The sequence below is a fragment of the Streptomyces sp. NPDC005494 genome (genome assembly GCF_042872025.1).
Lineage (GTDB): Bacteria > Actinomycetota > Actinomycetes > Streptomycetales > Streptomycetaceae > Streptomyces.
In genome coordinates, this window is sequence record NZ_JBIAJR010000002.1 from 625,946 (window position 1) to 736,018 (window position 110,073).

The window sequence follows — 110,073 nt, forward strand, 5'->3', positions numbered from 1 at the left end:
GCGAGCTGCCGGTCAGGCGGGCCAGCGAGGCGACCGTCCGGGCGGCGTCGTGCCGGATACGGTCGGCGATCCCCAGGACCCCCACCGGCACGCCGTCCCGCAGGACGACCACCGCGGTGCAGCCGCCTTCCTCCAGTTCGCCCGCCACGAGGACGGCAGCGGCGCCGGCGGACGCCGGGATGTCGCGCAGCAGGCGGGCGGGGGAGCCGACCGTGATCCGATGGCCGTCGACGCTGGCCACGATTCCGGTGCCGGGCGCCGACGAGAAGTCCTCGGCCTGGGAGAGCGTCAGGCCGCGTGCCTGTGCCGCGTCCACCACGGCGCGGGCCAAGGGGTGTTCGCTGGGGTGCTCGGCTGCCGCTGCCGACGCCAGCAGCGAGTCCTCGCTCATCCCGGCGCCGGCCAGGGGGCGTACGGCGGTGACCCGCGGGGTGCCCTCCGTGAGGGTGCCGGTCTTGTCCAGCGCCACCGCGTCGGCCTGCCCGAGCCGCTCCATCACGACGGCGGACTTGACGAGGACTCCGTGGCGCCCGGCGTTCGCCATGGCGGACAGCAGCGGCGGCATGGTCGCCAGGACCACCGCGCAGGGGGAGGCCACGATCATGAACGTCATCGCGCGCAGCAGGCTGCCGGTCACGTCGTCGCCGAAGCCCAGGGGGACGAGGAAGACGGCCAGAGTGGCGGCCACCATCCCCAGCGAGTAGCGCTGTTCGACCTTTTCGATGAACAACTGGGTGGGCGCCTTGGTCCGGGACGCCTCCTCCGTCATCGCCACGATGCGGGCGATCACGGAGTCGGAGGCATCTCGCTCGACGGCGACCCGCAAGGTGCCCGTGCCGTTCAGGGTTCCGGCGAACACCTCGTCCCCGGGCTCCTTCGCCACGGGCAGCGGTTCGCCGGTGATGGTGGCCTGATCGACCTCGCTCGCCCCGCCGACGACCCTGCCGTCGGCGCCGACCCGCTCCCCGGGCCGGACGTGGATGACGTCGCCGACCGTCAGGTCCTCGGTGGCGACGCTCTCCTCGCCGCCCTCGACGACGCGGGTGGCGGTGGCCGGGGCCAGATCCAGGAGGCCGCGCACCGCGTCCTGGGTGCGGGCCGTGGCCAGTGCCTCCAGTGCGCCCGAGGTCGCGAAGATGACGATCAGCAGTGCGCCGTCCATGACCTGCCCGATCGAGGCGGCGCCCAGCGCCGCCACGATCATCAGCAGATCGACGTCCAGGACCTTCTCGCGCAGCTCCCGCAGCCCCGACAGGGCCGGCTCCCATCCGCCGGCGGCGTAGACGAGGGCGTACAGAGGCCCCCATGCCCAGCCAGGGGTCCCGGCGAGCTGCAGCGGAAGGGCGAGCAGGAACAGCGCCAGGGCGGCTCCGGCCCAGCGGGCCTCCGACAGGGCGAGGACGCGTGTGCGACGCCGGGGTACGGCGCCCGCACCGGCGTTCGCGGTGCGCGAGGGGCGGGTGATGACAGCAGCGGGCATGACGGAGAGACCCCTCACGGGCGATGGGAACGGCTACCCGTCACCGTACAGGAATATATGAACAGTCTTTCATGTGTCATCCGTAGAATGGACGCCATGGGCCACGGACGCGACGAGCAGAGCAACGCCACCACCCGCGAGCGTCTGGACGCCGTCGGAGCGGCAGGCGTCGCCGAGACCCTTCAGGCCCTGGCCACCCCCTCCCGGTTGCGCATTCTGGCGCGACTCCAGGAGGGGCCCTGCGCGGTCGGTGACCTCGCGGAAGCGGTGGAGATGGAACCGTCCGCCTGCTCCCACCAGTTGCGCCTGCTGCGGAATCTCGGACTGGTCGCCGGTGAGCGGCAGGGACGCTCGATCGTGTACGCCCTCTACGACCATCACGTCGCCGAACTGCTGGACCAGGCCCTCTACCACGTCGAACATCTGCGGCTCGGACTCCGTGACGCTCCGGGCGAAGCCGCCGGGACGGCGGTCCGGGCGTGACCTCGCGCCGCGCCAGGGGAATCCCGGCGTGCCCGCGGTGTTGAAAGAGGCGTGAGCCCACGCATCGGATCGACCCGCTTCTCCTTCCTCGACCGCTCCCGCACCCGCGAGGGGCACGACGGTCCGCAGGCTCTGCGGGACACCGTCGCGCTCGCCGGCACGGCGGAGGCTCTCGGGTACCACCGCTTCTGGGTGTCCGAGCACCACAGCGTGCCCGGCGTGGCCGGGTCGGCGCCGACGGTGCTGGCCGCCGCCGTCGCGAGCGCGACCTCGTCCATCAGGGTGGGCACCGGCGGGGTCATGCTCCCGAACCACCAGCCCTTCGTGGTCGCCGAGCAGTTCGGGGTTCTCGCCTCGCTCTTCCCCGGCCGGATCGACATGGGGCTGGGGCGCTCGGTCGGCTTCACCGACGGGATCCGCAAGGCGCTCGGCCGGGGCAAGGGCGACGCCGACGACTTCGCCGGGCAGCTCGCCGAACTCCTCGGCTGGCTGGACGGCTCTCAGCAGGAGTACCCCCAGGTCCACGCCCGCCCCGTCGAAGGGCTGACCGTCCCTCCCTTCGTCCTGGCGACCGGTGGCGGAGCCTCGATCGCCGCGGCGGCAGGCCTGCCGCTCGTCGTGGGGGACCTCCGGAGCCGCGACCGGCTGATACGCGCGGTCGAGGAGTACCGCGCCGCCTTCCGCCCCTCGTCATGGGCCCGTGAGCCGTACGTGATCGTCTCGGGTACCGTCGCCGTCGCCGGTTCGGCGCAGGACGCGCGGCGGCTGCTGGTCCCGGAGGCCTGGTCCATGGCGTACGCGCGTACCCATGGCTCCTTCCCGCCGCTCGCCCCGGCCGAGCGGATCGAGGCTCTGGACATGACGGACAAGGAGCGCGGGCTGTTCGAGGACGGACTGTGCGGCCATGTCGCGGGCACCGAGGACACCGTCGCGGCGGAACTCGAGCTGGTGCTCGAGGACACGGGCGCCGACGAGGTGCTGGTCACCACGAGTACGTACGACCGCGAGGCGCTCGTGGACTCCATGCGGAGACTCGCCACGATCGCCGGGCTGCGCTGACCCCCGGACTGCACCGGCCCCTGCCGGTTCTGGACCTCAGGTGCTGCCGGGATGGCCGAAGAGGAGGTCGTAGCCCGGGGGCAGCTGGAGGAGCAGGCGTTCCAGCAGTTCCTCGCCCGCGGCGTCGGCGACCACGCTGAGCACGGCGCTCGTGTCCCAGGCGGCGGTCTGCTCGGTCGCGCCCTCGATCCAGGCGGCTGCCGCGCGCACGAACCTCTCGGGACTGAGCGGTTCGGCGGCCTGCAGCGGATTGAGGAGGATCAGCGCGAAGGTCTCCGGGAGTCCGGCCGCCAGCTCGGCCCGCTCCTCGCCCACCAGGTGCGCGCCCAGCAGCGCCAGCACCACGCGCGAGGCGCGCTCCGCCTCCAGAGCCGACGGATAGGCGCCCCTGTCCTGGACGGCCTCCAGGAACGCCTGCCACCTCATGTACGTCACGGGTTCCCCCTCGCGGAACGCGGGCGGAGAGCGGAGCGGGGGAGGGGAGCCCGTGCCCCGCCCTCCGCGTATTCATCGCATGTCGCCTCATGTCCGGTATTAACACGTGCCCCTCCGTGCGGCAAGTGCGGGGCCACCGTTTCGCCGCCGGTGGACCAGCGCGCCGCCCTGGGCCGGGCCGAGGGCGCCGGCCGCCCTACTCCATCGGGTAGATGTCCCCGCTCGCCATGCCGCTGGCCTGCTCGCTCTGGGCTTCGAGCCGGTGCGCCTTCTCGTGCAGACGCTTGCGTTCGGCGGGGTCGCTTGCCTTCTCGGCGGCCTCTTCGAGGTCCTTCGCCTTGTCGCGCATCTGCTGTGCGCGGCCCCTCAGGTCTTCCTGCTCGCTCATGATCACTCCCTGGCGCTGTACGGAGCGGACACCTCCACCGAACCAGGCGCCAGGGGGTGCGCGCATCTCCGCGGGCCGGCCGGAAGCGCGGTGTGACCGCCCAGGGGGTGGCCGCTCCGGCGTGCCCAGTGCTACTCGAAGCGCGTCACGTCGCCCGCACCACGGCGTACGACCTCGACCTCCGCGCCGGAGAAGTCGATGACGGTCGTCGGCTCGGTGCCGCAGTCGCCGGAGTCGAGTACGACATCCACCACATGGTCCAGGCGCTCCTTGATCTCCCAGCCCTGCGTCAGCGGCTCCTCCTCGTCAGGCAGGAGCAGCGTGCTGGACAGCAGCGGCTCGCCGAGTTCGGCCAGCAGCGCCTGTGTCACGGTGTGGTCCGGGATCCGGACACCGACGGTCTTCTTCTTGGGGTGGAGCAGCTGCCGCGGGACCTCCTTGGTGGCGGGGAGGATGAAGGTGTAACTCCCGGGTGTCGCCGCCTTGATCGCGCGGAAGACGTCGTTGTCGACCTGGACGAACTGGCCGAGCTGCGCGAAGTTCTCGCACACCAGGGTGAAGTGGTGGCGGTCGTCGAGATTCCGGATCGACCGGATGCGGTCGATCCCGTCCCGGCTGCCCAGCTGGCATCCCAACGCGTAGCAGGAATCGGTCGGATAGGCGACGAGGGCGCCGGACCGGATGCTCTCGGCCACGCCGGTGATGGTGCGGCGCTGGGGGTTCTCGGGGTGCACGTCGAAGTACTTGGCCATTCGGCGAGTCTACGGCCTCGGGATCACGGCGTTCCGCTTGCGCGGCGCGTGCCGCCGTGGCTAGCCGGGGGTCATGGCCCCGAGCGTGCCCCGCCTGCTCCGGCGCGCCGCGACGTCGTCGCCCCCCTCGTCGCGGCCTCCCACTCCTCCCGCCCCCGGTCCTTCGAACTCCGGCGCGAAATCGGGGTGTTCCTCGCGCCAGTGCGCGAGACGGGCGCGCACTCCGTCGGTGCCGTACGCCTGGTCGTCCGTCAGGAGGAGGTGTCGCACGTGCGATCGCGCCCGCAGGACCACGGGGTCGTCGAGCGCGCAGGCGGCCCTGGCGGCCTGCCTCCGCCGTGGACACCGTCACCGACACCGCGAAGGTGCCGTTGTCCGAAGGAAAGATCCCGCCGACGGCGAAAGGCGAGAACGAGGCGTTCCTGACCCGTCCGGGGCCGGTCGGCCCACCGGCCGGCAGCCTGTACCACCGGCAGAAGTACGCGAGGTGCTGCGGACACAGCGTAGCGACCCCCCGGGTGCGCGCGCCGGACGTTCCGGCACCTCCACGGCAGAGCGCCGCACAGCGCCGCGCCCCCGCAGCCTCTCCTTGCGGAGGGCTCCGGGGGCGCGGAACTCAGGGCCGGGGTCAGGCCCCGGACGCGTCCAGCATGGCCGTGCGCTCGACGACCTTGATCCGCTCACGGCCCTCGGCGGCGCCGAGCGCCTGCTCGTGGGCGTCCAGACGGTGCCAGCCCTCCTTGGTGGTGTAGCGGATGCCGCGCTGCTCCAGGTAGTCGACGACCGCGTCGGGCTCGGGCTGCGCGGGGGCCGGGAGCCGTCCGGCGCCGTGGTCCTCCAGCAGGCAGGCCACCGTCTCGTTGGCGTCGCCCTTGGTGTGCCCGATCAGGCCGATCGGACCCCGCTTGATCCACCCGGTGACGTACACGGAGGTCATCGGCTCGTCGCCGCTCAGCACGCGGCCCGCAGCGTGCGGGACCGTGCCGGAGGTGACGTCGAAGGGCAGCTTCGGGAGCTCCTCCGAGTAGTAGCCCACCGCCCGGTAGACGCTCTGCACGTCCCAGTCCGTGAAGCGGCCCGTGCCCTTGACGTTGCCCGTGCCGTCCAGCTCCGTGCGCTCGGTACGCAGGGCGACGACGCGGCCGTTGTCGCCGACGACCTCCACCGGGGACTCGAAGAAGTGGAGGAAGAGCTTGTGGGGGCGGTCGCCGACGTCGCGGATCGCCCAGTTCTCCAGAGTGGAGGCGACCATGTTGGCCTGCTTGTTCTCCCGCCGCGTGGCGATCGAGCCCTCGTCGTAGTCGATGTCCTCGGGGTTGACGATGACCTCGATGTTCGGCGAGTGGTCGAGCTCGCGCAGCTCCATCGGGCTGAACTTGGCCTGGGCCGGCCCACGCCGTCCGAAGACGTGCACCTCCAGGGCCTTGTTCGCCTTGAGCCCGTCGTAGACGTTCGCGGGGATCTCGGTCGGGAGCAGTTCGTCCGCCGTCTTGGCGAGGATGCGCGCGACGTCCAGTGCCACGTTGCCCACGCCGAGCACGGCGACCTTCTCGGCCTCCAGCGGCCATGTGCGCGGAACCTCGGGGTGGCCGTCGTACCAGGCCACGAAGTCGGCGGCGCCGTAGGAACCGTCGAGATCGATCCCGGGTATGTCCAGCGCGCGGTCGGCGTCGGCTCCGGTGGAGAAGATCACCGCGTCGTAGAAGGACCGCAGGTCGTCCAGGCCGATGTCGTTCGGGTAGTCGACGTTGCCGAACAGCCGCAGCTGGGGCTTGTCCAGGACCTGGTGGAGCGCCTTGACGATGCCCTTGATCCGCGGGTGGTCCGGAGCGACGCCGTACCGGATCAGGCCGAAGGGGGCGGGCATGCGCTCGAACAGGTCGATCGATACGCCCGGCTCCTGGGCGGCCTCGGACTTGAGAAGCGCGTCCGCTGCGTAGATTCCGGCGGGACCGGCTCCGACGATGGCGACGCGGACGGGGCGTGTCATGGAGTGTTGTTCCTTAGGGCGGACGACCACGGGCAGAGTGCAGCGGGGTAAGGCTTGGCTTACTCCGCTGCCCCCACGGTACGGCCTGCGGGCGGGGAGCCCTGGAGCGGGGCAAGGGGATATATCGGAAATAAATGGACGTAACCGACTAAAGAGGCCCGGTTTCTGTGAGCGGATTCCCGCCCAGCCGTCTCACGTCTGTCCAGGAAGTGAGATGCCGCGTAATCGAGGGTCGTCCGGCGGTGTTCCTGCGGGTTCCCCGCATTTGTCGGAGCCATGATGAAGAGGACCGCAGCATTCCGACGAGAGGACATGTGTCATGCCGATCGAGGGCGAGTACGAGCCCAGCCCGACGACGTGGGTCCGTGAGCAGGTCGAGCTCATCGAGAGTTCGGGCGGAACGCAGGGGACGACTCTGCGGGGCATGCCCGTCATCCTTCTCACGACACGCGGCGCCAAGAGCGGCAAGATCCGCAAGACCCCGCTCATGAGGGTCGAGCACGACGGGGAGTACGCGGTGGTCGCCTCACTCGGCGGCGCTCCCAAGCATCCGGTCTGGTACTACAACGTCCTGGCCGACCCCCGGGTGGACCTGCGGGACGGCACCCTGCGCCAGGACATGGTCGCCCGCGAGGTCACGGGGGAGGAGAAGGCCCTGTGGTGGGGCCGTGCCGTCGAGGCGTTCCCCGACTACGCCGACTACCAGACCAAGACGGACCGGGAGATCCCGGTCTTCGTGCTCTCCCCGGCCGCGAAGGGCTGAACGGGAAGCGCCGGCACGGCCCACCCGGGCGCGCGGCTTCCCGCGCGTCCGGATGCCAGGCCAGGGCGGATGGGCCGAGCGGTCCCTGGATGCCGGGCGAGAACGGGTGCCGCCGAGCGGTGCCTGGATGCCGACCGGCGGCGCAAGGGCCGAGCGGCGCCCGGTTGCCGGTCGATGGCCAGGGAGCCGAGCGGTGTCCGGCGGGCCGGCCGGACCGGGAAGCCTAGGTGTCCCACCGCCTCTGGCGGCCCGGCCCGCCTTCCCCCGGCCGCTACCAGCGGAGCCCGTCGACCGCCGAGGCGATGCGGTCGCGGTCCCAGGCTCCGTCCGCGACCAGGACGCGGTAACGCCGGGTCAGGGTCGCACCCGGATCCAGCACCAGCTCCTCGTGGAAGGCGAGCGACGGGGCGACGGCCGCGAACGGGGTGTTGCGCACGAACCAGTGCGCCGGGTGCTCCCCGCCCGTCCCGGTGTGGTCGTTCTCGGGGGAGTGCGCGAAGACGAGTGTCGCGTGGCCGTCGAAGTCGTCGTGTTCCCCGCTGTACGCGAGCCAGGGGGCCTGCCGCCCCATCATCTCCGGACCCTCGGCGTCCGGCGCGATGACACGGCCGTCCCTGAAGGCGCGCGGCCCCCGCCAGAACAGGCCGGTGTAGCCCGCGTCCGGGCGGCCGTGTGTCGTGGGGCTGCCGAAGCGCAGAGGCTCGTCGCGCCGGTTGGTGATCGCCGAGGACCAGGTCAGTGCCCAGCTCCCGGTCAGCGGGTCGACGTCATGGACCTCGATGCGGCGCGCCTCCTCCGCCCAGAGTTCGCCGTCGTGCGGATGCCAGGTCAGCCGCTCGGTGAAGCGCACGGCGTCATCGGTCACCGACACCTCGTCGAAGCCGGCGTGCGCCATGGAACCCACACGCTCCGGCAGGGCGAGATAGCCCTCGCCGTGCACGTAGCTGTTGCCACCCCACAGATTCGCGCCGGACAGATGCGAGGCGGTCATCTGCAGGCCCTTGTGCCAGCGGTGATCGTTCGGGCGGTAACCCGTCACGATCCGCCCGGACAGGGTGCGCAGGGGGTGGATGTAAGGCTTCGGCGCTTCCCACGCGTCCTCGGCGCCGTAGACGTAGCGGAGCAGCTCCACCCCGCTGTCCGCCGCGGTCACCACGAGGTGGTCGCCGTGCCGGTGGTCGATGTCCAGGACCTTCGTCATGCCGTCACCTCCGCCCGCTGCTGCTCCTGACTCTCCGGCGCCCACCCGGGGGCCTCGCCGTGCAGCGCGCTGTAGTACGGATCGCCGGGGCCGGTCTCGCCGGCCCGTACGGTGGCCCCGGTGAAAGCCGCCTTGTAGAGAGCGGTGACCAGTTCGAGGCTCTTGCGGCCGTCGGCACCGCTGCTGCGTGGCCTGCGGCCCGTGCGCATGTCCTCCAGCAGGCCTGCCAGCTGTGCCTCGTGCGAGCTGGGTACGTCGGCTCCGAAGCCCCGCCAGGCATCGGCCTGTTCGGTCGGCACCCCGGGGGCCGGAGTGATCCGCCAGTCGGCGTTCCGGTGCCCGTACAGGTGGGTGAGTTCCACGGTCGCGTGCTCGCAGTCGATGCGGATCCGGCTCACTTGGTCCGGGCTGAGCACGCTGTTCACGACCGTGGCCATCGCGCCGTTCTCGAAGCGGATGAGCGCGGTGGAGACGTCCTCGGTCTCCACGTCGTGCACCAGCCGCCCGGCCATCGCCCGGATCTCCGACCACGGGCCCAGCAGATCGAGCAGCAGGTCCATCTGGTGGATGCCGTGTCCCATGGAGGGACCGCCGCCCTCACTGCTCCACGTGCCCCGCCAGGGAGCGGAGTAGTACGCCTCGTCCCGGTACCAGGTGGTCTGGCAATGAGCCACCAGCGGCCGGCCCATGGCCTGCCGGGCGAGAAGTTCCCTGACGTGCCCGGCGCCCGAGCCGAAGCGGTGCTGGAACACGATCGCCGCGTACGGGCCCTCGCCCTCGGGGCCCTCCTCCGCCTCGATCGCGTCGAAGTCCTCCAGCGACGGGCAGGGCGGCTTCTCGCACCACACCCACGCCCCGGCGCGCAGGGCGGCCACGGTCTGGTCGCGGTGGAACCGGGGCGGGGTGGCGAGAGTGACCAGGTTCGGGCGCTGCTCGGCGAGCATGCCGTCGAGGTCGGTGTACGGGTGCGCGATGCCCGACTCGGCGCAGAACGTCCCGACCGAGTCCGGGTCGACGTCGACCGCGGCGACGATCTCCAGCGGCTGCTCGGCGGCGAGCGCGGTCAACGCGGGCAGATGACTCACCCGCGCGATCGCGCCCGTGCCGACGATCGCGACCCGCAGCGGGTCCCGGTGCGAAGGATGGCTGGCCGTGACAAACACCCCTTGATGCGAAAATATGCACACTCGCCGGACAGCAAGCGCTTTCTCTCCCGGAAACCTAGGTCCCGTCCGCGAGGCAGGTCAAGGGGTTCCCGCCGCTGTGGGTCCGTCAGGCCTTCAGTAGTCGCGGCAGCCTGGCCAGCTGAGCCGCCTGCTGGAAGGGGCCGCCTCCCTCGTGGTCGTTGAAGTCGTACACCTCGATCTCCTTGTCGGCGTGCGCGTAGGCGTTGAACGCGGCGAACACCGTCGAGGGCGGGCAGGTGAGGTCCTCCAGGGCCACGGAGAACAGCGCGGGCGCCCGGCAGCGTGCGGCGAAGTGGACCCCGTCGAAGTAGGAGAGGGTCCTCTCGACCTGCTCGGCCCGGCCCCGGTGCGTCTTCAGGTAGTCCCCGACCTCCCGGTACGGCTTCCGGTCGGTCATGCGGGTCGCCCGGGGGAAGTCGCAGAGGAACGGCACGTCGGGCGCCACGGCCACCAGGTCGGGCACCAGCCCGCCCGCCGCGAGGGCGAGGCCGCCGCCCTGGCTCGCGCCGATCACCGCGGTGCGGGAGGCGTCGGCGAGGGGGTGCGAACGGGCCGCCTCCACCGCGCGTACCGCGTCCGTGATGACCCGGCGGTAGTAGTACGTCTCCGGGTCCCCGATGCCCTGGGTCATGAAGCCGGCGAGCGACGGCGCCGATCCGACGGGGTCGGCGGTGTCGCCCGGTGCCCAGCCGCTGCCCTGGCCGCGGGTGTCCATCACGAAGTGGGCCATGCCCGCCGAGGCCCAGAGCAGATGCGCGTGCGGCAGGCTCCGCCCACCCCCGTATCCGATGAACTCCACGACGACGGGCAGGGGTTCGGTCGTTCCCGCCGGTATGACGAACCAGCCCTTGACGGGATGACCGCCGAAGCCCGCGAACGTCACGTCGTACACCTCCACCGTGGCGAGACCGGTGTCGGCGCACCTCTCGAAACGGGCGTCCAGATCGTGCGTACCGGCCTCCGCCAGCGTGTCCGACCAGAAGGCGTCGAAGTCCTCGGGCTCCACCGACCGGCTGCGGTAGGTGCGCAGTTCTTCGAGTGGGAGATCGAACAGGGCCATGAGGGACCGCCTTCAGCCGGAAGAGTGATGAATGGTCACACCGTACGACGGTCGGCCCGAAGGTCAAGATGCTGTCCGCGGGGGAAAACGCTTTGCCTGCCGCTCCTCGGCCTGCGACGCTTCCGGCATGTCCGATACCGACACCCGCCAGGCGCGCCAGGTGGCCGCCCTGTTCTCGCACGGGCGCCTGACGGCGATCCCCCGGAAGCCCGCCCGGCGTGAGCAGTTGCTCGAGCACCTCGCGCACACGCTCTTCGAGCGCGACCGGGTCTACACCGAGCGTGAGGTCAACGACGCGCTGCTCACGGTCCACGAGGACTGCTCGGCCCTGCGGCGCCATCTCGTGGTCGCCGGTCTGCTGGAACGGCCTCGGGACGGCAGCAGTTACCGGCGGGCGAGCGGCGGCCGGGAAGCTCCGGCCGCACCCCTGCGGGATCCTTCCCCGAGGGCGTGAGAAGGCCGCCGGTCGGCACAGGTGTGCCTGCCGACGGCTGGGAGAGCCGCCGATCGGCACGGGTGTGCCGGCCGGCGGCGGTCATGCTGCCGTGGCGGCTGGCTCAGTTCAGGGTGTCGGGGTCGGGGCCGGTGCGCATGCCCCGGTCCAGGCCGGCGATCGCGTCCATGTCGGCCTGCGAGAGTTCGAAGTCGAAGAGGTCGATGTTCTGCCGGATGCGTGCGGGCGTGACCGACTTGGGGATGACGATGTTGCCGAGCTGGAGGTGCCAGCGCAGGACGACCTGGGCCGGCGTCTTCCCGTGCCGCTCGGCGAGTGCGGTCAGCACCTCCTCGTCCAGCAGTGCCCCCTGCGCGAGAGGGCTCCACGCCTCGGTGGCGATGCCGCTCTCGGCGTGCACGGCGCGCAGCTCGCTCTGCTGGAGCCCGGGGTGCAGCTCGATCTGGTTGACGGCCGGTACGAGGGAGCTCTCCTCCCGCAGCCGGCGCAGGTGGGCGGGCTGGAAGTTGGACACACCCGCGGCCCGGATCCGGCCGTCCGCCAGCAGCTTATCCAGGGCGCGCCAGGTGTCGGTGTAGAGGTCACGCTCGGGCGTGGGCCAGTGGATGAGGTAGAGGTCCACGTGGTCGAGGCCGAGCCTGGCCAGACTGGCGTCGAATGCCGCGAGGGTGGAGTCGTAGCCCTGGTCGGCGTTCCAGAGCTTCGTCGTGACGAACAGCTCCTCGCGAGGGAGGCCGGATTCGGCCAGCGCGCGGCCCACGCCGGTCTCGTTTCCGTACACGGCGGCCGTGTCGATGGAGCGGTAGCCCGCCTCCAGGGCGCTGGAGACCGCGGCGGCCGTCTCGTCGTCGGGGACCTGGAAGACGCCGAAGCCGAGCTGGGGGATCGTGACGCCGTTGTTGAGCGTGACGGTGGGGACCGTGGACATGGTGGAACCTCTCGTGAGTGCGGTGCCGAACCGATCTGCGTGCGACGGTTACTGGCGTGAACAATAGTTGCACGCGCGGGTTAGTTGCAAACGCTGGTAAAGGCTGTGGCCGTCACGGCGGACGGTCCTGTCCGGGCCGGGCCCGGGCCGGTCGCGGTGATGTGCTGAACTGTCCGGGAATCACCGATACAGGAGCCCTTCTTGAACAGCTATCGCCAGCCCGGACTCGTCCTCACCGACCGTCGCTTCACGGTCCCGCTCGACCACGGGGAGCCCAACGGTGAGACGATCGAGATCTTCGGGCGTGAGGTCGTGGCGACCGCGAAGGCGGGCGAGGATCTGCCCTGGCTGGTCTACCTGGAGGGCGGCCCCGGCTTCGGTGCCCGCCGCTTCAACGGCACGGAGGCCTGGCTGGGCCGCGCGGTGCGGGAATTCCGTGTGCTGCTTCTGGACCAGCGTGGCACAGGCCTGTCCACCCCGGCCAACCGGCAGACCCTGCCGCTGCGCGGAGGCCCGCGTGAGCAGGCCGGCTATCTCGCCCGTTTCCGCGCCGACAGCATCGTGCGCGACTGCGAACTCATCCGGCCCCAGCTCACCGGGGGCGCGCCGTGGACCGTGCTCGGGCAGTCCTTCGGCGGGTTCTGCGCCGTCCACTACCTCTCCGCGGCTCCCGAGGGGCTCGCGAGCGTCCTGATCACCGGCGGTCTGCCCTCGCTGGACGCGCATGCCGACGACGTGTACCGGGCGGCGTACCCGCGCGTCGAGCGCAAGGTCGCGGCTCACTACGCGCGCTATCCGCAGGACGTGGAGCGTGCCAGGGCCGTCGCCGCGTATCTCGCCGAGCACCGTCCCGAGAGCGGCGGCCACCTGCTGACGCCCGAGGGCTTCCAGTCGCTCGGCATCATGCTGGGCACCGGCAACGGCAGCCACCAGCTGCACTACCTCCTCGAGAACGCCTTCGTCGAGGGCGTGGGCGGGGCGGAACTCTCCGACGCCTTCCAGGAGGCCGTCCGTGGCGCGAACTCGTTCGCCGCGCACCCGCTGTACGCCCTGATGCACGAGGCGATCTACGGTCAGGGCGCGCTTCCCACCGGCTGGGCCGCCGAGCGCGTCCGGGCCGAGTTCCCGCAGTTCGAGGCAGCCCGTGCGCTGGAGGGCGACAGCCCTCTGCTCTTCACGGGCGAGAGCATCCATCCGTGGCACTTCGACGTCGATCCCGCGCTGCGCCCGCTCCGCGAGACGGCCGAACTGCTCGCCGCCCGCACCGACTGGCCGGTCTTGTACGACACCGAGAGGCTCGCGGCTAACGAGGTCCCGGTGGCCGCCGCCGTTTACCACGACGACATGTACGTGGACACCGGCCACGCGCTGCGTACGGCCTCCTCGATCAAGGGCCTGCGCACGTGGGTGACCAGCGAGTACGAGCACGACGGCGTACGGGCGGGCGGCCCCCACGTGCTGGACCGGCTGCTCGCTCTCGTACGCGGCGAGAGCGAGCGGTAGTTCCAGGAGCCGGGCCCGGCGAGCGGCGTCGGGGGCGGCGACGGGCGGTGTCCGGGGACGGTCCCGCCGGTCGCTCCGGCCTAGGGTGGGGGACCGGGACCCGCCGGGCGCTCGGCCCTCGGCCGGGGGTTCGCCGTGTGCCCGGTCCCGGACCGAGGGCGTGCCTGCTCAGCCCTGGAGGGCGTCCAGGGTGGCGTCCAGCCCTGCCCCGGACTGCGGGGCGCGGTTGTGGGGGAGCTTCGACAGGACGGCCGCCATGCCGCACGTGTTGCTCACCGCGGAGTAGACGAGGCCGGCGCCGATCCCGGCTGACAGCCAGCGCGCGGCCGGGAAACGCCGGCCCGCCAGCAGGCCCGCGACCACCAGGGAACCGGCGGCGAGTCGCACCTGGCGTTCCATCGGCCAGGTGGCGCGTGCGCCGTCGGGGCGGTCCAGGCCGCGCCCGTCGCCCTCCCACGCCGAGGTGCCACCGGTCAGGGTCGTGGCCTCGATGTCGGCGTCGGCGAGGATCTCGCACGCCCGCGTCGAGCGGACGCCCGAGGCGCACACCACCAGCAGTGAACCGCGGGCGGAAGCCGACTTCAGGGCGGGCAGGGCCTCGCCGAGCCGGTCGAGGGGGATGTTCAGGGCGCCGGGCACGTGCCCGGACGCGTACTCGCCGGGAGCCCGCACGTCGATGACGGTGAACTCCTCCAGACGGGCTGCCGCCTGGGCGGGGGAGAGGGAGGAGGGGCTGATCACGAGCGGGTTTCCTTTCGGTCGCCTGGGCGGGGGCGGCCCGGGGACGTGCGTACCGGGGCACCCCGGACGGACATGATACCCCTAGGGGTATTGCGCTCCGGTGTGACACGGCTCGCCGGACGCGGACTCCGACCGGAGCAACTCCTTCCTCCCTGCCCCGAACCGCTTCCGGAATGCACGGATCCGGCACCCTCCCGCGCATAACCTGCGGTGTATGACACAGCAGCTGGAACCCATGCCCACCGACTGGCAGCGGGCGCTGGCGGTGGTCGCCCACCCCGACGACTTGGAATACGGCTGCGCCGCCGCCGTCGCCGGCTGGACCGACGCCGGCCGTGAGGTCACCTATCTCCTCGCGAGCCGGGGCGAGGCGGGGATCGACACCGTCGCTCCGGAGGAGTGCGCCCCGCTGCGGGAGCGCGAGCAGCGGGCGAGCGCCGCCGAGGTGGGCGTCTCGGCCGTCGAGTTCCTCGGCCACAGGGACGGCGTGATCGAGTACGGCACGGCGCTGCGCCGGGACATCACCGCTGCGCTCCGCCGGTACCGGCCCGAGCTGGTGATCACCCTCAACCACCGCGACACGTGGGGAGGCGTGGCGTGGAACACCCCCGACCACCGTGCCGTCGGGCGCGCCGTCCTGGACGCCGCGGGCGACGCGGGGAACCGCTGGATCTTCCCGGAGCTGGGGGAGCAGGGCCTCGAACCGTGGGACGGGGTGCGCTGGGTCGCCGTGGCGGGCACCGACCGGCCCACCCACGCGGTCGACGCGACGCCGGGGTTCGAGCGTGCGGTCCGGTCGCTGCTGGCCCATCGCACCTACATCGAGGTGCTGACCGACGAGGACCCGGAGGCCTACTGCCGCGCGTTTCTGACCGGCACCACCGGGACGGCGGCCGAACGCTTCGGCGGCCGCCCCGCCGTCACCTTCGAGGTGTTCGCCCGCTGACAGGACCGGCCGCAGGCGGAGCCGGGGGGCCCGGCTCCGCCGCGCCGTGCGTTCCGGGGTGCGGCGATCGGTCCCCGATTGACAAAGCGGTTTGCCGATTCTGCAATAGGGCCCATGAAGGAACAGAACCAGGACGACCCCGACCTCGACGCCGTGCTGACCGGTGTCGGGCCACGGCTTCGGCGCCTGCGCAAGGACCGGGGCGTGACCCTCGCAGGGCTCTCCGACGTCACGGGCATCTCCGTCTCCACCCTCTCCCGTCTCGAATCCGGCGGCCGTCGTCCGAGCCTGGAGCTCCTGCTTCCCATCGCCAGGGCTCATGAGGTGCCCCTGGACGATCTAGTCGGGGCTCCGCCGGTGGGCGATCCGAGAGTCAGGGCGAAGCCGATCGTGCAGGGGGCGAAGACCTCGCTGCCGCTCTCGGCGCGGCCCGGCGGTCTCCAGGCGTACAAGGTCGTACAGCAGGCGCCCTGCACCGAGGAGCCCGAGCAGCGCACCCACGAGGGCTACGAGTGGCTGTACGTCCTCAGCGGCAAGCTCCGGCTCAAGCTCGCCGAGCACGACCTGGTCCTGGTGCCGGGTGAGGCCGCCGAGTTCGACACCCGGCTGCCGCACTGGTTCGGGCCCGCCGGTGACGAGCCGGTCGAGTTCCTGAGCCTGTTCGGCCCCCAGGGGGAGCGGATGCATGTCAGGGCCAAGCCGAAACGCTCCTGAACGGAAAGGGCCGGCTGCGCGAGGTGTTCCCAGAAAGGCAAGCGACCGCTTAGTATGCGCCGGAGCAGTGGTAATGCCGAGAGTGTTGTGGAGGCCCCTCATGCAGGCATGGCGAGTGCACCGGAACGGCGAACCGAGCGAGGTGATGGAGCTCGAAGAGGCGGACCGGCCCACCCCCGGCGACGGGCAGGTGCTGCTGAAGGTACGCGCGGCGAACATCAACTTCCCCGACGCGCTGCTCTGCCGTGGCCAGTACCAGGTACGGCCCCCGCTGCCCTTCACCCCCGGCGTGGAGATCTGCGGCGAGACGGAGGACGGGCGCCGTGTACTCGCCACCCCCGCCCTCCCGGACGGCGGCTTCGCCGAGTACGTCGTCGCGGACGAGGCGGCCCTGCTGCCGGCTCCCGACGCCCTGGACGACGCCGAGGCCGCGGCACTCCACATCGGCTACCAGACCGGCTGGTTCGGGCTGCACAGGCGGGCCCGGCTCCAGGCCGGGGAGACGCTGCTGGTGCACGCGGCGGCGGGCGGCGTGGGCAGCGCGGCCGTCCAGCTGGGCAAGGCCGCCGGCGCCACCGTCATCGGAGTCGTCGGCGGGCCGGAGAAGGCGGCGATCGCCCGCGAACTGGGCTGCGACCTCGTCATCGACCGCCGGAGCGAGGACATCGTCGCGGTGGTGAAGGAGGCCACCGGCGGGCGCGGCGCGGACGTTGTCTACGACCCGGTCGGCGGAGACGCCTACGCCAAGTCCGTCAAGTGCATCGCCTTCGAGGGACGCGTCATCGTCGTCGGCTTCGCGAGCGGCACCATCCCCACCCCCGGTCTCAACCACGCGCTGGTCAAGAACTACTCCATCGTGGGACTGCACTGGGGTCTCTACAACACCAAGGACCCCGCCGCCGTGCGCGCCTGCCATGACGAGCTCACCAAGCTCGCGGCGCAGGGCGTCATCAAGCCGCTGATCAGCGAACGCGTCCCGATGGCCGACGCCGCACGCGCGGTGCAGCGGGTCGCGGACGGCACCAGCACCGGCCGTATCGTCGTCCTGCCGTCAGGAGGAACCCGATGAGCACCGCCATCGACGCGGCACAGATCCGCGGCCTCACCCAGGAACTGCTGGCCGCCCACCCGCCGGCCTCCACCGGGCGCACCGACTTCCTCAAGGCGCGCTTCGACGCCGGACTGGCATGGGTGCACTACCCGGTCGGACTGGGCGGACTCGACGCACCCCGCTCACTGCAGCCCGTGGTGGATGCCGAACTCGCCGCGGCCGGCGCGCCCGACAACGACCCGCGCCGCATCGGCATCGGCCTCGGCATGGCCGCACCGACCATTCTCGGCTACGGGACCGACGAGCAGAAGCAGCGCTTCCTCCGCCCGCTGTGGGTGGGGGAGGAGGTGTGGTGCCAGCTCTTCAGCGAGCCCGGGGCCGGCTCCGACCTCGCCGCCCTGGGCACCCGTGCCGTCCGGGACGGCGAGGACTGGGTGGTCGACGGGCAGAAGGTCTGGACGTCCAGCGCCCATGTGGCCCGCTGGGCGATCCTGATCGCCCGCACCGACCCGGACCTCCCCAAGCACCGGGGCATCAGTTACTTCATCTGCGACATGAGCGACCCGGGCGTCGAGGTCCGGCCGCTCCGCCAGATCACCGGCGAGGCGGAGTTCAACGAGGTCTTCCTCACGGGCGTACGCATCCCGGACAGCAGGCGCCTCGGCCCGGTCGGCGAAGGCTGGAAGGTCGCCCAGACCACCCTGATGAACGAGCGCGTCTCGATCGGCGGAGCCCGCATCCCCCGCGAGGGCGGCATGATCGGCACCGTCGCGAAGACCTGGCGCGAACAGCCCGGCCTGCGCACCCACGACCTCCACCAGCGGCTGCTGACGCTGTGGGTCGAGGCCGAGGTCGCCAGGCTCACCGGCGAACGTCTGCGCCAGCAACTCGTCGCCGGGCAGCCCGGCCCCGAAGGCTCCGGCATGAAGCTCGCGTTCGCCCGCCTCAACCAGGAGATCAGCGGCCTCGAGGTCGAACTCCTCGGTGACCAAGGGCTGTTGTACAGCGACTGGACCATGCGCCGACCCGAGCTCGTCGACTTCACGGGGCGCGACGCCGGCTATCGCTATCTGCGCTCCAAGGGCAACTCCATCGAGGGCGGTACGAGCGAGGTCCTGCTCAACATCGTCGCCGAGCGCGTCCTCGGTCTGCCCGTCGAGCCGCGTAACGACAAGGACGTCGCCTGGAAGGATCTTGCCCGATGACCGCACAGACCGAACCCGTCCAGGCGCCCGACCTGCTGTACTCGGAGGCCGAGGACGACCTCCGGTCCGCCGTGCGCTCGCTGCTCGGCGACCGGGCCGACGCGCCGACGGTGATCGCCGCGATCGAGTCCGACACGTCGTACGACCTGCGCCTGTGGGAGTCGCTCGCCGCCGGCATCGGCGCGGCCGGGCTGCTCGTGCCGGAGAAGCTGGGCGGTCAGGGAGCCACCCACCGCGAGGCCGCCGTGGTCCTGGAGGAGCTGGGCCGCAGCGTCGCCCCGGCGCCGTACCTGACCAGTTCCGTGGTCGCCACCGAGATCCTGCTCGCCCTCGGCGCCGGGAACGGCCCCGCCGCCGAACTCCTCGGTGAGCTCGCGGCCGGCCGTAGGATCGCCGTCCTCGCTCTGCCCTTCGCCACGCCCGCCGCCGATGGTGAAGGAACCTTCACCGGCGCCCTCGACCGGACCGTGCCCGGGGTCGCCGACGCGGCGGCGGCCGACGTGCTCCTCGTCCCCACCGCGGAGGGCCTGTACGCGGTGGAGACCGGCGGCACGGGTGTCGGCGTCGAGCCGCTCGTCCCGCTCGACCTGACCCGGCCGCTCGCCACGGTCACCCTCGCCGGGGCCACCGGGACCCGGCTGGCGGACGCCGGGCCTGCGGCCCAGGCCGTGACGCGGGGCCTCCTGGCCGGGGCGGGGCTCCTCGCGTCCGAACAGCTCGGGCTCGCCGAGTGGTGCCTGACCGAGACGGTCCGGTACACCCGTGAGCGCCACCAGTTCAACCGGCCGGTGGGGTCGTTCCAGTCGCTCAAGCACCGGATGGCAGAGCTCTGGCTGGAGGTCGTCTCCGCGCGCGCCGCCGCCCGTAACGCGGCCGACGCGTTGGCCACCGGCAGCCCGGACGCGCCGCTCGCCGTGGCCGTGGCGCAGGCGTACTGCTCCAGGGTCGCGGTCCACGCGGCGGAGGAGTGCGTCCAGCTGCACGGCGGGATCGGGATGACCTGGGAACACCCCGCCCACCTGTACCTGAAGAGGGCCAAGGCCGACTCGATCGCATACGGCACGGCGGGACGGCATCGCGAGACGGTCGCCGAGCTCATGGAGCTCCCTGCTCCCTGATCTCCGCTCCTGAGCGCCGGCCGGGGGCCGACCCTGAGTGCCGGCCGAGGGCGGGGGCACGTGAGACACGTGCTCCCGCCCTACCGTCGCGTCTGGTGCCGGGCAGCGACGGGGTGGGGGGGGAACGGAAGGCGCAGCGCAGCCGACGGGCGGACGACGAGGGCCCCAACTCTTGGCAGGTACCTGCCTTTCAGGCCATCCCCGCCTCCATACTCGTCGCGTCCGCCCGCTCTGCCCGCCTCCCTGCTTCAGGAGACCCCCCATGGCACACCTGACCCGTCGCAGAGTCGTCGCCACCGCCCTCGCCGCCACGGCCGCAGGCGTGTTCATCCCCTCCCAGGTCGCCAACGCTGCACCAGCCACTGCGGCGACCGGGCGGCCCGTGGGACGCCGCCCGCTCGCCCAGGCGCACGCCCACAACGACTACCTGCACCCGCACCCGCTCCACGACGCCCTCGCGCACGGTTTCACGAGCGTGGAGGCGGACATCTTCCTCGTCGACGGCGAACTGCTCGTCGCCCATGAGGCGGAGACCCTCGACCCCTCACGCACCCTCACACGGCTCTACCTCGACCCGCTGCTGGCCCTGGTGCGTGCCCATCACGGATCCGTCCACGCGGGGCACCGTGCTCCGCTGCAACTGCTGATCGACATCAAGACCGACGGCGCCGCCGCCTACCTCGCCCTGGACGATGTCCTCCGGCGCTACCGGCACATGCTCACCCGGTCCGTCCAGGGCCGGGTCCGCACCGGCGCGGTCACTCCCGTCATCTCGGGCGACCGCGCGGCCCGTGCCCCCATGGAGGCGCAGACCACCCGGTACGCGTTCTACGACGGCCGGCCCGACGACCTCGGCAGCGCGGCGCCCGCCTCCTTCATCCCGCTGATCAGCGGCAACTGGACCCAGAGCTTCGGCTGGCTGGGCACCGGCCCCTTCCCCGCCGCCGAGCGGGACCGGCTGCACGCCCTGGTCTCCACCGCCCACCGTGCCGGACAGCGAGTCCGCTTCTGGGGCACGCCCGACGTGGCTGGCCCGCAGCGCGACGCCGTGTGGACCGAGCTCCTCGCCGCGGGCGTCGACCACCTCAACACGGACGACCTCGCCGGGCTCGAGGCCTTCCTCCGCCTCCGCGGGAGCCGTGACGGAAAGGCCCGCTGACCGAGCCTGCGGTCACCGTGCGTCAACACCCGTTCAGCCGACACGCCAGTGCGCCGAACGGCCGCCCCACTGCGCCACACTGGCGGCCGAATGCCGCAAATCCGGCGCGGCGGAGGAGGTTGGCCATGGCCGTTTCGATCTCAGTGGTGCTGCTCCTGCTGATCCTCGCAGTGATCTTCCTGCGCAACGGCGGGCTCAAGGTCTCGCACGCGATCGTCTGCGCCCTGCTCGGGTTCCTTCTCGCGGGCACGAGCATGGCCCCCACCATCCACGAAGGGATCACCGCCACCGCGAACGTCGTGAGTGACCTGCGGCCCTGACGGCCTCCCCTCTCCAGGTGGGAGAATGTCGTCCCGATCGTGGCAGAGTGCCGCACGGGTCCCGTACAGGGCGATACCGTCGTACGCGGGCCCCTGTGCGCGCTTCGTCGACATGGCTCGGACCTGACCGATCCCGGCCACGCACCTGGAGAACGCAGCAATGTCATTTCCACCCCCCGGACGGCAGTCGGGCGCCGCGCACCACGAGTACTGCAACAACGCGCTGTGCTGTCGGTGCCAGCAGCGGCAGTGGACGACGAAACTCGGCGACGAACGGCTCTGCGGCCCCTGCGCGGCCTGCTGCCGTGACTGCGGGCGGGCTCCCGCCCCGCACGTGGACGGGCTCGACGACGGACTCTGCGCGGAATGCCGTGGCCAGTGCGGCCGGTGCCAGCGGCGGCTGCCTCCAGAGGGCCCCTGCCCCTGCAGGAAGTGGCAGTCGCGCGCGGGCGGCGACCCGGTCGCCTACATCCTCCAGGCGCTTCCGCAACCGCTGGTCCAGGCGCTCGGCCACCGGCACCCCCGAACGGTGCACGACCTGATCCACCGGGAACTCGCCCGGCGCACCCCGAACCAGCTTCTGGAACGGGTCGAGCGCCGGTGGAACGTCCGCTGGTCCCACGCCCTGCACGAGAAGGACGAGGACGGCAGGCGCCGGTGGGCGCCGCAGGAGGTCGCCGAGGCCCTCGTCAGCCCCAGCCGCTGCGCGAACCCGCACTGTGAGGACGGCTACCTGCTCACCACCGACACCCCGTGCGGCCAGTGTCTGCGGCCCACTCACCGCTTCGTCACCTCCGTGGCCGACCGCACGGCGACCTCGGACCACGCCCGTGCGGCCGCCGCGCACATCCGGCGGGCGCTCGTCGAAGGCCGCTCCGTCAAGCCCGGCAGGCGGGGGCCCGCAGGCTGACCCACGTGCGGCGGGACGCGAGGAGAACTAAAATGGCCACAGCGCGGCAATGAGCACGACGGCGTAGTCCCATCATGAATGAGAACATCGAGGACTACGCCCTGATAGGCGACCTGGAAACCGCGGCCATGATCGGCCGCGACGGGTCGATCGACTGGTTGTGCCTGCCGCGTTTCGACTCTCCCGCCTGTTTCGCCGCCCTTCTGGGCACGGGCGAGAACGGCTTCTGGCGTGTCTCACCCGCCGGAGCGGCCCTGTGCACCCATCGCGCCTACCGGGCCGGCACCCTGGTCCTGGACACGGTCTGGGACACCCCGTCGGGCAGGGTGCGCGTCACGGACTTCATGCCCCCGCGGGTGGTGCGCCCCTGCATCGTGCGGATGGTCGAAGGGCTGTCCGGTTCCGTCTCCATGCGCAGCGAACTCAAGCTGCGTTTCCACCAGGGGCGCATCGTCCCGTGGGTGCGTGCCACCGGACGCTTCACCGTGGCGACGGCGGGCCCCGACTCCACATGGTTGGGCACGCAAGGCCCGGTACGGATGTCGGACGGACCGGACTCCACGGTCGGTGACTTCACGCTTTCGGCGGGGGACCAGGTGACGCTGCAACTGGTCTGGGCGCCGTCCCACCTGCCTGATGTGCCCCCGGCGCTCCGCATCCCAGCGGCGACGATGCTCAGGGAGACCCAGAGCTTCTGGCGGTGCTGGGTCTCCCGGTGTCGGTACCAGGGACCCAGGCGAGAGGCGGTGGTGCGGTCGCTGATCACGCTCAAGGCACTGATCTACGCGCCGACCGGCAGCGTTGTCGCCGCACCCACCACCTCGCTCCCCGAGCAGCTCGGCGGCGAGCGCAACTGGGACTACCGCCACTGCTGGCTGCGCGACTCCACTCTCGCCCTCTCCTGCCTGCTGCGCAGCGGCTACCAGGAGGAGGCGACCGCGTGGCTCGACTGGCTGCTGCGCACGACCGCGGGCGGCCTCTCCGGCCTTCAGAGCGTGTACGGCCTGGGCGGCGAACGGCTGCTGCCGGAGACCGAAGCGCCCTGGCTCTCCGGCTACGAGGGATCGCGTCCGGTGCGGTTCGGCAATGCCGCCGTGGAGCAGTACCAGCTGGATGTCTACGGCGAAGTGCTGGACACCCTCTACTGGGCCCTCCGGGCAGGGGTCACGATGAAGCCGCAGATGTGGAGTCTGGTGAAGGTGCTGATGGGCTACCTGCTGGTTCACTGGCGGGATCCCGATCAAGGGCTCTGGGAGGTCCGGGGGCCACGACGGCACTTCGTCCACTCCAAGGTCATGTCGTGGGTGGCGGCCGACCGGGCCCTGAGGATAGGTGAGATGCTCGGCAGGAACGGCACGTCGAAGGAGTGGCGGGCGATGAAGGACACGGTGCACCGGGAGGTGTGCCGGGAAGGCTGGGACGGCAGCCGTGGGTCGTTCGTGCAGACCTACGGCGGGACCGCTCTGGACGCCTCGGCCCTGCTGATTCCGGGGCTCGGCTTCCTCCCCGCCGACGACGTCAGAGTGCGGGGGACGGTCCGCGCGATGCGGGCGCTCGACCAGGACGGCTTCCTGTACCGGTACAGGCACACGGGAGCCGGGGTCGACCGCGTGGACGGCATGCCGGGATCAGAATGTCCCTTCGTGGCGTGTTCGCTCTGGTACGCCGACGCGCTGGCGGCCACGGGAGATCTGGACGAGGCCCAGACGGTGTTCGAGCGCGTGCTGGGTGTCCGCAACGACGTGGGGCTGCTCTCCGAACAGTGGGACCCGGCGGGGCGACGGCAACTCGGCAACACACCGCAGGCGTTCAGCCACATCTCCTTGGTGGAGACCGCGTTCGCCATGCAGCGGGCTTCGCACGGTCACACGGGCCGGGACGCAGACGAGCGCTCCTCCCTCCGCACCGCGGTGAGCAGCAGCATGCCGGAGTCCCCGTAGTCCGGGAGGCTGGGGTCGGCGTCGATGCGGGTGACGGCCAGGCGTTCGGCGTGAGGTGCGAACGCCTCCGAGACCAGGTCCCGGTCCACCGGAAAGCCCGGCCACTGGGATGCCGGACCGATGCGGTAGGTGGGCATGTTCTCCATGAACGCGGCGACCAGGTGCCCGCCCGGTGTCACGGAGTTGATGAAGAGCCGGCAGAAGTCGAGGAACTCGGTGTGGTCCTCGGTCACGCCCTCGGCCACGAAGTGCATGGACGCGAGGCCGTACGCACCGGGCTCGACGGTCCGGATGTCGCCGTGGACGACGTGGACCGCGCGCAGTGCCTCCGCCGGCGTGACGGGCAGGGACGGATCGAGCCGTCTGCACAGGTCGTGGAACACCGACCATGACGGGTCGGGCGGTCCGGCTACCTGCTGCTCCAGATAGCTGACACATTTCGCACTCGTCTCCACGGCATCGATGTGCCGGCTCACGGCGGAGGCGAGCATGAGGGGATACAGGTTGGGGCCGGCGCCGAACTCCAGGGAGCGGGCCACGCTCCCGGGCGCGAGGTGGCGGTAGAAGGCGGAGTGGTGGGAGATGACCGCCGCGTCCGAGGGGTGCAGCTCACGGTAGTTCTCCGCGAGGTAGTTCTCGACGGGCCAGCTGTCCCAGTCGACGTGGTCGTTGAGTACCGGAGGTGTTCCGGCCGGATGCGCGGACACGATGCGGCTCATCTCCCGTCGGTCAGGGCGAAACGGTGGGACAGCCCGGTCAGCGCGTCGTTGAGCTGCTCGATGTCCTCATCGGTATTCAGTGCTGTGATCTGTACGCGGAAGCCCACCTGGTCGCGGGGGACCAAAGGATAGGCGGCCAGGGTCACGTAGATGCCCTGTTCCCAGAGGTACTCGGCGACCGCGTGGATGTCTGCTCCGCTGCCCAGCGGAACCTCCACGATCGGCAGCCGGTCCGTGTTGAGCGTCGGCAGACCGAGATCGCCGAGATGATCCAGTACCCGGACGGTCTTGCGGTACAGGCCGGCACGGACGGTGTCCCCCCGCCGATCGTTGACCTCCAGACCGGCGAGTGCCGTGGCGAGCGACGCGGTCGGCGAGGGGCCGGAGTACAGGTAGGGTCCGGCGTCGACCTTCAGACGGTTCTTCAGCCGGGTGGGCAGGGCCAGGAAGGCGAGCAGCGAGGAGTACGCCTTGGAGAACCCCCCGACGAGCACGATGCCGTCGTAGGTCTCTCCGGTGTGCCGGACAACGCTGTTGCCACGGGCTCCGTACGGGCAGGACTCGGAGTCGGCGCGCTCCCCGACCACGCCGAACCCGTGGGCGTCGTCCACGTAGAGCGTCGCGTTCCCGCGTCTGCAGACCGCGGCCAGAGCCGGCAGGTCGGGGATGTTGCCGCTCATGCTGTTCACCCCGTCCAGGCAGACCAGGCCCGGTGGCTGCGGTGGGTTCCGGGCGAGCAGCGCCTCCAGTTCCTCGGGGCGATCGGCCCGGAATCGGTGCAGTGCCGCTCCCTTCGCCTTGGCGGCGAGACATCCGTCGTACACGGTCCGGTGCGCGGCTGCCTCGACGTAGACGTGTCCCTGACCGGCGAGAACGGGGATGACCGAGGCGTGGATGAGAGTCGCCGTCGGCAGCAGCAGGGTGTCCGGGGCACCGAGCAGAGCGGCCAACCGCTCCTCAATGTCCACGTACAGCCGCGGGCTGCCGAGCAGCCTCGACCAGCTGGGGTGCGTGCCCCAGCGGCGCACGGCAGGTTCGATCGCGGCGATGATCTCCGGGTCACGGTCGAAGCCCAGGTAGTTGCACGACGCGAAGTCGACGAGCCAGTGGTCGCCACAGCGGATGTGCCGGCCGTCGACCTCGTCCAGGACGGCGTCGCACATCGGACTGGTCCGCCGGAGTCTGTCCAGGTCCTCCCAGCGCGCGTGGTGCGGCGAATCCGCGGGCACAGCTGCGGTGTCACGCATGAAGGTCCTTTCCCGGCCGGGTCATCGGGGAGTGGTGCCGTTCCGGCTCAGCAGATGTCCGCCCTGCTCCACGGTCATGGGCCGAGCGAAGAGAAACCCCTGTCCGCACCGGCATCCCATGGCCGTCAGCAGATCGCGTTGGGCCGCGTTCTCGATACCCTCCGCGATCACCTGCATCCCGAGAGTGTCGGCGATGCGCAGGATGCCCTCGACCAGTCCGAGCTCCTTGCTGTCCGCGGCGATGTCGTCGATGAACGACTTGTCGATCTTGAGCACGTCGACGGGGAACTCCCGCAGATAGCGCAGCGAGGCGTAGCCCGTCCCGAAGTCGTCGATCGCGATGCGCACGCCCATGCCCCTCAGTTGGCTCATGACCGAGCGGGTACGCGCCGGCTCGGTCACGAGAGCGGTTTCCGTCAGCTCCAGCTGCAGCGAGCCCGGCGCGAGACCGGAGGTCTCCATGACGTCGCCCACCTTGCGCACGAAGCCCTGATCCCGGAACTGCAACGCGGAGACGTTCACGCTGGCGTAGGGAGCGGGAGAGGAACCCGACACCTGTTGCAGACGGGCGACATCGGTCGCGGCATGCCTCAGCACCCAGGCCCCGAGCATGTTGATCTGCCCGCTCTCCTCCGCGATGCTAATGAACTGCTGGGGCGGCAGCAGCCCGTGGCGCACGTGCGACCAACGCACCAGCGCCTCGAAGCCGACGACGGCCTCACCTGCGGCGATGTCCACGACGGGCTGATAGCGCAGAGTGAACTGGTTCTCGGCTATGGCGGAGTCCATCGCCGACTGCAGTTCGTGCCGTTCCATCATGCGCACGTGAAGCCGCGGCTGGTAGCGGTGCCACCGGTGTTTTCCCGCGGCCTTGGCCGCGTACAGGGCCAGATCCGCACGGCCGAGCAGTTCCTCGGTGTCCACGCTGTCCATGCCCGTCGCCACACCCACGCTCACGGTCACGCTCACCGTTCCGTGCGGCAGTCTGAAGGGACGCGAGAGCGCCTGCACGACCTGTGCCGCCAGCAGTTCGGCGTCCAGCGGACGCTTCGCGTCCTCCATCAGCACCGCGAACTCGTCACCTCCCAGCCGGGCCGCGGTGTCGCTGCGGCGCAGCGCCGACGACAGCCGGTTGGCCACCGCCATGAGCAGCTGGTCGCCGACCGAGTGGCCCATCGAGTCGTTGACCAGCTTGAAGTCGTCGAGGTCGATGAAGAGCACGCAGGTGAGGGTCGATTCGCGCCGGCCGCGCAGCAACGCCCGCCCGATGCGCTCCAGCAACAGGGCCCGGTTGGGCAATCCGGTGAGCGAGTCGTGGAAGGCGCGCTGGGTGAGCTCGTGTTCCAGCGCACGCTGCTCCGTGACGTTCCGGAGGGTGACGACCAGTCCGTGGACCGTCGGGTCGTTGCGAAGGTTGCTGCACCGTACCTCCACCTCGACCGGGTCGCCCTCGTGAGGGATGCGCCAGTGGTCCTCGGTGCTCCGGCCGCTGCTCTCCCGCGTTCTCGCCAGGGTCCGGGCCGCCCGGTCGGCTTCGTTCGCCTCGACCAGAGAGGGAAGTGTTACGCCGTTCAACGGCACGCACCCGAAGACGGCGCTCGCCGAAGGACTCGCGTACCGCACCGCGTCGTCGTCGTCGATGATCAGGATCACGTCCGAACCGTTGCGCACGAGGGTCCGGAAGTAGGCTTCGCTCTTTCGCCGGATGATCTCCTCGCGCAGGGTGACCCGTTCCATCGCGAGCCCCGCTTGCGAGGCGAGGATCTCCACGGAGCTGCGGATCTCCGCGAGCTGTTTCTCGGGTCCCGCCGCGAGCAGGACGCCGGTCTGCGGCCCGGGGGAGGGGTGGTCGGGGTGGACCAGCGGACACACCAGAGTGGTGGGCAGCCTGCCCAGGGTGGCCACGATGCGGGGGTCGAGGCCGGTGGTGGGAACCTGCCGAGTGCCGCTGGGAGCGGGCGGTTCCGAGTTCGTCACCTCGTCCGCGACCGTGGTGGGGAGCGGATCCTCCGGCTCGTCGACCGGATCGGAGAGGATCAGCTGCGCGTACAGATCGGCGGAGTGCTGTGGTGACAGCAACAGGCTTCCGTGCGGGACCGAGGGGCCGAACAGGGCGTCCACCGCGGATTCGCAGGACAGTGCTATCTGCCGGGGCCGGTCAGCCGCCACCAGCGACGAGGACGCGTTGCGCATGGTGTGTTCGCGCACCAGGGCCTTCCGGTGGGCCACGACCATGCCCGCCAGCCGGAAGATGACCAGGAGGTAGAGGCCACCGGTGAAGGCCGCGATCACGGTCGCGTCGTAGGCAGTGCCCCAGACGGCTTCGACGAGCAGGATCGCCGGCGCGACCAGGGTCGCCACGGCCAGCAGCACCAGCCGCCTCGGCCGGGGCAGCACATGCTGGCGCTGCCGCGACCGGGCTGTCAGCGCGACCATCGAGGGATGCAGCGCGGCAAGTCCCCAGGCCGCGTAGAAGAGGACCCAGCCGATGTCGAGCAGCGTCCCCACGTGCCATGTGCTGTACAGCTGGAGGACGCTGTACAGGATGTCGAATCCGAGCAGGGCGGTCGTGCCGAGGACGAGGAGTCGCACCGACCTGTTGCCCCCCGCGGGCTGGCTGGGCGTGACCAGCCTGAAGAGCAGCGCCAGCACGAGGACGTCGCCGAGCGGGTAGGCCATGCTGATCGCGCGCTCCTGCCACGTCATCCCCTCGACGTGGGTGAGCGGCTGCATCAGGCTGACCCAGACCAGGAGGGCCAGCGCGCCGGTGAAGATCAGCGCGTCCAGGAGGCTGGGCAGATCCCGGTTCAGCCAGCGGTATCTCAACAGCCCCAGGAGCCCTGTGGCCAGCAGCGGATAGGTCAGGAGGTACGCGACGTCCGCCACCGAGGGGAACGGCGCGGCGATGTCCAGGTACTCCTCCATCACGTTGTAGACGGTGTCGCCCACCGCGAAGGAGAGAAGCCCGCACGCGAGGAACCACCACGGCCAGCGATGTGCGGGACGGTGCAGATGCACACCCGTCAGGACCGCCGCGAATCCACTCAGTCCGATCACGGCCCACAGAGGGGTGCGCAGATCGGCGAAAGCGAGGTACAGAGCGGTCACACACAGGACGAAAGCGGTGTACACGACCATGGGCCGATGTGCCCGAAGCACTGGCGAACGCCTCCCTGCGTTGCCGGACACCGAGCCGGGAGAACCCCCGTGGCTCGAGCGCGGAACCCTCATCGATCGTAGGCACGGCCCGCGCGGGACTGCACCTTCTCGCTCACGTACCTGAATCGGGGGCCCGGGGCACAGCGGCTCCGACCGGTGGGGGAACGGGCACCTCGTCGCCGAAGTAGTCGACATCCCCCGGATCCGTCCCGAACAGGGCCCGCAGGTCGAGTCCGTCCCGACCCGTGCACTCCGGGACGACAGCGGGCGCGTCACGGGCCGATCGGACGGTCGGCAGTTCTCCCCCGGCGAAGCACGGGTCGACGGTGAGCCCGGTCGCGTGCTGCCCCGTCCGCTCCTGGCCGGTGGCCGCGCGCCACGCGCTCAGATCCGGATACGTGCGGCTTCCCCAGTCGACCGACCATGCCCCGTCCGTCGTGAGGTAGTTGTTGCCTTGCAACGTGACGTCGGCAGGCCCGAGTCCGGTCTCCGCCGTGACCACCGGTCCGCGTTGGTTGACCAGGACGTTGTTGCGCAGGACGACGCCCTGCTCGCCCCGGCGCAGACGCAGGGCCGGTGCGTCTCCACGGCCGGCGTCGGGCATCACCACGGTGTTCTGATAGATCTGCAAGTCGCGGATGTCCTTGCCGTGCACCGCGATCCCGCCGTTGTGGGACAGCTTCCGTCCGTCGGAGGCACTGATGTTGTAGCGGATCGTGTTGTCGCGATGTGCCCCGTTGACCGTCCTCGAGAAGGCGTAGTAGCCGGGGCCGTCGTTACCGAACGCCAGGTTGTACTGCACCGTGGAGGACGAGACGTTGGAGTCCAGTCCGAAACCGGCCCCGTCGACATCGGAGCCGGTGTGGTTCCGGTAGGACACGTTCCGCTCGATCCGCACGGCCGTGGCGTCGTAGGCCCAGATCCCCACCGGTCCGGACCGCGCCTCGGCCGACGAGCGCGCGCCGTTGTCGTGGGCGCTGGACTCGCGCACCGTGGCGTCACGGACCGAGCCCAGAATGATCCCGTCGCCCGTGTGGCGGTGGGCGGCTGACGGATCACCCGGGTTGCGGAAGGCTTCGACGTGCTCGACGTCGATGTTCCGGTGCGTATAGGCGGGGTGGCGGGGGTCGAAGTCGGGGCCGTAGACGAGCAGTCCCGCATCCTTGTTGTCGTGCAGCCGGGCCTGGCGCACCGACACGTCCCTGAATCCGGCCTTCTCGTCCTTGCCGCCGATCGCCACACCTACCGCGAAGCCCGAGACCTCGATCCCGGACAGCTCGACGGGCCCCAGCCTCCCACCGCTCGGACGGTCGTTGTAGAGATTGATGCCGCCCTCGTCGGCTCGGGTGCCGCTCGTGCCGATCACGGTCAGGTCACTGATCTCCACGCCCGCCGTGTTGTGCACGGACACCCCCGGGCCGCCGGAGGCCTCGACGGTCGCACGCCCCTCCCCGTACGAGCCGATCAGGACGGGCGACCGCGTGTCGCCCGCCTCGTTCTCCTTGACCGTGACGGTCCCCTGGAAGCGGGCACCACCCTGCAGCAGCAACCGGTCGCCGGGTTCGAGCGCGACGCGCTCCGCCCTGGCGAGCGTCCGCCAGGCCTGACCCTCCGAGGTCCCGTCGTGCCGGTCGTCGCCCTCGGGACTCACGTAGTAGGTGCGCGTCGGTGAGTAGTGGGGTGTGTCGACGCAACTGGCCGCGCCCAGGGAAAGCGCCAGGGCGAGCAGGACGCCGGGAGTACGGCGTCCCAGGGCGGGAGTGGGGGGTAGCCGGCGCATTGGGGTCATGCCTCCACGGGCTCATGCACGGGATGGTGCAGCGGCCCTTCCGTGGGAACGGGCCGGGAGACGAACCAGCCGACCGTATGCCGCAGCCCCTCGTCGAGGGGGACGCGGGGGGCCCAGCCCAGCTGGGCCCGGGCCCGGGCGATGACGGGGCGTCGCCGGGTCGGATCGTCGACGGGCAGCGGCCGGTGCTCGATCGCCGAGGAGGAACCGGTGGCGCGGAGCACACGCTCGGCGAGCTCGCTCACCGTGCTCTCGCACGGATTGCCCAGATTGACCGGACCGCTGACTGAGCTGTCGATCATGGCGACGAGCCCGCGTACGAGGTCGTCGACATAGCAGAAGCTACGGGTCTGGCTGCCGTCCCCGTAGACGGTGAGGGGGCGGCCCTCCAGCGCCTCGCGGACGAACGTCGACACCACACGGCCGTCGTACGGCCGCATTCTGGGGCCGTAGGTGTTGAAGATCCGTACGATGCCGACGTCGGCGCCGAGGCTGCGCCTGTATGCCATGGCCAGTGCCTCGGCATAGCGCTTCGCCTCGTCGTACATGCTGCGGGGCCCGATCGGGTTCACCCGTCCCCAGTAGTCCTCGGGCTGCGGGTGTATCTCGGGATCGCCGTAGACCTCGCTCGTGGACGCGAGGACGAACCGGGCCCCGTGTCGCAGCGCCAGGCTCAGACAGTTCTCCGTACCCCGGCTGCCCACCGCGAGGGTCTCGACCGGGAGGCGGCCGTAGTCCGCCGGTGACGCGGGGCTCGCAAGGTGGGCCACGGCCTGTACGGGTCCGGGGACGTCGAAGGGCGAGGTCACGTCGGCCCGCAGAGCATGGAAGCCGGGCGCGTCACGGAGCCCGCTCACATTGTCGGGTTCCCCGGTGGAGAAATTGTCCAGGCACCAGACCGTGTCGCCCCTGCGGAGAAGCGCCTCGCACAGGTGGGAGCCCACGAAACCACCACCACCGGTCACCACGATCCTCATGACGCACCTCCTGCCACCAGCACCGGACGGCCGCTGGACTGTTCGGCGCCGGCTCCGGGCCCGTCGGGCCGCGGGCGCCCGAGACTGTGCATCGCCCACCCCGCCTGCTGCCAGATCCGCGCATCGAGACTGTTGCGCGCATCCAGCAGCGATGGTTCACGTACCACGAGGGCGAGGGCGGCCGGGTCGATCTGGCGGTACTCGGGCCACGCCGTCAGGTGCAGCACCAGATCGGCGTCGGCGCAGGCTTCGGGGACCGTCGAGACGTAGGCCGGCCCGGGACAGGCGGCACGTGCGTTCTCCAGCGCCTGCGGATCGTGTACGCGTACCTCGGCGCCCTCCTGTTGCAGGGTCGAGGCGACAGCGAGTGCGGGCGAGTCCCGGACGTCGTCGCTGCCCGGCTTGAAGGCCGCGCCGAAGACCGCGATGCGGCGGTCGGTCAGGGAACCGCCCATCAGGTCCCGCGCGAAGGCGACCGTCCGACGGCGCTGGCGCGTGTTGATGCGGTCGACCTCGTGCAGGAACGCGACCGCCTCACCCGCCCCGAGCTCCTCGGCACGGGCCGCGAACGCCCGGATGTCCTTGGGGAAGCAGCTGCCGCCGAAGCCCAGCCCCGGCTCCAGGAAGCGCTCACCGATGCGGGAGTCCGCGCCCACGGCCCGGGCGAGGACCGTCGCGTCGGCGTTCGCGACGGCGCAGACCTCGGACATGGCGTTGATGAAGGAGATCTTCGTCGCGAGGAAGGAGTTCGCCGCGACCTTGACGAGTTCGGCTGTGGCCGGGTCGGTGACGAAGAACGGCACCCCCGCCTGGATCATGGGCGCGTAGATCGTGCGCAGAGTCGTCTCCGCCTCCGCCGAGCCCACACCCACGACGAGCCTGTCCGGCCGCATCGTGTCGGCTACGGCGGAGCCCTCCCGCAGGAACTCGGGGTTCCACGCCACTTCGCTGCCCGGCGAGGTCGTGGCCAGTCCGCGCCCGATCCGGGCCGCCGTTCCGACCGGCACGGTGGACTTGCCCACGACGAGACTCCCCGGCCGCAGCCGTGGTGCCAGTGAGTCCAAGACGGCGTCGACGTACCGCAGATCCGCGGCCGCGCCGTCGTGGCACTGAGGTGTCCCCACGCACAGGAAGTGGGTGCGGGCGAAGGCCGCGCCCTCGTCCATGGAGGTGGTGAAGTGCAGGCGACCGGAGGCGATGGCACGGGCGAGCAGGTCATCCAGGCCGGCTTCGCACATCGGTGCGCGGCCTGCCGCCAAGGTGGCGACACGGGCGGCGTCGATGTCGATGCCGAGGACCTCGTGGCCGATGTCGGCCATGCAGGCGGCGTGCACCGTTCCCACGTATCCGGTGCCGATCACGGTCATGCGCATGATGTCACTCCTCACTGCTCGTCGGTCCGCCCGCGGGGGCGTAACCGAAGGGGTTGTGCTGCTGGAATCGCCAGGCGTCCCGGCACATGTCCGCCAGGTCCCGGCGGGGACGCCATCCCCAGGCACGCGCCACCGCGCTCGCGTCGGCGACGAGTTCGGGGACGTCGCCGTCGCGACGGGGCACGACCCGGAACGGGATGGGACTGCCGCACGCCACACGGAAGGCGGCGACGACCTCGAACACGGAGTGCCCCTTGCCGACGCCGAGATTGAACACGCGCATCCCCGAGCTGTCGTTCAGCCGGTCCAGCGCGATGCGATGGGCCTCGGCCGTGTCCATGACGTGGAGATAGTCGCGGATCGCCGTGCCGTCCGGAGTGGCGTAGTCGTCGCCGAATATCCGGAGCCAGGGGAGCCGCCCGACGGCCACCTGGGCCACCGACGGCATCAGATTGTCCGGGGTCCCGTGCGGGTCCTCGCCGAGCAGTCCGCTCGGATGGGCGCCGACCGGGTTGAAATAGCGCAGGCAGAGCACCTTGAACTCCGGCCGGCGTGCGCAGACATCGCTCAGGATCTGTTCGCAGATGGCCTTGGACGATGCGTACGGGTTCGTCGGCCGGGCCGGCGTGGACTCGTCCAGCGGGCGGCGCCCGGCGTCTCCGTACACCGAGCAGGACGACGAGAACACCAGCTGGTGCACCTCGTGTTCCTGCATGGTCCGCAACAGCGACGTCGTCCCGGCCACATTCGTGTCGTAGTACTCGATGGGCATCCGTGTCGACTCCCCCACAGCCTTGTGCGCGGCAAAGTGCACGACGGCGTCGATGGGGTGGCGGTCGAATACGGCCGACAGGGCGCGCGGATCACGGATGTCCAGCTCGTACACGGCACCGACGAATCGGTCGGTGATCCTCTCTATGCGTTCGAAAACCTTGGCCGAGCTGTTTGCGTAGTTGTCGATGACGATCAGTTTGTAGCCGTGCTCGAGCAGTTCGACGCAGGTATGACTGCCTATGAAGCCTGCCCCGCCGGTGACGAGAACGGTCGTCGGTGCACTCATGAGCACAGTTCCTTCCGGGGCGCGGGGAATGACGAAGGGGATGCCGGTCGGCTCCACCGCGCTCACCGGCCCAGGACGGCGGCGGCGTAGGCCGGATAGAGGACGAGGGCGGTGGCGACGGGCAGGGCCGACAGCACACCGAGCGTCAGGGACAGCCAGGCGGTGGGCAGGGCGGACCGGAAGGTGACGCCGGCTGCCCGGGCGCTCTCGTGCACGTGGAGCAGCGGGACGGCGAGCGCCACGGCGGCGTAGGCGGTCGCCGCGATGAGGCACAGGAAGACGTAACCGACCGAGGGACCGGCGAGCTCGCCGAACAGGGCCACCGAGGAGAGGGCCACGGCGAGAACGGCGAACGGCAGAGTCAGCCGGGCCAGCAGCGGCTGCGGTCCCGCCTCACTCTTGGGGGTGACCTTGAACGTCAGTGGCCGCGGGCGCATCCGCTGGACGACCGCGCCCACCACGCCCAGGATGACGAACGGCCACCGTGCCAGCGCGAACAGCCAGGTCTCCCAGCTCAACAGCGGCGCTCCGCGTGGTCGCAGCAGACCCCGACGGCGCATCAGCCAGAGGGCCAGCATCAGCCACACGGGCAGGGACCAGAAGTGCAGGAGGAAGTCGAAGTAGTCGACGTTCATCCAGGGCAGGCCGGTGAGCACCGCCACAGGCGGGAGCACCAGGCCCGCGACGATCATCGAGCCCATGAGCGGGTAGTACGCCAGGGCGTAGCCGAAGCGCAGGCGCAGCAGGAACGGCAGCCGCCCCAGGTGCCGCGGGAGCAGGTCGAGCATCATGGTCGTGAGGCTCCGGGACCACTGGTACTCCTGAGTGACCATGTCCGCGAACGTGAGCGGACCGTCTCCGTGCGCCTCGGCGTCGACGGCGAAGGCACCGTGCCATCCGGCCGAGTTGAGCAGGAAGGTCGTGGAGAAGTCCTCGGCGAGTTCGGGCCCCAGACCGCCGATGTCCCTCAGTGCCTCGGTGCGCACGGCGTAGTGGGAACCGATGCACATGGGGGCGAGCCCGTCGCTGTGGCCGAGCTGGATGGCGCCGTGCCAGACCGCCTCACGGTGGAGGCGTCCCCTGGCGGACCAGGACCTGGCGTCGTTGGCGTCGCACATGCTCGGAGCCGCGACGTAGCCGATGGCGGGGTCGGTGAACGGCCGGACCATCTCGGTCAGGTAGCCGGTGGAGGGAACGTGGTCGCAGTCGAGCTGGGCGACGACGGCGTAACGGTGGTAGCCCCAATGATCGTAGAAGTAGCTGAAATTGCCCTCCTTGCAGCGCGTCCGGCGAGGCCAGTCGGCCCGGTGGTAGGTGTCGACGCCGCGGCGGCAGGAGATCCTGACGTCGTGCCGGCCGCACCAGTCCCGGATCTCCGCGGTCGGGTCCTCGTCGCACAACCACACGTCGTACGCGTACGGGAAGTCCTGCCGCAGCATGGCTCGGAGAGTGCGCCGCACGGTCCGCCAGGGTTCGGACGGCGCGCGGGTCACCGCGAACGCCACCGGGAGACGAGGCACATCGAGGGCCGGGTCGACCCGGCGAAGCCGCAGCACGGTGACGAAGAAGTAGCTGGGCAGTCCGGTGAGGTAGAGCAGCAGGATGCTGTTGACGACCAGTCCGGCCCAGCCCGCCCGGTGCTCCGGGCGGAGCCACCACGACCAGAACCAGAGGAAGGACAGGCCCCAGCCGACGGTCACGGCCAGCAGGACGGTCCGGTCGGGCCGCGGGAGGGCGGTGACGAAGGTGGAGGGCCGGGGCTTGCGGTCACGGTGCGGATGCCCGAAGACGGGCCCGCCCGTCGTGACCCGGACGACGTTGCCGCCCGAGATCCGCGCCAGATGGCGCTCGACCGAGTTCCGGTCCGCGGGTTTCGTATCGCTCTGCGTCACGATTGACGCCCTTGAGTAGGTGCGAACGTAAGCTGACGGCTTACGTTTACGACGTATATGTACGATATTGCGCCGATTGGTCCGCGTGGTCAAGGGGAGTCACGAGCGGCCGTGCGAGACGATCGGAACAGGCGAGAGCGAGGTGGGCACGCGGCATGCCGAACGCACCGGAGGAAGACGGTCCTGGGCGGAGAGCCGCCGACCGTGGCAGATACGGGCGGCTGAGCAGGGAACGGGTCCTCGCCAGCGCCATGACCCTGGTGGACCGTGAAGGGCTCTCAGGTCTCAGCATGCGCAGCCTGGGCGCGGAGCTGGGGGTCGAGGCGATGGCCCTCTACAGGTACGCGTCCAGCAAGGACGCCTTGCTGGACGGTCTGGTGGAGGCCTTCCACCAGGAGCTGGAGGAGGTGCTGGCAGGGAGCGGCCCTGTCGAAGCGGCCTGGCAGGACGAGCTGCGCCGTCGCGCGCGGGCTTCCTACGAGGTGGCCATGCGGCACCCCAACATCGTGCCGCTGCTGGCGACCCGGCTCCTGTCCACACCGCTGGCCCGCCGTCCGGCGGCCGTGCTCCGCAGCGACGAAGGGGTCCTGGACCTGCTCCGGCGGGCAGGCGCCGCCGAGCCCGTGGCGGTGTCACTGCACCGGGCGTTCACCGCGTGGCTGCTCGGCTATCTGCTGGTCGAGCTGCGCGCCATGGATGACGCCCCAGAGGAGACCGACCCGGGTTTCCGGCTCGGTCTGCACCGTCTCCCGGCGCACGAGTTCCCACGCCTGCGCGCCACAGCTCCGGCCCTGGCAGGCCGAGGCGGGGTGGAGGGACTGACGGCGGGCCTGGACGCCCTGCTGGAGCGGTTCGGATCCCGGCCGGGCGAACTGGACGACGATCAGGGGCCACCAGCGAGCTGACACCGCTTCGGCGGGGCAGGGCCCGGCCGGAGCCCGCGATTCCGTCGAGCCTTACGTGATGTCGAGCCCTACGTGAGGGCCCGAGCCATACGTGTGGGCCGAGCTTGACGTGACGGCCGAGCCTCCCGTGATGTCGAGTCTTACGTGAAGCCGAAGATGCGCGCGATGAAATAGCCGGCGACGACGAGCGAGCCCAGCAGCACCACCGCCGCCCAGAGGACGGGGTGCTCCCAGATACCGCCGTCGGGGCGCTCGACGTGCGCCTCGCTTATGGAGCCTTCCGCGGGAGGGGTCTCTCCCGGGGGTGTCAGTGAGATAGCCATGCCTCCACCATCTCTCGGTATGTCCCGGTCCGCGCGGCCTGGGCCGATGGGTGCACGCGTGCGCCCGTACGGAGTCCGACCGGCCCTGCGAGTGATGCGAGGCGGTGGTTCGGGGCACCGTGTAGGAATGCCTGCAGTTTCCACGCCCGCGCCCGTAGTCAAACTCGTCCAGCGCACCACCGAACCGGCCGCGACGCAGACGCTGCGTTCGACAGCCGCCGCCGTGATCGCCTTCGCCGTGGCACAGCTGGTCCTGCCGGCTCCGCACCCCGCGCCGCTCACCGCCCCGCTGACCGCCCTGCTCGTGGTGCAGGTGACGCTCTACGCCACCCTGACCACGGGCATCCGGCGCGTCAACGCCGTCGTCGTCGGCGTCGTGATCGCCGGCGGATTCAGCGCGCTGGTCGGCCTGAACTGGTGGAGCCTCGGTCTGACGATCTTCACCTCCCTGCTCATCGGACGCGTCGTGCGCGTCAACGAGTTCGTCCCCGAGGTGGCGATCAGCGCGATGCTGGTCCTCGGCGTCTCGCAAGTCGCGAACACCGCCTGGGAACGCGTACTGGAGACGCTGATCGGTGCCGGGGTCGGCCTGCTCTTCAACCTCCTGTTCGCACCCCCCGTCTGGGTCGAGTCGGCGGGCGCATCCATCGGCGGCCTGGGGGAGCGGATGGGAACGATGTTTCGCGCCCTGGGCGACGAGATCGGCGGCAGTCACCCCGTACGGGAAGCAGCCGCGCGCCTGCACGAAGCGAGGCGGCTGGACCACGACATCGTGGAGGTCGACGCCTCCCTGCGGCAGGCCGAGGAGAGCACGATGCTCAACCCCCGGGTGCGCCAGGGGATGCTGCACCGCGTCGTGCTGAGGACCGGTCTGGACACCCTGGAGATCTGCGCCGTGGTGCTGCGTGTCCTGACCCGCTCGCTGACCGACCTGGCCAAGGCGCGCACCGGAGAGGCGCTTTTCCCCGACGACGTGGCCAGGGGACTCAGGGAGCTCTTCCGGAACATGTCCGACGCCATCGAGGGGTTCGCGGTGATGATCACCACCCCGATGGCCGAGAGCGGCGAGGAGGCCGAGGAGCGCCTCGCAGACGCCCTCGCGCGCAGCCGTGAGACGCGCGACCGGGTGGCGGACCTGCTGCTGTCCGGGGTCCAGGAACACCCGCGGCAGTGGCAGCTGCACGGCGCCCTGCTCGCGGAGATCGACCGCATCCTGGACGAACTCGACATCGACAAGCGTACGGAGCGCCTCGCCGAGGAACTGGACCGCCGGTCGGCGGAGGTGCACGAGCGCCACCCCCGCCTCCGGGCGATGTCCCGCCGGCTGCGCGGCGTGACGCCCACGCGACGGCGGCCCGACGAGTGAACCGGCCGGCCGGTCAGTCCGCCTTGCGGCCGGGCTGTGTACGCCGTCGGTGGCTGGTGTCGCACCACGGGTACATCCGGCTGCGCCGGCAGGTGCAGATGGCCACCATGAACCGGTCGGAGACGGCCACACTGCCGTCCGCGCCGGTCACCTCCACAGGGCCCTCGACCAGCAGCGGCCCCTCGGCGCCGAGGGTGATCCGGCAGGGATCTCCAGGTTCGCAGTGCGATTCAGGCGTGTTCGGCACGGATCACCACCAGCTCCTCCGTCGTCTCCGCCCGGTCCATCAGTCCCGTGTCCCGCAGCCACCGGAGTCTGGACCGCAACACGGGTCCCAGAGGCACCAGCGCCCGGTCGCTGACAGTGGCCCGTAGTCCGGCGTCGGACAGACGCCGGAGGGTCACGTCGCTGTCGCAGAGGCCGGAGTGCACCATCAGGAGACGTCCTCCGGGGCGCAGGGCCGCCGGGGCCGCCTCGCAGACCCGGTCGAGGATCGCGCGCCCGTCGCGCCCGGCCTCCCAGGCGCGCGACGGGCCACGCCCGGGCAGCGCGCCCACGGGCGACGGCACGTAGGGCGGGTTGCAGACCACCAGGTCGTAGGACCGGCCGGGCAGGGCGGAAAGCAGATCGCTGCGCTGCACGGTGATGCGCCGACGGGACAGCAGCGCGTTCAGCCGGGCCGTCACCACGGCCCGCCGCGCGATGTCCACGGCGGTCACCCGCGCACCGCGCCGAGCGGCGTGCAGAGCGAGCGCGCCGCTGCCGGTGCCGAGATCCAGGACCTCGGCGCCCGCGCCCACGTCCTCCCGGTCCAGGGCGGCCATGAGCAGGCGGGTGTCGTACTGCGGGGCGTAGACCCCCGGCAGCGTCATCAACCGGGCGGAACGGGTTTCCTCGGCCATGTCTGCGTACATCTGCGGCTCCCTTCGAGGAACGCGGCGAAGTGGGGTTGGTCAAGCCTGCCAGTGCGCCAGCAGGTGGTCACCGAGCCGGTCCTCCAGATACGAGGTGGCGGTGATGCCGAAAGCGATGTCGGTTGCCAGATCAGGTTCGTCCTCGAGCAGTCCGCCGATCACGTCCCGGCGCACCACCTGCTCGTGCACGGCGTCCGCCTCGACGTGCTCGGTGTAGAAGAACTCGGCAGCGGGGCCCGCGCCGGTGCGCTTCATCGCTCCGGCCAGGCGCCGTGACGCGGGGGAGGACGTGATCTCGACCGCCGCGAAGTGGCCCACCAGCGCACCGCGCAGCCCCCGGTGCAGACCGAACAGCGACATCAGATTGACGAGGGTGAGCATGGGTGCGCAGCCGTCGTCCAGGTAGCGGCCGTACGTGGTGTCAAGACCCAGATCGGTCATGAGGTCCGCGAACAGCTTCGCGTGGGCGCGGTCCGCGCGCCCCGCACCGAACTCGTCGTACTCGACCGCCGCCATGCCCGCCTTGGCCCGGCCACTGAGGCGGGGCAGTACCCAGGCGTGCGGATCGGCCTCCTTGAGGTGGTAGAGGGAGCGCTGGACCGCGTAGTCGCGCAGGTGACGCAGTTCGCCCTCGTCCTGCAGGAACCAGGAGAGACCGGTGCCGCGCACCGGTTCCACGAGGAGACCGGCCAGGATGTCGTCCAGGCTCGCGGTCTCCGTGGCGTCGCGCCGCAGAGCGGTGAGGAAGCGGTCCTCCAGCGCGGCCCGCACACCGAGCAGAGCGGGATCCCACTCCAGGTCGGCGTCGACCCCGGCGAACCCTCGGTAGTGCAGTTCATAACAGACGTACAGGGCGAGCTGGAGATCGTCGCCGTACGGATCGGCGGAACGGGCGGCTCCGGTGTCGGGCAGCGCGCCGTCGCCCCGCAGGTAGTCGATCACGCCCGCGGAGAGCGGACCGCGTGTCTTCGGAAGGTAAGGGCCTGTGCGTTGACTGGACATGTGTTTCCTCCTGCCCCGGCGTGCACGGGAGCCACATGGACAACCGTGATCGACTCTACGCCGAACGCCCGGGACCGGCCCGTCCTCGCCCGTCCACCGCGTAGCGGTGGGGCCTATCGGTGTTTCCCGTGTCCCGTCCACTCCAGGAGCCGATCCATCGGCCAGGTGGTGACGACCCGCTCGGCCGGCACCCCGCACTCCTCCGCCCGCGCGCAGCCGTAGGGCTGCCAGTCCAGCTGACCCGGCGCGTGCGCGTCGGTGTCGACCGAGAACAGCACACCCGACGCCACCGCCTGCCGGAGCAGGCCACGCGGAGGGTCCAGGCGCTCGGGCCGGCAGTTGATCTCGACGGCCGTGCCCGACTCCGCACAGGCCGCGAATACCTCCTCGGCGTCGAACGTGGACTCGGGCCGCTTCTTCCCGCCGAGGAGCCGGCCCGTGCAGTGCCCCAGGATGTCCGCGTGCGGATTTCGCGCCGCGGCGACCATCCTCCTCGTCATCGCCGCCGAGTCCATGCGCAGTTTGGAGTGCACGGAGACGACCACCACGTCCAGGCACTCCAGCACATCGGCCTCCTGGTCGAGCGAGCCGTCGTCGAGGATGTCGCACTCGATGCCGGTGAGCAGCCGGAACGGCGCCCACCGCTCGTTGAGTTCCGCCACGACGTCCAGTTGCCGCAGAAGCCGGTCGGTAGACAGCCCGTTGGCGACGGTCAGCCTCGGGGAGTGGTCGGTGAGCACCGCCCACTCGTGCCCCAGCTCGGCCGCGGTGCGCCCCATCTCGTCGATGGGGCTGCCACCGTCCGACCAGTCGGAGTGCAGATGACAGTCACCGCGCAGCGCCGCGAGAAGCGAGTCACCGCCCGCGACAAGAGGTGCCGGCGCCTCCTCCTCCAGCCGTTCCAGATAACCGGGCGTCGCTCCCTCCGCCGCCTCGCGGATCACCTGTGCCGTCTTCGGGCCGATGCCGCGCACCGACTCCAGCGAACCCCGAGCCACCCGGTCGGCGAGTTCCTGTCCGTCCATGGTGCCGATCGCCTCAGCGGCCGTACGGAAGGCCTTCACCCGGTACGTCGCCGCCTGCGACCGCTCCAGCAGGAACGCGATCCGCCGCAGCGCGTCCACCGGCTCCACGGTCAGGGCCGCGCTGTGTGCTGAGGGTGCCCGTGGGTGCGCCGGGCTTCTTTCATCTCCGCCTCGTACAGGTGCCGTCGTCCTCCCAGGAGCTCCTGGCGCACTCTCTTCTCCACTTCGACGAAGGGCCGGTAGTAGGTGTCGTCGTACGCCTCGACGAGCTGGAACGTCCAGCAGCCGGGGATGACGTTGCGGCCCAGGATCTCGCGTTCCACGAGGTCGGCGTGGACCGGGTGGCCACCCATTCGGAGCAGTTCCACCGCGCGGTCGAGCGTCAGATCCGCACCGCCCGTGAGCTGGTGGAACCCGTAGAGCTGCCCTCTGGCCCGCTCCACCTTCTCCAACGCCTCCGTCAGCGCGCCGAGCGCCTCGACGGTCGCGTCGCCGACCCCGGACGGCCGTACGTGTTCTTCGTCCGGCCCACTCGGTTCACGGGTCTCACTCATACCTACGACTGTGCACGTGAACCGGGCGACACGTGCAGCGGGGACGGCGAAAGGGTGAGCGGCTCCGACCCCCGCGCGCCGCCGCCGAGATGCGCCCGCCCCGATTCTGACCAGACTGGATCACATGGCAGAGACTCGTCGAGCCCGCTCCGGGCCCACCACGAAAACGGCAGCATCCCGCACCTCGTCCCGCCGAGGCCCCGAGCACGCTGCCCGTGCTGCCTGCGAGAGCTTGGAACGGCTGATCTGTCACCCCGCGGAGGGGGTGTCGGCCGTGAGGCGGAAGGACGACGGCTGGTGCGTCGTGGTCGACGTACTCGAAGTCCCCCGTATTCCCGACACGACAAGCCTGCTGGCCTCCTACGAGGTCCAGATCGACGAGCGGGGCGAACTCGTCGAGTACAGCAGGGTCCGCCGCTACCGGCGCGGCTCCGCTGACGAATGACCTGTTTCGTCCCCACCCGGAAGGACGCTCCATGACCACGACCATGTACGCCGACGAAGTCGCCCCCTGCCCGCCCCGGGCCGGCACGCTCTACGACGTCCTGGAACTCATCCTGGACCGGGGAATGGTCATCGACGTGTTCGTCAGGGTGTCGCTGGTCGGCATCGAGATCCTCAAGATAGACGCGCGCATCGTCGTCGCCAGTGTGGACACCTATCTGCGCTTCGCCGAGGCGTGCAACCGCCTCGACCTGGAACGAGACTCCGGCAGTACGACCATCCCCGAGCTGCTCGGGGGCCGTGCCGCCAAGTCGATCGGCAAGCGGAAGGTGCGCAAGGCGGCGGAGTCGGTCGGCGATTCCGTGCGCAAGGCGGTGGGCGGCGGCGAGGACGACGAGGACGAGCAGGAGGAGCGGCCCAAGAAGCGCCGGGCGCCCGCACGTGACGGATCGAACCGACGGCGACGCGTGGAGGCGTGAGCGTGACCGGTAGCGGTGTGTACGTGTACGCGATCGTCCCGGCGGTAGCGGAGCTCCCGCCGAACACGGCAGGGGTGGGCAGCCCTCCGGCCGCGCTGCGACCGGTGCGGGAGGGGAAGCTCACCGCCGTGGTGAGCGACGCGCCCGAACAGCTCCGGGCGAGGCGACGCGACCTGCTGGCACATCAGGACATCCTGCTGCGCCTCTCGGACGACGGTCCTGTGCTGCCCATGCGCTTCGGGGCGGTCGCGCCGGACGAGGAGTCGGTGCGCGCCCAGCTGGCCGGATCGCAGACGGAACACCTCGCCACGCTGCGGCACCTGGACGGCGCCGTCGAGATCAACCTCAAGGCATTTCCCGCCCAGGACTCGCTCGCCTCGGTCGTCGCCGAGGAGAAGAACGTACGGCGCCTGCGCGAGGCCGTCCGCAGGCGACCCGACTACGAGGCGAACGTGCGCCTCGGCGAGGCCGTCGCCACCGCGCTGGCCCGCCGTGCGGGCGAAGCGGGGAAGAAGCTGCTCCACAGGCTCACGCCCATGGCGCGCGCGGTCGCCACGGGACCGGAGGTCCATGGCTGCGCGCTGAACGTGTCGTTCCTCGTCGACCGGCGCGAAAGCGACGCCTTCCGTACGACGGCGCGGACGTTCGCCGACGCACATCGCGAGCACGTCGAACTCCGCGTCGCCGGACCGCTGCCCTGCTACAGCTTCGTTCCCTCGCACGGTCGCCGGGCATCGGTCGCAGGGGTCTGACATGGGACTGCTCACCGGACTGCTCCTGGCGCCCCTCGCGCCGGTGCGAGGCGTGATCTGGGTCGCGGAGAAGGTGAACGACGCGGCCGACCGCGAACTCCACGACCCAGGTGTGGTCCGGGCACAGCTGCTCGCCCTGAACCAGGAGCTCGAGGACGGCCACATCAGCCTGGAGGAGTTCGAACGGGAAGAGGAGGAGCTGCTCGACCGGCTTCATGCCGCGCGAGTCCGCCCCGCGCCGAACCATCGAAGGTGACTTACTCATGGAAGATCAGACAAAGGTGACGCTCGCAGCAGCCGTGGTGGGCGGATACGTGCTCGGCCGGACGAAGAAGGGTCGCATGGCCCTTTCCGTCGCGACCTACCTGGCAGGCAGGCGCTTCGGCCTGGAACCGCGCCAGCTCGCTGCGGAAGGCATGCGCCGACTGGGCGAGATGCCGCAGTTCGCCGCACTGCAGGACCAGTTGAAGGGCGAAGTCCTCGACTCCGGCCGAAAGGCCCTGACCGCGGCGGCCGACCGGGGCATGAACTCCCTGGCGGACGTCCTGAGCGAGCGGACGGCTCGCCTGGGTGCGCCGGACCAGGAGGAGCCGGAAGAGGACGAAGAGGATCACGAGTACGAGGACGAGGAGTACGACGAGCAGGAGCCGGAGGAAGAGCCGGAAGAGGACGACGAGGAATTCGAGGACGAGGAACCGGAAGAAGAAGAGGAAGAGGAGGAACCCGAGGAAGAAGAAGAGCCGGAAGAAGAGGAGGAAGAGGAAGAAGAGGAAGAGGGGGAGCCGGAAGAGGAGCGGCCGAGCGCTCGGCGTAAGCCCTCCGACACGTCCGGGCGTGGGGCAGCCAAGAAGACGGCTCCGGCGAAGAAGGCGGCTCCGGCGAAGAAGGCGGCAGCCAAGAAGACGGCTCCGGCCAAGAAGGCGGCAGCCAGGAAGACGGCTCCGGCCAAGAAGTCCGCGGCAGCGGCGAAGAAGGCCACTCCGGCCAAGAAAGCCGCAGCGAAGAAGGCCGCCCCGGCCAAGAAGGCGGCGGCGAAGAAGTCGGCTCCGGCGAAGAAGTCAGCCGCTCGCAAGGCACCCGCCAAGAAGTCGGCGCCGGCGAAGAAGTCGTCGTCCCGGAAGAGTGCCTCGTCCAAGAAGACGACGTCATCGAAGCGAGCCGCGTCCAAGCGCGGCGAACGGCGGAGGTAGGCAGTCATGGCCAGGACCGACAGTGACGCACATGAGGCGGACGAATCGGGCATGGACCGCCTTCGCGGAGAGCTCACGAACTTTCTCGGGGCGAAGACGGAGAAGCTCGCACAGAAGGCGGGCGACAAACTCACCGGCCTGACCGGGCAGCTCACCGACATGGCCGACAACGGCGGCTCGCTGCCGTCGGTCGCCTCCCGTGTCCTTCAGGGCGAATCCCCCGTGAAGGCCTTCGTCGCGGACAAGGCCGGGAGCGTGAAGGACAACATCGTGGAAAAGGCCAAGGAGACGTTCGGGGGCGGAAAGGGCAAGAGCAAGTCCGGTGGCGGCAAGTCCATGAACATCATCGAGGTACTCGACGTCGGAGTGCCCCTGCGCGACGCCTACGACCACTGGACGCGCTACGACAAGTTCGGAAGCTTCGCCAAAGGCGTGCAGAGCGTCTCCATGGACGAGGAGATGTCGAGCGACTGGAAGGTCAAGATCGGCCCTTCCTCGCGCGGCTTCAAGGCCACGGTCCAGGAACAGGTGCCGGACGACCGCATCGTCTGGACCTCCGAGGGGTCCAAGGGATCCACGCGCGGTTGCGTGAGTTTCCACGAGCTCGCGCCGAGCCTGACCCGGATCGTCCTGGTGATCGAGTACTACCCGTCGGGATTCTTCGAGAAGACCGGCAACCTGTGGCGCGTACAGGGTCGCCGCATGCGTCTCGACTTCAAGCTGTTCCAGCGCTTCGTGACTCTGACCGACGAGGAAGCCGAGGGCTGGCGCGGTGAAATCCGCGACGGGGAAGTTGTCGTGACGCACGAGGAGGCTATGGAGAAGGAGGAAGCCGAGAACGAGGAACCCGACGAGGAGGAAGAGGGGGAGGGGGAGGACGAGGACGGCTCTGAGTCCGAGTACGAGGACGAAGAGGAACCGGAGGAAGACGAGGAAGAAGAACCGGAGGACGAGGAGGAAGAAGAGGAGTACGAGGACGAGGACGAGCCCGAATACGAGGACGAGGACGAGGACGAAGAAGAAGAGGACGAGGACGGCGAGCCCGAGGACGAAGAAGAAGAGGAAGAAGAGGAAGAAGAAGCCGCACCCAGGAAGCGGCGAGGGCGAAAGGGATCCAGGTGACCGATCTCGACTTCGGCCGGGAGGCATATCCCATCCCTGGGCCGCAGAACACCAACCTCGCGGACATCCTGGAACGGGTCCTCGACAAGGGCATCGTCATTGCGGGCGACATCAAGATCGATCTCCTCGACATCGAGCTGCTCACCATCCGCCTCCGGCTGTTCGTGGCATCCGTCGACACCGCGAAGAAGGCCGGGATCGACTGGTGGGAGACGGATCCCGCACTGAGTTCCCGCGCCGCCCGCCACGCCCTGCAGGACGAGAACCGTGAACTGCGCGAGCGCCTGGAGGCGCTCGAGGCGAAGTCGGACGAAGAAACGGCCGGCTGACGAGCAAGGAGAACCGAGCCTCATGACGGAGTGCGGACCCGGACTTCCGGCAGCCGACGCCCTGTACGTGTTCGCGGTGTGCCGGGACCCGGACCCGGCGACGATCGCTGACCTGCGGGGCGTCGCGACGGGTGGACCGTTGCGGATACTGCGGTTCGAGGAGCGGCTGGCGGCGATCGTCCAGACCGTCCGGGCGGCCGACTTCACGGACGAGGCGTGGCAGGCCCGCATGTCCGACCGGGACGAGCTCGAACGGTACGCACGCGCGCATCACCACGTCGTGTCGGCAGTCGCCGCCTCCTGTCCCACCGTGCCGCTGCCGCTCGCCACGCTGTACCACGGCGAGGAGCGGGCGCGCCAGGCACTGGTCGCCGAGACCGAACGGTTCAGGGCTGCCCTGGAGCGCACGGCGGGCCACTCCGAATGGGGGGTCAAGGTCTACGCGGGCGAGCCGCCGACGGCGGACCCGGAGCCAGGCCCTCGTCCTTCTCGTGAGCCGGCCACGGGGGGCGGACGCCTCCGGCCGGCTCCCGGGGCCGGCCTCGCCTACCTGGAGCGCAAGCGCGGAGTGCAGGCGCGTCGCGAGCGGCGGCACGAGGACGCGCTCCGGTCCGCGGAAACCGTCGACGCGGCTTTCCAGAAGGTCGCAGCCGCCGGCCGCAGACTGCGGCTGCATCCCCAGGAACCCGCGGGGAAGGGACGCCTCCAGGTCCTCAACGCCACCTATCTGGTGGGGGAGCACCGGTCGGCCGAACTCGCGGAACTGGCCCGGGCCTTGCGGGTCTCCACCGGCGCGGAGATCGAGATCAGCGGCCCCTGGGTGCCGTACTCCTTCGTGGGCGAGGTGTAGGGGATGGAACGTGAAGTGGTCCCCTGGGACAACGCCGAGCCTTTGAGCGGGCCCATCGGGGTACCGCTCGTCGACCTGCTGGACCGCGTGCTGGCCACCGGTGTGGTGATCAGCGGCGACCTCGTGATCGCCATCGCCGACGTTCCGCTCGTGCGGCTCTCGCTGCATGCCCTGCTCTCCTCGGTCAACGAACGCGTGCCGGCGCCCTGGGCGGACGGAGGCCCGCTGTGACCACCTCACGACTCGACGTCGACTCCGATCAGCTGGGCCGCGACCTGGTGGCACTCGTGCTGACCGTCGTGGAACTGCTGCGGCAGCTCATGGAACGCCAGGCCATCCGCCGTATCGATCAGGGCGACCTCACGGACAGCCAGGTCGACGAGATCGGGACCACGCTCATGCTGCTCGACCAGCGGATGGCGGAACTCTGCGAACAGCACGGGGTGCGCCCCGAGGACCTCAATCTGGACCTCGGCCCGCTGGGAAGCCTGCTGCCTCGAGACTGAGCCGACGGCGTCCTCCGAGGCCTGTACCTGTGTACAGCCCTGTGCATTGCGCCTTATGGGGCATATATTCGATATGTGCCAATACCTCGCGTGAGGGTGTGGCGACCGGAGGCAATCATGATCATCATCGGGGCCATCCTTCTCGTTCTCGGTCTGGTGACGGGTGTCGGCGTCCTGTGGACGATCGGAATCATCCTGCTCGTGATCGGGGCCGCCCTGTGGCTCCTCGGGGCCGTGGGGCATGCGGTCGGGGGCCGCCGCCACTACTGGTGACCGACCGCGGAGATGTTTCTGGCGGGGGTGGCGGGGCGAGCCCCGGGGGCACGGGAGTGCCGCCGGGCCGCCCCGTTGCCCCCGCGCCGGGGGGGTTCAGCATGAATTGTCATGAGCGCGTCAATCGACCGGCTGGGCGCCGAGCGTTGCCGCGGGGTCCTCGCCGCCCTTCTCCGGGGCGGCGCCGCGCACTTGCCGCGTGATCGATTGGCGGACCCGCCCGCTCCGGCCTAACGTCGATGAGTGAATGTTCCTGTTCACCGCCGGTTCGTACTGCACGTGACGCCATGACCGCATCCCGAGCGAAGTCCGCGCCGATTGCCGGAACCCCGAAGCGGGGCCACGGCAACGGGATGGCGCTGCTCATCATCGCGTCGTGTCAGCTGATGGTGGTTCTCGACATCACCATCGTGAACATCGCACTCCCGCACATCCAGACCTCCCTCGGCTTCTCGACCGAGAGCCTCTCGTGGGTGATCAACGCCTACACCCTGACGTTCGGCGGGCTGCTGCTTCTCGGCGGACGACTGGGCGACATCCTCGGGCGCCGGAGAGTCTTCATCTTCGGTGTCCTGCTCTTCGTCCTGGCGTCACTGCTGGGTGGCCTCTCCCAGGAGTCCTGGCAACTGCTCGCCGCGCGTGCGTTGCAGGGCGTCGGCGGCGCGATCGCCTCGCCGACGGCCCTCTCGCTCATCACCACGACCTTCGACGAGGGGCCCGACCGGAACCGGGCGTTCGGGGTGTTCGCCGCGGTGTCCGCGGGCGGAAGCGCGATCGGGTTGCTGGCCGGCGGGATCCTGGTCGAGTGGCTCGACTGGCGGTGGGTGCTCTTCGTCAACGTGCCCATCGGCCTGCTGATCGCCTTCGCCACCCCCCGGTACATCAAGGAATCCGAACGCCATCCCGGCCACTTCGACGTCCTCGGCGCCCTCACATCGACGCTGGGCATGGTGCTGCTCGTCTATGGCTTCATCCGTGCTTCCAAGGACGGCTGGAGCGACAACCTGACCATCGGGTCCTTCGTCGCCGCCGTGGTCTTCCTCGCCGTGTTCCTCGCGGTCGAGCGCCGCTCGCGGCAGCCCATCACACCGCTGCGCATGTTCCGCGACCGCAATCGCGCGGGCGCCTACGGCATGATGCTGAGCCTGGCGGCCGCGATGTTCGGGATGTTCTTCTTCCTGACCCTCTTCGTGCAGAACATCCTCGACTTCAGTCCGTTGCGCGCCGGGCTCGCCTTCCTGCCGGTGAGCGCGATCATCGCGGTCAGTGCGGGGATCGCCTCGCAGTTCCTGCCGCGGTGGGGGCCGAAGCCCTTCATGGTGGTGGGCGCCGTGCTGGCCGCTGTCGGGCTCGGCTGGCTCACCCAGACCGATGTCGACAGCACCTACCTCGGCAGCATCCTGGGACCCATCCTCGTCTTCGGCTTCGGCATGGGCATGCAGTTCGTCTCGCTGACGCTGATGGCGGTCTCCGGCGTGGCGCCCAGAGAGGCGGGGGCGGCGTCCGGCGTACTCAACGCCACCCAGCAGGTCGGCGGTTCACTGGGGCTCTCCATCCTGGTCACCGTGTTCGGCACGGCCAGCCGCAACGAGGCGACGGACCAGGTGCCCCGCTTCCTGGCCGAGGCCACGCCCGCCCAGCAGCTCGAGTTCCGCAGAACGGGTGAGCTCCCGTCCCCTTGGGGGGACCAGGTCCTGGCATCCGGAGTCTCCAGCGCGTTCATCGCCGCCGCGGTCTTCGCCGTCGTAGCCGCGCTCATCGCCCTCCTGGTCATCCAGGTTCGCGCCTCCGACGTGGAACGCCTGCGGGGCGGAGGCGCCATGGCGCCTCCGGTGGCCGAGGAGGGCACGGCGGACCCCGGAGCCGAGACCGGCCTCGTAGGTGAGCGAGCCGCCGAGCCGGACCGTGCCGAGCGTGCACGGGACTCCGGGGCAGAGACGCGGAAGCGAGGCGGAGGCGAAGGTTCCGCTCCACTTGGATAGGGTGCCGTTCGCCGTCAGAGTCCTTCGGGGGAGACAGAATTCGATGAGTGGTCAGCAGCAGGACCGGGGTAACGCTTCACCGATCTTCCAGGCGCTGTCGGCGGACGATCCCGTCACCATCGCCGGGTACCGGATCGCCGCCAGGCTCGGCGCGGGCGGGATGGGCAAGGTCTATCTCTCGTACACGCCCGGCGGGCGGCCGGTCGCCATCAAGGTGATCCGTCCCGAATTCGGCGAGGACGCGGAGTTCCGCCGTCGCTTCGCGCAGGAAGTGCAGTCGGCCCAGCGGGTGCAGGGGCTCTTCACCGCGCCCGTGATCGACTCCGACACCGAGGGCACGCAGCCGTGGCTGGCCACCGCCTACGTACCCGGGCCCTCACTCGCCGACGCCGTCGTCGCCCACGGGGCGCTGCCCGTCCAGGCGGTCCTCCTGCTCATCGCCGGCATGGCCGAGGCCCTGCACGTCATCCACGGCGCGGGCATCGTCCACAGGGACCTGAAGCCCTCCAACGTGCTGCTCGCCGCGGACGGACCCCGGGTCATCGACTTCGGCATCGCGTACGCCGCCGACGCGACCTCGCTCACCGGCAGCGGGGTGACCATCGGAACGCCTTCGTTCATGGCTCCCGAGCAGGCCGCCGGGCGCAAGGTGACCCCGGCCACCGACATCTTCGCGCTCGGCCAGGTCGCGGCGTACGCGGCGACGGGGGTACCTGCCTTCGGCGAGGGCACCTCGCACGGCGTGCTCTACCGGATCGTGCACGAGGAGCCGGACGTCAGCCAGGTTCCGGAGCGGCTGCGGGAACTCGTGAGCCGCTGCCTCACGAAGGATCCCGCCGGCCGGCCGTCACTCGCCGAGATCATCGAGCTGTGCCGCACCGCCAACGCGGAGACGGTGCTGCGCCGTCCCGAGGACTGGCTGCCCGCTCCGGTCGCCGCCGACATCACCGGGCGGACCGCGGCCCCCGCGCCCGTCCAGACGCCTCCGCCCCCGGCCGCAGCACCCGCCACCCCGCAGGCGGCCGCGGCGTACACACCCACAGCACCCGCGTACGCCCCGACGGCGCCGGCCGGCCCGGCGCACGTCACCCCGCCTCCCGGCTTCGGGCCCCCGCAGGTGCAGCAGCCCCAGAACCCGCAGTACCCCACGCCCCCTCCCGGGGCGCACGGTCACGCCTACGCACCCACCCTGGGGCCTTCGCAAGGGCAAACGTATCCCGGGCACACCGGGCCGGGCGCCATGCCCCAGGTGCCGCAGCAGAAGAGCAAGGGCGGGCGCAACCTGCTCGTCGCCCTCGCGGCCGTCCTGGTCTTCGGCATCGCGGGAGGCGGCACGGCGTACCTGCTGAACAGGGACGACGAGGGGCAGGCCGGGGGTGACGGCTCGTCGCAGGGCGCACGGGAGGCCGGCGCGAGCGCGGCACCGGCCGACGTGCCGGAGGGGGGAACGGACAGCGGTTCCGAAACAGGATCGGACGACAAGCAGGAGACCAGGCCGGCCGCGGAGCCCGTCGAGTACAACGGCATCAACCTCCCCGCCGGCTACCACCTGACGCTCGGGGACAAGGACGTCCGGCCTCAGGAGGGCGAGGACGCCGGTTACGAACTCTCCTACGACACCGGCGGATACCTCGATGCGGAGGCCACCGACGGGAAGCTCGTGCTGCTCGACCCGGCGCAGTCGGGCTCGGTCGAGACATGCCGTGCCGAGACCCGGTTCGCGGAGTCGATTCCCACCGAGAAACTGTCGATGGGCCGTCAGGTCTGCGTGATCACAGGCACCGGACACATGGGCCTGGTGACGATCCAGGGTTTCTCCGCCGAGGACTCGCCCAGCACATACATGAGCCTGGACCTGACCGTCTGGCGCAACGCCGCAGGCTGACAGGCGCCGGACCCGTACGCGGGCGGTGGGGGCCGTGGCCTCCACCGCCGGTCCGCGTCAGAGCAGGTTCACGAGGCGGATGTAGCGCACCCAGTCCCAGTTGGCCCCGGGGTCGGTGTGGTCGCTGCCGGGCACCTCGTGGTGGCCGATGATGTGCGCGCGGTCCTTGGGCAGGCCGTACCGCTCGCAGATGTCCGCCGTGAGCCTCGCCGACCGCTCGTACATCGTGTGGGTGAAGTACGAGGGCTGATCGACCCAGCCCTCGTGCTCGATGCCGATGCTGCGGGTGTTGTAGTCCCAGTTCCCGGCGTGCCAGGCGATGTTCCGTTCCCTCACGCACTGGCCGACGAGACCGTCTCCCGACCGCACCACGTAGTGCGCGGACACCTGCTTCGCCGGATTCTGGAAGATGCCGATCGTCTCGGTGAACGTCTGCTGGGCGACGTGGATGATGACGCGTTCGACCGGATACGCCGAAGGGCGGCTCGACACCGTGTAGTTGGACGGGGACGCCGCGAACCACTGGGCCTCGGCGTAGTCCGTGTCCGCTGCCGGGGAGGCGACGGCGCGGACCGAGGCGGGAAGGACCGCCGCCGCGGCCGCGACCGCCGCACCCTGAAGAATCCGTCTGCGCTGCATCAGCACTCCTGTCCGTGGGGCGTCGTCCGGTGCACAGCAGAACACGCGCCGGCCCACCGCACGGTTCCGTGCGGTGGGCCGGTGGTGACGAGCGCGGACCGGCCGCGGGCCTCAGAAGCCGGGCAGCGCAACCGTCAGGGCCGCGGCGGGGTCGTCCTCGGCAGGCCCGGCGGGCACCCAGCGGCCACTCTCCCTGAGATAGGGCCACCAGCGCCCGTCCCGGCCGTACCGCAGCTGCACGCCCGAACCGGCCACGGTCCAGCGATTGCCGGTGACACGCAGCCGCGGACCCTCCCCCTCCTCCCAGGCCGCGGCGAGTCGCGCCCCGGCCCGGGCGAGCTCCTCGGGGCCGGGCGACCACTCCTCGTCGTACACGGCCAGCGCGGCGGCCCCTCCGTGGCGCCAGGCCCGCACCGCGGCGTCGAGCCCGGCCGGCTGCCGGTCCACCGCCGCCGCGAGACGCCCCGCCGTCCGCGCGTCCGCCCCGCCGTCCGCCGCCAGCCGTACCGCGTCCTGCTCCGGCGTCAGCACGGCCGGCAGGGGCTGCCCGCAGTGACCCGCGGCAAGCGCGTCGGACAGCAGCGCGAAGGCGCGTACGGCACTGGCCGTCGCCAGGAACTCCAGCGCGTCGGGCTCGATGCCGTCCGATGGATCCGTGTCCACGTCCAGCGAAGGCGGGCTGCCGGGCTCGGCGGGCATCGGCGGGGGAGGAGGGAGCGGCGGCAGGATGTCCCGCGCCGCGAAGGCCTCGTCGGCGCGGACGGCGTGTGCGGGAGAGGGGACGTCCGGGTCCTGCGCCGAGGCCGCGGAGCCTGTCCGTCGGACGGCCCGGGCGGCGCTGCGGACCTGCAGTTCGTCGAGCAGCCGCCGCTCGTCGCGCCCCCGCAACAGCAGCAGCAGGAAGGGGTCCTGGTCCAGCAGTCGTGCCACCTGGTAGCAGAGTGCCGCCGAATGGGGACAGTGATCCCACGCCTCGCAGCTGCACTCCGGCTCCAGGTCGCCGATCCCCGGCAGGAGCTCGACCCCGGCGGCGCTCGCGTCCTCCACCAGATGAGGGGGCATCTCACGGTCCAGCAGCGCCGCGATGTGCCCGGACCGTTCGGACGCCATGTCCAGGAACCGGTCCCACTCCTCCTCGCTCAGCTCCTGGAGCAGCACATCACTGCGGTACGCCGTCGAATCGCCGTGCTGCACCACGGCGGTGAGTCTGCCCGGCCGGACGGACACCGCACCGACCCTGCCCTCCCGGGCGAACGCGCGGCCACGCTTGAGCTGCGCCCCGTCGAGCGCCGTGTCCTCCAGCGCCTTCAGCCACGCCTGCCCCCACCACGAAGACGCGAAGCCGCGGCCCCGTGCCGGAGGAAGAGCGGCGAACGTGCGCTCCGGCTCGTGATTCCCACTCATCGTGCGCCCCCTCGCAGCTCGACCAGTTCGGCCAGCTCGGCATCGGTCAGTTCCGTCAGCGCGGCCTCGCCGCTGCCGAGTACGGCGTCCGCGAGCCCCTGCTTACGCGCCAGCATGGCGGCGATGCGGTCCTCGACGGTGCCCTCGGCGATCAGCCGATGCACCTGTACCGGCTGCGTCTGCCCGATGCGGTAGGCGCGGTCGGTGGCCTGGGCCTCCACGGCCGGGTTCCACCACCGGTCGAAGTGCACCACATGACCGGCCCGGGTGAGGTTGAGCCCTGTACCCGCTGCCTTGAGGGACAACAGGAACACCGGTGCCTCGCCCGCCTGGAAGCGGTTCACCATGGCCTCCCGCGCGCTCACAGGGGTCCCACCGTGCAGGAACTGGGTGCTGACCCCGCGCGCGGCCAGATGCTTCTCCAGCAGCCGGGCCATCCGCACGTACTGGGTGAACACCAGCACGCTCGCCCCCTCGGCGAGGATCGTGTCCAGCAGCTCGTCGAGCAGCTCCACCTTCCCCGAGCGGTCCACGATCCGCGGCTCCTCCTCCTTCAGGTACTGCGCGGGGTGGTTGCAGATCTGCTTCAGTGCCGTCAGCAGCTTCATGACGAGGCCGCGCCGCGCGAAACCGTCCGATCCGGAGATCTCCGCGAGCGTCTCGCGTACCACCGCCTCGTACAGACCTGCCTGTTCCGCGGTGAGGGACACCGCACGGTCCGTCTCCGTCTTGGGCGGCAGCTCCGGGGCGATGCCCGGGTCCGACTTGCGGCGCCGCAGCAGGAACGGGCGGACCAGGGCGGAGAGGCGCTCCGTGGCCGCGGGATCGTTTCCGCCCTCGACCGCGCTCGCGTAGCGGGTACGGAACGTGCCGAGCCGGCCGAGGAGACCCGGTGTCGTCCAGTCGAGGATCGCCCACAGCTCGGAGAGGTTGTTCTCCACCGGGGTACCGGTGAGCGCGACACGGGCCCGGGCACCGATGGAGCGCAGCTGCCGGGCGGTCGCCGAAGCCGGGTTCTTGACGTGTTGGGCCTCGTCGGCGACCACCATGCCCCACGAGGCCGCGGCCAGCCGGGGCGCGTCCAGACGCATGGTGCCGTACGTGGTGAGGACGAACTCACCGTCCGCCAGACCCTCCAGAGAGCGCGCCGCGCCGTGGAAGCGGCGCACCGGTGTGCCCGGGGCGAACCGCTCGATCTCCCGCTGCCAGTTGCCCATCAGAGAGGTGGGGCACACCACGAGGGTGGGGCCTGCCGTCGATGCGCCGTCCTGCCGGTGCAGATGGAGTGCGATCAGCGTGATGGTCTTGCCGAGCCCCATGTCGTCGGCCAGGCAGCAGCCGAGGCCGAGCGAGGTCATGGTGTGCAGCCAGTTCAGGCCCCGCAGCTGGTAGTCACGCAGGTGCGCGTCGAGCGCCGCCGGCTGGGCAACGGGGTGCTGCTCCGCCGACCGAGGATCGGCGATCCGTTCGCGCAGCCGCTCGAGCCATCCCGTCGCGGCCACCTCCACCCGGCGGCCGTCGACCTCGGTGGTCCCCGTCAGCACCGCGCCCAGCGCGTCGATCGGTGTGACCTTGCGGTCCCGGGTGTCGCGGGCACGCCGCGCCTCCTCCGGGTCGATCAGTACCCACTGGTCGTGGAGTCTGACGAGAGGCCGGCCCGCCTCGGCGAGCCGGTCGATGTCCGCCCGGCTCAGACGCCGCTCGCCCAGGGAGAAGCGCCAGTCGAACGCGAGCAGAGCGTCGGCGGAAAGGAAGGAAGGCGTCCCTGACGCCGCCCGCGCGGGCGGCGCGTCCTCCTCGTCCTCGGGCCCGATCACCGCTCGCGCGGTGAGCTTCCGCGCCAGTTCCCTCGGCCAGTGGACCTGGACGCCCGTCGCCGCGAGAGCCCCGGCCGCGGGGCCGAGCAGCTCGGAGATCTCCTCGTCGGCAGGCTCCACCGCGTCGGGCACCGCCGCCGACAGCAGGGGGGTGAGGGGCGGCCAGGCACGAGCGGCGCGACGCAGGGCGAGCAGCGCGTCCATCCGGGCACGAGGACCGAACAGTGACGCGGCGGGGGACCGGTCGGCCCACACGTCCGCGGCGTCGGCCACCAGGGCGGGATCCTGGACGCTGTGGATCTGCAGGACCACGCGGAACGAAGGTGCTCCGGCTTCTTCGTCCTCCACGCCCCGCGCACCGGTGATTCCGGGGACCTCGACGCGAAGCGAGAGCCGTACGCCCGCGTCGTGGCCCGCCGCCACGTCGGCCGCCCACGGCCGCAGTCCGGGCAGGTGCTGCGGGGCGGGAGCGGCGAACGCCGCGGATCCCGTGGCGAATTCGGCTCCGGGCGTGCGCGGCAGGCCGTCCACCACGGCGTCGACGAACGACCGCAGCAGCGTCTCGGGATCGGCCAGCATCAGAGGGTCGGCCGACGCGTCGAGCGGGACGGCATGGGCCTCGGGCGGCATGGACGCGGCCAGGGTCCGGATCCGCCCCAGGTCGTCCGCGGTCAGCGGCCCCGCACGCCACGCGTCATGAGCCCCGGGACTCAGCCCCGGCAGGAGCAGTCCCCGCGCGACGAGTTGGAGCGCGAGCACCCCCGCGGCTCCCCAGAAGGCGGCCGAGGAAGAGGCCCTGACGTCCGCCCGCGCCCGTGTCAGGAGGGGCAGCGCGGTCCCTACCGGCATGACCGACGCCGGTACGGAGCAAGGGCGCAGATCGCCTCCGACGACCGTCAGTTGCTCCGGACTCCCGAGATCACCGGGAGGGGTGCTACCGTCCGGGTTCCAGAACGCGATCAGGCCGGTACGGGCCGGATCCGCGGGGAGGAAGACTGCGGAGCAGCGGGACAGTTCAGAGTTCTCGTTGAGTGTGGCCGCAGGGAGCCTGTGCACAGCGATGTCAGATTCCTCAAATTTGACTAGTGAGCCCGGGGTCGCCGAGGGTACATCACCCACAACCCGTCCCGGGAGAAATACGCAGGGATCCCCCTCACCCATTTCTGCCTTCTGAAGCCTGGGGTACAGCCAGCCCCACCACCGGACACGGGGGATTCCCCCCGCAGGGCCGGGGTGATGGCGCCATGGCTGTCCGAGGCCCGCTCTCCGTACGTTTGACGAGGTCAGCGCTGTTACCAAGAAACCGGAGACGTCATGCCCCAGGCGGTAGAAGCCACCGTTGCGCCACATCCGAGCGACGGATCGGAGAGTCAGGCGGGTCCCCGGAACACCGGCAGTGACTTCGCGCCGCTCCTGAAGACCGTCAAGGGGCAGGGACTGCTCGAACGGCGCACCGGCTGGTACGCGGCGGGTATCGCGGCCAACCTGGCGGCGCTCGGCGCGGTGGTCACCGGCATCGTCCTGATCGGCGACTCCTGGTGGAACCTGCTGCTCGCCCTGCCGCTCGCCGTCCTGTGGACGCGCACGGCCTTCTTCGGGCACGACGCCGGCCACGCCCAGATATCCGGCGACCGCACGGCGAGCCGGATGACCGGACTCGTGCACGCCAACCTGCTCCTCGGCATGAACGAGGCATGGTGGAACGACAAGCACGTACGTCACCACGCCAACCCCAACCACATCGACAAGGACCCCGACGTCGGCGTGGGCGCCCTGGTGTGGACGCAGAAGCAGGCGGCGCAGCGCGAGGGGTTCGCCCGCTGGCTCACCCGCAACCAGGCCCGGCTGTTCTTCCCGATGCTGCTCCTCGAAGGCATCGCCCTGAAGATCTACGGCTTCCAGTTCCTGCGCCGCATGCCCGTCCGTGAACGGGCCCTGTCCGGTGGGCTGCTGGTCGCCCACCTCGCGCTGTACGCGACGCTGCTGCTGACGGCCATGTCGCCCAGCAAGGCCGTCGTCTTCGCCCTGGTGCACCACGCACTCTTCGGTCTCCACCTCGGCATGGCGTTCGCCCCCAACCACAAGGGCATGGAGATGCCCGACCCCGACGGTGACCGCTGGGGTCACCTCCAGCGCCAGGTCCTCACCTCGCGCAACGTGCGCGGCGCCTTCCTCACCGACTGGTTCCTCGGCGGCCTGAACTACCAGATAGAGCACCACCTCTTCCCGAGCATGCCCAGGCCCCATCTGCGGCTCGCGCAGCCCCTGGTGAAGGCACACTGCGCGTCGATCGGCATGCCGTACGCGGAGACGGGGCTCGTCGAGTCCTACCGGCAGGCGCTGCGCCACATGCACGAGGTCGGCGAGCCGCTCCGTTAGGCCCTCGGTGCCGGTTCCGCGGTGCCTGCAGGTGCTCCGCCGCACGTCTTGACCGGAGCCGGAACCGACAGGCGCACACAGGCGTTCTCCCCACAGGAGCGGTTCCTGCCGCGAAGGAGGCACGGATCATGTCGAACGGTGCAAAGATCGCCATCGGGGGAGTCGTCGCAGCAGTCGTCCTGATTCCGTTCATCGGATTCTGGTGGTCGCTGCTGGTCCTCATCGGGGTGCCCGCCGTGGGCTACCTCATGCTCGACCCGTCGCAGCGGCGCAGGCTGCGCAGGATCAGTCGCAGGGAGATAGGGCGCTGAACAGCACAGTCGCGGCAGTGAGCAGCAACGGGGTGTACTCGTTCACCAAGCCGACCAGGGACAGCATCACCCTTCTCGCCGGGCTCGGTGTGGAGGGCGACGTCCACGCCGGTGTCACGGTGAAGCACCGCTCGCGTGTGGCCCAGGACCCGACGCAGCCCAACCTGCGTCAGGTCCACCTCATCCATCGGGAGCTCTTCGACGAGCTGAGGGAAGCCGGCTTCGAGGTCGCCCCCGGAGACCTCGGGGAGAACGTCACCACCGAGGGGATCGACCTTCTCGCCCTGCCTGCGGGCACGCTGCTGCACCTCGGAGGCGAAGCCGTCGTCGAGGTGACCGGGCTGCGTAATCCCTGCGTCCAGATCGACAGCTTCCAGGACGGACTGCTCAAGCAGGTCGTCGGCCGCGCGGACGACGGCACTGTCGTCCGCAAGGCCGGAATCATGGGCGTCGTCCGGGAGGGCGGAGCCGTGCGCCCGGGCGACCGGATCACGGCGGTGCTCCCCGCCGAGCCGCACCGGCCGCTGGAGCGCGTCTAGAGCCACGTCCAGGATGAGGGCCTACGTGCCGTCGAGGCCATGCTCGACGGTCCGTAGGCCCTGGTCAGGACGGCCGGACGGCCAGTTCGTCGAGCGACTTCAGCAGCCCGGGCAGCTCGGGGCCGCGGCCGACCGTCATGATCTCGCCCGGCTCCTCGTCCAGCAGGACGAACGCGATGTCGTCGGTCCGGGCCACCAGGGACCAGCCGGGCCCGTCCGCACGCAGCGTGCGGGCCCCGCCGGGGGCGAAGGCGGAGCGGATCCGCCCGGGCGGGGGCGGGGAGGTGACATAGGCGCGGGCCGCCTCGAGCGCCCTGCGGACGCCGGGGTGCTGCCCGGGGGGCTCGCCGGTCTCCGAGGCGCTGTTCCCGGCGCCGCTGTCCTCAAGAGCGATCTCCCCTGCCACGTCCTCATCGGGTGCCGCGCCCACCGCGCCGGCCTTCGAGGCCGCGGCCTCCTCGCTGCGGCCGTCCTCGCCCGGCGCGTCCTGTGCCGCCCTGCCGAAGGCCGCCTCGTCGTCGATCTGCTCGCGCCAGGCCGCCCACTGCAGAGCGATCTCGTCGGCCCCGAGCCGCCGCTGCGGAGGCCCCCAGACCTCGGTGTCCGGCGGCGTCAGCGGCTTCAGGGGCTCACCCTCCACATCCGGGTCGGGCAACGGATCGTGCGGCGCGGGCACACCGGGCGCCGCGACCGACAGCGCGAGCGGCCACCCGGGCAGGGCGCACACCACCGAGCGGTCGTCGGGGGAGAGGTCGTACTCCATCCCGCAGTCCCAGGAGGCGATGGCGACCGCCACCAGCGAGACGTCGTCGACGACCACCGTCCAGCGCGCCCCGCCGCTGTCCTGGCCGAGGACCAGACCGTAACCCTCGGCGTACGGCTCCAGACCGAGCGCGCCGCACGCCGCCACGTAGTCGTCACCGAGCACGCTCGGGAACTGCGCGGGGGTCAGCAGCACCGCGGTCAGCACGAACAGTGCGTCGTCGTCGGCAACCGAGTCGTCCGTCCCTGCCACAGCACCCACCCTCATCCCTGGTCGCTTCTTCCGTCGGCGCACCTTAACTACTCGGTAACCCTGTCGTCGAGGCCCTGACAAGGGATGACGCTCACCTGCACGGAAGGTGCGGACGAGCCACGCGGGTCCCTCGCGCCGTGGTGCCTGCCCGCCGCGCCCCCGTAGGGTGGTGCATCCGGCCGACGAGGGGGAGAGCACGGTGAAGCGGTTCGAACGGCTCAAGGAGATCCAGCGTCTGGACCCGGAGCGGGACTTCCTGGAGATCTACCGGCTCACCGTGACGTACGAATTTCCCTGGGACGTCACCCGCGCGCTCGAACTCGCCCTGTACCGCACGTACGCCGTCCCCAGCATCGGGCGGCTCCTGGCGGAGACAGGCGAACTGACCGAGCGTTCGCAGAAGAGGTACGACGACACCGCGCTCCTGCTGGACGCCGTCGTGGAGCACGGCTTCGACAGCGAGGAAGGCCGCACGGCGGTCCGCCGGATCAACCGGATGCACCGCAGCTACGACATCAGCAACGACGACATGCGTTACGTGCTCTGCACGTTCGTCGTGACCCCCAAGCGCTGGCTCGACCTCTACGGCTGGCGCAGGCTGTCCGGCCACGAACTGCGCGCCTTCGCCGCGTACTACCGCACGCTCGGCGCCCGTATGGGCATCCAGGACGTCCCGCAGACGTTCGAGGACTTCGAGCGCACCCTCGACGCGTACGAGGAAGAGCACTTCGCCTGGGACGAGGGGGCACGCTCGGTCTCGGACGCCACGCTCGCCCTCATGGGCTCCTGGTATCCCCGTCCGCTCGCACCCGTCGTACGCAAGGCAAGCCTCGCGCTGCTCGACGACTCCCTGCTGCGGACCTTCCGGTACGAGCCGCCGGGGCCCGTCGCCCGGGGGCTGACCCGGGGTGCCCTGCGCCTGCGGGCGCGAGCCGTCCGTCTGCTCCCGCCGCGATCCACCCCGCACTACGCCCGCCAGAACCCCGAGATCAAGGGTTACCCGGAGGGCTACGTCGTGTCGGCGCTCGGCACGTTCCCCACCCCGGGAGTGCGCGGCTGCCCCGTACCGCACGGCAGGCCCGCGGAGACGCCGGCCGAGTGACGAGCCGAGGGCCGGGTCCTCCTCAGCCGCTCAGCCGACACGCACGGAGAGAGCCAGGAAGCGGTCGTCCTCGTCGGTGTACGACTCCAGCCGCCAGCCGGCCTCCGCCAGCAGAGGCGCGAGGCGGGGTTCGGCCCTGAGATCGTCGTCCGAGAGGGCGCGGCCGTGGCGTGCGGCGAGTGCGGCGCGCCCGACGGGGTGGAACAGCGCGAGCCTGCCACCCGGGCGTACCACCCGTGCCAGCTCCGTGAGCCCGCGGCCGGGGTGCGGCAGATGCGAGATCAGCCCGGCGGCGAACACCGCGTCGAGGGAGCCGTCGCTCAGCGGCAGCCGTTCGACGTCCGCCAGGAGCAGAGCCCCGCTCGTACCCCGCCCAGCCCGCAGCGCCGCGTCGAGCATCGCGGATGTCAGATCGGCCCCCACCACCGTGCCGTCGCGTCCGACCGCCTCGCGCAGAGCCGGCAGTGCGCGCGCGGTACCGCAGCCCGCGTCGAGAACCGCGTCGCCGGAGCGCAGGCCCAGTTCGCCGACGGCAGCGGCGTACGCCGGTCCGTCATCGGGGAAGCGGCTGTCCCAGTCGGCCGCCCGCGCGGAGAAGAATTCCTGGACGTGATCGTGGTCGTCGGCCATGCAGACATGATCGCGCAGTCCGTACCCGAACGAAACGACGCGAGGCGGTGCACTCGTTCGAGCGTGCCCCGATCGTGCGGGGACATCTCTCTGTCATATTTCAGCAGCTTTCGAAATGCGCCCCTGAAGTGCGCTCAGCGGCGGGCTACCGTCCCGGATCCATGGGACACCTGGACCACGCCACCTTCGGCTGGCTTACCCCCGTGCTGTCGTACGCGATGGCGTCGATCGGCGCCGCACTCGGCCTGCGCTGCACCGTGCGCGCACTCGGCACCAGCGGCAGATCACGCCGCAACTGGCTGCTCACGGCCGCGTCCGCCATCGGGACCGGCATCTGGACGATGCACTTCGTCGCCATGCTCGGCTTCGGGGTCACCGGAACCGACATCCGCTACGACGTGCCGTTCACGCTGCTCAGCCTGCTGGTCGCCATGCTCGTGGTGGGAGCGGGCGTCTTCACCGTCGGCTACAGCCGTGACCGCTCACGAGCCCTCCTCATCGGCGGTCTCACCACCGGACTCGGCGTCGCCAGCATGCACTACCTGGGGATGGCCGCCCTGCGCCTCCACGGCACCGTCGCCTACGACCCGTTGCTGGTGACGGTCTCCGTCGTCATCGCCGTCGTCGCCGCCACGGCTGCCCTGTGGGCCGCTCTGAACATCAGGTCACCGGGGGCGGTCGCGCTCGCGTCGCTCGTCATGGGAGCGGCCGTGAGCAGCATGCACTACACGGGCATGCTGGCCGTCGGCGTGGAGGTCGTGCCCTCGGGCTCCGAACTCCCCGGGGCCACCGTCATGCAGTTCATCTTCCCGCTCGCCGTCGGCCTCGGGTCGTACCTCTTCCTGACCTCGGCCTTCGTCGCCCTCTCACCGCCCGCCCGGGAACACCCCGCGGGGCGGGCGGACCTTCCCGCGGAGGACCACGCCCAACGGCCCGCGACGGCCCCGGCTCCCTGACCGCCGGGGGTCGCGACGGTCCCGGCCCTCCGGCCGCGGCGGGACCGCGACTCACCCGTCGTACACAGCATTCGGGGCCCACAGCTCCCCACCCGGAACGAGGAGGGCCATGCCCACACCCCGCACGACGACCCCGGATCCCGCTGCGCACACCGGCCGGACCGTGACCCCGCCGCGCGGCCGACGCGCACATGCCGGGCCGCCGGCGGACGAACGTCCCGAGCTCGAGGCGGGGCCCATTCCGCCGAGCGGGAATCCGCCGGGACGTGGTTCCCTGCGGCCCCGGACCGTGCGGGCGAAGATCATCTCGCTGCTGATGGTGCCGGTCATTTCCCTCCTCGCCCTCTGGGGACTCGCCACCGTCACCACGGCGCAGGACGTGGCGCGTCTGCGCGAGGACGAGCGCGTGAACAGCACGGTGCGTGCCCCGGTCACCGCCGCCGTCGGTGCGCTGCAGAGCGAACGCAAGGCCGCCGTGCGCCAGCTGTCAGCCCCCGGCACAGGGCACGCCACGGCCCTGAGACAGCAGGGTGAGCGTACGGACGCGGCGCTGGAGGCCCTGTGGCTGAGCGACGGTCACACCGTCGCCGACGCGGGGATTCTCCCCACGCGGGCGGCGGCCCGCCTCGGAACCTTCCTCGACACGGCACAGGAACTCCGCACCCTCCGCACCCGCCTCCTGAACCCTTCCGGACGCGAGACCCCTCCTCCAGGAGGCGCGACGGCTCCGTCCGGACGTGAGGCGGCCCCGGGCGGCGGGGTGGCTGACGCCTACGCGCGGTACACCGAGGTCATCACGGCGGGGTTCGGGGTCTCCGGCGCCCTGACCGGCATCCAGGACGCCGAGCACGGCATCGAGGCCCGGGTGCTCCTCGAACTCGCCCGCAGCGCGGAGATGCTGTCCCGCGAGGAGGCGCTGCTCGCGTCCAGCACCCTGACCGGGAACCTCGCCGGCGAACGACTACGGCTGTTCACGGGCGCCGTGGCGACCCGCCGCAGCCTGGCCGCAACGGCCGGGCCCGATCTGCCGTCCGGCGCACGACAGGCCTGGCGGACCCTCACCGACCGCGGTGCCTACCGCAGGATCACGGCCGCCGAGGACACCGTGCTCGCAGCCCCGCCCGGCCGCCGCGCCGCGAAGGCGGTGTCCACCGCGGCGTGGGAGCGCGACGCTGCCGAGGTGCGCACCGGGCTGCGTGGGGTCGAGACGGCAGCGGGTGACCGGGCGTCCGACCGCGCGAACCTCTTCGTACGCGCACTGTTCAGCCCGGCCGGAGCGGCCGTCGTGCTGGGGTTCCTCGCCGTCGCCGCATCCCTCGTGATCTCCGTACGGATCGGCCGCGCACTCGTGGTGGAACTCGTCAGCCTGCGCGACAGCGCACTGGAGATCGCGTGGCGCAAGCTGCCGCACGCGATGCGGCGCCTGCGTGCGGGTGAGGAGCTCGACGTCGCGGCCGAGGCACCCGCAGGCCGGCACTCCTACGACGAGATCGGCCAGGTGGGCGAGGCCCTGGACACCGTGCACCGGGCCGCCCTCGACGCCGCCGTCGAGCGCGCCGAACTCGCCAGCGGCATTTCCGGTGTCTTCGTCAACCTGGCCCGGCGCAGCCAGGTACTCGTCCACCGGCAGCTGGCCCTCCTCGACGGGATGGAACGCCGGGCGGAGGACCCGGGCGAACTCGGTGACCTGTTCCGCCTCGACCACCTCACCACCCGTATGAGACGCCACGCCGAGAGCCTGATCATCCTGTCCGGCTCCGCTCCCGGCCGTGCCTGGCGCATGCCCGTACCCCTCGACAACGTCGTACGCGCGGCGGTCTCGGAGATCGAGGACTACGCCCGCGTGGAGGTACGGGCCCTGCCCGACGCCGGTGTGAAGGGCACGGCGGTCGCCGACCTCACCCATCTGCTGGCCGAACTGGTGGAGAACGCGACGCAGTTCTCCCCGCCCCACACCAAGGTCCGGATCAGCGGCGAACCCGTCGGAAACGGTTACGCCCTGGAGATCGAGGACCGGGGGCTCGGCATGGGCCCGGAACCGCTCGCCGAGGCCAACCGGCGCATCGAGCAGTCCGAGACCCTCGACCTCTTCGACAGCGACCGGCTCGGGCTCTTCGTGGTCAGCAGACTCTCCGCCCGCCATCACATCAAGGTCCAGCTCCGCACCTCCGCCTACGGGGGGACCACCGCGATCGTCCTGCTGCCGACGGCGCTGCTCCGGAGCAGCGTGCCGGAGGGGGCACCGGCCGGCGCGGCCGAGTCCGGCGCCCACTCGACGACGGTGGCCCGGGACGACGTCGGCCGCACGGGTCCGGCGGCTGAACGTCCGCCCGCCTTCCCCGCCCCGGTCGCCGTACCGGCCCTCGAACCACGCGCGCCCGCCGAGGCGCGGCCGGAGGCGGGCCCCACGCAGAAGCCGGTGACGACTCTGCACCGGCGTGCGCGGGCCGCGGACGAGGAGGGTGAACTGCCCCGCCGCGTCAGGCAGGCCAGCCTCGTGCCCCAACTGCGGGAGCAGCCGAAGGCGGAGGGGCAGCACGGCACCGGCCCCGTGCCCATGGCCGAGCGCACTCCGGAGCAGGCCCGGGACCGTATGACCGCCTATCGCAACGGCTGGGTCCGTGGAGGGGGGGCCGCACCGGGGGCGAACGACCCCGGACGCTCCGCACGCGGAACCGTGTCCTCATTCCGGCAGCACACCGAAGGAGAGCAGACATGATCGTGAACGAAAGGCCGGGGAGGGCGTCCCGGCGCTCCGGTGAACTCGACTGGCTGCTGGACGACATGGTCGGCAGGGTCGCCGAGATCCGGCACGTGGTCGTCCTGAGCAACGACGGTCTGGCAGTCGGCGCGTCCCGTGCGCTGAGCCGTGAGGACGCGGAACACCTCGCCGCCGTGGCATCAGGTTTCAACAGCCTGGCCAAGGGGGCGGGGCGGCACTTCGGCGCCGGAGGCGTACGCCGGACGATGGTCGAGATGGACGACGGGTTCCTGTTCGTCGCCGCTGCTGGTGACGGCTCCTGTCTCACCGTCCTGACCACGGCCTTCGCGGACATCGGCCTGGTGGCGTACGAGATGGCGCGCCTGGTCAAGAGGGTGGGCGAGCACCTGGCCACCCCGGTGAGGCTCGCCGGACCACCGGCGACGGGCTGAGGACGGCGCGTGGGCGTGAGTGGGGGCGGAGTGCCGCCGGGTGGTGGGTTCGGTATGCCGCCCGGCGCCGAGCACGGTGAGCCTCGCGGCGCCGGACACGGGGGACAGCACGGCGCCGGACATGCTGAGCCTCGCGGCGCCGGACAAGGGGCACAGCGCAGCGGTACGCCGGCGGGCGACGAGGACGGCGAGCCTCCGGGCAGTCGGTGGTACGACGCAGACGCGGGCCCGCTGGTCCGCCCGTACGCGGTCACCGGGGGGCGTACGGGGCCGGGACCCAGCGGGGTGCGCTTCGACCTGATCGCCCTCGTGGCCGCCGACGGTGGCCCGGAGGGCCATGGCGGGGCACTGCTGGGTCCCGAGCACCGGGCCCTGCTCGCCCTGTGCCGGGACGAGACCCAGTCGGTCGCCGAGCTCTCGGCGGACGCCGATCTCCCGGTGGGAGTGGTGCGGGTACTCCTCGGCGACCTGCTGGAAGCAGGCTGTGTCCGCGTCAGCCGGCCCGTTCCTCCCGCGCAACTACCCGACGAGCGCATCCTGCGCGAGGTCATCGACGGCCTCCGGGCGCTCTGAGAACTTCCGTAACCGTCATGTGCACCTCCCACTCACGACGAATACCGACGCCGTCCGGGCAATGAACGAAGTAGTCCGGACATGTAAATCAAAAACCGTTCACCCCCTTCGGCGACCGCCCCTGCTTGCCATGCTGTCGCCCCTACTGACGGCTCTCGCGAGAGAAGTGATCGATGTCCTCCGAGCATGTGGACGGCGCAGGCGGCGAAGAGTCCGGGGACTCCACGGCCCTGGCCCTGAAGATATTGGTGGCGGGCGGCTTCGGTGTCGGCAAGACCACCCTGGTCGGCGCGGTGAGCGAGATCCGTCCGCTGCGGACCGAGGAACTCCTCAGTCAGGCCGGGCAGTCCGTCGACGACACCGGCGGAGTGGACCAGAAGACCACCACGACCGTCGCCATGGACTTCGGGCGGATCACCATCAGGTCCGGCCTTTCGCTGTACCTGTTCGGCACACCGGGACAGGACCGGTTCTGGTTCCTGTGGGACGAGTTGTCACAGGGCGCCCTGGGAGCGGTCGTCCTGGCGGACACCCGCAGGCTCGAGGACTGCTTTCCCGCCGTGGACTACTTCGAGCACCGCCGCATCCCCTTCGTCGTCGCCGTCAACTGTTTCACCGGTGCACGCACCTACGCCGAGGACGACGTCTCGCGCGCACTCGACCTGGACAGCGGAACGCCGGTGGTCCTGTGCGACGCGCGCGACCGTGCCTCCGGGAAGGAGGTCCTGATCCGGATGGTCGAGTACGCGGGCCGCATGCACACGGCCCGGATCCTGGACTCGGTCGGCCAGGCGGCGGGAGCGGAGTGAGAGCGGGGCCGGGCGACCGGCTGCGAGGTGAGGGCGGCGTGCGGCACCGTGCAGGCCGGCGGTGGCCGACTGTGTGCGCCGCACGCCCACCGAGACCGGCGGCCGGGAGGTGGCGTGAAGCCACGCCCCCCGGGTGGAGGGGTGCTTGCCCGCATGGGAGGCGTGCGCAAGGCTGGCGCGGAATGCGGGGAACGTATGAACGGGGAGGATGAACACATGGCGCTGGACCGGGGACTCGACTGGCTGCTTGACGATCTCACCAGCCGGGTGAAGCAGATCCAGCACGCGCTCGTGCTGTCGAACGACGGGCTGGTGACCGGAGCCAGCACCAGTCTGGCCCGGGAGGACGCGGAGCACCTGGCGGCGGTCTCGTCCGGGCTGCAGAGCCTCGCCCGGGGGTCCGGACGTCACTTCGGGGCGGGAAGAGCACGCCAGACCATGGTGGAGTTCGACGAGGCGCTCCTCTTCGTGACCGCGGCAGGCGACGGCAGCTGCCTGTGCGTACTGAGCGAGGCCGAGGCCGACGTCGGCCAGGTCGCCTACGAGATGACACTGCTGGTCAACCGCGTCGGTGAGCATCTCGGTGTGACGGTACGACAGGGCGCGGACCCACTCGACCGCCTCTGACCTGCGTGTCTGTGGACAGGGCGAAGTTGTCCACAGGCCGGAACGGAAACATCGCCCCCGGGCTACCGTGATCACGGAGAGTATTCGACCTCACGGGGGAGGACGGTCATGACCGTCACGGAAGCCACGCACACCAAGCGCACCAAGCACACCACAGCCGGCACGGGAGCCACTGCTGGAACGCCGGTGTCCCCAGCGCGAGCCGCTCAGGAACTGAACTTGAAGCGTGGTGAGTTCGACCTCGCCGTCCACCTGGGGCTGATCGAGACCGAACGGGCCGCGGGCGGGGTGACGCCGCGGGTCCGTCGCGGTGAGATCGACCGGCTGCGCTCGCTGCCCGGATTCCCCGAATCGCTGCGGGACCGTGTGCGTACGGCAGGGACGGCGGAAGGCGCGGCGCTGCTCGGAGTGAGCCCGGTGCGCTTCACCGGCCTCGCGCGCATCGGGTGCGTCTCACCGGTGGCGTTCTATCTGAACCGCTACCGCGCGGTCGTCTGGCTCTACCGCGTGGAGGAGCTTCTCGCCTTCGCCGCGGCGGAGCCGGACCTGGTCGGAGGGAAGAGTCCTGCCGGGATGCGGGCCATGCTCGACGCAGGCACCGACTGGCGCGCGCGTAACTGGCGTTCGCGCAGGGTCGACCGAGCGCTGAACCGCACGGAGGACCCATGGGTGCGCGCTGCCCTGCACGCCTCCGGGCTGGACCCTGTGCAGCTCGCCGAGGTGGTGGACGACCCGTACGAGCGCGCCTACCTCGCCCGGATGCGGCCCGACCCCGTATACGGCCGCCCGGGGTCCCTGGCCGGAAGGGAGGCCATGGCGAAGCTGATGCTCGCGGACGACCCCGACGAAATCCTCTGGCGCAGGGTGAATCTGACCCTGGAGCTGGACCGGGCACGCGAGACACGCCCCGCACCCCGGCCGGGCTGCGCACCCGTACCCCGGCGAGGCCGCGAACCGGCGCGCGGGCCGGGCCGGGAGACCACGCCCAGGACCTGGCCGGAGACGGCTGAGCCGACCGGCCCTGCCTCGCGCCGCACCGGCGCACGACGACCGGACCCGGGGCGGAGGCTGCTCGCCCGGCTCGGTCTGCGCAGGCCTGCGAGTGGAGATCACTAATGGGATTGCCGTGGGCAGCCCTCGCGGTCATCCTTGCCCCATGCTGATCAGACAAGCCACCGCCGAGGACTGGCCTGCCATCTGGCCGTTCTTCCATGAGATCGTCGCCGCGGGTGAGACGTTCACCTATCCCCTGGATCTCGGCCGCGAACAGGCCCAGGAGTGGTGGCTCCTGACGGAGCCGAACCGGTCGGTGGTCGCGGTCGACGAGGCCGGCACGGTCCTCGGCACGGCCAAGATGAACCGGAACCACATGGGCAACGGCGCGCACATCTCCAGCGCCAGCTACATGGTCGCCCCGCAGCACTCCGGACAGGGCGTCGGCCGTGCCCTGTGCGAGTACACGGTGGACTGGGCGCGTACGGCGGGCTACCGCGCCATGCAGTTCAACGCCGTGGTGGAGACGAACACCCATGCGGTCAAGCTCTACCGGTCTCTCGGCTTCGAGATCATCGGCACGCTGCCCGAGGGCTTCAACCACCCCGCCGAGGGATATGTGGGTCTGCACATCATGCACAAGCAGCTCTGACAGCACCTCCGCAGGCGGCCCGGGGACCTGCCGATGGGACGTATTCCGGCCATCCTGCGTGTGTCCGTCATGTCACAAGTAGCGCTGATCTGGGTGTCGTTGGTGGCTCGATGATGTGTGGGTGATGTGTGGGGGGCGGCTGCGCTTCCTGTGAGCGGGGGCAGTACTGTGCGCCCCACCGCCTTACCGGCGGGGAACTCATATGGAGGAAAAATCCATGACCATACCCAGGAGATCGTGGCGTGGCGCGGGAGCATTCGCGGCCGCTGCGGTGGTCGGCCTGGCAGGCGGAGTCATCTCCGCAGGCCCGGCCGCAGCTCACACCCCCACCTGGGCCGTGACCTGCTCCGAAGTGACGCTCAACCTGACGCAGTACTCGGCCGACGCCACCAACCAGGTGACCGTCTCCGTGGAGGGTGGCGACGTGCTGCTCCCCACGACCGAGTTCGGCAGGGACTACAGCACCAAGACGCCGCTCCAGCTCCCGAAGCACGACAAGGAGCTGACGGTCCGCCTGGTCGTCAAGGCCGGTGACAGCGACAGGTACTCGGTCGACCAGACCAAGACGGCGCCGGTGTGCGAGGGAACCACCCCGGAGCCCACTCCGACCGAGGAGACCCCCTCGGAGCCCCCGAGCACCGAGCCGACGAAGCCCGAGGCGCCCGAGCCCAGCGCGACGCCGAGTGAGACCGCCACGGAGGCCGCGCCTGCCCCGGCCGAGCCGAGCAGCAGCGCCCCCGACCTGGCCGAGACCGGCTCGTCGTCCGCGACGCCCGTGATCGGTGGAGCAGCGCTCGCGGTGCTGCTCGCCGGTGGCGGCATCCTGTGGTCCGTCCGCAAGCGCCGTAGCGTGCAGCACTGACGTACCCAGGCAGCCCGGGCCGTAGGTGGTCGAACACCTGCGGCCCGGTGACGGGGCGTACGGCGTCGGACCCCGACGCGGTACGCCCTTGTCGCGTCCAGGAGCATGTCCGTCCAGGAGCATGCCGCGTCCGTGAGCGCGGGACGCGGTGGCACCGGCCGTGACCTGCGGCTAGGAGGCCGGGCCGATCTCGCACCAGACCGCCTTGCCCTCGCCGCGCGGCTCGATGCCCCAGCGTTCGGCCACCGCGTCGAGCAGCAGCAGACCGCGTCCGGAGGTGGAGGTCTCACCCGGAGTGCGCCGCCTCGGCCAGACACTGGAGCGGTCCTGGACCGAGAGCCTGATCCGTCGCACGGGCTCCGGCAGGACCTCCAAGGTCAGCACCGCTCCTCCCTCCGTGTGCAGCAGCACGTTGACGAGCAACTCTCCGGTGACCAGCTCCGCGTCGTCCGCCAGACCGCCGAGATCCCAGTCCCTCAGGGCCTGACGCACGATCGAGCGGGCCTCCGAGAGCCCCTGCGGATCGGCCTGATGGATGTACTGGTGAAGTCGCGGCGCACGGGACGAACCCACGTCAGGACTGCGCCGCACGACCAGCAGGGCGACGTCGTCGCCCGACCCCCAGCGTTCCCACAGCCGGTCGGACAGATGGTCGGCCAGTGCCTCGGCGCCGTCGGGCCCGTCGCTCACCTCGTGGATGAGCGCCGCCACCCCCGCGTCCACGTCGGCCCCCGGCTCCTCCACGAGCCCGTCGGTGTACAGGACCATCGTCTCGCCGGGCACCAGGTCGAGACGGGTCTCGGGGAACTCCTCGTCCCGGAAGTCCGTGGAGATCCCCAGTGGCAGACCGCCCCGCACCTGTGGGACGCCGACCCTCCCGTCGGTGTGCCGGATCAGCGGACCGAAGTGCCCGGCCCGGCAGACGCGTACCTCGCCCGTGGCGAGGTCCACCTGCGCGTACGTACACGTCGCGAAGCGGTCGGTGTCCAGTTCGGCGAGGAACCGGGAGGCGCGCGCCATGACGGTGGCCGGGGGATGCCCCTCCGCGGCGTACGCGCGCAGGGCGATCCGCAACTGGCCCATGATCGCGGCCGCGTGGGTGTCGTGGCCCTGCACGTCACCCACCACCACGCCGATACGGTTCCTCGGCAGTGTGATCACGTCGTACCAGTCGCCGCCGACCTCACGTCCGCTCCACGCCGCGTGGTAGCGGACCGCGATCTCGCCGCCCTCGATCTCCTGGATGCGCCGGGGGAGCATGGCCGACTGGAGCCCGGTCGCGAACTCCCGCTCCTCGTCGAAGAGGATCGCCCGTTGCAGCGACTGGGCCACGATGGCGGCCAGCCCCAGGCAGAGGATCCGCTCGTCCGCGTTGAAGACGGTGCGATCGCGGTAGAACAGGGCGAGGCCTCCCAGTGGGCGCGCCTGGGCGATCAGGGGAAGGTAGGCCACGGCGCGGAAGTCCAGCCGGCCGATGTGCGGCTCCAGAGCCGGATAGCGCCTGATCAGCGAGGCGAGCGAGGTGATGAACAGAGGTCGCCCGCTCAAGATCGCGTCCCCGAGGGGACGTGACGCGTCGAGCCGGCCCGAACCCAGGCCTTCCAGTACCTCCACGGAATCGCCGCTCAGCGCGATGATGTCGAGCGCCGAATCCTCCACCAGACCGAGCGCCAGCCCGTCCGCGCCGATTCCCACCAGCCCGCCCGGTCCCGTGAGGGCGGCGGTGACGTCGTCCACGGTCACCGCGCGTGACATCGCTGTCGTGGTGCGTTCGACGATGCTCGTCTGGCGGCGGCGCCGCTTTTCCAGGTCCAGGACGAAGGCCGAATGGGTGACCTCGGCCGTCGCGTCCCTCACCACACCGATGACACGGTGTGCCCGTCCGTCCTCCGAACGAAGGATCCGCGCCTGGACGTGTGTCCACTGCTGGGTCCCGTCCTCCTGGGGCACCTGGAAGTGGACGCTGTAGGAGCTGCTGCCACCGGAGATCGCCTCGTCGATCGCACCGTCCAGCCGTGCTCGCTCCGTCGCGTCGAGCCGTTCGACCACGGCCGACGGCCGCGCGTCGAAGGTCGCGGGATCCAGGCCGAAGACCAGGAGACCCGCCTCGTCGACGTCCAGCGTCCCCGCGTCCAGATCCCATTCGAAGCTGCCGGTGCGGTTCAGGGCGAGACGCTCCGCGGTAGCCGTCTCACCGGCGCTGCGCCGGTCGAACCGGAGCCGCGACGCAGCGTCGTCGTGCGGTCGCCGTGAAGTGTCGCTCATGCCTGCTCCGGAGATCGCCCGGCGGGGCTGCTGGACGTCGCGGCCCGTGGATTCCAATTGTCGAGCCCGAGGTCCGGGAGTGCCACAGCGGTCGGGCCGGCGGCCCCCGGCGCGAAGGGCCCAGGACCGCCGTCGCACAATGGCGCGCAGAGATCGTCCACGGCTGACCGGAGCGCACCCATGAACGACGACGAGCCCGTCCTGCTGCACACCGAGGGCCACGTCCTGCACATCACCCTCAACCGTCCCCGGGCGCTGAACGCGCTCACCCACACCATGGTGCGCGGCATCGGGGAGGCGCTCACCCGGGCCGCCGGCGAGGAGTCGGTCACGGCCGTCCTGATCAAGGGAGCGGGCGAGCGAGGTCTCTGTGCCGGCGGAGACATTCGCTCGATCTACGAGGACGCCCGCGCGGGCCGCCGGGCCTCCGTCGACTTCTGGCGTGACGAGTACCGGCTCAACGCGCAGATCGCGCGCTTCCCGAAGCCGTACGTCGCGCTGATGGACGGCATCGTCATGGGCGGTGGAGTGGGTGTCTCCGCCCACGGGGACGTGCGGATCGTGACCGAGCGCTCACGTGTCGCGATGCCCGAAACCGGCATCGGCTTCGTCCCCGACGTGGGCGGCACCCGTCTGCTCGCCTCGGCGCCCGGCGAGCTCGGTGTGCACCTGGCCCTCACCGGCCGTGCCGTGGACGCGGCGGACGCCATTCTGTGCGGACTGGCCGACCACTTCGTCCCCTCCGATCATCTCGACGACCTCGTCCGCGACCTCTCCCGCAGCACGACCGCGGGCGAGGTGACGGAGACCGTGCGGCGTCACGCGACGGAGGCCCCCGGAGGGGAACTCGCCGAGCAGCGCGCCTGGATCGACGACTGTTACGCGGCGGACACCGTCGAGGAGATCATCGAGCGGCTGTTGAAGAGCGGTGTGCCGGCCGCCGAGGAGACCGCCGCCGCGCTCCGGACCCTCTCACCCACGGCGCTCAAGGTCACGCTGGCCGCCGTGCGCCGGGCCAGGCGGCTCGGCAGTCTCGAAGCGGTTCTCGACCAGGAGTTCCGTGTCTCCTGCAGGGCATTCGCGGGAGCCGACCTGGTGGAGGGCGTCCGCGCACGCATCATCGACAAGGACCGCAGCCCGCGATGGAACCCCTCCGAGCACGGCGACGTCACCGCCGCGGAGGTCGCCCGTCACTTCGAGCCGCTCGGCGACCAGGAGCTCGGCCTGGTCTCCCGCTGAGGCCGGACCCGTCGCGGAGGGCGCGCCGGCCCAAGGCCCCGGGCGGTACGCCTCGGTCCCGTCGCGGAGGGCGCGCCGCCCCGAGGCCCCGGGCGGGACGCCCTCGGACTGCCCCGGGGGCCGCGGTCATACGCGGATGCCCAGCCGGTCCGCGGCCTTGTCCCAGCCCCCCGCGTCCCCCCGCGGCAGGTAGTGACACAGGTCCTGGGTGCGTGCGACGAGCCGCCGCATGTCCGCGAGTCCGCCGACCAGCCCGTGCGCCCGCGCCTGGACCAGCACATTCCCGAGAGCCGTGGCCTCCGCGGGACCCGCGGTGACCGGCAGGCCGGTCGCGTCCGCCGTCCACTGGCAGAGCAGTTCGTTCCGGGAGCCTCCGCCGACGAGGTGGATCCGGGTCAGCTCACGCCCGGCCAGCCGCGCGGCCTCGCGCAGCGTCCGGCGGTGAGCCAGGGCCAGGCTCTCCAGGACGCACCGCACGTATCCGCCACGGCCGTCAGGTGAGGTCTGTCCCGTCCTGGCGAGGGCGGCATCGATCCGCGCCGGCATGTCGCCCGGCGCCAGGAACACGGGATCGTCCGGGTCGATCACGGCGGCGAACGGCCGGGCACGCGCCGCTTCGGCCAGCAGGCCCGGCAGGCTCGTCGGCGTACCGTCGCGGTCCCACGCTCGCCGGCACTCCTCCAGCAGCCACATCCCCATGATGTTGCGCAGATACCGCACGGTGCCGTCGACCCCGCGCTCGTTGGTGAAGTTCGCCGCCCGCGACTCCTCCGTCAGCACCGGCGCGTCCAGTTCCAGACCGGCCAGCGACCAGGTACCGCACGACACATAGGCGAATCCCGGCTCCGCGGCGGGGACCGCGGCCACGGCGGACGCGGTGTCGTGCGAGGCGACCGTCGTCACCGGCGTACCGGCGGGCAGGCCGGTGTACTCCGCCACGTGCGGCAACAGGGCTCCCGCCCGCTCACCCGGTTCGCGCAGTGCGGGGAAGAGCGAACGCCGGAGTCCCAGTCGTTCGAGCAGGGCGTCGGACCATGCGCCGGTACAGGCGTCGAACAGACCGGTCGTCGACGCGTTGGTCACTTCCGCGCCCACCGCCCCGGTCAGCCAGTACACCAGAAGATCCGGCATCAGCAGGAGCGTGCGTGCGGCAGCCCACTGAGCGGTCGAACGCTGGGCGGCGAGCTGGAAGACCGTGTTGAAGGGCAGGTGCTGCAGACCGTTGACCCCGTACAGCTCCCTCGCGGAGACACCGGCGAGCACCTCCTCGGCGGCTGCGGTGTTGCGGCTGTCGCGGTAGTGGAACGGCACCCCGAGGAGCGAACCGTCCGCGTCCAGGAGGCCGTAGTCCACGGCCCAGGTGTCGATGCCCACCGAGGTGACGGGACCGCCGCGCGCCGCGGCGCGCAATCCGTCCAGCATCCCCTGGAACAGGGCGAGCACGTCCCAGCGCAGCCCGTCGGGGAGCAGGACCGGGGTGTTGGCGAAGCGATGCGTCTCGTGCAGCACCAGCTCGTCCGGACCGACCCTGCCGGTGATCACCCGGCCGCTGGTGGCGCCCAGGTCCACCGCGGCGAACACCGGGTCGTGTCGTGAAGTCGCAGACATGGAACTCTCATCCGATCAGGACGGAGCCGCGCCCCGGCGCGTTCGAGGAACAGCTCCCGGGGCGCGGCGCGGTGACACGTGGTCAGCGGAGGAAGGCCGCCGCCACACCGGCGTCCACGGGGATGTGGAGGCCGGTGGTGTGGGTGAGGTCTCCACCGGTCAGCGCGAAGACCGCGTTGGCGACATGCTCGGGAAGCACCTCCCGCTTGAGGATCGTGCGCTGAGCGTAGAACTCGCCGAGCTTCTCCTCCTCGATGCCGTACGTCGCCGCGCGCTGGGCGCCCCAACCGGCCGCGAAGATCCCGGAACCCCGGACCACCCCGTCGGGGTTCACCCCGTTGACCCGGATGCCGTGCTCGCCGAGCTCGGCGGCCAGCAGCCGTACCTGATGCGCCTGATCGGCCTTCGTGGCGGAGTACGCGATGTTGTTCGGGCCGGCGAACACGGCGTTCTTGGACGCGATGTAGACGATGTCCCCGCCGAGGCCCTGCGCACGCATCATCCGCGCGGCCTCCCTGGACACCAGGAACGATCCGCGCGCCATGATGTCGTGCTGGAGGTCCCAGTCCCGGGCCGTGGTCTCCAGGAGCGGCTTGGAGATCGAGATTCCGGCGTTGTTCACGACCAGGTCCACGCCGCCGAAAGCGAGGGCCGCGGCCTTGAACGCCTTCTCGATCTGCTCCTCCGACGTGACGTCGACGGTCACCGCGAGGGCCTTGTCCGGCCCGCCCAGATCCTCGGCCACGGCCTGGGCGTTCGTGGCGTCGAGGTCGGCGACGACGACGCAGGCGCCCTCCGCGACGAGCCGGTGCGCGATGGCCTTGCCGATGCCCGACCCCGCGCCCGTCACCAGGGCGACCCGGGTGGCCAGCGCCTTCGGCCGCGGCATCCGGCGGAGCTTGGCCTCCTCCAGCTCCCAGTACTCGATGCGGAACTTCTCCGACTCCTCGATCGGTGCGTACGAGGAGACCGCCTCGGCGCCCCGCATCACGTTGACGGCGTTCAGGTAGAACTCCGCCGCGACCCGTGCGGTCTGCTTGTCCTTGCCGAAGGAGAACATGCCGACACCGGGGACCAGCACGATCGCCGGATCCGCCCCACGCATCGCGGGGGAGCCGGGGGTGGCGTGGCGCTCGTAATAGGCGCGGTAGGCGTTGCGGTACTCCTCGTGGAGCACCCGGAGCCGGAACACCGCTTCCTCCAGCGGCGCGTCCGCCGGCAGGTCGAGTACCAGCGGGCTGACCTTCGTACGGAGGAAGTGGTCCGGGCAGGACGTCCCGAGGGCGGCGAGGCGCGGGTGCTCGGCACGTGCGAGGAAGTCCAGCACGGGGGCGGCGTCGGTGAAGTGGCCCACCTGAGGACGGTCCGTGGACGCGAGGCCGCGGATCACCGGAGCGAGGGCCGCTGCCCGCTCACGCCGCGCCTCGGCGTCGAGGGCCTCCCGGCCGGGGAGCACCGGACCGAACGGTTCCGCCTTGCCCCGCTCCTTGAGGAACGTCTCGGCGGTGCGGATCATCCACAGGGCGTTGCGTTCGCACTCCTCGGACGTGTCGCCCCAGGCCGTGATGCCGTGACCGCCCAGGATGACGCCGACGGCCTGCGGGTTGGCCTCCTTGACGGCCGCGATGTCGAGACCGAGCTGGAAACCGGGCCGGCGCCAGCCCACCCAGGCCACCTTGTCGCCGTAGCACTCGGCCGTCAGTTTCTCGCCGTCGGCGGCGCACGCCAGCGCGATACCGGAATCCGGGTGGAGATGGTCGACGTGCGCGGCCTCGACGAGCGCGTGCATCGCGGTGTCGATGGAGGGAGCGGCACCTCCCTTGCCGTGGAGGCAGTAGTCGAACGCGGACACCATCTCGTCCTCGCGCTCCACCCCGGGGTACACGTCCTTGAGCGCGCGCACCCGGTCCAGCCGGAGCACGGCGAGACCGGCCTCGGTCAGCGTGCCGAGGTCGCCGCCCGAGCCCTTGACCCAGAGCAGTTCGGCCTCGCCGCCGGTGACCGGATCGGTCTCCGTGGCCTTGGCCGACGTGTTGCCACCGGCGTAGTTGGTGTTGCGCGGGTCGGAGCCGATCCGGTGGGCGCGCTCCAGGAGCGCGGCGACTTCTGCGTGCGTCGCGGACGTCATGAGGGTTCCTTCGGGAAGAGGAGAGGGACGGGCGGGTACGGGACGTACGGCGGGGGAGCGGCGCTCAGGCGCCCCAGCCCGCCTGCTCTCCGCCGACGCGGTCGGAGGCGATGCGTTCCTGGTTGCCGGAGGCGAGGTAGGCCGCGAACGGGTCCCGGGCCAGACCGAGCTCCTCGCGCACCTCGGCGAGCAGAGGCCGGACGTCGGTGTTGAAGGCGTCCATCAGCACGGCGTTGGCGGCGAGGACGTCACCGGACCGCTGCGCGGCGGTCAGCGCCTCGGCGTCGATCAGCAGCGCCTTCGCGGTCGCCTCCTGGACGTTGGTCACCGAGCGGATGACGGCCGGGATCTTGGCCTCGATGTTGTGACACTGGTCGAGCATGAAATTGACGTTGGTCTCGGCCTTCAGGCCGCCGTTCTTCGCCACCTCGTGCATGATCCGGAACAGCTGGAACGGGTCGGCAGCGCCCGCCATGAGGTCGTCGTCGGCGTAGAACCGGGAGTTGAAGTCGAACGCGCCGAGCTTCCCCTCGCGCAGCAGGAACGCGACGATGAACTCGATGTTCGTGCCCGGAGCGTGGTGACCGGTGTCCACGACGACCTGGGCCTTCGGACCGAGCTTGAGGCAGTGGGCGTAGGCGGTGCCCCAGTCGGGGACGTCGGTGGTGTAGAACGCGGGCTCGAAGAGCTTGTACTCCAGGAGCATGCGCTGGTCGTCGCCGAGCCGGTCGTGGACCTCGGCCAGGGCCTCGGCCAGTCGGTCCTGGCGGCCCGCGATGTCGTCCTGGCCGGGGTAGTTGGTGCCGTCCGAGAACCAGAGCTTGAGATCGGGCGAGCCGGTGGCGTCCATGATGTCGACGCACTCGAGCAGGTGATCGACAGCCTTGCGGCGGACCTTCGGGTCCGGGTGGGTCACGGAACCCAGCTTGAAGTCGTCGTCCTGGAAGACGTTGGAGTTGATCGCGCCGATCCGCAGTCCGAGGTCCTCGGCGTGGCGGGTCAGTGCCGCGTAGTCCTCGACCCTGTCCCACGGGATGTGCAGCGAGACCTTCGGTGCGACGCCCGTGTACGCGTTCACCTGCGCCGCGTCCGCCAGTTTCTCGAACGGGTCACGGGGGACACCAGGCTGGGCGAAGACCTTGAAGCGGGTCCCGGAGTTGCCGTAACCCCAGGACGGCGTCTCGATGACCTGAGACTTCAGAGCTGCCTTGACGGCCGACACATCAGACATGAACACCTCGTAAGCAGAGTCAACCGGCGACCGGTCAGGATCGGATGTGAATCGTTTCATCCGGACCGTACGCTAGGTTTGGGCGATGCTGCCAGTCAAGGAGCCAGTCAAGTTTCTTCCTGACTTGAATCAATTCATCGCCCCTGATGAGGGGCTTCCGGTGGTCTTGTAGGCATTGACATGTGACCAAAAGGTCACCTATTTTGGCTGGTATGGACGAGGTGTTCAAAGCGCTGGCAGACCCGACGCGCCGCAGTCTGCTCGACGAGCTCTTCCGCGAGGACGGGCAGACACTGAGTGCGCTGGAGTCCCGTTTCGACATCACGCGTTTCGCGGTGATGAAGCACCTCAAGCTGCTGGAGGCCGCAGGACTGGTCGTCACGCGACGCCGGGGGCGGGAAAAGCTCCACTTCCTGAACCCGGTGCCCATCCGGCTCGTCCACGACCGGTGGGTCAGCAAGTACGCGGAGCCCTGGGCCGCCGGGCTCAGCGAGCTCAAGAGCCGACTGGAGAATGTCATGGAGAAGGTCTTCGAGATCTACATCCGCACGACCCCCGAGCGACTCTGGGAGGCGATCACCGATCCCGAGATCAGGAGCAAGTACAACTTCGGGGCCCGCGTCACCTCCGACTGGACCGTGGGCTCACGCTTCGAGATGGGTGCACCCGGAGCACCGGGTCCGCTCGGTGAGGGCCAGAACCTGGAGGTCGATCCGCCGCGCAGGCTCGTGCAGAGCATGGTCGCCCTCTGGAGCGACGAGGTGCGCGGCGAGGGTCCGAGCCGGATCACCTGGGAGATCGAGCCTGTCGGCGACTCCTGCCGGCTCACCGTCACCCACGACGAACTGCGCGAGGGCGCCAACGAGGAACTGTACGGCGGTTGGCCGATGATCCTCTCCGGCCTGAAGACCTGGCTCGAGACGGGAGAGCTCCTCACCACACCCGGATCGCTCATGTACAGCGACCGTTAGCCGGATCCGCGGCCCGCGGCGGCGGGCGCCCCGCCGGGGCGTACGGCCCCGTGCGCGGCGCCCGCCGTGCGCGCGAGTCAGCGGCCGGAACCGCTCAGGCTCGGCTGCAACTGCCGTACGAGAGCGAAGAACCGGTCCTCGTTGCCCGAGAGCCCCGCACTTCGCAGGGCCTCGTCCGCCTCCTGGATCGGGGAGGCGAGCAGCGGCATGTAGAGCGGGTCATCCGCCGGATCGGCGAGCGCGGCGCGTGCGGCCGCCAGTAAACGGACGTACGCCTGGGCCGCGGCGATTTCTGCTTGGTGCATCTCAGCATCTCCCCGTCAGAGGTGTCGGACCGTCAAGCATTCCTCATGGGTCTGACAAAGCTCCTGGGGCCGATGCGGGCGCTCAGGGACGCTCCGCGGGCGGAGCTTCGACCTCGACGAACCGACGCCGGCGCGGCCCGCGGTACAGCAGAGCCGTCCAGCCCAGCCGTCGCAACACCGACACGCATCCGGTCAGCGCCTCCTCCTCGTCGTGTGCGGCCCCGCTGCCCGGCGGCCCGGTCCACTCGACCCGCACCGAGCCGGCCGCTTCGCCCACGCGGACCCGGTAACCCATGGCCGTCCGCTCCCCGGTCGGGCCCACGGCGGAGGGTGAGATGCCCGCCGCCTCCAGTGCGAGCGCCACCGCCCGCACCGGCCGGTGCAACTCCCACGCGGCCGGCGCGCCCTCCGGATCCGCGGCGTCCGCACGGGTCAGCCGTCTGATCTGGAGCATCCCTTCGAACGCGGTCCGCACCTCCCCGGCCCGCACGCCCGGCGGCAGGGAAGCCGCAGGGCCGTCGCCGGTCGCGGGCTCGAACCCCCCTTCCTGCGCAGCGCTCACGTCCTGCCCTTTCGCCTGTGCCGAGTCCTGGGGCTCAAGTGTGCGCCCGCCCACCGACAGTGGCCGCGCCTGCTGTACCCCCGCACCGATAAACTCGGCTGCAACCGCACACGACGGAGGAACCGCGCACGTGTCCGACAACCATCCGACCGCACCCGTCACCGATCGCGCTGCCCTGCGGGCGGACTGTGCGAACTGCGCCGGGCTGTGCTGTGTCGCCCTGACGCTCACCGCGTCCGCGGACTTCGCGATCGACAAGGACGCGGGCACACCCTGCCCCAACCTCGCGGACGACTTCCGCTGCGGCATACACACCCGTCTGCGCTCGGACGGCTTCGCAGGCTGCACGGTGTACGACTGCTTCGGCGCGGGCCAGAAGGTCTCCCAGGACACCTGCTCCGGCACGGACTGGCGCTCGGGCGGGGAGGCAGCTCAGGAGATGTTCCAGGTCTTCCCGGTGATGCGGCAACTGCACGAACTGCTCTGGTACTTGACCGAAGCGCTCTCCCTGCCGGCCGCGAGGCCCATCGCCGCCGAACTCCGCGCAGCACTCGACGACACGGAACGCCTCACCCGCCTCCCCGCCGGCCGGCTCGCGGAGCTCGACGTGTCCGCACACCGCGACACGGTGGCGCCACTGCTGCTGCGCGCAGCCGCACTGGAACGCGCCACCCTCCCCCGGCGCACGAAGCGCAGTCACCGCGGCGCCGACCTCATCGGGGCCCGGCTCTCCGGCGCCGACCTGCGCGGCGCCGAACTCCGCGGGGCCTACCTCATCGCGGCCGATCTGAGCGGAGCCGATCTACGGTCCGCGGAGCTCATCGGCGCGGATCTCCGTGATGCAGACCTGTCCGGCGCCGACCTCACCGGAGCCGTCTACCTCACCCAGGCCCAGCTGAACGCGGCGAAGGGCGACGCCGCCACGCGACTGCCGCCCTCCCTGACCCGGCCGGCGCACTGGGACGCGGCCGGACCCGGCGCGGCGTGAACACCGTCGCTCACGCCCTGAGTTCGCTCCACCCGGCCTCCCCGTGACCGAGCCTCAGGATCATGGCTGCCACCTTCGCATTCGCGGGGTGATGTTCGCGGGGTGACGCACGATGCGTACGAGGCACACCCCGCACAGGTCCGCGAAGCCCGTCGCGCGCAGCTTCACGGCGACGGCCACCCGCTCCGCGATGCCCGCGCGGGTCTCGCCGTCGCCGGACTCCGCCGGCGTGACCAGCCGTACATCCGCGGCACGACAGCTCCGCGTACACCTCAGTGGTCTGCGGCGAAGTACCACGTCCGGTTGCATTCCGGCCCACGCCTCACCGTGACGGGGACCGTCCTCGTCACGCCCGGCCGCTCACGCGCCCTCGTGCTCCAGCGCTGCCCGCAGGCGATCCAAGGTCGTGCGGATGTTCACTCGCTGGAACTCCGCGAACGTGTGGCCCCGCGTCGCGACGCGGTCGAAGGCGTTGGCGAGCGGGTCCGGCCAGGCCCGCCTGTGGTCCGTCCAGGTCTCGGTCACCCGGGTACACCCGTCGACCGCCTCCAAGCGGTACTCCCACAGTGCGATGGCACCGGGCAGCAGAGGACGGCGCACACCTATCGCGTGTACGCGAAAGGCGAACCGCAGGCCAGGATCGGCAGCCGTCACCGTGCACCTGGTCGTCCAGCGGAAGGGCCCGCGCTTGTTGCGGCCCTCGAAGACCATGCCGACATGAGCCTCCCGGCGCCCGCCGAGCACCCGTGCGCCCAGGTTCTCCGGACTCCAGCGCCCCATGGCGGTGGGGTCGCTCAACCGTTTGTACACGGCCGACGGGGCCGCCCGGATCAGGACGCTGTCCGACACGGACATGGTGCGGGGCATGAGGGGTACTCCTCGTCCTCTGCCGCCGGGGCGTCCGGCGGAACCCGGACGGATCACGTGCGAACGCCCGGCGATGCTGGTTCGTTGGACAGTGTGTCGTACACACGGTCGTGACCAGCACACCGGACCCGAGGAGCCCGCACATGCCAAGCCACATCCAGCTCGGACCCACCCGCACCGCCTCGCCCGCCGGGGAACGGACGCGTCTGGTCGAGCGGCTCATGGAGCGGTTCCCCCATGTGCCGAGAGAGGCGGTTCTCAAGGAGGACCTGCTGCGCGGCGGTATGGCGTTCGACGAGTCCGCGCTCAGTGACAACGAACACGGCGACGTCAAACCGAAGTCGTACTTCATCTTCTCCTTCGACCACGGCACCCTGCCCGAGCTCGGAGCCGCCGCCCTGCGCAGGCCGCCCGAGGAGATCGTGCTCACGGGCGGCCCGTACGACCTGCGCCGCACGGTGGTGTCGGTCCGGGTCAACCCGGCCTCGCCGTACCGCGTGGCCGCCGGGCCCGACGGCGTACTGGGCCTCTATCTCGACGGCGCCCGCATCTCCGACGTGGGTCTGCCCCCGATGCCGGACTACTACCGGCAGACCCTGGAGAACGGCAAGTCCGTCATGGAGGTCGCCCCCACCATCCAGTGGGGATATCTGATCTACCTCACGGTCTTCCGGGTCTGCCAGTACTTCGGTGCCAAGGAGGAGTGCCAGTACTGCGACATCAACCACAACTGGCGCCAGCACAAGGCGGCAGGCCGCCCCTACACGGGCGTGAAGGACGTCGACGAGGTCCTGGAGGCCCTGGAGATCATCGACCGCCACGACACGGCGAGGACGACCACGGCGTACACGCTCACCGGCGGCGCCATCACCTCCCACATCCAGGGCAGGGACGAGGCCGACTTCTACGGCCGCTACGCCAAGGCCATCGAGGAGCGGTTCCCCGGACGCTGGACCGGGAAGGTCGTCGCCCAGGCGCTCCCCAAGTCCGACGTCCAGCGCTTCCACGACTACGGCGTGCAGATCTACCACCCCAACTACGAGGTGTGGGACCGCCGTCTGTTCGAGCTCTACTGCCCTGGCAAGGAACGCTACGTCGGCCGCGACGAATGGCACCGGCGCATCCTGGACTCGGCGGATGTCTTCGGCGCCCGCAACGTGATCCCCAACTTCGTCGCCGGCGTGGAGATGGCCCAGCCGCACGGTTTCAGGACCGTCGACGAGGCCATCGCCTCGACCACCGAGGGGCTGCGCTTCTTCATGTCGAACGGCATCACCCCGCGCTTCACCACCTGGTGCCCCGAGCCGACCACCCCCCTGGGCAGGACCAACCCGGACGGTGCGCCGCTGGAGTACCACATCAGGTTGCTCGAGGCCTACCGCGCGACCATGGAGGAGTACGGGCTCTCCTCACCGCCCGGATACGGTCCGGCGGGCGCGGGCCGCGCCGTGTTCTCCGTCAGCTCGTTCATGGACAGCCTTCCGGCCGAGAACTGACGCCTCCCCGGCCCGTCGCGCCGCACCCTCGGACGTGCGCGGCGCGACGGGCCGGGACCCGCGGGTCCGGCGGTTCACGCGCGCCACTCGGCGGTGCGCTCCGGGGACGCCTCGGCCAGGGCCTTCTCGATGGCCGCCGCGTCACCACGGTTCCCGTACACCGGCGTCCCGGGCTGCTGACGCCAGGACTCGTCGATGCCGCCCGCGTCGACGGTGTCGAAGCCCAGCTCGTCGATCAGGTCGCGGACCCTCTGCTTCGCGGCCGAGTCGTCACCGGCGACGGGCAGCGCCTGCCGGCCGGCAGTGCCGCGGGGGAGACCCTTGTCGAGGATGTCCTGCGCGTACGTGCCGTTGAACGCCTTGATCACAGGATGGCCGATCTGCTGCTCGGTCCACCGGCTCTCCGGCAGGCCGTCCTCGATCGCGGCGACCCGGCCGTCCCGCTGCTGAGGGTAGTAGTTGCCCGTGTCGATGACGGCGACGCCGTCCGCCGCTCCGTCGAGGAGCCCCGAAGGCAGGGCGGGGACCGCCTTGAGCGGCACGGTCACCACGACGACGTCCGCTCCGCGCGCCGCCTCGGCCGACGTGACGGGCGTCGCCCCCGTCTCCTCGGCGAGCGCCTCGAGCGTCTCGGGTCCACGGGAGTTGGCGACGGACACCTCATGCCCGAGCGCGGTGAGGCGCCGGGTCAGATTGCCGCCGATGTTGCCCGCTCCGATGATGCCGATCTTCATGATCAGACCTTTCGCTGCCGCGTGTCCGGGAAATAGGCTCTCGCCCGGTCACCAACCCGCGAAGCGCGGACACTATTCCGGCGTGCCGAATCGGTTCCGCAGCCGGGCGGGGGGTGGGATGGCTCCGGACGGGCACCCATGGGAGAGAGAAGCGGAACCTCAGTGCCCCACTTGGAGGCGATATTCGTGCTGCACGGTGTCGATGTCAGCTCCTACCAGACCGACTTCGATACGGAGGGTCTGGATTTCGTCTTCGTGAAGTCCACCGAAGGCCGGTCCTACGTCAACCCGAAACTGAAGAGCCAGGTCAAACGCGCCAGGGACGCCGGCTGCGTCATCGGCTTCTACCATTTCCTGTGGCCCGGCCACGCGAAGGAGCAGGCGGCCCATTTCGTCGAGGGGACCCCCGAGCGCGCGGGCGACCTCCTGGCCGTCGACTGGGAGCGGACCGGTGAGGGGACCCGTGCGACGAGCGCGGACAAGGACCGCTTCATCCGCGAGGTGAAACGGCTGAGGCCGAGTCACCGTGTCCTGCTGTACTGCAACCGCTCCTTCTGGCTCGACCACGACACGACCTCGTACGCGGGTGACGGACTCTGGATCGCCGACTACGGAACGGCGGGAAAACCACGCATCGAGGCGGACTGGCGCATTCACCAGTACACCGACGAGCCGCTCGACAAGGACGTGGCCGACTTTCCCACCCGGGAGGCGATGCGCGCCTGGGCCGAGGCCTGAGAGCGGCTCCGCCGTCAACAACGGCATCCCGGCCATCGGCCAATGGAGTGTCCTTTCCCAACCACTGGTGCAGTGCGTACGGCGATGACCTGCGGCACCGCCGCGGGGAGTCCATCCTGGTCGCCGAGTCAGCAACCGGCCGTCGACCGAAGGAGTGCCGCAGTGACGACGAGGGGCCCCTCAGCACCGGTGGAAGCCGATGCCGCCTACGAGGACGAATTGCCTGTGCGGCGTCGGCAGCCGGGGAACGTGGTCATCAGGTGGCTCACCACTACCGACCACAAGACGATCGGCACCCTGTACCTGTCCACCTCGTTCGCCTTCTTCATCGTCGGTGGCGTCCTGGCCCTCGTCATGCGGGCGGAGCTGGCACGCCCGGGCACTCAGCTGGTCTCGAACGAGCAGTTCAACCAGGCGTTCACCATGCACGGCACGATCATGCTGCTGATGTTCGCGACGCCGCTGTTCGCCGGTTTCGCGAACTGGATCATGCCGCTGCAGATCGGCGCGCCCGACGTGGCGTTCCCGCGGCTGAACATGTTCGCGTACTGGCTGTACCTCTTCGGCTCGCTGATCGCGGTGTCCGGTTTCCTCACCCCGCAGGGCGCGGCCGACTTCGGCTGGTTCGCCTACTCCCCGCTGTCGGACGCGGTCCGTACGCCCGGTGTCGGAGCGGACCTCTGGATCATGGGTCTGGCCTTCTCCGGCTTCGGCACGATCCTCGGGTCGGTCAACTTCATCACCACGATCATCTGCATGCGCGCGCCCGGCATGACGATGTTCCGGATGCCGATCTTCACCTGGAACGTGCTGCTGACCGGTGTCCTGGTCCTGCTGGCCTTCCCGGTCCTCGCCGCCGCACTGTTCGCCCTGGAGGCGGACCGCAAATTCGGCGCACAGATCTTCAACCCCGCCAACGGCGGCGCACTGCTCTGGCAACACCTCTTCTGGTTCTTCGGCCATCCGGAGGTGTACATCATCGCCCTGCCGTTCTTCGGAATCGTCTCCGAGGTGATTCCGGTGTTCAGCCGGAAGCCGATCTTCGGATATGTCGGTCTGATCAGCGCGACGATCGCCATCGCCGGTCTCTCGGCCACGGTGTGGGCCCACCACATGTACGTCACCGGCGGTGTGCTGCTGCCGTTCTTCTCCTTCATGACGTTCCTCATCGCGGTACCGACCGGTGTGAAGTTCTTCAACTGGATCGGCACGATGTGGAAGGGGTCGCTGTCCATGGAAACCCCCATGCTCTGGTCGATCGGATTCCTGGTCACCTTCCTCTTCGGGGGGCTCACCGGCGTACTCCTCGCCTCACCGCCGCTGGACTTCCACGTGTCCGACTCGTATTTCGTCGTCGCGCACTTCCACTACGTCGTCTTCGGCACCGTGGTCTTCGCGATGTTCGCCGGATTCCATTTCTGGTGGCCGAAGTTCACCGGCAAGATGCTGGACGAGCGCCTCGGGAAGATGACGTTCTGGACGCTGTTCATCGGCTTCCACGGCACCTTCCTGGTGCAGCACTGGCTCGGTGCCGAGGGCATGCCGCGTCGTTACGCGGACTACCTCGCCGCCGACGGCTTCACCACCTTGAACACCGTCTCGACGATCTCCTCGTTCCTGCTGGGCCTGTCGATGCTGCCCTTCCTGTACAACGTGTGGAAGACCGCGAAGTACGGAAAGCAGGTCGCGGTCGACGACCCGTGGGGCTACGGCCGCTCGCTCGAATGGGCGACGTCGTGCCCGCCCCCTCGGCACAACTTCCTGACCCTCCCGCGGATCCGCTCGGAGTCACCGGCATTCGACCTGCACTACCCCTCGATCCGTGAACTCGAGCAGTCCGCCAACCGTCCCCAGGATTCCGTCACCGTGGCGCCAGGGGACAAGCAGGAATAGGAACCCGGGACGACTGCCCCAGAAGAGGAGGAGCTGGTGGAGCCGGAAAAGGAGAGCACCAGGGGGCTGGCCCAGGTCGAGGGGTACCTGCTCTGGAACGCCGAGGTCGAAGAGGCTCGCAGACACGCCCGGCGCTTCGCCGACGCGCTGCCCTGGCTCACCACCGCCCAGCGCGAGGAGGTCGAGCGCGTCTACGTCTCTGACAGAGTGGCCGTCTCCAAGGAGATGCTCACCCGGATCGCCGGCAGGGCCGTGGAACTGCGCGGTGAGTACACCGCACGCTACGACCGGCTCCGCGCCCGCTGCGTGGCCGTGTCCGTCCTGACCATGGGGACCGTCGGCGGAACCTGCGCCGCGCTCACCCTCATCAGCCGCTGACCCCGGACGCCGGCACCGGACCACGGTCCGGGCGCCGGCGTCGGCGGGACGGCAGGGGGACCGCTTGCCCAGCCGGGTGCGGGTACGCCCACCGGCCCGTGCCGCAGCCCCGGGCGGCCGGCGGTGCCCCCAGGCGCACGGGGGACCGGCGGCACGTCTTCACCGGACCGGCGTCGCGAACGCCCGGTCCAGCTCGGACAGGTGCCGGGCGAGCAGCTCGGCGTGCGACGGAGGCAGCTCCGCAGTGGGGTGCCCCAGCTCCACCGCACAGGCCGTCGTCGTGTCGATGAGCCGCTCCAAGGCCTTCGCGACACCTGCGGAACCGGCCGAGTGCCGTGCCACAGCCGGGAGCTCGGCCGCCGACAGGTCGATCGCCGTACGCGCCGCCGCCAGCGAGCGGTAGGCCTCGCGGCGCAGCGCTCCCCGCCCGGCATGGTCCTCCGGGGCGGCCATGACGTGCCCCAGGTAGCGGTGCGCCGCTCCCACCGCCGTGTCGAGAGCGGCCCGGACGCCCTGGCCGCGCCGTCCCGGCAGCGGGAGATGCCCGACGACCAGCACCGTCGCACACGCGAGGAGGGACTCCACCACGCGGCCCCAGGAGGCGGCGGGCTCGCCGCCCACCATGACGAGGGACAGCACGAGCACGGTGACCACCGCCGTCTGCACGGCGAAGTGGCGAGTGGCGACCGGGAGGAGGGCGCCGCACAGGACCACGGCCGCGAGGAGCGGCCACGGCCCGGATGCCACCAGGGCCAGAGACCCGAAGACCGCGGCGCCCACGACGGTGCCCAGGGCGCGACAGACCACCCGCGAGGCAAGGGGCCCGAGGTCGGGCTTGACCAGGAAGACCGTCGTGGCGGGCAGCCAGTACCAGTGGTCGTGGTGCAGCCACTGCGCGACGACCGTACTCGTCGCGCAGCACAACGCGACCCGCCATCCGTACTCGCGCCCCGCTGCGCTCCACGCCCGGCGCGCGACCGAGGCGGACGACCGCTTCCCGCGCGCGCCGGGCGGTGAACCGGCGGGGCGGTCGAAGACCGACGCGGCCCTCAGCAGGGCGTCGTCCAGGGCCCGCAGCCCCGCATCCGTCCGCGCCGGAGCAGGCAACGGACCGCAGGGGCCACCGGTGCGCACCGCTGCGGCGAGCCGGCCGGGCCCTTCGGCGATACGGCCGGGCAGCGGCGCTCCGGCCCAGGCCAGGGCGGTCGCGGCCTCGGCCAGCGGAAACGCCGCCGCGTACAGGGCGTGGAGCCGCCGTTCGGCCCCCGAGCAGGCGTATCGACGCAGACGCGGTCCGGCCAGTGCGTCCTGTGCCTGGTCGAGCGCGGCGCTCAGCGCCGCGCGCTCGGCCCGGGCGTGCGGGCCACCCGTCGCCCGCAGGAGCCGCGCCACCGCCTCGTACACGGCGGCGACGGCCTGCCTCTCCCCGTCGAGCCGGTACGGCCCGCCGCCGCTCCTGCCTTCGGACGGCAGGAGCAAGCGGAGCAGCAGCAGCCAGCTCGCCCCGGCCAGGAAGAGCAGCGCGCGTACCGGACCGGGCTCGGGGAGCGGCATTCCGGCGCCGATCACGACCGCGACCATCACCTGCGTACCGCACGCCGACGCGACGGGCCCCGTGGAGCTGACCGCGCCTGCGACCAGACCCAGCAGACCGAACACGAGGGGCAGGACGACCAGGGAACGGCCCCCGCCGACGGCCGACGCGATCACGGAGCCGAGCAGCAGCCCGCCCGACCCCGCCAGCGCGGGGACCCCGAGCCGGGTCACCGCCGCACGGCGGCTGCCGGGACGGTCGTTGATGCCTGCGAGCATGGCGCCGAGCGCGGCGGGAACGCCGGCGGTCGGCTGCCCGGCCAGTACCGACACGAGCAGGGGCACGGCGGCCAGCGCCCCGCGCAGCACGGCGTTCCACGGGACCGGTCCACGCTGGGCCCGCAGTACATGGCCGAGCCACGGGGGGACCCGGGTGGCGAGACGAGAGGAGTGCACGAGGCTCCTGTCCGCGAGGGGAAATGTCATTTCGCCGGCGGACGCCTTCGGCCTGGGCGCGGTCCCAGCCTAGATCCCTCAGGTGGAGGGGGCGCTACCGGCGCGTTTCCGGTGTGTGTCGGCCGGCGGGAGCACCGGACGTCACAGCGCCGCGGCGAAGTTCTGCGTCCACACCGGACCGCTCGACGAGTCCTCCCGGCCGACCCCGATCTCCTTGAAGGCGCAGTTGAGGATGTTCGCGCGGTGCCCCTCGCTGTTCATCCAGGAGTCCATCACCGACTCGGCCGTCTGCTGGCCCTTGGCGATGTTCTCGCCGTACGTGCTCCAGCGGTAGCCCGCGGCGGTGATCCGCGCACCGGGATCCGTACCGTCCAAAGACGTGTGGGAGAAGTAGTTCCGCGCCACCATGTCGGCCGAATGGCGCGAGGCGGCGGTCGCCAGAAGGCTGTTGCCGCTCACGGACGGGCAACCCGCCTTGGCACGTTCGGTGTTCACCAGCGCGATGACTTCCTCGGCCACCGACGGCGCGGACGAGGGCTTCGGCGCGGCGGCCGGCTCGGAGGACCGTGGGCGCGGTTCGGGCGTCTTCTCGGGGGCAGAGGAGGCTGTCCGGCTCCTGGACGGTGACGGCGACGCCGTTCGCGAAGGTGTCGGTGAGGCCGATGAAGGCGTGGGGGAGGGGGAGGGGGAAGCGGAGTGGGAGGGCGGGGTCGTCACCGTGGCGGAGGGACCCGCGAGGGGCTCGACAGCCGTCGCCGGCCCCTCGTCCCCGTCGTCCGTGTACAGGTGGACCGCTGCTCCGCCGCCGCCCAGCGTCGCGACGGCCACCAGCCCGGCGAGGACCGTGGTGCGGCGGCGGCGCCGGGCGCCGTCCCGCCGGCGCTGGGCGCGCCCGGGGCCCGACGCGTAGGCGGCGTCGGGCAGGAACGCGGCCGGAGCCGTCGGCCCTTCCGGTGATCCCACGCCGGAGTAAGGCTCCACGGCGTGGAGGAACTCATCGGCCTGGTACGGCTCGCGGGCGGGCACGAACCCGGCGGCGGACACCGGCTGTGACATCGGCCCGGCGAGGGAAGCGGCCACGGGCACCAGGGCGAGCCCGACCAGCAGACCCTCCGCCGGCACCAGGCCCGACCGGTGCCCCGAGCACACCGTGCACTCACGGGCGTGACGGGCCAGACGCTTGCGCCAGAGGGCGGACGGCGTTCCGTCCCATCCGGCCGTCAGGTCCTCGAGCAGGACGCACCGTGGGTCCGCCGCCAGCGCGCGCACCACCACGCGCGAGGCTTCCAGCCGCTCCTTCATCCGCTGCACGCGTACCGCGGTGTGCTGAGGGGACAGGTCCAGCGCGTTCGCCATCTCGGCCCGTGACAGCTCCCCGGCGGTCTCCAGCCACCACAGCGACACCAGCGTGCGGTCGTCGTCGTCCAGCCACCTCGTCGCCTCGGCCGCCTCGCGCCGCTGTCCCGTCAGCCCGAGCCGGACGATGGTCAGCTCGACGAAGTCGGCGGCAGGGTCGACCACGTCGTACGTGTCCCCCATCGGATCCGCCGACACGGCCCCGCTCCCGCGCTCGCGGAGGTGCCCCCGTATCTCGTTCATGGTGATGGCCACGAACCAGGAGCGGAAGCTCTTCGGTGTGCGCAGCGACGGCAGGCCACGGAGCATGCGCAGCACGCTCTCCTGCACGACGTCGTCGACATCGGCGTGGCCGTTCAGCGCCCGGCCGACGATGTTGTAGACGAGCGGCAGGTAGGACGCGACGAGCCGGTCCTGCGCCTCGGGATCGCCCTTCTGCGCGGCCTTGATCAACGCCGTGTCGCGTGCCTCACCCATGCTCTGCTCACTCTTCCGGGATCCTGTTCCGTCACTTCCCACACTCGGGAGACGCTGTGCGGCGGGGACAATAACAGGAATCCGGTCATGCGCTCGATATCCGTTCCCGGATCCGAACGCACCGGGCGCCGGAGCCGGCGGCGGGCGCGGGGGCCGCCGCGGGGTCCGGCGCACGGTCGGCGGGCGTCGGCGGACCGGCGCCCGCTGTGTCAGGAGCGGGGCGGGTTGTCCGGGTCGTGGTCCGAGCCCAACTGCTGCTTCAGCTTGTCCTGACCGGTGTCGACGTGCTTGCCGTACTTGCCCTGGGTCCGGTCGTCGATCATGTCACCGGCCTTGTCGACGCCCTTCCCGGCCTGGTCCTCGTGACCCTTGAGCATCTTCTTGATCTTGTCCATCGCGGACATGGCAGATCCTCCTCGCTCGGCTTCCCCCCACGCATCCACCCTCACCGCACATCGCCAGGTCCGCATCCGCGACAGGCGCCGACGCGGCACGTGGGGGCCTCGACGTGTGAAGAGCGGCTGGGTGGGCAGATACCGGATGACCAGGGAGGTGGTGGCCGTGGGCCGCATCCGGATCGTCCGCCGACCGCAGCCCCCCACGGGGCCGCCCCCGCTGGACCTGAGAACCCCGTCCGGCCGGCCCTTGCCGTACTGACGCCCTGACGCCCACGAGGACCCGGAGGGTCTCGTGGGCCCAGGATGTGCGAGGCCGACATGAGTGATCACCGCCAGCCCTCGGAGGGGTTGCGCCCGGACGTACCGCACTCCGCGCGCGTCTGGAACTACCTTCTCGGAGGCAAGGACAACTACCCCGCCGACGTCGAGGCGGGGGAGACGATTCTCACGGCCTTCCCCGACATCGCCGGCATCGCACGTGATCAGAGGGCCTTCCTCGCACGTGCCGTCCGCCATCTGACGGTCGAGGCCGGAATCCGCCAGTTCCTCGACATCGGCACGGGGCTCCCCACGGCCGACAACACCCACGAGGTCGCGCAGCGTCTGGCGCCGGAGTCCCGGATCGTCTACGTCGACAACGACCCGCTCGTCCTGACGCACGCCCGGGCCCTTCTCACCAGCACCCCGGAGGGCGCCTGCGCGTACATCGACGCGGACGTCCGCGACACCGGCCGGATTCTCGACCAGGCCTCCCGCACCCTCGACCTCGACGCGCCCGTCGGCCTCACCATGCTGGGCATCATGGGCCAACTGCCCGACAGCGACGATCCGTGGGCCCTGGTCGCCCGCCTGATGGCGGCGCTCCCGCGCGGAAGTCATCTGGTCCTGGCCGACGGCACGGATACGAGTGAGACGCTCAGCAACGCGATCGAGGCGTACAACGCGCATTCCGTGAACTCCTACCGTCTGCGGAGCCCGGCACGTATCGCGAAGTTCTTCGACGGTCTGCGGCTGGTCGACCCCGGCGTGGTCAGGACGTCCGACTGGCGTCCGGACCCCGGCCGCAGGCAGGAGACCGCGCCCGGTCACGCGGTCAGCGGTGTGGGCCGCAAGCCCTGAGACCGCCGGCGAGCGGGGCGTAAGCTCCGTAGGCATGATCGATCATTCCGCGCAGGCCCGGTCCGCCAGACGTACGAACTGGGCGGGCAACATCACCTTCGGCGCGCAGCAGCTGCACGCGCCCGCGTCGGTGGCCGAGCTCCAGGACATGGTCGCCGGCGGGACGGCGGTGCGGGCGCTGGGCACCGGGCACTCCTTCAACACCGTCGCCGACACCAGCGGCTCCCTCGTGTCCGTCGCCGGGCTGCCCCGCGTGATCGAGGTGGACCAGGATGCCCGGACAGCGACGGTGAGCGCGGGTCTGCGCTTCGGTGAGATCACGGACACGCTGCACCGCAGTGGCTTCGCGCTGCACAACCTGGGCTCCCTGCCTCACATCTCCGTCGCGGGCGCCTGTGCCACCGGCACCCACGGCTCGGGTGTGGGCAACCACAGCCTTGCCGGTGCGGTCAGGGCCCTGGAAGTCGTCACCGCGGACGGCAGCCTGGTGACCCTGCGCCGGGGAGACACCGGCTTCGCCGGCGCGGTGGTGTCGATGGGCGCTCTGGGAGTGGTCACCCGTCTCACTCTGGATCTCGTACCCGCCTTCGACGTCCAGCAGTGGGTGTACGAAGCCTTCCCGCAGGAGCGACTGCTCTCCCGGTTCGACGAGGTGATGTCCGAGGCCTACAGCGTGAGCCTCTTCACCGGCTGGCACGGCGGACCGGTCGACCAGGTGTGGCTGAAGCAGCGCGTCACCGAGGACGGGCCGCGCACCGCGCCGCAACGGTGGCACGGTGCGAAGCTCGCCACGGGGCCCCGGCATCCGGTTCCCGGTGTCGCCGCCGAGCACTGCACGCAGCAGCAGGGCGTCCCCGGCCCCTGGCACGCCCGGCTGCCCCACTTCCGTCTCGAATTCACCCCGAGCAACGGCGAGGAGCTTCAGTCGGAGTACTTCGTCGCCCGGCGCGACGCCGTCGCGGCCTACGAGGCCCTGGACCGCATCCGGGAGCGCTTCGCCCCGGTGCTCCAGATCGGCGAGATCCGCACGGTGGCCGGCGACGACCTGTGGCTGAGTCCGGCGCAGGGCCGGGATTCGGTGGCGTTCCACTTCACCTGGGTGCCCGACACCGCAGCGGTGACACCGGCGCTCGTTGCTGTCGAGGAGGCGCTCGCGCCGTTCGCCGCGCGGCCGCACTGGGGCAAGGTGTTCACCACGGCACACGACGCTCTGCGAGAGCTGTATCCGCACTACGACGACTTCGACGGGCTGGCCGCCCGGTTCGACCCGGCGGGCAAGTTCCGCAACGGCTTCCTGGCGCACCACTTCCCCCGTGACGCCTGAGCTCCACCGAATGCCGTCTCGCTCCGCGGCCGGCGGTCAGCTCCCCGCCGAAGGCCGCGGCGAGAGTTCCTCCACGAGAGCGGCCAGCTCCTCGCACGCCACCTCCGTCTCGTGGCGGATGTTGTTGTGCTCGGTCACGATCGCCGCCAGCAGGAGCGCGGTGAGCGCGAGGCAGCCGTTGAGGATGCACAGGTTGAGCATGACCTCGAGCACGGAGTGGTCCGCGAACGGACCCACGCCTTCCGTTCCGGCGATGATCGCCATGACGGACATGAGGAGGGCGCACGGAGCGCTCCCGGCCAGCTGGAAGCGCAGGGCGGCCCACACCAGTACCGGGAAGACCAGGTAGATCATGGACAGGGAGCTCCTGGTGGCGATGACCGTCGCCACCACGGCGACGACCGCCAGCGCCACCGTCTCGATCCAGCGGTCGTCCATCCGCGGCATCCGCGCCCTGCGCAGGACCAGGAGGAGCGGCGTGACCATGAGGACGCCCATGGCGTCACCCGCCCACCATGCCGACCAGACCTGCCAGAACTGGCCCGCGGGCAGAGAGCCGCTCAGTAGCTGGACACCGGCTCCCCCGGTGGCGCTGATGACCATCCCTCCCATCGCCCCGAGGAAGACCAGGGCGACGCCGTCGCGCAGGCGGTCCAGTTCGGAGCGGAAGCCCACGACGCGCAGAGCGAGGAACGAGCACAACGGTGCCAGGGTGCTGCCCACCACGATGGCGACGCCCCAGAAGGTGAGGCCGTCACTCAAGGACATGACCGTGAGCAGGGATCCCACCGCGACTCCCGGCCAGATCCGTACACCCGCGTACAGGAACGCGGCGAGGGCGATGCCCGACGGTGGCCACAGCGGCGTGACGACCGAGCTCTCCACCGCCACCTGTCTGAGCAGACCGAGCTGTGCGGACCCGAAGTAGGCAGCGGCGATGACCAGCATCTGCACAGCCAGCACGGCTCGACGTCTGTTTTCCTCGCTGCGGATCACGCACCTCATCAGACACCGCTGACGACGGCTGGCTCCGGTGACACGCGCGGTGGCCCTTCGCTCATGCCGGTTCCGGCGGGGTGGCGTCGTGGCGCAGGACGAGGACGGCCGCGTCGTCCTCGTGGCCCGTGAAGACCGCCGCCTGGAGCACCCGGTCCGCCAGTTCCTCCGCGTCGGCTCCGGCATGGGCGCACACCAGCCGCCGGATCCGGTCCAGGCCGTCGTCGATCGACAGCGACGGTCCCTCTATGACCCCGTCGGTGAGCAGGACGAACGCACCGTCCACAGCGAGGTCGCGCCGGGTGACGGGGTAGTGCTGACGGAAGGCGATCCCCAGGGGCAGACCCCCCGCGTCCGCGGTGATGCCGGAGCGCCCGTCCGTGGTCGCCCACACGCAGGCGACATGGCCGGCGCGGGAGCTCCGCAGCTCCCTGGTCTCCGGATCCAGACGGAGGAAGGAACAGGTCGCGAAGAGGCTGGAATCCATCGAGAGGATCAGATCGTTCGTGCGGCACATCACCTCACCAGGGTCGGCTGACGTGCTGGCGATGGCCCGCATGGCGATGCGGATCTGCCCCATGAAGGCGGCGGCCTCGACGTCATGGCCCTGCACGTCGCCGATGGCGAGACCCAGCGCCCCGTCCGGCAGCACGAACCCGTCGTACCAGTCGCCTCCGATGTCCAGCCCGTCGCGTGCGGGAGCGTAGCGGGCGGCGGTCTGGAGCCCTGGCAGGGCAGGCAGCGCCGCAGGCAGCATCTTGCGCTGCAGGGCCTGCGCCAGTTCGACGCGGGCCTGGTGCAACTCCACTTCCTGCCGGGCACGGGCGGTCAGGTGCTGCAGTGTGTTGAGCAGGTCCTCTGCGCTCGCCGACCGGGGAGTTCGACGCCGGTTCATGGGCCGCTCCGCGTTGCGATAGTTCCTGCATCCTATTTCGGCGGTGATACTCCTGCGAGCGCTGAGCCACGGCCTGCGGAAGGGGCAGGTCAGCCCGCGCGCCCCAGGGACGCGGTGAGCCGTCCCAGGGTCTCCTGCAGCGCCAGGACCTCGTCCACGGACAGGCCGGTGGCCTTGAGGATCGCCCGGGGCACGTGGAGGGCGCGCGCACGCAGCTCCGCTCCGGCCTCGGTGAGCCGGACCGTCACCGACCGCTCGTCCTCCGGGCTGCGCTCACGCGCGACGAGGCTGGCCGACTCCAGCCGCTTCAGCAGCGGAGAGAGGGTGCCGGAGTCCAGGTGCAGCAGCTCGCCGATCGCCTTGACCGGCAGCGGTCCGTGCTCCCAGAGCACCATCATCGCGAGGTACTGCGGATAGGTGAGCCCCAGATCCTTCAGCGCTTCCCTGTAGACGCCGCCGAAGGCGCGGGAGGCCGCCTGCAGGGAGAAGCAGACCTGGTGGTCCAGCCGGAGGAGCTCGGCGTCCGGCAGATCCGACAGGCCGGGAACGGGGGTGGGTGGTGGCGTCATGGCTCCAGAGTAGCCTGCCGGGGCAATTTAGTTGTGCGCAACTAAATTGTGTGTCACTCTTTTGGCGGTGGCCGGCCCGCGGTCACCGCCGCACGAGATGAGGACACCCCATGGACGCGCTGTACACCGCTGCCGCCACCGCGAACGGACGCGAAGGCCGGGCCGTGAGCTCGGACGGCCGGCTCGACCTGGCACTGGCCCTGCCGCCGGCCCTCGGCGGCAACGGCGAGGGCACCAACCCGGAGCAGCTCTTCGCCGCCGGCTACGCCGCCTGCTTCGCCAGCGCGATGAGCTCGGTGGGTCGCGAAATGAAGATCGACACCAAGGACGTCGCGGTGACGGCCGAGGTCTCCATCGGCAAGGACGACACCGGTTTCGGCCTCGCCGTCGTCATGCGCGTCGAACTGCCGGAGGCCCTCGAGGGTGAGACGGGACGGCAGCTGGTCGAGGCGACGCACGCCTACTGCCCGTACTCCAAGGCGACGCGCGGCAACATCGAGGTCGAGCTCGTCGTCGAGTAACCGCCGGTTTCCCGCCCGCCGACCGGGGAAGCGGTTCTCCGAGCGGTGGGAGCCGGCCCCGGGATCCGGCTTCGCGGACCGGCTCCGCCGCCTCCGGGCGGACCGTCCGGGTGGCGTGCCGCCCGGAGGCGGCGGAGCCGGTACCCCGGGTCCGCCGGGAGGCGGTCGGAGACGAGCGCGTACACTCGGCTCCCGTTTCCGCTGATTGGCGGGCATAACCGATCGTTAGGCAGTTTCACGTGAGTTCCGCAGACACATCCGACGCGCCGATCTACGCCGGCCTGGTGGAGGAGCAGGGCGACGTCCCGGCCGAGGTGCGGCGCATCGCCGAGGAGACCCTGCTGGAGGTGGAGAGCGCGCTCGACTTCAGCGCGGTGCGCGCCTCGGCCGGCATGCGCCAGGGGATCATGCCGGGGCGCAGTGGGCAGGATCATTCCGCCGCCCACTGACCCCTCACCCCGTACGGAGCACAGCGTGACCGTCAGCCTGCACCCCTCAGCGACCGTCCTCTTCCAGGGGGACAGCATCACCGACGTGGGCAGGCTCGTGGAGCCGGACAAACCCCTGGGCAACGGCTACGTGCGGATCGCGGCCGACCTGGTGCGCGCCGCGCGGCCCGGCAGCGACGTCACGTTCGTCAACCGGGGCGTCGGCGGCGACCGCGTGGCGGATCTGCGGGACCGGTGGCGAGAGGACGCCGACGGCCTCCGGCCCGACGTCGTGTCGATCCTCATCGGCGTGAACGACACCTGGCGCCGTTACGACTCCGGCGACCTCACTTCGGTGCGGGCGTTCGAGGACGACTACCGCGCCATCCTCACGCAGGTGCGGGAAGGTCCGGACACCCAGCTGATCCTCATCGAGCCCTTCCTCGTACCCGTGAGGGACGAGCAGTGGGCCTGGCGCGAGGACCTCGATCCCAAGATTCAGGCTGTCCGCAGGCTGGCCGAGGAGTTCGACGCGGCACTGCTGGCGGCGGACGGTCTGCTGAACCAGGCCGCACGTGCCGCCGGAGGCGCCGAACACATCGCGGGGGACGGAGTCCACCCGACACCCCACGGGCACACCGTGCTCGCGGAGGCCTGGGCCGCGCTGGCGGGGGTGCGCCCCTCCGGGTCCTGAGGGACCGGAATCCTGGCCCAGACGGTCTTGCCCGCCGTGGTGGGCCGGGACCACCCCCATGAACTGCACAGGGCGTCGATGATGCGCAGACCCCTACCCCGTTCGAGCGATTCGTCATCGGGGCGGAGCACCGGCACGTCGGGGCTGGGATCGTTCACGGCGAAGACGAGGGTGCTGTCCTGACGCGCCAGGCCCAGCCGGGCGGCGGGCAGGTCCGCGGATTCCGCGGTGGGCCGCAGACCGTGACAGACCGCGTTGCTCATCAACTCGCCCGCCACGAGGGCGATGTCGTCCGCGCAGGAGCGCAACCCCCATGACTCGACCGCCTCGCGGACGAACGCGCGCGCCTGCCGCAGACTCTCCTGCCCGGGTCCCAGCCGTCGCGTGGTGAAACCCGGGGCCGCGATGCCGAGATCCCGTGCCAGCTCCTTGTGCGGGTCCGGAGAGAACCCGGCGCGACCTGGCGGGCCGGTCGCCGCTGCTCCGTCACCTGATGTGTTCCGCGCGTGCATGAGCGCTGATCATCCTCCGCACAAGGCCGGTCGATGGGTGCCGTGGGGGCCAAGTGACCACTAGTATCCTCGCCGTCCGTCCACGCGGTGCAATTGCATCCGAAATTGCACCCCCGGGTGTGAGCAGGGGACAACTGTTCACGGTGAGACGGATCCTGACCGCGCACCAGGGGCAGTCCGCATTCCGAGCCGAGAAAGGCATCGATCGCATGCAGCACATCGACAACGGTGTTCCCGCCAACTCCCTCACGGGCGTGGAGTGGAAGAAGAGCCGTCACAGCAACCCCAGTGGCAACTGTGTCGAGATGGCGCTCCTGCCCGCAGGAGGAGTGGCCGTCCGTAATTCCCGGCACCCCGAAGGCCCCGCTCTCGTCTACACCCACGACGAGGTACGCGCGTTCCTCGCCGGCGTCAGGGACGGCGACTTCGACGGTATGGCCGGCTGAGATCCGCAGCGCGAAAGGCTGAATCGGTACGGCTTTCACGTACCGGCAGGACCTCTCGGGGCTCCTGATGGCACACTGGCGTCACGACGCCCGCCCTCAGGAGTCCGCATGCCCGGAATCGAACCGCTTCAGCCGTTACGGAAGCCGGCGCTCGCTCCGGCCGCGGGGGCAAGTCCCACTGCCCTGCGGCTGGTTCTGGGTGCACAGCTGCGGCGTATGCGCGGCGAGGCGGGGTTCACCCCCGAGGCCGCGGCAGCCCGGATCCGCTGTTCCACCGCGAAGATCAGCAGGCTGGAGACGGGGCACTCCCCGTGCAAGGAACGCGACGCCGTCGATCTCCTCGCACTCTACGGTGTGACCGATCCCGCGAGGACGGCCGAGTTCATCGAACTGGTGCGGCGGGCCGGTCGGCGCGGCTGGTGGCGCAACTACGCCGACGTGCTGCCTGACTGGTTCGAGCCACTTGTGGGTCTGGAGGAGGCCGCGGCATCGATCCGGACCTACGAGGGGCACTACATCCCCGGGTTGCTGCAGACGGCCGAGTACGCCTACGCGGTGGTGCGTTCCGGACACGCCCTCGAGTCGGAAGAAATCACCCGGCGCCGGGTCGAACTACGCCTCAAGCGGCAGGAACTGCTCCGACGCCCAGACGCACCCAAGCTCTGGGTGCTGCTCGACGAAGCGGTACTGCTGCGCCCGACGGGCGGTGCCCGAGTGATGCGTGAGCAGCTCGCACATCTGCTGGAGATGACGGAAGAGCCTCATGTGATCGTGCAGGTGGCTCCGTTCGAGGTGACCGCGCACACGTCTCCGGGCAACGGCATCACCTATCTGCGTTTCGCGCTGGAGGGGTTGCCCGATGTCGCGTACATCGAGCACCTGACCAACGCCACCTCGGTGAACAAGCAGGAGAGCACGGACGAGTACCGCTGGATCCTGGACAGCCTCAGCGCCCAGTCCCCGAGTCCGGCGGAGAGCCGGGACCTGCTGAGGCAGGCCCTCGGGCGTTACAGCTGAAGGGCAGGCGGCTCCGGCACGGGTGCCGTGGCTAGTAGCAGGCCGCCCCGGCTCGGTGCCGCGGCGGCCTGCTCTGTTCCCGCTCGGCCGTCACCGCTGGGCGGCCGGGCCCGTCCGTGCCGTCACCGCTGGGCGGCCGTCCCCGCCTGCTCCGTCACCACTTGCGGCCGACGCCGCCGTACTCGATCCACTCCTGGGTCTCCTGCTTCGGCGCCAGATCCGAATCCGGTCGCCAGGTCGAGACCTCCACCAGGCCGGGCTCCAGGACGTCGAGGCCGTCGAGGAAGTCGCGCACGTCGTCCTGCCTGCGCACCCGCCCCCACTGGTTGCCGGTGCTCCGCGCCATGAAATCGGTGACGAAGTCGCGGGTGGCGGCGTCCTCGCTCACGAGCTGGCACACCACGAGGAAGCTCCCCGGCGCCAGCCGGTCCGCCACCCTGCGCACCAGACCCGCCGGGTCGTCCTCGTCCGGGATGCAGTGGAGCACGGACACGAACAGGGCGGCCACGGGCTCGTCGAAATCGATGAGCCGGCGCACCTCGGGGTGATCCAGAATCCCGTCGGTGTCACGCATGTCCGCCTGGATGACCGCGGTCCGGTCGTTCTCCTCGAGTATGGCCTTGCCGTGGGCCAGGACGATCGGGTCGTTGTCTATGTAGACCACCTTGGAGCCGGGGTCCACCAACTGGGCGACCTGATGCACGTTGTCCTGGGTCGGCAGCCCGGATCCGTGGTCGATGAACTGGCGGATCCCGTACTCGGAGGCCAGATGGTGCACCACCCGCCGCAGGAACCGGCGGTTGTTCACGGCAAGGACCTTGGTGCTCGGCACGACCTCCAGCAGCTGCTCGCACGCGACCCGGTCGGCGGGGTAGTTGTCCTTGCCGCCCAGATAGTAGTCGTACATACGCGCGACGCTCGGTACGTTCACGTCGATGTTCTTCGGAATGGAGGTGTCCCCGTTGCTCATCCGGTCCCTCGCGGTTCTGAGAGGAGAAGTCGGTGTCAGTGAGGGGTCATGCTAGGGATCTCGTGGGGTGGCTGACAGTCCTCGGGGGAGTGACGGGGGCCCTGTGACGCCTAATCAGCCAGGTGCGAGCCGTGCCGGACACCCGTGCCGCCGCCGTTCATCGGGCGAGCTCCGGCATATGCCCTCCACCATCACCATCAGGCTGTCGATATGCCCTGGTGGAAAGCCATTTATCGCATGGCACCGCACAGTGGCGGCCGCGCTTCGTTCGGTACAGAGCATGGTTCCGATGCGGCTTGAAATCGACCGTGCATCCCTGAGGTGTTCACCGGCGGAGCAGCCCGAAAGTGGTGTGTGGGTCGGCGTCGGACATTCACCGCCCCGCTCCGGCGCACTATCGTTGGATCCATGTCCGCCCCTGAGCTGATCCGCATCGTCTCGCGCGACTCACCCATGGCCCTGGCCCAGGTCGAACGCGTCCGGGCCGAACTGGCCGCCCTGTACCCGGCCACCGTCACCGAGGTCGTTCCCGTCAGGACCACGGGTGACAAATGGCTGGGAGACCTCTCGAAGGTCGAAGGCAAAGGCGCGTTCACCAAGGAGGTCGACGCGGCCCTGCTCGCAGGGGAGGCCGACCTCGCCGTCCACTGCGTCAAGGACATCCCCGCGGACCGTCCGCTGCCCGCCGGCACGACCTTCGCCGCCTTCCTGGAGCGCGACGACATCCGCGACGCTCTCGTCCACCCTGAGGGTCTCACTCTGGACCAGCTCCCCGAAGGCACCCGTATCGGCACGTCCTCCGTACGCCGGGTCGCGCAACTGGCCTCCTCGCACCCTCACTTGACGTGCATCCCGTTCCGGGGCAACGCCAACCGGCGGCTGGCGAAGCTGGCGGCGGGGGAGGCCGACGCGCTCCTCCTCGCCGTCGCCGGCCTCCACCGGATCGGCCGGCCGGACGTGATCAGTGAGACCCTCGGCCCCGAGACGATGTGCCCCCCGATCGGCGCGGGCGTCCTCGCCCTGCAGTGCCGCGAAGGGGACAGCGCGACCATCGACGCGGTCGGCGCGCTGAATCACCCCGGTACCTTCCGCGAGGTGACGGCGGAGCGCATGTTCCTGCACGTTCTCCAGGGACACTGCAACTCCCCGATCGCCGGGTACGCCACGGCCCACCGCAACGGGGACCTCTCGTTGCGCGCCTGCGTGTTCACCCCCGACGGGAAGACCGTCCTCAACGCGCACGAGTGGGCCGGGCCGCTCGACCCCGCCACGCTCGGCACCTCCGTGGCCGTCACCCTGCTCCGCCAGGGCGCCCGCGAGCTGATCGACTCGATCGCACACTGAGCCCGCCCGGTGCCGTACCCCAGATCCGTGACGTGCCGGCCGGAGAGTGTCACCTCGCCGGCCGGCACGTCCGCGTAGGGTCAGGACCATGGTGCACGTACTGAGCAGCCGGGTACTGCTGAGGCCCAGCGACCCCGACGCCTCGCGCGACTTCTACGGAAAGACGCTCGGGCTGTCCGTCTACAGGGAGTTCGGCACGGGCCGGGAGCGGGGGACGGTCTACTTCCTGGGTGGCGGCTTCCTCGAGGTCTCCGGACGTGCCGACGGGCCACCGGCCGACACACTGAGACTCTGGATGCAGGTCGAGGACTGCGCGGTGGCGCACGAGGAACTGTCGGCGAGGGGCGCGCGCATCCTGCGACCGCCGGTCCAGGAGCCGTGGGGGCTGATCGAGATGTGGATCGCGGACCCGGACGGCCACCGCATCGTCCTGACCGAGGTCCCCTCGGACCACCCGCTGCGCTACCGCCCCTGAGACGCCGGGCCGAGAACCGCGAACGTGACGCGAGCGGCCTCAGCGATCAGTGCGTCCTGGTGCTCGGCCTCCCGGGTGCCGCGACGCGAGAGCACGGCGAGCACGACGGGGGCCGAGTCCGGTGGCCGGACGACGGCGATGTCGTTACGTGTCCCGTAGCCGCCCGTGCCGGTCTTGTCACCCACCAGCCAGCCCTCCGGGGTGCCCGCGCGGATGAGATCGTCGCCCGTCGTGTTACGCCTGAGCAGGTCGTCCAGCAGGGCGCGCTCGTCCTCACCCAGGGTGCTCCCGAGGACGTAGGCACGCAGATCGGTGGCGAGGGCGCGCGGCGTGCTCGTGTCACGGGGATCGCCGGGAGAGGCCTCGCCGAGCTCGGTCTCGTACCGATCGCAGTTCGTCGTCCGGTCACCGAGGGCGCGAAGCGCGTCCTGCAGGGCCCGGGGGCCGCCGAGTTCACGGAAGAGGAGATTGGCCGCGGTGTTGTCGCTGTGGCGGATCGTCGCGTCGCACAGCTCGCGCAGGGTCATACCGGTGTCCACGTGCTTCTCGGTCACGGGCGAGTTGGCCACGAGATCACCGCTTCCGTAGCGCACCCGCCGGTTCAGCCGCTCCACCGTACGGGTGTCCAGCAGGGCGCCGACGAGCAGCGCCTTGCATGTCGAGGCGTAGGCGAAGCGCTCGTCGGCGCGGTGGGAGAGCGATGCGCCGCTGCCGGTGTCGAGGGCGTACACGCCCAGCCGCGCGTCGAACTTCTTCTCGAGTTCGTGGAACGCACGTTCCGCGCTTGCTGTCGCTGCCGCGTGTGCCGTAGCGGCGGGGGAGGCGGATGAACCGGCGGGAGCGGTCCCGGATCGGGCCGGCCTCGCTGAATCGGCGGACGGGGAGCCGCATCCGGAGAGGGAAGCCGTCACGAGGCCGGTCAGGGAGGAGAGCGCGGCGCGGCGGGAAAGGGGTGTCGGCACGAGGTCGATGGCTCCTGGTCGTGGGACCCGCACGGCGGGTGCCGCGCCGGCAGGGTTCCACAGTAGGCCGGCGCCCCCGGTTTCCCGCCGACCCGCCGACCGGGGTGTCGGCGGGGAGGCGGCGGCGGGGGTCGCGTCATCGCGTCCCCCGCCCGGGGTCAACACCCCTTGTGCGCCCGGGAGTCGAGGCGTATCCGGGTCAGCCCGTCCTCGCCCGCGGAGCCGGAGGCCGACTTGTCGAGGACGTAGGCGGTGCTGTCGTCGGTGACCTTCACGTGATTGGGGAGCGCGCTCGTGGCCACGGTCTCCACGACGCCTCCCGCCCGCGGATCGACCACCGAGACGCTGTTCGTCAGGCGGTTCACGACCAGGACGTTGCCGGAGCACGGCTCGGTAGCCACGGACTTCGCGCCTTCTCCTGTGGGTACCGACCGGGCGACCGTGCCGCTCCTCAGGTCCACCACGGAAAGTGTGCCCGAGCCCTGATCGGCCGTGTAGGCGGTCCGGCCGTCCCGGGAGAGCGAGATCGAGAGTGGTCCGGTGCCTGTGGGGATGAGCCGCGGGGCCGAGGACCCCGGAGCCAGCTCGATGATCCGGCTGTTGGTGAAATCGGCGGCGTAGACCTTCCCGGTCCGCTCGTCGACGGCGAGGCCCGTCGGGCCGCTGCCCTCGACGGTGACTCGCCTGATCTCCTTGAAGGTACGGCTGTCGAAGGCCACAAGTGCGCCGTCGCTGAAGGAGCTCGCCCACACGAGGTTCCGTCGCTCGTCCACGACGACCTCACGGGAGTGATTCACGTCCGGGCGTGTGGCGAGGTGCCTGCCGGTCCTCTGGCTGTAGACGGCGACGGAGTTGTTCCGGGTGTTGGTGACCCAGAGGGTGTTGTGCTCGTCGTCCACATCGATGCCGTAGACGGCCTCGACCGTGCTGCCGGTGGGGGGTGTGTAGGCGGCCTCCACCTCGAGAGTGGAGGGGTCGATCCGCAGGAGCTGGGACCCGGTGGTCGGGGCCGGCGGCTGCCCCACGGAAGCGGTGGCCCACAGCACGTCGTTGCGCTCGGAGTAGGCCGACTGGTAGAGACCCTGCGCGAGCGGCACCGTCGTGACGTGCGCGCCGTGCGCGCCGTGCGGGGTGCTGGTGTCCGCCGTTGCGGTGCCGGCCGGCGTGAGGGCGCCGCATGCGGCGAGGGCCACGGCGGTCGCCGCGACGCGGCGGACACGGCGGTTGAGCGAAGCCATGGGTGCTGTTCTCCCTGGGCGGGCACCTCCGACGAGGCGCCCGCGGTAGGCGGACGCGGATGGACCGCGCCCTTCCGGTTCGGCTGCCGGAGGCCACGCAGGCCTCGGAGCCACGGAGAAGCGCAGAGTGACGGGCACTCAGCGCGCGGAACACTCCGGGGCTCGACTTCCCGAGTAAAAGTTAGGCAAGCCTAAGTTAATCTTTGATCAAAGGGAAACCGGATCGCGCGTCCGCGTCCCGGCCGTCACCGTTCGATCCGGTGCGCACCGGTCCACCGGCGAAGGGTCTGCTCTCCGCAGCCGGGCCGGTAACCTGTCCGCCGTGAGGACAGGTACCGAGGCGACCCGGCTCGTCATCGTGCGCGGCAACAGTGCCTCAGGTAAGTCGAGCGTGGCCGGTGGCCTCCGCGATGCCTTCGGCCGGGGCCTTGCCCTGGTCGCCCAGGACAACCTCCGCCGCGTGGTACTGCGTGAACGGGACCGGCGGGGCGCCGCGAACATCGGGCTGATCGACATGACCGCCCGCTACGCCCTGGACGCCGGCTATCACGTCGTGGTCGAGGGCATCCTGTACGCCGATCACTACGGCGACATGCTGGCCCGGCTGAGCGCCGACCACCGGGGCCCCACCCACGCCTACTACCTGCACGTGCCGTTCGAGCAGACCCTCGCCCGGCACTCCACCAAGCCGATCGCGGACGAGGTCGGTGAGTCGCAGTTGCGCGACTGGTACCGGGAACTGGACCTGCTGCCGAACGTCATCGAGACCGTCATCGGCGCCGACAGCGGCCTCGCCTCGACCGTCGACCGCATCATGCGCGACACCGGGCTGGCCGCCCTCCCGGCCATGGAGTCCTGACGCCGGCCGGAAACCCGGGTGCCCACTGACGCGCCGCGCGTGACGGCACTCCCGGCTCGTCGGCCGGGCGAGGAGATGCTGTGCCGACAGGGGTTGAAGCTGCCGCAACGGCAGCCTCTACCGTCACGACCAGGGCCGGAGAGACCGGCCCGGCGGAGCGTTCGTGAGGGAGCTGTCATGCAGTGGCCGATCGCGGAGGTCGCCCGGATGTCGGGTGTGACGGCCCGCACCCTGCGGCACTACGACGAGATCGGACTGCTGCCGCCGGCCCGGATCGGATCCAACGGGCACCGCTACTACGAGGAGCAGCAGCTCCTGCTGTTGCAGCAGATCCTCGTCCTGCGGGCGCTCGGGGTGGGCCTGCCGGAGATCGGCCGCGTTCTGGCCGAACAGGTCGACGAGGTGGAGGCTCTGCGCGGCCACCGGCGCCGTCTGCTCGCGGAGCGCGACCGGCTCGATGCCCTGGCCGAGACCGTCTCACGCACGATCGCCGAACTGGAACAGTCCAGGAAGGACGGAAGGCCCATGACTGCCGTCAATCGACCGGAGAACCTGTTCGAGGGCGTACAGCCCACTCAGTACGCGGAGTCCCTGCGCGACTTCCCCGACCACGCCGACGCGGTCGGGCGCCACACCGCGACGATGAGCCAGGAGGAGATCGAGGCCGGACAACGTGGCCGCACCGCGCAGATGATCCGGCTGGCAGATCTGCTGGCGGCCGGCCACCCGGCCGCCGCCGCACCCGTACAGGCCGAGATCGACGCGCAGTACCGGGCGCTCAACCGCCTGCGCGGCGTTTCCGCCGGGGAGTTCCGTGCGATGGGGCGCTCGTGCGTGGACAACGAGCGGTTGCGGACGGCGTACGAAGCGATCGCCCCCGGTCTGGCCGCGTACCAGCGGGACGCCGTCGAGGCGTACGCCGCGTCCGAGCTGCGCTGAGCCGTCACCCGGGACTGCGGCGAAGGATCAAGCCCTGCGGCGCCGTCACCGGGCGATGCGGCCGGGGTGCAGCTCGTGGCAGTGAACGGTGGACGCTGCGCTCGTCGCTCCACCGCGTGTGTGGTGGAGCGACGAGTGGTACGAACACGGACTGCGGTGCGAACTGCACCGGTGCGGTGTGCGCCCCTGGGGACGAGGTGGTGTTTCCGGGCCGCGCACAGTAGAACTGGGCCTCATGTATGACCAGCAGCCCTCTCACCCGGCCCGGATGCCCGTGCCCCCAGGGGCGTATCTGCCGCCGCCGGCACGGGAACTCGGCGCCGGCTACCGGCGCTGGGCTCGCATCCTCGTCGGGCTCGCGATCGCCATCGCGGTCCTCGTGGTGGTCGCGGCCGTGGCGAGCGTCGTCCTCCTCGTGCAGGCGGACGCCGACTCGGCAAACGCGGCCTACGGTTACCTCGCCATCGTGCTCTGGGTCGGGATCGCTCTCGCCGTCCCTGTCCTCCTCGCGGTCGCCATCCCTGGCGCGGTCATGACCCGGCGTGTGCGGCAGCAGAGGCAGGCGGGGATCACGCGGCCGTGACGCGCCGTCAGGTGTAGGGAACGGCGCCTGTGGAGAAGCGGAGTGGTCTGCCGCGCCGAGCGGTGAGTGGGCCGCGCCGACAGTGATACGGCGCCGGGTTCTCCCCCTGCTCGCTCAGCGCTCTGTGCGCGCCGGGGCCGCCGGGGGCTGGGGACGGCGGTCCGGGGGCAGACCGCATGCGGGCGTCCCGCCCGGCAGCCGTTCACGGTTGTCCGCGACGAGCCGGTAGACCCCGTGGGCGATCCAGCGGAAGGGCGGCAGGGTGAGCAGTGCTCCCAGAACACTCCAGCCCTTTCCGGCGCTCAGCAGCAGCTTGGCGACCGCCTGCGCACCGCCGTGGATCGACCCGGTCGGCGTGATCCACAACACCTCGTGCGCGGCCCGCTCCTGAGTCGTACCCAGGGACTCCAGATCGGCGAACTGCCAGGGGCTGATCTCGCAGCGCGGCCGGATGTGCCGTTCGGCGAAGACCACCGAGGACGTGCAGAAGGAGCAGTCACCGTCGTAGACGAGTACAGGTCGGGTGCGCATGACTCGATGATGCCGCACAGGGCGGCGTTGCTCGGCCAGGTTTGGGGGGACGGTGGCGTCGCCGCCCAGGGCGAGGGTCAGGGCGGGCGGTGGGCTCCTGCCCGGGGACAGGGGCCGGGTCTCGCTCGGGGCGGTCACGACGAGTCCCGGCGGGCGGCAAAGGGCAGCCGGGCAAAAGGATCCGCTACTTTGCGGAACCTTTACCCGGGGCGAGCCGTTGGCCAGGTGAGCCGACGGGCTCCTGACCGATCATTCAGACGAAGACCGAGGTGACCTCAATGGCAGTGTGGGACCGGCTCAAGGATCAGGCCAGGACTCTCCAGCAGTCCCAGGGCGCGCGGGGGGCAAGCGGCGGACAGACCAGCGCCGCCGGCGGTCACGGATCGCACGGATCCGGCGGCGGATCCCGTGCCCAGCTGGTCAGTACGCTCAAGTCGCAGCTCGCCTCACTCAAGACGGAGCTGAAGAGCGGCGCGTACAGGGACGCCAGCATGGCCATGTGCGCACTCGTCGCGGCAGCGGACGGGCACGTGGACCCCGCCGAGCGCCAGCACGTGGAGTCGATGATCCTCGGCAACGAGGTGTTGCAGAACTTCCCGCCGGAGCAGCTGCGGCAGCGCTTCGGCAAGCACGTCGACCAGCTGACCTTCAACTTCCAGCAGGGCAAGGCCGAAGCGATGCAGGAGATCGTCAAGACGGCCAAGAAGCCGACCGAGGCACGTGCCGTACTCCAGACCGGCATCGTCATCGCCGGAGCCGACGGCAACTTCTCACAGCCTGAGCACGCGATCCTTCTGGAAGCGTGCACGGCACTCGGGCTGTCCCCCGCGGAGTTCCAGCTCTGATCCGCCCCCGAGAGGGCGGCCTGTCGTACGCCGGGGCGCAGCGTGCTCGTTCGGCGCCTGACCCGGCGTGCGCGGGCGAGGTGAGCACATCGCCGCGGTGCTCCGGGACATAGCAAGGAGACCGCGCGAGCATGTGAGCAGTCGGGGACTGCACGGCACTTCGCCGTGAGATCCGGCTGTTGCCGGGGCGGAGAGCGACCGCTCCTTCGGAGATCAAAAGGGGTGAGCGGTCGATGTCGCCCGTGCTTACATGGATGGCATGGTCTCTGCTGAGCGCTTGCTCGCCTTCGCGGCTATGTCGTTGCTCCTCATCGTGGTACCCGGTCCCAGTGTGCTCTTCGTGATCGGGCGAGCCCTGGCACAAGGGCGCCGCGCCGCGCTCACCACGGTGGTGGGGAACACGCTCGGCGCCTATGTGCTCATCGTGGCCGTGGCTCTCGGGGTCGGATCGGTCGTGGAGCGGTCTGTCCTGGTGTTCACCATGCTCAAGCTCGCCGGCGCCGCCTACCTGGTGTATCTGGGTGTCAGAGCATGGCGGCAGCGGGGCTCACTGCAGGCCGCGTTCACGGCGGAGAAGTCCACACAGGGCGGCCTGCGGACCCTGTGGGAAGGCTTTGCAGTCGGCGTGGCCAACCCGAAGACCATCGTGTTCTTCGCTGCCGTCCTTCCGCAGTTCGTCGACCGAGCACATGGCCACGTGGTGATGCAGATGCTCGTGCTGGGGCTGGTCTTCAACATCATCGCGGTGGCCTGCGACAGCGCGTGGGGACTGGTCGCGGCAACGGGGCGCGACTGGTTCGCCCGCTCTCCCCGCAGGC

111 protein-coding genes and 1 pseudogene (2 of these 112 only partly in view) are annotated in these 110,073 nt (G+C 70.7%); 63 read left to right on the top strand and 49 right to left on the bottom strand.

Annotated features, from left to right (window positions below; genetic code table 11):
* Positions 1–1,480: the 5' portion of a heavy metal translocating P-type ATPase gene (locus ACFYQ6_RS08505; RefSeq protein ID WP_388761728.1), read on the bottom strand. It extends 545 nt beyond the left edge of the window; the window shows 1,480 of its 2,025 coding nt (coding positions 1–1,480); its start codon is at positions 1,478–1,480; the stop codon falls past the left edge of the window.
* Positions 1,481–1,576: 96 nt separating this feature from the next.
* Between ACFYQ6_RS08505 and ACFYQ6_RS08510 the strand changes: the two genes are divergently transcribed.
* Together ACFYQ6_RS08510 and ACFYQ6_RS08515 are read left to right on the top strand one after the other, a co-directional pair.
* Positions 1,577–1,963, top strand: coding sequence for an ArsR/SmtB family transcription factor (locus ACFYQ6_RS08510; protein WP_388761731.1), 387 nt, complete (start codon positions 1,577–1,579; stop codon positions 1,961–1,963).
* Positions 1,964–2,014: 51 nt separating this feature from the next.
* Positions 2,015–3,022 carry an MsnO8 family LLM class oxidoreductase gene (locus tag ACFYQ6_RS08515; protein WP_388761733.1) on the top strand — a complete coding sequence of 336 codons (1,008 nt, stop codon included), beginning with the start codon at positions 2,015–2,017 and terminating at the stop codon, positions 3,020–3,022.
* 36 nt (positions 3,023–3,058) lie between these two features.
* Here ACFYQ6_RS08515 and ACFYQ6_RS08520 read toward each other — a convergent pair whose 3' ends face one another.
* The 5 genes from ACFYQ6_RS08520 to ACFYQ6_RS08540 all read right to left on the bottom strand — a co-directional run bounded on the left by ACFYQ6_RS08520 (position 3,059) and on the right by ACFYQ6_RS08540 (position 6,587).
* The gene (locus ACFYQ6_RS08520; RefSeq protein WP_388762235.1) at positions 3,059–3,448 is read right to left on the bottom strand and encodes a DUF2267 domain-containing protein; all 390 of its coding nucleotides are present in this window, start codon (positions 3,446–3,448) and stop codon (positions 3,059–3,061) included.
* A gap of 205 nt (positions 3,449–3,653) precedes the next feature.
* Positions 3,654–3,845, bottom strand: a complete 192-nt coding sequence (locus tag ACFYQ6_RS08525; protein WP_388761736.1) for a DUF6381 family protein — start codon at positions 3,843–3,845, stop codon at positions 3,654–3,656.
* 131 nt (positions 3,846–3,976) lie between these two features.
* Positions 3,977–4,597 (bottom strand): L-threonylcarbamoyladenylate synthase, encoded by a 621-nt coding sequence (locus ACFYQ6_RS08530; protein ID WP_388761739.1) that lies wholly within the window; start codon positions 4,595–4,597, stop codon positions 3,977–3,979.
* Positions 4,598–4,657: 60 nt separating this feature from the next.
* Positions 4,658–4,867 (bottom strand): hypothetical protein, encoded by a 210-nt coding sequence (locus ACFYQ6_RS08535; RefSeq protein WP_388761742.1) that lies wholly within the window; start codon positions 4,865–4,867, stop codon positions 4,658–4,660.
* A 358-nt stretch (positions 4,868–5,225) separates the two neighbouring features.
* A complete protein-coding gene (locus ACFYQ6_RS08540) occupies positions 5,226–6,587 on the bottom strand; it encodes an FAD-dependent oxidoreductase (RefSeq protein ID WP_388761745.1) in 1,362 nt (453 codons plus the stop codon).
* A 319-nt stretch (positions 6,588–6,906) separates the two neighbouring features.
* On the opposite strand from ACFYQ6_RS08540, the gene ACFYQ6_RS08545 reads away from it, so the two are divergent.
* Positions 6,907–7,350, top strand: coding sequence for a nitroreductase family deazaflavin-dependent oxidoreductase (locus ACFYQ6_RS08545; RefSeq protein WP_388761748.1), 444 nt, complete (start codon positions 6,907–6,909; stop codon positions 7,348–7,350).
* 271 nt (positions 7,351–7,621) lie between these two features.
* Here ACFYQ6_RS08545 and ACFYQ6_RS08550 read toward each other — a convergent pair whose 3' ends face one another.
* The 3 genes from ACFYQ6_RS08550 to ACFYQ6_RS08560 all read right to left on the bottom strand — a co-directional run bounded on the left by ACFYQ6_RS08550 (position 7,622) and on the right by ACFYQ6_RS08560 (position 10,798).
* Positions 7,622–8,551, bottom strand: coding sequence for a PmoA family protein (locus ACFYQ6_RS08550; protein WP_388761751.1), 930 nt, complete (start codon positions 8,549–8,551; stop codon positions 7,622–7,624).
* A complete protein-coding gene (locus ACFYQ6_RS08555; protein ID WP_388761754.1) occupies positions 8,548–9,714 on the bottom strand; it encodes a Gfo/Idh/MocA family protein in 1,167 nt (388 codons plus the stop codon). The genes ACFYQ6_RS08550 and ACFYQ6_RS08555 overlap by 4 nt, the downstream gene beginning before the upstream one ends.
* A 109-nt stretch (positions 9,715–9,823) precedes the next feature.
* Positions 9,824–10,798 (bottom strand): acetylxylan esterase, encoded by a 975-nt coding sequence (locus tag ACFYQ6_RS08560; RefSeq protein WP_361576556.1) that lies wholly within the window; start codon positions 10,796–10,798, stop codon positions 9,824–9,826.
* Between the two features lie 127 nt (positions 10,799–10,925).
* On the opposite strand from ACFYQ6_RS08560, the gene ACFYQ6_RS08565 reads away from it, so the two are divergent.
* Positions 10,926–11,252, top strand: a complete 327-nt coding sequence (locus ACFYQ6_RS08565) for a DUF2087 domain-containing protein (RefSeq protein ID WP_361576559.1) — start codon at positions 10,926–10,928, stop codon at positions 11,250–11,252.
* Between the two features lie 103 nt (positions 11,253–11,355).
* Here the strand turns inward: ACFYQ6_RS08565 and ACFYQ6_RS08570 are convergent, their stop codons facing one another.
* Positions 11,356–12,180 (bottom strand): aldo/keto reductase, encoded by an 825-nt coding sequence (locus ACFYQ6_RS08570; RefSeq protein WP_388761758.1) that lies wholly within the window; start codon positions 12,178–12,180, stop codon positions 11,356–11,358.
* A 201-nt stretch (positions 12,181–12,381) separates the two neighbouring features.
* Between ACFYQ6_RS08570 and ACFYQ6_RS08575 the strand changes: the two genes are divergently transcribed.
* Positions 12,382–13,683 carry an alpha/beta fold hydrolase gene (locus tag ACFYQ6_RS08575; protein ID WP_388761761.1) on the top strand — a complete coding sequence of 434 codons (1,302 nt, stop codon included), beginning with the start codon at positions 12,382–12,384 and terminating at the stop codon, positions 13,681–13,683.
* Between the two features lie 168 nt (positions 13,684–13,851).
* Here the strand turns inward: ACFYQ6_RS08575 and ACFYQ6_RS08580 are convergent, their stop codons facing one another.
* Positions 13,852–14,424, bottom strand: a complete 573-nt coding sequence (locus ACFYQ6_RS08580; protein WP_388761764.1) for a rhodanese-like domain-containing protein — start codon at positions 14,422–14,424, stop codon at positions 13,852–13,854.
* 214 nt (positions 14,425–14,638) lie between these two features.
* Here ACFYQ6_RS08580 and ACFYQ6_RS08585 point away from each other — a divergent pair, with 214 nt between their 5' ends.
* The 9 genes from ACFYQ6_RS08585 (at position 14,639) to ACFYQ6_RS08625 (ending at position 23,787) form a co-directional block, all read left to right on the top strand.
* Positions 14,639–15,370, top strand: a complete 732-nt coding sequence (locus ACFYQ6_RS08585; protein WP_361576571.1) for a PIG-L deacetylase family protein — start codon at positions 14,639–14,641, stop codon at positions 15,368–15,370.
* A 114-nt stretch (positions 15,371–15,484) separates the two neighbouring features.
* Positions 15,485–16,084 (top strand): helix-turn-helix domain-containing protein, encoded by a 600-nt coding sequence (locus tag ACFYQ6_RS08590; RefSeq protein WP_388761767.1) that lies wholly within the window; start codon positions 15,485–15,487, stop codon positions 16,082–16,084.
* Between the two features lie 100 nt (positions 16,085–16,184).
* Positions 16,185–17,153, top strand: coding sequence for an NADPH:quinone oxidoreductase family protein (locus tag ACFYQ6_RS08595; protein WP_388761770.1), 969 nt, complete (start codon positions 16,185–16,187; stop codon positions 17,151–17,153).
* The gene (locus ACFYQ6_RS08600) at positions 17,150–18,340 is read left to right on the top strand and encodes an acyl-CoA dehydrogenase family protein (RefSeq protein WP_361576579.1); all 1,191 of its coding nucleotides are present in this window, start codon (positions 17,150–17,152) and stop codon (positions 18,338–18,340) included. Before ACFYQ6_RS08595 ends, ACFYQ6_RS08600 begins: the two co-directional genes overlap by 4 nt.
* Positions 18,337–19,458 (top strand): acyl-CoA dehydrogenase family protein, encoded by a 1,122-nt coding sequence (locus tag ACFYQ6_RS08605; RefSeq protein ID WP_388761774.1) that lies wholly within the window; start codon positions 18,337–18,339, stop codon positions 19,456–19,458. Before ACFYQ6_RS08600 ends, ACFYQ6_RS08605 begins: the two co-directional genes overlap by 4 nt.
* Before the next feature lie 262 nt (positions 19,459–19,720).
* The gene (locus tag ACFYQ6_RS08610) at positions 19,721–20,617 is read left to right on the top strand and encodes a phosphatidylinositol-specific phospholipase C/glycerophosphodiester phosphodiesterase family protein (RefSeq protein ID WP_388761777.1); all 897 of its coding nucleotides are present in this window, start codon (positions 19,721–19,723) and stop codon (positions 20,615–20,617) included.
* Between the two features lie 125 nt (positions 20,618–20,742).
* On the top strand, positions 20,743–20,937 hold the full coding sequence (locus ACFYQ6_RS08615; RefSeq protein WP_356741160.1) for a hypothetical protein: 195 nt from the start codon (positions 20,743–20,745) through the stop codon (positions 20,935–20,937).
* Between the two features lie 160 nt (positions 20,938–21,097).
* On the top strand, positions 21,098–21,847 hold the full coding sequence (locus ACFYQ6_RS08620) for a hypothetical protein (protein WP_388761781.1): 750 nt from the start codon (positions 21,098–21,100) through the stop codon (positions 21,845–21,847).
* 74 nt (positions 21,848–21,921) lie between these two features.
* Positions 21,922–23,787: a glycoside hydrolase family 15 protein gene (locus tag ACFYQ6_RS08625; RefSeq protein ID WP_388761784.1), complete on the top strand. Its 1,866-nt coding sequence runs from the start codon at positions 21,922–21,924 to the stop codon at positions 23,785–23,787.
* Here the strand turns inward: ACFYQ6_RS08625 and ACFYQ6_RS08630 are convergent.
* The 8 genes from ACFYQ6_RS08630 to ACFYQ6_RS08665 form a co-directional block, all read right to left on the bottom strand.
* Positions 23,712–24,506, bottom strand: a complete 795-nt coding sequence (locus ACFYQ6_RS08630) for a class I SAM-dependent methyltransferase (RefSeq protein WP_388761787.1) — start codon at positions 24,504–24,506, stop codon at positions 23,712–23,714. The two genes, ACFYQ6_RS08625 and ACFYQ6_RS08630, sit on opposite strands and share 76 nt — an antisense overlap.
* Positions 24,503–25,753, bottom strand: coding sequence for an aminotransferase class I/II-fold pyridoxal phosphate-dependent enzyme (locus ACFYQ6_RS08635; RefSeq protein WP_388761790.1), 1,251 nt, complete (start codon positions 25,751–25,753; stop codon positions 24,503–24,505). Before ACFYQ6_RS08635 ends, ACFYQ6_RS08630 begins: the two co-directional genes overlap by 4 nt.
* Positions 25,754–25,774: 21 nt before the next feature.
* Entirely contained in the window at positions 25,775–28,861 is a 3,087-nt protein-coding gene (locus ACFYQ6_RS08640; protein WP_388761792.1) for a putative bifunctional diguanylate cyclase/phosphodiesterase, read from the bottom strand.
* Positions 28,862–29,024: 163 nt separating this feature from the next.
* Positions 29,025–30,692: a right-handed parallel beta-helix repeat-containing protein gene (locus ACFYQ6_RS08645; protein ID WP_388761795.1), complete on the bottom strand. Its 1,668-nt coding sequence runs from the start codon at positions 30,690–30,692 to the stop codon at positions 29,025–29,027.
* Positions 30,693–30,697: 5 nt separating this feature from the next.
* Complete coding sequence (locus ACFYQ6_RS08650; RefSeq protein ID WP_388761798.1) at positions 30,698–31,678, bottom strand: NAD-dependent epimerase/dehydratase family protein; 981 nt, start codon at positions 31,676–31,678, stop codon at positions 30,698–30,700.
* Positions 31,675–33,051 carry a UDP-glucose dehydrogenase family protein gene (locus ACFYQ6_RS08655; protein WP_388761801.1) on the bottom strand — a complete coding sequence of 459 codons (1,377 nt, stop codon included), beginning with the start codon at positions 33,049–33,051 and terminating at the stop codon, positions 31,675–31,677. The genes ACFYQ6_RS08650 and ACFYQ6_RS08655 overlap by 4 nt, the downstream gene beginning before the upstream one ends.
* Positions 33,052–33,055: 4 nt before the next feature.
* Positions 33,056–34,111: a UDP-glucose 4-epimerase GalE gene (gene galE, locus ACFYQ6_RS08660; protein WP_388761804.1), complete on the bottom strand. Its 1,056-nt coding sequence runs from the start codon at positions 34,109–34,111 to the stop codon at positions 33,056–33,058.
* 62 nt (positions 34,112–34,173) lie between these two features.
* Complete coding sequence (locus ACFYQ6_RS08665) at positions 34,174–36,003, bottom strand: glycosyltransferase family 2 protein (protein ID WP_361576618.1); 1,830 nt, start codon at positions 36,001–36,003, stop codon at positions 34,174–34,176.
* A gap of 155 nt (positions 36,004–36,158) precedes the next feature.
* On the opposite strand from ACFYQ6_RS08665, the gene ACFYQ6_RS08670 reads away from it, so the two are divergent.
* Positions 36,159–36,908 carry a TetR family transcriptional regulator gene (locus ACFYQ6_RS08670; protein WP_361576621.1) on the top strand — a complete coding sequence of 250 codons (750 nt, stop codon included), beginning with the start codon at positions 36,159–36,161 and terminating at the stop codon, positions 36,906–36,908.
* 140 nt (positions 36,909–37,048) lie between these two features.
* On the opposite strand, the gene ACFYQ6_RS08675 is transcribed toward ACFYQ6_RS08670, so the two are convergent.
* On the bottom strand, positions 37,049–37,231 hold the full coding sequence (locus ACFYQ6_RS08675; RefSeq protein ID WP_361576624.1) for a DUF6480 family protein: 183 nt from the start codon (positions 37,229–37,231) through the stop codon (positions 37,049–37,051).
* Between the two features lie 127 nt (positions 37,232–37,358).
* Here ACFYQ6_RS08675 and ACFYQ6_RS08680 point away from each other — a divergent pair, with 127 nt between their 5' ends.
* Positions 37,359–38,597, top strand: a complete 1,239-nt coding sequence (locus tag ACFYQ6_RS08680; RefSeq protein ID WP_388761809.1) for an aromatic acid exporter family protein — start codon at positions 37,359–37,361, stop codon at positions 38,595–38,597.
* Between the two features lie 13 nt (positions 38,598–38,610).
* Here ACFYQ6_RS08680 and ACFYQ6_RS08685 read toward each other — a convergent pair whose 3' ends face one another.
* The 5 genes from ACFYQ6_RS08685 to ACFYQ6_RS08705 form a co-directional block, all read right to left on the bottom strand.
* The gene (locus ACFYQ6_RS08685) at positions 38,611–38,844 is read right to left on the bottom strand and encodes a CDGSH iron-sulfur domain-containing protein (protein ID WP_388761812.1); all 234 of its coding nucleotides are present in this window, start codon (positions 38,842–38,844) and stop codon (positions 38,611–38,613) included.
* Positions 38,828–39,511: a HemK2/MTQ2 family protein methyltransferase gene (locus ACFYQ6_RS08690; RefSeq protein ID WP_361576633.1), complete on the bottom strand. Its 684-nt coding sequence runs from the start codon at positions 39,509–39,511 to the stop codon at positions 38,828–38,830. Before ACFYQ6_RS08690 ends, ACFYQ6_RS08685 begins: the two co-directional genes overlap by 17 nt.
* A gap of 39 nt (positions 39,512–39,550) precedes the next feature.
* Positions 39,551–40,513 (bottom strand): iron-containing redox enzyme family protein, encoded by a 963-nt coding sequence (locus ACFYQ6_RS08695; protein ID WP_388761816.1) that lies wholly within the window; start codon positions 40,511–40,513, stop codon positions 39,551–39,553.
* A gap of 113 nt (positions 40,514–40,626) precedes the next feature.
* Positions 40,627–41,646, bottom strand: coding sequence for a PHP domain-containing protein (locus ACFYQ6_RS08700; protein ID WP_361576639.1), 1,020 nt, complete (start codon positions 41,644–41,646; stop codon positions 40,627–40,629).
* 2 nt (positions 41,647–41,648) lie between these two features.
* Entirely contained in the window at positions 41,649–42,092 is a 444-nt protein-coding gene (locus ACFYQ6_RS08705) for a hypothetical protein (protein ID WP_361576642.1), read from the bottom strand.
* 124 nt (positions 42,093–42,216) lie between these two features.
* Here ACFYQ6_RS08705 and ACFYQ6_RS08710 point away from each other — a divergent pair, with 124 nt between their 5' ends.
* From ACFYQ6_RS08710 to ACFYQ6_RS08770, 13 genes are all read left to right on the top strand, one after another.
* Positions 42,217–42,537 carry a gas vesicle protein gene (locus tag ACFYQ6_RS08710; RefSeq protein WP_361576645.1) on the top strand — a complete coding sequence of 107 codons (321 nt, stop codon included), beginning with the start codon at positions 42,217–42,219 and terminating at the stop codon, positions 42,535–42,537.
* A 31-nt stretch (positions 42,538–42,568) separates the two neighbouring features.
* Entirely contained in the window at positions 42,569–43,015 is a 447-nt protein-coding gene (gene gvpJ / locus ACFYQ6_RS08715; RefSeq protein WP_388761820.1) for a gas vesicle protein GvpJ, read from the top strand.
* A gap of 2 nt (positions 43,016–43,017) precedes the next feature.
* Positions 43,018–43,767: a GvpL/GvpF family gas vesicle protein gene (locus ACFYQ6_RS08720; RefSeq protein ID WP_361577241.1), complete on the top strand. Its 750-nt coding sequence runs from the start codon at positions 43,018–43,020 to the stop codon at positions 43,765–43,767.
* Between the two features lies 1 nt (position 43,768).
* Entirely contained in the window at positions 43,769–44,023 is a 255-nt protein-coding gene (locus tag ACFYQ6_RS08725) for a gas vesicle protein GvpG (protein ID WP_388761823.1), read from the top strand.
* 7 nt (positions 44,024–44,030) lie between these two features.
* Positions 44,031–44,957: a histone protein gene (locus ACFYQ6_RS08730; protein WP_388761826.1), complete on the top strand. Its 927-nt coding sequence runs from the start codon at positions 44,031–44,033 to the stop codon at positions 44,955–44,957.
* 6 nt (positions 44,958–44,963) lie between these two features.
* The gene (locus ACFYQ6_RS08735; protein WP_388761829.1) at positions 44,964–46,079 is read left to right on the top strand and encodes an SRPBCC family protein; all 1,116 of its coding nucleotides are present in this window, start codon (positions 44,964–44,966) and stop codon (positions 46,077–46,079) included.
* Positions 46,076–46,408 carry a gas vesicle protein gene (locus ACFYQ6_RS08740; protein WP_388761832.1) on the top strand — a complete coding sequence of 111 codons (333 nt, stop codon included), beginning with the start codon at positions 46,076–46,078 and terminating at the stop codon, positions 46,406–46,408. Before ACFYQ6_RS08735 ends, ACFYQ6_RS08740 begins: the two co-directional genes overlap by 4 nt.
* 22 nt (positions 46,409–46,430) lie before the next feature.
* Positions 46,431–47,258, top strand: coding sequence for a GvpL/GvpF family gas vesicle protein (locus ACFYQ6_RS08745; RefSeq protein WP_388761834.1), 828 nt, complete (start codon positions 46,431–46,433; stop codon positions 47,256–47,258).
* Between the two features lie 3 nt (positions 47,259–47,261).
* Complete coding sequence (locus ACFYQ6_RS08750) at positions 47,262–47,489, top strand: gas vesicle protein (RefSeq protein ID WP_356741204.1); 228 nt, start codon at positions 47,262–47,264, stop codon at positions 47,487–47,489.
* Positions 47,486–47,764, top strand: a complete 279-nt coding sequence (locus ACFYQ6_RS08755) for a gas vesicle protein K (protein ID WP_356741206.1) — start codon at positions 47,486–47,488, stop codon at positions 47,762–47,764. The genes ACFYQ6_RS08750 and ACFYQ6_RS08755 overlap by 4 nt, the downstream gene beginning before the upstream one ends.
* A gap of 117 nt (positions 47,765–47,881) precedes the next feature.
* A complete protein-coding gene (locus ACFYQ6_RS08760; RefSeq protein WP_388761839.1) occupies positions 47,882–48,037 on the top strand; it encodes a DUF6131 family protein in 156 nt (51 codons plus the stop codon).
* 287 nt (positions 48,038–48,324) lie between these two features.
* Positions 48,325–50,019: an MFS transporter gene (locus tag ACFYQ6_RS08765; protein WP_388761842.1), complete on the top strand. Its 1,695-nt coding sequence runs from the start codon at positions 48,325–48,327 to the stop codon at positions 50,017–50,019.
* A gap of 43 nt (positions 50,020–50,062) precedes the next feature.
* The gene (locus tag ACFYQ6_RS08770; protein ID WP_388761845.1) at positions 50,063–51,904 is read left to right on the top strand and encodes a serine/threonine-protein kinase; all 1,842 of its coding nucleotides are present in this window, start codon (positions 50,063–50,065) and stop codon (positions 51,902–51,904) included.
* A 57-nt stretch (positions 51,905–51,961) separates the two neighbouring features.
* Here ACFYQ6_RS08770 and ACFYQ6_RS08775 read toward each other — a convergent pair whose 3' ends face one another.
* From ACFYQ6_RS08775 to ACFYQ6_RS08785, 3 genes are all read right to left on the bottom strand, one after another.
* Positions 51,962–52,543: an N-acetylmuramoyl-L-alanine amidase gene (locus tag ACFYQ6_RS08775; protein WP_388761848.1), complete on the bottom strand. Its 582-nt coding sequence runs from the start codon at positions 52,541–52,543 to the stop codon at positions 51,962–51,964.
* A 111-nt stretch (positions 52,544–52,654) separates the two neighbouring features.
* Positions 52,655–53,947, bottom strand: coding sequence for an SWF or SNF family helicase (locus ACFYQ6_RS08780; protein WP_388761851.1), 1,293 nt, complete (start codon positions 53,945–53,947; stop codon positions 52,655–52,657).
* Entirely contained in the window at positions 53,944–56,820 is a 2,877-nt protein-coding gene (locus tag ACFYQ6_RS08785; RefSeq protein WP_388761854.1) for a DEAD/DEAH box helicase, read from the bottom strand. The genes ACFYQ6_RS08780 and ACFYQ6_RS08785 overlap by 4 nt, the downstream gene beginning before the upstream one ends.
* Before the next feature lie 258 nt (positions 56,821–57,078).
* Here ACFYQ6_RS08785 and ACFYQ6_RS08790 point away from each other — a divergent pair, with 258 nt between their 5' ends.
* From ACFYQ6_RS08790 to ACFYQ6_RS08800, 3 genes are all read left to right on the top strand, one after another.
* Complete coding sequence (locus tag ACFYQ6_RS08790) at positions 57,079–58,143, top strand: acyl-CoA desaturase (RefSeq protein WP_388761857.1); 1,065 nt, start codon at positions 57,079–57,081, stop codon at positions 58,141–58,143.
* 128 nt (positions 58,144–58,271) lie between these two features.
* Complete coding sequence (locus ACFYQ6_RS08795; protein ID WP_388761860.1) at positions 58,272–58,454, top strand: hypothetical protein; 183 nt, start codon at positions 58,272–58,274, stop codon at positions 58,452–58,454.
* Entirely contained in the window at positions 58,451–58,993 is a 543-nt protein-coding gene (locus ACFYQ6_RS08800; protein WP_361577244.1) for an MOSC domain-containing protein, read from the top strand. Before ACFYQ6_RS08795 ends, ACFYQ6_RS08800 begins: the two co-directional genes overlap by 4 nt.
* Positions 58,994–59,057: 64 nt before the next feature.
* Here ACFYQ6_RS08800 and ACFYQ6_RS08805 read toward each other — a convergent pair whose 3' ends face one another.
* Complete coding sequence (locus ACFYQ6_RS08805; RefSeq protein ID WP_361576690.1) at positions 59,058–60,008, bottom strand: hypothetical protein; 951 nt, start codon at positions 60,006–60,008, stop codon at positions 59,058–59,060.
* A 199-nt stretch (positions 60,009–60,207) separates the two neighbouring features.
* Here ACFYQ6_RS08805 and ACFYQ6_RS08810 point away from each other — a divergent pair, with 199 nt between their 5' ends.
* A complete protein-coding gene (locus ACFYQ6_RS08810) occupies positions 60,208–61,110 on the top strand; it encodes an oxygenase MpaB family protein (protein WP_361576693.1) in 903 nt (300 codons plus the stop codon).
* Between the two features lie 30 nt (positions 61,111–61,140).
* On the opposite strand, the gene ACFYQ6_RS08815 is transcribed toward ACFYQ6_RS08810, so the two are convergent.
* The gene (locus ACFYQ6_RS08815; RefSeq protein WP_361576696.1) at positions 61,141–61,740 is read right to left on the bottom strand and encodes a methyltransferase domain-containing protein; all 600 of its coding nucleotides are present in this window, start codon (positions 61,738–61,740) and stop codon (positions 61,141–61,143) included.
* Positions 61,741–61,901: 161 nt separating this feature from the next.
* Between ACFYQ6_RS08815 and ACFYQ6_RS08820 the strand changes: the two genes are divergently transcribed.
* The 9 genes from ACFYQ6_RS08820 to ACFYQ6_RS08860 all read left to right on the top strand — a co-directional run bounded on the left by ACFYQ6_RS08820 (position 61,902) and on the right by ACFYQ6_RS08860 (position 70,365).
* A complete protein-coding gene (locus ACFYQ6_RS08820; RefSeq protein WP_388761864.1) occupies positions 61,902–62,696 on the top strand; it encodes an MHYT domain-containing protein in 795 nt (264 codons plus the stop codon).
* A gap of 109 nt (positions 62,697–62,805) precedes the next feature.
* Positions 62,806–65,415, top strand: a complete 2,610-nt coding sequence (locus tag ACFYQ6_RS08825) for a nitrate- and nitrite sensing domain-containing protein (protein WP_361576702.1) — start codon at positions 62,806–62,808, stop codon at positions 65,413–65,415.
* Positions 65,412–65,849, top strand: coding sequence for a roadblock/LC7 domain-containing protein (locus tag ACFYQ6_RS08830; protein WP_361576705.1), 438 nt, complete (start codon positions 65,412–65,414; stop codon positions 65,847–65,849). The genes ACFYQ6_RS08825 and ACFYQ6_RS08830 overlap by 4 nt, the downstream gene beginning before the upstream one ends.
* A 54-nt stretch (positions 65,850–65,903) precedes the next feature.
* A complete protein-coding gene (locus tag ACFYQ6_RS08835) occupies positions 65,904–66,422 on the top strand; it encodes a DUF742 domain-containing protein (protein ID WP_361577247.1) in 519 nt (172 codons plus the stop codon).
* Between the two features lie 173 nt (positions 66,423–66,595).
* Positions 66,596–67,231: an ATP/GTP-binding protein gene (locus tag ACFYQ6_RS08840; RefSeq protein ID WP_361576708.1), complete on the top strand. Its 636-nt coding sequence runs from the start codon at positions 66,596–66,598 to the stop codon at positions 67,229–67,231.
* 216 nt (positions 67,232–67,447) lie between these two features.
* The gene (locus ACFYQ6_RS08845; protein WP_361576711.1) at positions 67,448–67,858 is read left to right on the top strand and encodes a roadblock/LC7 domain-containing protein; all 411 of its coding nucleotides are present in this window, start codon (positions 67,448–67,450) and stop codon (positions 67,856–67,858) included.
* 108 nt (positions 67,859–67,966) lie between these two features.
* Positions 67,967–68,974, top strand: coding sequence for a DUF6397 family protein (locus ACFYQ6_RS08850; protein ID WP_361576714.1), 1,008 nt, complete (start codon positions 67,967–67,969; stop codon positions 68,972–68,974).
* Positions 68,975–69,014: 40 nt separating this feature from the next.
* Complete coding sequence (locus ACFYQ6_RS08855; protein WP_361576717.1) at positions 69,015–69,503, top strand: GNAT family N-acetyltransferase; 489 nt, start codon at positions 69,015–69,017, stop codon at positions 69,501–69,503.
* 217 nt (positions 69,504–69,720) lie between these two features.
* Complete coding sequence (locus tag ACFYQ6_RS08860; RefSeq protein ID WP_361576720.1) at positions 69,721–70,365, top strand: LAETG motif-containing sortase-dependent surface protein; 645 nt, start codon at positions 69,721–69,723, stop codon at positions 70,363–70,365.
* Between the two features lie 171 nt (positions 70,366–70,536).
* On the opposite strand, the gene ACFYQ6_RS08865 is transcribed toward ACFYQ6_RS08860, so the two are convergent.
* Positions 70,537–72,630: a SpoIIE family protein phosphatase gene (locus ACFYQ6_RS08865; protein ID WP_361576723.1), complete on the bottom strand. Its 2,094-nt coding sequence runs from the start codon at positions 72,628–72,630 to the stop codon at positions 70,537–70,539.
* A 180-nt stretch (positions 72,631–72,810) separates the two neighbouring features.
* Between ACFYQ6_RS08865 and ACFYQ6_RS08870 the strand changes: the two genes are divergently transcribed.
* Entirely contained in the window at positions 72,811–73,869 is a 1,059-nt protein-coding gene (locus ACFYQ6_RS08870; protein WP_388761871.1) for an enoyl-CoA hydratase/isomerase family protein, read from the top strand.
* Between the two features lie 126 nt (positions 73,870–73,995).
* Here the strand turns inward: ACFYQ6_RS08870 and ACFYQ6_RS08875 are convergent, their stop codons facing one another.
* The 3 genes from ACFYQ6_RS08875 to rhaI form a co-directional block, all read right to left on the bottom strand.
* The gene (locus ACFYQ6_RS08875; RefSeq protein WP_388761874.1) at positions 73,996–75,477 is read right to left on the bottom strand and encodes a rhamnulokinase family protein; all 1,482 of its coding nucleotides are present in this window, start codon (positions 75,475–75,477) and stop codon (positions 73,996–73,998) included.
* 82 nt (positions 75,478–75,559) lie between these two features.
* The gene (locus tag ACFYQ6_RS08880) at positions 75,560–77,605 is read right to left on the bottom strand and encodes a bifunctional aldolase/short-chain dehydrogenase (protein WP_388761876.1); all 2,046 of its coding nucleotides are present in this window, start codon (positions 77,603–77,605) and stop codon (positions 75,560–75,562) included.
* 64 nt (positions 77,606–77,669) lie between these two features.
* Positions 77,670–78,836 carry an L-rhamnose isomerase gene (gene rhaI / locus ACFYQ6_RS08885; protein ID WP_388761879.1) on the bottom strand — a complete coding sequence of 389 codons (1,167 nt, stop codon included), beginning with the start codon at positions 78,834–78,836 and terminating at the stop codon, positions 77,670–77,672.
* A gap of 212 nt (positions 78,837–79,048) precedes the next feature.
* Here rhaI and ACFYQ6_RS08890 point away from each other — a divergent pair, with 212 nt between their 5' ends.
* A complete protein-coding gene (locus ACFYQ6_RS08890) occupies positions 79,049–79,807 on the top strand; it encodes an ArsR/SmtB family transcription factor (protein ID WP_388761882.1) in 759 nt (252 codons plus the stop codon).
* A 77-nt stretch (positions 79,808–79,884) separates the two neighbouring features.
* On the opposite strand, the gene ACFYQ6_RS08895 is transcribed toward ACFYQ6_RS08890, so the two are convergent.
* Positions 79,885–80,112: a hypothetical protein gene (locus ACFYQ6_RS08895; RefSeq protein ID WP_361576741.1), complete on the bottom strand. Its 228-nt coding sequence runs from the start codon at positions 80,110–80,112 to the stop codon at positions 79,885–79,887.
* A gap of 82 nt (positions 80,113–80,194) precedes the next feature.
* A complete protein-coding gene (locus ACFYQ6_RS08900) occupies positions 80,195–80,674 on the bottom strand; it encodes a hypothetical protein (RefSeq protein WP_361576744.1) in 480 nt (159 codons plus the stop codon).
* Between the two features lie 130 nt (positions 80,675–80,804).
* Between ACFYQ6_RS08900 and ACFYQ6_RS08905 the strand changes: the two genes are divergently transcribed.
* A complete protein-coding gene (locus ACFYQ6_RS08905) occupies positions 80,805–81,662 on the top strand; it encodes a pentapeptide repeat-containing protein (protein WP_388761886.1) in 858 nt (285 codons plus the stop codon).
* A gap of 360 nt (positions 81,663–82,022) precedes the next feature.
* Here ACFYQ6_RS08905 and ACFYQ6_RS08910 read toward each other — a convergent pair whose 3' ends face one another.
* Complete coding sequence (locus tag ACFYQ6_RS08910) at positions 82,023–82,529, bottom strand: SRPBCC family protein (protein ID WP_388761889.1); 507 nt, start codon at positions 82,527–82,529, stop codon at positions 82,023–82,025.
* A 143-nt stretch (positions 82,530–82,672) separates the two neighbouring features.
* Here ACFYQ6_RS08910 and ACFYQ6_RS08915 point away from each other — a divergent pair, with 143 nt between their 5' ends.
* Positions 82,673–84,025 (top strand): radical SAM protein, encoded by a 1,353-nt coding sequence (locus tag ACFYQ6_RS08915; RefSeq protein WP_388761892.1) that lies wholly within the window; start codon positions 82,673–82,675, stop codon positions 84,023–84,025.
* 74 nt (positions 84,026–84,099) lie between these two features.
* On the opposite strand, the gene ACFYQ6_RS08920 is transcribed toward ACFYQ6_RS08915, so the two are convergent.
* Entirely contained in the window at positions 84,100–84,759 is a 660-nt protein-coding gene (locus ACFYQ6_RS08920; protein WP_361576756.1) for an NAD(P)-binding domain-containing protein, read from the bottom strand.
* A gap of 186 nt (positions 84,760–84,945) precedes the next feature.
* Here ACFYQ6_RS08920 and ACFYQ6_RS08925 point away from each other — a divergent pair, with 186 nt between their 5' ends.
* From ACFYQ6_RS08925 to ACFYQ6_RS08935, 3 genes are all read left to right on the top strand, one after another.
* Positions 84,946–85,497: a glycoside hydrolase family 25 protein gene (locus tag ACFYQ6_RS08925; RefSeq protein ID WP_388762239.1), complete on the top strand. Its 552-nt coding sequence runs from the start codon at positions 84,946–84,948 to the stop codon at positions 85,495–85,497.
* Between the two features lie 162 nt (positions 85,498–85,659).
* Positions 85,660–87,390: a cytochrome c oxidase subunit I gene (ctaD, locus tag ACFYQ6_RS08930; RefSeq protein ID WP_388761896.1), complete on the top strand. Its 1,731-nt coding sequence runs from the start codon at positions 85,660–85,662 to the stop codon at positions 87,388–87,390.
* Positions 87,391–87,426: 36 nt separating this feature from the next.
* A complete protein-coding gene (locus tag ACFYQ6_RS08935) occupies positions 87,427–87,768 on the top strand; it encodes a hypothetical protein (RefSeq protein ID WP_388761899.1) in 342 nt (113 codons plus the stop codon).
* A 159-nt stretch (positions 87,769–87,927) separates the two neighbouring features.
* Here ACFYQ6_RS08935 and ACFYQ6_RS08940 read toward each other — a convergent pair whose 3' ends face one another.
* From ACFYQ6_RS08940 to ACFYQ6_RS08950, 3 genes are all read right to left on the bottom strand, one after another.
* The gene (locus tag ACFYQ6_RS08940) at positions 87,928–89,757 is read right to left on the bottom strand and encodes an FUSC family protein (RefSeq protein ID WP_388761902.1); all 1,830 of its coding nucleotides are present in this window, start codon (positions 89,755–89,757) and stop codon (positions 87,928–87,930) included.
* Between the two features lie 141 nt (positions 89,758–89,898).
* Complete coding sequence (locus ACFYQ6_RS08945; RefSeq protein ID WP_388761905.1) at positions 89,899–91,590, bottom strand: sigma-70 family RNA polymerase sigma factor; 1,692 nt, start codon at positions 91,588–91,590, stop codon at positions 89,899–89,901.
* A 209-nt stretch (positions 91,591–91,799) separates the two neighbouring features.
* Positions 91,800–91,994, bottom strand: a complete 195-nt coding sequence (locus ACFYQ6_RS08950; RefSeq protein ID WP_361576768.1) for an antitoxin — start codon at positions 91,992–91,994, stop codon at positions 91,800–91,802.
* 312 nt (positions 91,995–92,306) lie between these two features.
* On the opposite strand from ACFYQ6_RS08950, the gene ACFYQ6_RS08955 reads away from it, so the two are divergent.
* Both ACFYQ6_RS08955 and ACFYQ6_RS08960 read left to right on the top strand, forming a co-directional pair.
* Positions 92,307–93,107 (top strand): SAM-dependent methyltransferase, encoded by an 801-nt coding sequence (locus ACFYQ6_RS08955; RefSeq protein WP_388761908.1) that lies wholly within the window; start codon positions 92,307–92,309, stop codon positions 93,105–93,107.
* A 34-nt stretch (positions 93,108–93,141) separates the two neighbouring features.
* On the top strand, positions 93,142–94,431 hold the full coding sequence (locus tag ACFYQ6_RS08960) for an FAD-binding protein (RefSeq protein WP_361576774.1): 1,290 nt from the start codon (positions 93,142–93,144) through the stop codon (positions 94,429–94,431).
* 36 nt (positions 94,432–94,467) lie between these two features.
* Here ACFYQ6_RS08960 and ACFYQ6_RS08965 read toward each other — a convergent pair whose 3' ends face one another.
* The 3 genes from ACFYQ6_RS08965 to ACFYQ6_RS08975 form a co-directional block, all read right to left on the bottom strand.
* Complete coding sequence (locus ACFYQ6_RS08965) at positions 94,468–95,427, bottom strand: MASE1 domain-containing protein (protein ID WP_361576777.1); 960 nt, start codon at positions 95,425–95,427, stop codon at positions 94,468–94,470.
* Positions 95,428–95,488: 61 nt separating this feature from the next.
* Positions 95,489–96,322, bottom strand: coding sequence for a PP2C family protein-serine/threonine phosphatase (locus tag ACFYQ6_RS08970; protein WP_361576780.1), 834 nt, complete (start codon positions 96,320–96,322; stop codon positions 95,489–95,491).
* Positions 96,323–96,411: 89 nt separating this feature from the next.
* Entirely contained in the window at positions 96,412–96,891 is a 480-nt protein-coding gene (locus ACFYQ6_RS08975; RefSeq protein WP_388761912.1) for a MarR family winged helix-turn-helix transcriptional regulator, read from the bottom strand.
* A 110-nt stretch (positions 96,892–97,001) separates the two neighbouring features.
* On the opposite strand from ACFYQ6_RS08975, the gene ACFYQ6_RS08980 reads away from it, so the two are divergent.
* The 3 genes from ACFYQ6_RS08980 to ACFYQ6_RS08990 all read left to right on the top strand — a co-directional run bounded on the left by ACFYQ6_RS08980 (position 97,002) and on the right by ACFYQ6_RS08990 (position 98,534).
* Positions 97,002–97,412, top strand: coding sequence for an organic hydroperoxide resistance protein (locus tag ACFYQ6_RS08980; protein ID WP_361576786.1), 411 nt, complete (start codon positions 97,002–97,004; stop codon positions 97,410–97,412).
* A 239-nt stretch (positions 97,413–97,651) separates the two neighbouring features.
* Entirely contained in the window at positions 97,652–97,861 is a 210-nt protein-coding gene (locus ACFYQ6_RS08985; protein ID WP_361577295.1) for a hypothetical protein, read from the top strand.
* Between the two features lie 25 nt (positions 97,862–97,886).
* On the top strand, positions 97,887–98,534 hold the full coding sequence (locus ACFYQ6_RS08990) for an SGNH/GDSL hydrolase family protein (RefSeq protein ID WP_361576789.1): 648 nt from the start codon (positions 97,887–97,889) through the stop codon (positions 98,532–98,534).
* Positions 98,535–98,557: 23 nt separating this feature from the next.
* Here ACFYQ6_RS08990 and ACFYQ6_RS08995 read toward each other — a convergent pair.
* Positions 98,558–99,046 (bottom strand): annotated as a pseudogene (locus ACFYQ6_RS08995) (ATP-binding protein); the annotation flags it as partial.
* Positions 99,047–99,255: 209 nt separating this feature from the next.
* On the opposite strand from ACFYQ6_RS08995, the gene ACFYQ6_RS09000 reads away from it, so the two are divergent.
* Both ACFYQ6_RS09000 and ACFYQ6_RS09005 read left to right on the top strand, forming a co-directional pair.
* On the top strand, positions 99,256–99,492 hold the full coding sequence (locus tag ACFYQ6_RS09000) for a DUF397 domain-containing protein (RefSeq protein ID WP_356741282.1): 237 nt from the start codon (positions 99,256–99,258) through the stop codon (positions 99,490–99,492).
* Between the two features lie 108 nt (positions 99,493–99,600).
* Positions 99,601–100,509: a helix-turn-helix transcriptional regulator gene (locus ACFYQ6_RS09005; RefSeq protein WP_361576793.1), complete on the top strand. Its 909-nt coding sequence runs from the start codon at positions 99,601–99,603 to the stop codon at positions 100,507–100,509.
* 154 nt (positions 100,510–100,663) lie between these two features.
* Here ACFYQ6_RS09005 and ACFYQ6_RS09010 read toward each other — a convergent pair whose 3' ends face one another.
* Complete coding sequence (locus ACFYQ6_RS09010) at positions 100,664–101,479, bottom strand: SAM-dependent methyltransferase (RefSeq protein ID WP_361576796.1); 816 nt, start codon at positions 101,477–101,479, stop codon at positions 100,664–100,666.
* A 408-nt stretch (positions 101,480–101,887) separates the two neighbouring features.
* Between ACFYQ6_RS09010 and hemC the strand changes: the two genes are divergently transcribed.
* Complete coding sequence (gene hemC / locus ACFYQ6_RS09015; protein ID WP_361576799.1) at positions 101,888–102,823, top strand: hydroxymethylbilane synthase; 936 nt, start codon at positions 101,888–101,890, stop codon at positions 102,821–102,823.
* 88 nt (positions 102,824–102,911) lie between these two features.
* Entirely contained in the window at positions 102,912–103,298 is a 387-nt protein-coding gene (locus ACFYQ6_RS09020) for a VOC family protein (RefSeq protein ID WP_361576802.1), read from the top strand.
* Here the strand turns inward: ACFYQ6_RS09020 and bla are convergent.
* Entirely contained in the window at positions 103,286–104,260 is a 975-nt protein-coding gene (gene bla / locus ACFYQ6_RS09025; protein WP_361576805.1) for a class A beta-lactamase, read from the bottom strand. The genes ACFYQ6_RS09020 and bla overlap by 13 nt on opposite strands.
* A 158-nt stretch (positions 104,261–104,418) precedes the next feature.
* Positions 104,419–105,498, bottom strand: coding sequence for a YncE family protein (locus ACFYQ6_RS09030; RefSeq protein ID WP_361576808.1), 1,080 nt, complete (start codon positions 105,496–105,498; stop codon positions 104,419–104,421).
* 313 nt (positions 105,499–105,811) lie between these two features.
* On the opposite strand from ACFYQ6_RS09030, the gene ACFYQ6_RS09035 reads away from it, so the two are divergent.
* From ACFYQ6_RS09035 to ACFYQ6_RS09045, 3 genes are all read left to right on the top strand, one after another.
* Positions 105,812–106,357: an AAA family ATPase gene (locus tag ACFYQ6_RS09035; RefSeq protein ID WP_361577256.1), complete on the top strand. Its 546-nt coding sequence runs from the start codon at positions 105,812–105,814 to the stop codon at positions 106,355–106,357.
* A gap of 177 nt (positions 106,358–106,534) precedes the next feature.
* On the top strand, positions 106,535–107,296 hold the full coding sequence (locus ACFYQ6_RS09040) for a MerR family transcriptional regulator (RefSeq protein WP_361576811.1): 762 nt from the start codon (positions 106,535–106,537) through the stop codon (positions 107,294–107,296).
* Positions 107,297–107,531: 235 nt separating this feature from the next.
* Positions 107,532–107,879 (top strand): hypothetical protein, encoded by a 348-nt coding sequence (locus ACFYQ6_RS09045; protein ID WP_388761920.1) that lies wholly within the window; start codon positions 107,532–107,534, stop codon positions 107,877–107,879.
* A gap of 114 nt (positions 107,880–107,993) precedes the next feature.
* On the opposite strand, the gene ACFYQ6_RS09050 is transcribed toward ACFYQ6_RS09045, so the two are convergent.
* Positions 107,994–108,410 carry a DUF393 domain-containing protein gene (locus ACFYQ6_RS09050; protein ID WP_361576817.1) on the bottom strand — a complete coding sequence of 139 codons (417 nt, stop codon included), beginning with the start codon at positions 108,408–108,410 and terminating at the stop codon, positions 107,994–107,996.
* Positions 108,411–108,688: 278 nt separating this feature from the next.
* On the opposite strand from ACFYQ6_RS09050, the gene ACFYQ6_RS09055 reads away from it, so the two are divergent.
* Both ACFYQ6_RS09055 and ACFYQ6_RS09060 read left to right on the top strand, forming a co-directional pair.
* Positions 108,689–109,255, top strand: coding sequence for a tellurite resistance TerB family protein (locus ACFYQ6_RS09055; protein WP_388761923.1), 567 nt, complete (start codon positions 108,689–108,691; stop codon positions 109,253–109,255).
* A gap of 259 nt (positions 109,256–109,514) precedes the next feature.
* A protein-coding gene (locus ACFYQ6_RS09060; RefSeq protein WP_388761926.1) for a LysE family translocator crosses the window boundary here: on the top strand, positions 109,515–110,073 show its 5' portion. 80 nt of this gene lie beyond the right edge of the window; 559 of the gene's 639 nt are visible here — the first part of the coding sequence; the start codon lies at positions 109,515–109,517; its stop codon lies off the right edge, out of view.

What these genes read in the sequence shown, in the direction of transcription:
- ACFYQ6_RS08510 (WP_388761731.1), top strand. Translation starts at nt 1,577, where the DNA reads ATGGGCCACGGACGCGACGAGCAGAGCAACGCCACCACCCGCGAGCGT.
- ACFYQ6_RS08520 (WP_388762235.1), bottom strand. Translation starts at nt 3,448, where the DNA reads ATGAGGTGGCAGGCGTTCCTGGAGGCCGTCCAGGACAGGGGCGCCTAT.
- ACFYQ6_RS08525 (WP_388761736.1), bottom strand. Translation starts at nt 3,845, where the DNA reads ATGAGCGAGCAGGAAGACCTGAGGGGCCGCGCACAGCAGATGCGCGAC.
- ACFYQ6_RS08530 (WP_388761739.1), bottom strand. Translation starts at nt 4,597, where the DNA reads ATGGCCAAGTACTTCGACGTGCACCCCGAGAACCCCCAGCGCCGCACC.
- ACFYQ6_RS08540 (WP_388761745.1), bottom strand. Translation starts at nt 6,587, where the DNA reads ATGACACGCCCCGTCCGCGTCGCCATCGTCGGAGCCGGTCCCGCCGGA.
- ACFYQ6_RS08545 (WP_388761748.1), top strand. Translation starts at nt 6,907, where the DNA reads ATGCCGATCGAGGGCGAGTACGAGCCCAGCCCGACGACGTGGGTCCGT.
- ACFYQ6_RS08550 (WP_388761751.1), bottom strand. Translation starts at nt 8,551, where the DNA reads ATGACGAAGGTCCTGGACATCGACCACCGGCACGGCGACCACCTCGTG.
- ACFYQ6_RS08560 (WP_361576556.1), bottom strand. Translation starts at nt 10,798, where the DNA reads ATGGCCCTGTTCGATCTCCCACTCGAAGAACTGCGCACCTACCGCAGC.
- ACFYQ6_RS08565 (WP_361576559.1), top strand. Translation starts at nt 10,926, where the DNA reads ATGTCCGATACCGACACCCGCCAGGCGCGCCAGGTGGCCGCCCTGTTC.
- ACFYQ6_RS08570 (WP_388761758.1), bottom strand. Translation starts at nt 12,180, where the DNA reads ATGTCCACGGTCCCCACCGTCACGCTCAACAACGGCGTCACGATCCCC.
- ACFYQ6_RS08585 (WP_361576571.1), top strand. Translation starts at nt 14,639, where the DNA reads ATGACACAGCAGCTGGAACCCATGCCCACCGACTGGCAGCGGGCGCTG.
- ACFYQ6_RS08590 (WP_388761767.1), top strand. Translation starts at nt 15,485, where the DNA reads ATGAAGGAACAGAACCAGGACGACCCCGACCTCGACGCCGTGCTGACC.
- ACFYQ6_RS08595 (WP_388761770.1), top strand. Translation starts at nt 16,185, where the DNA reads ATGCAGGCATGGCGAGTGCACCGGAACGGCGAACCGAGCGAGGTGATG.
- ACFYQ6_RS08600 (WP_361576579.1), top strand. Translation starts at nt 17,150, where the DNA reads ATGAGCACCGCCATCGACGCGGCACAGATCCGCGGCCTCACCCAGGAA.
- ACFYQ6_RS08605 (WP_388761774.1), top strand. Translation starts at nt 18,337, where the DNA reads ATGACCGCACAGACCGAACCCGTCCAGGCGCCCGACCTGCTGTACTCG.
- ACFYQ6_RS08610 (WP_388761777.1), top strand. Translation starts at nt 19,721, where the DNA reads ATGGCACACCTGACCCGTCGCAGAGTCGTCGCCACCGCCCTCGCCGCC.
- ACFYQ6_RS08615 (WP_356741160.1), top strand. Translation starts at nt 20,743, where the DNA reads ATGGCCGTTTCGATCTCAGTGGTGCTGCTCCTGCTGATCCTCGCAGTG.
- ACFYQ6_RS08620 (WP_388761781.1), top strand. Translation starts at nt 21,098, where the DNA reads ATGTCATTTCCACCCCCCGGACGGCAGTCGGGCGCCGCGCACCACGAG.
- ACFYQ6_RS08625 (WP_388761784.1), top strand. Translation starts at nt 21,922, where the DNA reads ATGAATGAGAACATCGAGGACTACGCCCTGATAGGCGACCTGGAAACC.
- ACFYQ6_RS08630 (WP_388761787.1), bottom strand. Translation starts at nt 24,506, where the DNA reads ATGAGCCGCATCGTGTCCGCGCATCCGGCCGGAACACCTCCGGTACTC.
- ACFYQ6_RS08635 (WP_388761790.1), bottom strand. Translation starts at nt 25,753, where the DNA reads ATGCGTGACACCGCAGCTGTGCCCGCGGATTCGCCGCACCACGCGCGC.
- ACFYQ6_RS08645 (WP_388761795.1), bottom strand. Translation starts at nt 30,692, where the DNA reads ATGCGCCGGCTACCCCCCACTCCCGCCCTGGGACGCCGTACTCCCGGC.
- ACFYQ6_RS08650 (WP_388761798.1), bottom strand. Translation starts at nt 31,678, where the DNA reads ATGAGGATCGTGGTGACCGGTGGTGGTGGTTTCGTGGGCTCCCACCTG.
- ACFYQ6_RS08655 (WP_388761801.1), bottom strand. Translation starts at nt 33,051, where the DNA reads ATGCGCATGACCGTGATCGGCACCGGATACGTGGGAACGGTGCACGCC.
- galE (WP_388761804.1), bottom strand. Translation starts at nt 34,111, where the DNA reads ATGAGTGCACCGACGACCGTTCTCGTCACCGGCGGGGCAGGCTTCATA.
- ACFYQ6_RS08670 (WP_361576621.1), top strand. Translation starts at nt 36,159, where the DNA reads ATGCCGAACGCACCGGAGGAAGACGGTCCTGGGCGGAGAGCCGCCGAC.
- ACFYQ6_RS08675 (WP_361576624.1), bottom strand. Translation starts at nt 37,231, where the DNA reads ATGGCTATCTCACTGACACCCCCGGGAGAGACCCCTCCCGCGGAAGGC.
- ACFYQ6_RS08680 (WP_388761809.1), top strand. Translation starts at nt 37,359, where the DNA reads ATGCCTGCAGTTTCCACGCCCGCGCCCGTAGTCAAACTCGTCCAGCGC.
- ACFYQ6_RS08690 (WP_361576633.1), bottom strand. Translation starts at nt 39,511, where the DNA reads ATGTACGCAGACATGGCCGAGGAAACCCGTTCCGCCCGGTTGATGACG.
- ACFYQ6_RS08695 (WP_388761816.1), bottom strand. Translation starts at nt 40,513, where the DNA reads ATGTCCAGTCAACGCACAGGCCCTTACCTTCCGAAGACACGCGGTCCG.
- ACFYQ6_RS08705 (WP_361576642.1), bottom strand. Translation starts at nt 42,092, where the DNA reads ATGAGTGAGACCCGTGAACCGAGTGGGCCGGACGAAGAACACGTACGG.
- ACFYQ6_RS08710 (WP_361576645.1), top strand. Translation starts at nt 42,217, where the DNA reads ATGGCAGAGACTCGTCGAGCCCGCTCCGGGCCCACCACGAAAACGGCA.
- gvpJ (WP_388761820.1), top strand. Translation starts at nt 42,569, where the DNA reads ATGACCACGACCATGTACGCCGACGAAGTCGCCCCCTGCCCGCCCCGG.
- ACFYQ6_RS08725 (WP_388761823.1), top strand. Translation starts at nt 43,769, where the DNA reads ATGGGACTGCTCACCGGACTGCTCCTGGCGCCCCTCGCGCCGGTGCGA.
- ACFYQ6_RS08730 (WP_388761826.1), top strand. Translation starts at nt 44,031, where the DNA reads ATGGAAGATCAGACAAAGGTGACGCTCGCAGCAGCCGTGGTGGGCGGA.
- ACFYQ6_RS08735 (WP_388761829.1), top strand. Translation starts at nt 44,964, where the DNA reads ATGGCCAGGACCGACAGTGACGCACATGAGGCGGACGAATCGGGCATG.
- ACFYQ6_RS08745 (WP_388761834.1), top strand. Translation starts at nt 46,431, where the DNA reads ATGACGGAGTGCGGACCCGGACTTCCGGCAGCCGACGCCCTGTACGTG.
- ACFYQ6_RS08750 (WP_356741204.1), top strand. Translation starts at nt 47,262, where the DNA reads ATGGAACGTGAAGTGGTCCCCTGGGACAACGCCGAGCCTTTGAGCGGG.
- ACFYQ6_RS08760 (WP_388761839.1), top strand. Translation starts at nt 47,882, where the DNA reads ATGATCATCATCGGGGCCATCCTTCTCGTTCTCGGTCTGGTGACGGGT.
- ACFYQ6_RS08765 (WP_388761842.1), top strand. Translation starts at nt 48,325, where the DNA reads ATGACCGCATCCCGAGCGAAGTCCGCGCCGATTGCCGGAACCCCGAAG.
- ACFYQ6_RS08770 (WP_388761845.1), top strand. Translation starts at nt 50,063, where the DNA reads ATGAGTGGTCAGCAGCAGGACCGGGGTAACGCTTCACCGATCTTCCAG.
- ACFYQ6_RS08775 (WP_388761848.1), bottom strand. Translation starts at nt 52,543, where the DNA reads ATGCAGCGCAGACGGATTCTTCAGGGTGCGGCGGTCGCGGCCGCGGCG.
- ACFYQ6_RS08780 (WP_388761851.1), bottom strand. Translation starts at nt 53,947, where the DNA reads ATGAGTGGGAATCACGAGCCGGAGCGCACGTTCGCCGCTCTTCCTCCG.
- ACFYQ6_RS08790 (WP_388761857.1), top strand. Translation starts at nt 57,079, where the DNA reads ATGCCCCAGGCGGTAGAAGCCACCGTTGCGCCACATCCGAGCGACGGA.
- ACFYQ6_RS08795 (WP_388761860.1), top strand. Translation starts at nt 58,272, where the DNA reads ATGTCGAACGGTGCAAAGATCGCCATCGGGGGAGTCGTCGCAGCAGTC.
- ACFYQ6_RS08815 (WP_361576696.1), bottom strand. Translation starts at nt 61,740, where the DNA reads ATGGCCGACGACCACGATCACGTCCAGGAATTCTTCTCCGCGCGGGCG.
- ACFYQ6_RS08820 (WP_388761864.1), top strand. Translation starts at nt 61,902, where the DNA reads ATGGGACACCTGGACCACGCCACCTTCGGCTGGCTTACCCCCGTGCTG.
- ACFYQ6_RS08825 (WP_361576702.1), top strand. Translation starts at nt 62,806, where the DNA reads ATGCCCACACCCCGCACGACGACCCCGGATCCCGCTGCGCACACCGGC.
- ACFYQ6_RS08830 (WP_361576705.1), top strand. Translation starts at nt 65,412, where the DNA reads ATGATCGTGAACGAAAGGCCGGGGAGGGCGTCCCGGCGCTCCGGTGAA.
- ACFYQ6_RS08835 (WP_361577247.1), top strand. Translation starts at nt 65,904, where the DNA reads ATGCCGCCCGGCGCCGAGCACGGTGAGCCTCGCGGCGCCGGACACGGG.
- ACFYQ6_RS08840 (WP_361576708.1), top strand. Translation starts at nt 66,596, where the DNA reads ATGTCCTCCGAGCATGTGGACGGCGCAGGCGGCGAAGAGTCCGGGGAC.
- ACFYQ6_RS08845 (WP_361576711.1), top strand. Translation starts at nt 67,448, where the DNA reads ATGGCGCTGGACCGGGGACTCGACTGGCTGCTTGACGATCTCACCAGC.
- ACFYQ6_RS08850 (WP_361576714.1), top strand. Translation starts at nt 67,967, where the DNA reads ATGACCGTCACGGAAGCCACGCACACCAAGCGCACCAAGCACACCACA.
- ACFYQ6_RS08855 (WP_361576717.1), top strand. Translation starts at nt 69,015, where the DNA reads ATGCTGATCAGACAAGCCACCGCCGAGGACTGGCCTGCCATCTGGCCG.
- ACFYQ6_RS08860 (WP_361576720.1), top strand. Translation starts at nt 69,721, where the DNA reads ATGACCATACCCAGGAGATCGTGGCGTGGCGCGGGAGCATTCGCGGCC.
- ACFYQ6_RS08865 (WP_361576723.1), bottom strand. Translation starts at nt 72,630, where the DNA reads ATGAGCGACACTTCACGGCGACCGCACGACGACGCTGCGTCGCGGCTC.
- ACFYQ6_RS08870 (WP_388761871.1), top strand. Translation starts at nt 72,811, where the DNA reads ATGAACGACGACGAGCCCGTCCTGCTGCACACCGAGGGCCACGTCCTG.
- ACFYQ6_RS08875 (WP_388761874.1), bottom strand. Translation starts at nt 75,477, where the DNA reads ATGTCTGCGACTTCACGACACGACCCGGTGTTCGCCGCGGTGGACCTG.
- ACFYQ6_RS08880 (WP_388761876.1), bottom strand. Translation starts at nt 77,605, where the DNA reads ATGACGTCCGCGACGCACGCAGAAGTCGCCGCGCTCCTGGAGCGCGCC.
- rhaI (WP_388761879.1), bottom strand. Translation starts at nt 78,836, where the DNA reads ATGTCTGATGTGTCGGCCGTCAAGGCAGCTCTGAAGTCTCAGGTCATC.
- ACFYQ6_RS08890 (WP_388761882.1), top strand. Translation starts at nt 79,049, where the DNA reads ATGGACGAGGTGTTCAAAGCGCTGGCAGACCCGACGCGCCGCAGTCTG.
- ACFYQ6_RS08895 (WP_361576741.1), bottom strand. Translation starts at nt 80,112, where the DNA reads ATGCACCAAGCAGAAATCGCCGCGGCCCAGGCGTACGTCCGTTTACTG.
- ACFYQ6_RS08910 (WP_388761889.1), bottom strand. Translation starts at nt 82,529, where the DNA reads ATGCCCCGCACCATGTCCGTGTCGGACAGCGTCCTGATCCGGGCGGCC.
- ACFYQ6_RS08915 (WP_388761892.1), top strand. Translation starts at nt 82,673, where the DNA reads ATGCCAAGCCACATCCAGCTCGGACCCACCCGCACCGCCTCGCCCGCC.
- ACFYQ6_RS08920 (WP_361576756.1), bottom strand. Translation starts at nt 84,759, where the DNA reads ATGAAGATCGGCATCATCGGAGCGGGCAACATCGGCGGCAATCTGACC.
- ACFYQ6_RS08945 (WP_388761905.1), bottom strand. Translation starts at nt 91,590, where the DNA reads ATGGGTGAGGCACGCGACACGGCGTTGATCAAGGCCGCGCAGAAGGGC.
- ACFYQ6_RS08950 (WP_361576768.1), bottom strand. Translation starts at nt 91,994, where the DNA reads ATGTCCGCGATGGACAAGATCAAGAAGATGCTCAAGGGTCACGAGGAC.
- ACFYQ6_RS08955 (WP_388761908.1), top strand. Translation starts at nt 92,307, where the DNA reads ATGAGTGATCACCGCCAGCCCTCGGAGGGGTTGCGCCCGGACGTACCG.
- ACFYQ6_RS08960 (WP_361576774.1), top strand. Translation starts at nt 93,142, where the DNA reads ATGATCGATCATTCCGCGCAGGCCCGGTCCGCCAGACGTACGAACTGG.
- ACFYQ6_RS08970 (WP_361576780.1), bottom strand. Translation starts at nt 96,322, where the DNA reads ATGAACCGGCGTCGAACTCCCCGGTCGGCGAGCGCAGAGGACCTGCTC.
- ACFYQ6_RS08975 (WP_388761912.1), bottom strand. Translation starts at nt 96,891, where the DNA reads ATGACGCCACCACCCACCCCCGTTCCCGGCCTGTCGGATCTGCCGGAC.
- ACFYQ6_RS08980 (WP_361576786.1), top strand. Translation starts at nt 97,002, where the DNA reads ATGGACGCGCTGTACACCGCTGCCGCCACCGCGAACGGACGCGAAGGC.
- ACFYQ6_RS09000 (WP_356741282.1), top strand. Translation starts at nt 99,256, where the DNA reads ATGCAGCACATCGACAACGGTGTTCCCGCCAACTCCCTCACGGGCGTG.
- ACFYQ6_RS09005 (WP_361576793.1), top strand. Translation starts at nt 99,601, where the DNA reads ATGCCCGGAATCGAACCGCTTCAGCCGTTACGGAAGCCGGCGCTCGCT.
- ACFYQ6_RS09010 (WP_361576796.1), bottom strand. Translation starts at nt 101,479, where the DNA reads ATGAGCAACGGGGACACCTCCATTCCGAAGAACATCGACGTGAACGTA.
- hemC (WP_361576799.1), top strand. Translation starts at nt 101,888, where the DNA reads ATGTCCGCCCCTGAGCTGATCCGCATCGTCTCGCGCGACTCACCCATG.
- ACFYQ6_RS09020 (WP_361576802.1), top strand. Translation starts at nt 102,912, where the DNA reads ATGGTGCACGTACTGAGCAGCCGGGTACTGCTGAGGCCCAGCGACCCC.
- ACFYQ6_RS09030 (WP_361576808.1), bottom strand. Translation starts at nt 105,498, where the DNA reads ATGGCTTCGCTCAACCGCCGTGTCCGCCGCGTCGCGGCGACCGCCGTG.
- ACFYQ6_RS09040 (WP_361576811.1), top strand. Translation starts at nt 106,535, where the DNA reads ATGCAGTGGCCGATCGCGGAGGTCGCCCGGATGTCGGGTGTGACGGCC.
- ACFYQ6_RS09045 (WP_388761920.1), top strand. Translation starts at nt 107,532, where the DNA reads ATGTATGACCAGCAGCCCTCTCACCCGGCCCGGATGCCCGTGCCCCCA.
- ACFYQ6_RS09050 (WP_361576817.1), bottom strand. Translation starts at nt 108,410, where the DNA reads ATGCGCACCCGACCTGTACTCGTCTACGACGGTGACTGCTCCTTCTGC.
- ACFYQ6_RS09055 (WP_388761923.1), top strand. Translation starts at nt 108,689, where the DNA reads ATGGCAGTGTGGGACCGGCTCAAGGATCAGGCCAGGACTCTCCAGCAG.